Consider the following 115,343-nt stretch of genomic DNA (forward strand, 5'->3'; position numbering starts at 1 on the left):
ACCTACATCTATCCGCCCGCGCCCTCGATGCGGATCATCTCCGACATCTTCGCCTACACCTCGCAGAAGATGCCGAAATACAATTCGATCTCGATCTCCGGCTATCACATGCAGGAGGCCGGCGCGACACAGGATCTTGAGCTCGCCTACACGCTCGCCGACGGCGTCGAATATCTGCGCGCCGGTCTTGCCGCAGGCCTCGACGTCGACCGCTTCGCGCCGCGGCTGTCGTTCTTCTGGGCCATCGGCATGAACTTCTTCATGGAAGTCGCCAAGATGCGCGCCGCGCGCCTGCTCTGGGCGAAGCTGCTCAAGCCGTTCAACCCCAAGGACCCGCGTTCGCTCTCGCTGCGCACGCATTCGCAGACTTCGGGCTGGTCGCTGACGGCGCAGGACGTGTTCAACAACGTGATGCGCACGACGGTCGAGGCGATGGCGGCGACGCAAGGTCATACCCAGTCGCTGCACACCAACGCGCTCGACGAGGCGCTGGCCCTGCCGACCGACTTCTCCGCCCGCATCGCACGCAACACGCAGCTCTTCCTGCAGCAGGAGAGCGGCACCACCCGCATCATCGATCCCTGGGGCGGCTCGTATTACGTCGAGCGCCTGACGCGCGATCTCGCGGCGAAAGCATGGGGGCACATCCAGGAGGTCGAGGAACTCGGCGGCATGGCCAAGGCCATCGAGGCCGGCGTCCCGAAGCTGCGCATCGAGGAAGCCTCGGCCAAGACGCAGGCCCGCATCGATGCGGGCAAGCAGGCCGTGATCGGCGTCAACAAATACAAGCCGACCGACGAAGTCCCGATCGAAATCCTGAAGGTCGACAACACCAACGTCCGCCGGCTCCAGATCGACAAGCTGACGCGGCTGAAATCCGAACGCAACCAGAAGGACGTCGATGCGGCGCTGGCCGCGTTGACGCGCTCCGCCGGCGAAGGCAACGGCAACCTGCTGGCCCTCGCCATCGATGCCGCGCGAGCCAAGGCAACCGTGGGCGAGATTTCGGACGCGATGGAAAAGGTGTTCGGACGGCACCGCGCCGAGATCAAGTCGATCACCGGTGTCTACAAGCGGGAGGCGGCCAGCATGGGCAATCGGGTCGAGAAGGTTCAGGAACTGATCGATGCCTTCGAAGAGGCGGAAGGCCGTCGCCCCCGTATCCTGGTGGCCAAGATCGGCCAGGACGGCCACGATCGCGGCCAGAAGGTGATCGCCTCGGCCTTCGCCGACATCGGTTTCGACGTCGACATCGGACCGCTGTTCGCGACCGCCGACGAGGCGGCCCGGCAGGCGGTCGAGAACGACGTCCACATTCTCGGCGTTTCCTCGCTCGCTGCCGCCCACCTCACCGCGGTGCCCGAATTGAAGGCCGCGTTGAAGAAGCAAGGCCGCGACGACATCATGATCATCATCGGCGGCGTGGTACCACCGCAGGATTACGATGCGCTCTATGCGGCCGGTGCCGAGGCGATCTTCCCGCCGGGCACCGTCATCGCGGATGCGGCCGAGGAACTGATCCACAAGCTCAACGCGCGGCTGGGCCATAGCGAGGCGGCGGAGTAGCCCTCGCCGCTTCATGGCGCTCGGGTACCAAACCGGCAGGCATACGGCCGCGACCAATCGTCACGACCCCGCGCTCGGGGGCTGTACGTTTTGCGCCGGTTCATCTTGCAGCCATTACGCTGCCGCTATGTCCGAACGCACCGGCGGGAGCCGGAGGCGATGCAGATCCATGGATGCTGAATTGACATATCATCACGCAAAGGCGCGCGCAGGATTGCTCCCGCGCGCGATCGCGGTCCTTTCGGCCGTCGCAACGCTCGCCATCGCCTCCGCTACCTTAGCCGCCGATGCGAAGCCCGACGCCATCATCAAGAACAAGAGCATCGAGGCCCGCATATTCCTCGATGACCGGATCAAGGCCGATGCTGCATTGGCGGCCGATTGCCTCGCCGAAGGCAGAAAGTGGCTCGACAAGAACGCGACGGACGCCGCCGCCGCGCGCAAGGAGGATCCGCAATTCTTCAAGGACGGCGGCTGGGATTTCGAACGCAAATATGCGATCCGCTCGGTCGTGGCCGATCGCTATGTCAGCGTCCTGCGCAACGACTACATGGACACCCACGGCGCCCATCCCAACTCGGACGTGAACACGATCCTGTGGGACAAGGCGGAGAACAAACGCATCTCGATCCGCCCCTTCTTAACCGAGACCGCCGACAACGGGCCGACCATGAAGGCGATGGTGAAGGCGGTGATTGCCTCGCTCAAGACCGAGAAGAAGGAACGCGGCACCAGCGAAACCGCAACCAGCGAATGGTTCAAGGGTGTCGAGCCGAGCCTGCTCAAGATCGGCGCGGTAACGTTCGCGCCCTCGACCGATGCGGGCAAGAGCTCCGGTCTCACCTTCCACTATCCACCCTACGCGGTCGGTCCCTACGCCGAGGGCGAATATGTCGCCTTTGTTCCCTGGGAATCGCTGAAGCCCTACCTCAGTGCGGAGGGTGCGCGCATCTTCGGCGGCGTGCGGCCGAAGGGAGACGCGGACGAGGCGCGGTGATCTCCAGGGGGCCGTGAGGCCGCTGCCTGCGGCGCTATGGCCACTGCTTGCGACGTCAGCGCAAATCCGCCTAAGATGTTGCATTGACGAGAGCGCCGTTTTCCGAGGGCGCCGCCGGGATCATTGATGTCAGGAATTACGCGCCGCACTTTCGCGGCCTCTTCGGTAGCTGCGGCCGCTGCAACTCTGCTCACGCCTGCGCTCGCACAATCTTACCCGTCACGGCCGGTGACCTTGATCGTGCCCTGGGGCGCAGGTGGCGGAACGGACGCAACCGCGCGCATCGTTGCGGCGCTCCTGGAAAAGGAACTCGGCCAGCCCTTCAACGTGGTGAACCGCACCGGCGGGTCTGGCGTCGTCGGCCATGCCGAGATCGCAGCCGCCGCGCCGGATGGCTACACGATCGGCATGCTGACCGTGGAAATCTCGATGATGCATTGGCAGGCTTTGACTCAGCTGACGCCGCGGAACTTCACGCCGCTCGGGCTGATGAACGAAGATCCGCCAGGCATCCACGTCTCCAAATCCTCGCCGTACAAGACGGTGAAAGAGCTCGCGAGCGCCATCAAGGTGGCCCCGCCGAGCAAGTTCAAGGCCTCAGGCACCGGACAGGGCGGCATCTGGCATCTCGCGCTGGTCGGTTGGATGCAGGCGATGGGATTGCCCGCGAACCAGATCTCGTGGTCGGCATCGAACGGCGCAGCACCTGCGATGCAGGATCTCCTCGCGGGCAGCCTCGACCTGACGACCTGCTCGGTGCCGGAAGCATGGGGCATCATCGAGGCCGGCCAGGCGCGAAGCCTCGCGGTCATGGCGCCCTCACGCAATCCGATCTTCCCCGACATCCCGACGCTGAAAGAGGCGCTCGGCGTCGACTATTCGACGAGTTCATGGCGCGGGATCGGCGCGCCGAAGGGCTTGGCTCCGGCGGTTGCGGCAAGGCTGACGGCGGCCTTGAAGAAGGTCTACGATTCCACAGAATTCAAGGACTTCATGACCAAACGCGGCTACGGCATCGTGTGGCGCGATGCCGGCCAGTTCGCGAGCTTCATGGATCAGGCGGATGCTCAGATGGGTCGAGCCATGAAGGCCGCCGGTTTTGCAAGAGCCTGATTTGGCGCTTCGTCCCGGCCGCGCCGTCCGTACCAACACGACTCGAAGCGAGAGGCCCTCGCCTGCTCCGCCGCGGCGTTGTAAAGCAGGGCATGACTGAGAAGAAGGCTTCGCAGGACATCAAATCCCTCGCCCACGACGTCCGTGCGGGCAGCCGCGCGGCGCTCGCCCGCGCGATCACGCTCGTCGAGAGCCGGCGAGGCGACCACCAGGCATCGGCGCGCGAATTGGTGCAGATGCTCTTGCCCGACACAGGCAACGCGGTTCGGGTCGGCATCACCGGTTCGCCCGGCGTCGGCAAGTCCACCACCATCGATGCGATCGGCACCTATCTGATCGAACAGGGCCACAAGGTCGCGGTGCTCGCCGTCGATCCGTCTTCCGCGCGCAGCGGCGGCTCGATCCTGGGCGACAAGACGCGGATGGCGCAACTCTCCGCATCGGACCATGCCTTCATCCGCCCCTCGCCCTCTTCCGGGACGCTCGGCGGCGTCGCCGCGAAAACGCGCGAGGCGATGCTGTTGTGCGAGGCGGCCGGATTCGACGTGGTGCTGGTCGAGACCGTCGGGATCGGGCAGTCCGAGACCGCGGTCTGCGACATGACCGATTTCTTCCTGGCCTTGATGCTGCCCGGCGGTGGCGACGAACTCCAGGGCATCAAGAAGGGCCTGGTCGAACTGGCCGACATGATCGCCATCAACAAGGCCGACGGCGACAATCTGAAGCGCGCCAACATTACCGCCGCCGACTATCGCGGCGCGCTGCACATCCTGGCGGCACGCTCCGAGCACTGGCATCCGCCCGTCGTCACCTATTCGGCGCTGACCGGCACCGGCATCGCCGACCTCTGGCAAAAGATCCTCGATCACCGCAAGGCGATGAACGCATCCGGCGAGTTCGCCGCGCGGCGACGCGACCAGCAGGTGAAATGGATGTGGTCGATGCTGGAACAGCGCATGCTGGCGCGACTGCGCACCGAAGCCTCGGTGCGGGCCAAGGTGAAGAAGATCGAGGCCGATGTGGCCGACGGCCGCGTCACACCGGCGCTCGCCGCCGAACACATCATGGAGTTTCTGCAGTGAGCGGAAAGCTTCGCATTCTCCTCACGGGCTTCGGATCGTTCCCGGGCGCGCCCTACAATCCAACCCAGCCTCTTGTCGCGCGGCTGGCGCAACTGCGCCGTCCGGCATTCGACGATGTCACGATCGCAAGCCATATCTTTCCGGTCACCTACGCTGCGGTCGACCGGCAATTGCCGGAGGTCCTCGCCAAAGCAAGGCCTGATGCGCTGCTGATGTTCGGCCTCGCCGCGCGCACCCCTTACCTGCGCATCGAGACCCGCGCGCGCAACGCCGTCACCATGCTCTGGCCGGATGCCGCCAACACGCGTTCGAGCAAGCGCGGGATCGCCGCCAACGCGGATGCGATGATGTTCGGCCCTCACACTGCGCGGCTGCTGCGCGCCGCGCGCCTCACCGGGATCGATGCACGCTCCTCGCGCGATGCCGGCGCCTATCTCTGCAACTATCTGAGCTGGCGCGCGATCGAGCATGTGAGGGACGGCGGACCAGGGCTTGCCGCGTTCATCCACATTCCGCTGCTTGCCCGCAGCGGTGCCGTGCGTCGCAAGGGTGCGCCGCGCATCACGCTCGATGAGCTGGTGGATGCCGGTGAAGCTCTGCTGGTGGAGATGGTCGCGCTGGCGCGGAAGGCACGCGTTTCGCCGCCGCGAGGCTGATCCATGCGGCAGCACCTGGCCTTGCGTAAACATTTAACCCTACCGCCAACAATCCTGCCCGCTTCGGCCGCCCTGAACCATTTCTGCGCTACCTAATCCGCGCGGACCTCCCGCGTCCGCCGGAGGACGCTTCATGGACCTCAAACGCCGCCATCTCATCGGAGCTTCGGCCGCAGGCGTGGCCGGCGCGCTGGCAATGCCGGCCGACGCCGCCCGCGCAGCGCCGCCGACATCGCTGCTTGGCCGCGATGCGACCCAATACGGCGTACGGCCAGGCAGCAGCGAAGACCAGACGCGCGCGCTTCAGCGCGCGATCGACGAGGCCGCGCGGGCGCAAGCGCCGCTCGCCTTGCCGCCCGGCGTCTATCGCAGCGGCCTCCTACGGCTGCCCAATGGCGCCCAGCTCATCGGCGTCCGCGGCGCGACGAAGCTTGTCTTTTCCGGCGGAGCCTCGGCGATCCAGAGCGACGGCTCGGATTCAATCGGCCTCACCGGCATCACCTTCGACGGAGAAAACATTCCACTGCAGGCGCGACGTGGGCTCATCCACGTGCTCGGCGGCCGCGACGTCCGCATCACGGACTGCGAGGTCGCGCGTTCCGGCGGCAGCGGAATCTGGCTCGAGCAGGTGTCGGGCGACATCTCCGGCAACATCTTCACCGACATCGCGGTGACGGGAGTGGTCTCGTTCGACGCCAGAGGCCTCAGCGTCGCGCGGAACACCATCTCCGGTACCAACGACAACGGCATCGAGATCCTGCGCACGGCGATCGGCGACGACGGCACACTGGTTGCCGACAACCGCATCGAGAACATCAAGGCCGGGCCCGGCGGCTCCGGCCAGTACGGCAATGCCATCAACGCCTTCCGCGCCGGCAACGTGATCGTGCGCGGCAATCGCATCCGGAATTGCGACTACTCCGCGGTGCGCGGCAATTCGGCCTCGAACATTCACATCACCGGCAACAGCGTGAGCGATGTGCGTGAGGTCGCGCTCTACTCCGAATTCGCGTTCGAGGCTGCGGTGATCGCCAACAACACGGTCGACGGCGCGGCCGTCGGCGTCTCCGTCTGCAATTTCAACGAAGGCGGCCGCATCGCCGTGGTCCAGGGCAACATCATCCGGAACCTGATCCCGAAGCGACCGATCGGCACCGCGCCGGATGACGATGCCGGCGTCGGCATCTACATCGAGGCGGATTCGTCCGTGACCGGCAACGTGATCGAGAATGCCCCGTCCTATGGGATCGTCGCAGGCTGGGGCAAATATCTTCGCGACGTCGTCATCTCGGGCAACGTGATCCGCAGAGCGCTCGCGGGCGTCGGCGTCTCGGTCGTGCCGGGCGCAGGCACCGCGCTCGTCAACAACAACATGATCTCGGAGACCCCACGAGGTGCCGTCGTCGGGCTCGACCACGCCCGAATCGTGACCACGGATCTGGCGGCCGACGGCGCCCAGCGCTTTGCGCAGGTGGTGGTCGGCGGCAACGCAGTGCGCCGGTAGCAGCAGACGACCTGCAGGCTTCGGTCATCCCAAATGCGAGCGATCGCCGGAGCGTCCGGCGAGCGCTCGCAAAGCTAGAACGCATTCCGCAGCAGCGGGTATCTGGCCTCAAGGCCGTCGAGGTTGAAGGTGAATTCGACCATGCCCTCAGGCTCCGCGACGGTCTCGGCGGCCGGCGACGACAATTCCGCCAGCAGAGCCGCCACCGGATCAGGCTTGGCGAGCGGCGCGATCGGGATTTCAGTGACGTCGGCGAGCGCGTCGGGCACAGGGTCCAGCGTGACCGGCACGATGGTCTCAGGCTCGATATGGACGGCTTTCGGCTGCATGGTCTGGGCGAGTTCGCGCGGGGCGACGCGCGGCATTGTCGCAGGTGACCAGCCGAATGCCGATTTGACGGTGGCGGCAGCGGCGGCAACATCGCCGCCGGTTGCAAGCGCGCGCCATGTCTGAACGGCCCGCTTGGCTTCCTGGATGTTCTCGAGAAAGGCGATCTCGCTGTGATAGCGCCGCCAGCGTCCGGTCTCGAACATCTCGGAAAGATGTTCCAGCCGCTGTTCGGCCAGCGTGCACCAGCGCGCCGCAATATCGCGGCTGAAAGTTTCGCAATGGCGATGTGTCATGAACCAGCCCGTGAGGAAAAAAATACGGACGCGGGGGACGCAACGCACACGAATCAATTTGGACGCGACATGAATATTTTGTGGAAAAGTTTTGACTTGTCCAGCAGCGACACGACTTTGGTCGTGAAACACCGTAGTGGCGCGGAGATTTCAGGCCTTTAGCAGTCAAGCTCCCCACAAGCATAGCGGCCTTGCTGTGCGCCGGCCGAATCGGAATGACCGCGGCCACGAGGCAGCGCCCAACCAGAAGCTGATCCGGCGGGGGATTCAATGAAGTGGACAATGCAAAAGAAAAGACCCGTCCGGGGGGACAACCGGACGGGTCGAGCCATATGGGCGCTTGGGGTGGATGGGCGCTCGCGCCTGATATGACCTATGGGGAGGGATGACCGCTCCCACATATTTTGGTCGTGGCAGCCGTCCGAACGTTCAATGCGGCGTCCGATTTTTTGGTCCTCGTGCCGCCAGCATCCTGGCCGCAACGGCTATCGCGCTGCGGGCCTATCCACCTGAGAAACCGTAGATTTCTCGTCGGCACCCGACAGCGACGGCTGCTCGATCGCACGGATGGCGGGCTCGTCGCGACGCTCCGGCACATCTTCACGTTTTGTTGTACCGGACGCAGCGGCAACCGGCGTCGCGCTCTCTGCGGGAACAGCCATCACGGCGGCATAGGCATCGGGCTCGCCGTCGCCGTAGAGATCATCGCGCCCGGGTAAACCGAGGTCGCGCGCCGTCTTGGCCAGCGTCATGCGCAGCGCTTCCGGTTTCAGCATGTGGTCGCGCGCGAGCAGCAGCGCCGCGACGCCCGAGACATAGGCGGCAGAGAACGACGTGCCCGACGTCATCTGGTATTTGCCGTCCGGCGCCGGCAGGAAGATGTCGACGCCGGGCGCCGCGAGCGCGATGTAGTTCCCCCGGTTCGAGGCTGCGAGCAGCTTGTCCTGCTGGTCGGTCGCGCTGACGGCGATCACGTTGGGATTGGCGGCGGGATAAAGCGGCGGCGATTTCGCCCCGGCATTGCCGGCGGCTGCGATCAGCAACAGGCCACGCGCGGCGGTCGCAGCGATGGCGCGCTCGATCACCACATCCTTCGGGCCTGCAAAGCTCATATTGACGATCTGCGCGCCGTGCTCGGCGGCGTAGTTCAGCGAGCGCAGGATGATGTAGGAGTTGCTCTCCGCGCCGCTCGTGGTGCCGCCGAAGGCGCGGATCGCGATGATGCGCGCTTCCGGCGCACTCCCCATCAGCCGCGCATGCGCAACGATGACTCCCGCGATGCCGGTGCCGTGCACGTGCGGTCCCTCGGAACTGCCGAGCGCGTCAAAATTGTCGGCTATGGAGCCGGCAAGTTCGGGATGCCGAGCATCGATCCCGGAGTCGATCACCGCGATGGTGACATTGGCACCGCGCGCCAGCGTATGAGCCTGCGGGAGGCGGAGCTTCGCCAGCGCATATTGCGCGGGATCGCCCTCGTTCGGCACCGGCGGCTTCTGGTCCTGAAGCACGTAGCGGAAGTTGGGCTGGATCGAGCGCACGCTGCCGTCGGCGGCGAATTCGCGCCGCACGGTCTCGTAGGGACGGCCGTCGGTGATGCGGAACAGGCCAATCGTGGCGCCAACCAGCGGAAAACTTTCGGAAGCGATGCGCCTGAGGCCGTGGCGGCGCGCAAGCTCGTCGGCCTGGGTCGCCGACAGCGCACCGTCGATCTCGGCCACGAATTCGTTGGCGATGGTGCGCAGGTTCATGGCGGCGGGCGTGCTGTTGCCGCGCGCATTGCCGGCGCTGTTCCTGGCCGATTTGCCGGTACCGCTGCCGCCCGCATCAGGCTGCGCCAGGCATTCACCGTCCGCATCGCGATAAGGCGCGGCGCAGACGGGATAGAGGTTCGGCGAATAACGCGCATAGGGCAGCACCGGCGTCGGCGCCGTACGCGCCGAGACCCGGGGGACGGTGGGGATGGCCCGTGGCCCGCGGTCGACACTCACCGCGGTCGCGGAGACACCAGGATTGACGCGCGCGGCAATGCTCGGATTGATGGTGGGCGTGCGCGAGGGAACGTTGATGGTCGGCGTGCGCATGATGGCCTGGGCATGCGCAACCCCGGCGCCGAAACAGGTCGCGATCAGGAGCGCGGCTCCGACCGACGAAGCATAAGCCCCGGTGCTGCCCCCACTCTCGGACTTGCGCGTCATGATCTCTCGGCGCCTTACGGCGTCGCGACGGCCAGGTTGACGATCTTCTCGCGCTGCATCTTGCCAAGCAACGAGGCAAGCTCATCCTGGCTCATCGCCTTCTCGAACTGGATGCGGAACATGCCGCCCTTTGCCCCGTCGACGATCGAGGCCTGGTAGCTGTCGAGCAGCGACGTGATGTCCGCCACGCGCGCTTCGGGCGTGAAGCGGACCAGCGCACGCGACGGCGCAGCCGCCGCACTCAGTTCGCGCGTGATCGGTGCGTTGGTGGACAGCGAGGCTGTCTCGAAGGTTGCGGTCTGGGTCTTCATCAGTACCGCGCCGATGATGCCGGCCTGCAGCAGCAGCGCGACAGCGCCAAGGCTCGCCGACCAGGCCAGCGTGCGCGGCGAAAGGCCCGCGAAAAAGGTGGAGATGCGCGCCGACAACGGCAGCGGACCGGCAACCCGCGCCGGCTCGGCGTCGATCGCGGCGAACAGCTTTTGCATCGCGCGCGCCGACGGAGCGCCGAGGCTTTCGTTGAGGTGGATGGTTTCTTCGTACTCTCCGCGGATCGCGGCATATTGCCTTGCAAGCTCGGGATCACGCGCCAGCGCATCCTCGACGCGACGGGCGTCCCGCGCGTTCAGCGTCCCGGCCGCATGCCACGGCAGCAGCACCTCGATCTCACCGGGTTCTTGCCCCAGCATCTTCTTGCTCAAAGCCATCATGGCCAGCCTCGCTCAAAGCCGGCTGCTTTCAGCAACTCGGCCAGTTTCTTGCGCGCATAGAACAAGCGCGTCTTCACAGTGTTCTCCGGTATCCCGACAATTTCGGCCACCTCCTCCACGGACTTCTCGTGGTAGTAGACGAGATCGACGATTTCCCGATGTTCCGCCGAGAGGCCCGTCAGACACTCCCGCAACGCTTCACTGGTATCCTTCTTCTGCACCGCCATTTCGGGATCGTCGGACGAGTCCTCGATCGCGTTGGCGGCCTCGTCATCCAACTCGAAATCCTTTCTGCGCCGCAGCGCAGAGAGGGCCTTGAATCGGGTGATTGCCAGTAGCCAGGTGGAGACGGCGGATCGGCCCTCGAACTTGCCGGCCTGACGCCAGACGTCGAGAAACACCTCGCTGATGAGGTCTTCCGCCGCCTGCTCGTCACGCACGAGCCTGAGGCCGAACCGATACACCCTGACATGGTGCCGCCCGTACAGCACCTGCATGGCGAGCCGGTCGCCCTGGGCGATCCTGGCGATCAGGACCTCGTCCGAAGCCGCCTGGGTCACGCTCAACGGCCGTCTCGCAAAGTTGGTCGGGGCGATACGGCGGACGGTTCGACGGAAGGCGCAAGAATCTTTAATTTACCGCAGTCATACGGGGACCTCTGTGATCCAGCACACATACGGACATCTTCCTTGTCCGACCCGTGAAGACCAGCGATTTTGCTGAAATTCGGTAACATAATACTGAAAAGACTTCCCTCGGGGAGTGCCAGCACGGCACTGGAGACCGGACCAAGCCTGGGTCCGTAGCAACCTTCCAAGACGTATGTCTCACGAACACCCATTTTGGCTCGACCGCGCCGCCCGCGGTGCCTCATCCGCGGCAAATTCTCCGGTGCCCCGTCCAAACCGCGCGTCCGGATTCGGTATCAAAGGATACCAAACCTAAAGGCTTGCCACGTAGATTTTCGGACTGACATCTACCACTGGCGGGACCATGAGCACGGCCGCGACGTCCTTTCCGGAGAGGAATGCCGCAGAGGCCGCGGATCTCGTCCTCGCGTCCGAGGCGACCGAGCCCAAAGTGCTCGCGCGCCGGGCCCGGCAGCGCCGCCAGATGTATGTCGGCCAGGTCGCCAGCTACTCGCTCGGTGCCTTCGTCCTGCTGCTCTACGCCCATGACGGCGTCATCTCGACCGATATCGCCTCGCTGTTCTGGTTCGGCGGCCTCCTGATCATCGGCACGTTCGCCGTGCTTTCGGAAGCCGGCATCGGCGACAAGCGCGACGACCACTATCTCACGGTCTTCCAGATCTCCGCGCATATGGCGCTACAGTTCGCATTCCTGGTGGCGGCGCCGGCGATCGGGATCGCCTTCATCAGCGTGCTGTTCCTGATCTTCGCATTCGGTACGCTGCGGATGACCTCCGCCCAGGCGATGTTCACCTGGGTGCTCGCGGCGACCGGCCTTGCCGTCGTCTTCCTCGCTTCCGATCTGCCGATCGGCATGCCGGTCGCAACCCGGCTGCAGCGCGGCACCTCGATGCTGTGCTTCGTGCTGGTGATCGGCCAATGCGCTTTCCTCGGGCTGTTCGGCGCGACCCTGCGCAAAGCGCTCTATCGCCGCAGCATCGAGCTGAAGGCGGCCTATCGGCGTATCGAGGAACTCGCCGAGCTCGACGAACTCACCGGCTCCTACAACCGCCGCTGCATCATGCGCCTGCTCGACGCCGAGATCGCAAAGTCGCGGCCGGCGGCGACACCTTTCGCGATCGCGTTGATCGATCTCGACTGGTTCAAGCGCATCAACGACGCCCATGGCCATCCCGTTGGCGACGAGGTGCTACGCACCTTCGCCATCACCATCTTCGCCAACATCCGTCCGGACGATCGTTTCGGCCGCTACGGCGGCGAGGAATTCCTGCTGTTGCTGCCGGACACCGACGGCCGCGCAGCATCGCGTATGCTTGAGCGCTTGCGCACCATCGTCGCCGATCTCGACTGGAGCGCGTTCTCGCCGGGCATGCGCGTGACGATTTCCGCTGGCGTCGTGACGCTGCGCGACAGCGATACTGCAGACACATTTCTCGCGCGCGCCGACAGCGCGCTCTATTCAGCAAAGGCGCAAGGGCGCAACCGTATTGCAACGAATTGACCAATCCATTTTATCGCGGCGCGCAAGAACATGCCGCCGGATCGAACGCTCCAGGACAGGGCCATGATATCCAAAGCCACCAAGCCATCCGAAAATCTGCTCGATGAACTGCAGACCGCGCTCGCGCACGGCACCGTCGCGCGCCGTGTCGAGACCCTGCGCCGCGTGACCGATCTGTTCGCCAACAATGCGGTGGACTATTCCGAAGAGCACGTCGGCTTGTTCGACGACGTCTTCCAGTGCCTGATCGAGCAGATCGAGACCTCGGCCAAGGCGCTGCTCGCCGACCGGCTCGCGCCGATCGCGGCTGCACCGCCCAAAATCATCCGCACGCTCGCGCTCGACGACGTTATCGAGGTCGCCGGCCCCATCCTGTCGAAGTCGGAGCGGCTGGACGAGGCAACCCTGATCGAGATCGCACGCAGCAGGAGCCAGGCGCATCTCATGGCGATCTCGCTCCGCCGCGTGCTATCCGAGGCGCTGGCCGATGTCCTGGTGACGCGCGGCAACGACGAAGTCGTGCAATCGACCGTGAGCAATCCGGGCGCGCAGCTCTCCGAAAGCAGCCTCGCCGACCTCGTCGCGCGCGCCGAGCGCGACGACAACCTGGCCGCCTGCATCGGCTTGCGGCCCGGCCTGCCGCGCCACCATTACCTGAAGCTCGTTGCGAAGGCGTCCTTGAGCGTGCGCAGGAAGCTCGAGGCCGCCAATCCGGAACTCGCCGAGCAAGTATCGAGCGTGGTGCAGGAAGCGGCCCAGCGCGTCCGCGCGGCCGCCATGACCAGGCAGACCGAGATGGCGCGCGCGCTGGTAAGGTCGCTGCACGAGGACGGCCGCCTCAACGAAACCCAGGTCACGGCCTTCGCCGAGCAAGGCAAGTTCGACGAAACCAACGCCGGGCTCGCAGCGCTCGCGGGCGTGTCGGTCGAGGTCGCCGAGAACATGATGATCGAGAGCCGCAACGAGGGCGTGATGATCCTCGCTAAGGTTGCCGGCATGTCGTGGCCGAGCGTGCGCGCGATCATCGCTCTGCGCGAGAAACTGTCCGGCGGCTCGCAGATGGATATGCTGGCGCTGCGCGATACCTACGAGGCGCTGCGCAGTTCCACCGCACAGCAGGTGCTGCGCTTCCACCGCATGCAGCAGGGTACGCCCGCGGAGTAGTCGCGGCGAGGCGCCTAATAGCGCAGGACCTTCGATCCAACCAGCGCACCGATCGCGGTCACCACCGCGGTCGCGATCGTGTACCACGTCGCGACGAACAACGGTGAGTCGTCGGTGCAGTGCGAGGCATAGAGCGTCGCCGCCAGCCCCGCCGACAACATGCCCGCGAGTGCTCCGGCGAGCGCGGGCCGCGACGGCGCCCCGTGACGCAGCCCGAACAATGCGCCCGCGAGCAGCGGCAGCGACATCGCGGGGATCGCCATCAGGCAAGCCCTGGAATTCTTGCCCATCAGCCGCATCGTCATCGGCATTGCCGGCGCCATCATCGTTTCGCTGCCGATGGCGACCGCAAGCAGCCCCACGGGAAGCAGCAGCAGCCAGCCCCAGCCACGCATCAAAGCTTCCGGCCGCGACAGATGCAGGCTGACGATGATCGCGGGGATCGCGAGCGACAGCGTGACCGCGAACTTCATGTCGAAGAACGGATTGTGCATGGCCGTCATCACGTCGGCTCGCACGCCGAGGGTCGTCGCGAAGATCAGGATCGATAGCGGCGCGGCCACCAGGAGCGCCATGGTCAGCGTGGCGCCGACGCGCGGAGTGCGGTGAGCGTTGTCGACCGCGAGCGTGCGAATGAGTTGATCGGTATCCATGACTAGTGGTCCCGCAATCTGGCCGTGAGCGCGGCAAGTCCGCGATGAAGCGCGACCCGCACCGCACCTTCGCTCATCGAAAACTTCTTTGCCGTGTCCTTGATAGAAGCGCTGTCGACCGCGATCGACTGCAGCACGTCGCGCTGGCGCTGCGGCAGCGTGTTGAGCTGCGCGGCGACTTCTCGTGCCGAGGCCGTCTCCTGCGGTGCTTCGCCCGGCAGTGTCTCGGCGAAATCGTCGATGTCGACGAAGACGCGCCTTCCCCGGCGACGCAGGGCATCGATCAGCTTGTTGCGTGCGATCGCGAACAGCCAGGGCGCGAAGGGCGCTTCGCTATCCCAGGTGTGCCGCTTCAGATGCACCGCCAACAAGATCTCCTGCACGATATCCTCGGCCTGATCGGGAGGCTGCCCGGCCCGCGCCAGGCCCCGCCTCGCGGCTGCCCGCAGCACCGGCGTGATGGCTTTCAACAGGCGATGATACGCCGCGTCGTCGCCTGCCATGGCCGACCGCATCAGGCCGGTCCACTCGTCCTCACGTCCGCGCACGCGCGCCCCTCACCATGCAATTCGGTCGCTCTTTCAATTTGTTACGCCGAAGCCGAAAATATCACGAAGTCGTGATCGAAGGCCGACCTCGCTCACCGATGCGACCGCCGTGACGGCTCATAACACCCTTCAGCCCGGTTGGCATCTGATGGGGGTGGATGGGGGGCTCTGCCCCCTTTTCGCCCGGTGTTGCCCGAAGATTCCCATTTTCTGCCCCGCTGTGGTCACGCCGCGGCGTCTCTGTTCGCCCCGGGACGGGCGAATTGGGGAGAGCCTCAACATGATGAAAGCCAGCCAGCGCGCGGCATTGATCCTTCTTGCCGGACTTATCCTGCTGTTCGGGGGCATCGCCCAGGCGGCGGCTCCTGCCGCCAGCGGCAAGTCCGACAGCAAATCCGACGGCACGGCCAAGCAGGCCGATTCCGCCACGCCGGGCAAGCACCGGCGCCACAGCTCGCGCCACACCACCGAGAGAAGCAAGACGGCGCAGAAATCCGACGACAAGGCCGCGCCGAAGCCCGACGAGGCCAAGGCCGACAACGACGCGCCGGCCTCCGGCCAGATGCCGCCGGACGTCGCCAACGCCAATGCGCAGTTCGCCGCCGCCGACACGCCGACCGCCGCCGCGGCCTCCGCGATGACCGGCCGGGCCAACGACAACGTCCAGGCCGCGGCCGATAATACCGCCGCCCCGGCCGCCGAGAGCCAGGTCGTCGCCCCCGATCAGCTCAACGACGTCGACCGCGCCCTGCAGCAGGACAACTCCGCCGCGCAGAAGACGCCAGCCACGGCCACCGACGCGCAGCCGCGCCCGGCACCGGTGCTCGCCTCGAGCGGCCAGCAGAACTCGGCCTGGGACCAGAGCTCCCTGATCGGCAAGATCTTCATCGGTTTCGGCGCGTTCCTGACACTCGCGTCCGCCGCACGCATGTTCATGGCTTGACCGGCCCGGTCCGGGACGCGCATCGCGTCGCGTCCCGGCCCTCTTGAAGCCCACCGCGCCAGCGGGCACATTGCCCGCCCAATCAAAAGCGTGGGTGGAGCATGAGCACGTTCGAACACATCATCGTCGAAGGCAAAGGCGCGGTCGGCATCATCAAGCTGAACCGGCCGAAGATGCTCAACGCGCTCTCCTTCGGCGTCTTCCGCGAGATCGCCGCCGCCGTCGACGATCTCGAGGCGGATGACGCCATCGGCTGCATCGTCGTCACCGGAAGCGAAAAGGCGTTTGCCGCCGGCGCCGACATCAAGGAGATGCAGCCGAAGGGCTTCATCGACATGTTCTCCGAGGACTTTGCCGCGATCGGCGGCGACCGCGTGGCACGCTGCCGCAAGCCGACGATCGCCGCGGTCGCGGGCTATGCACTCGGCGGCGGCTGCGAGCTCGCCATGATGTGCGACATCATCATCGCCGCGGACACCGCCAAATTCGGCCAGCCCGAGATCACGCTCGGCACCATCCCCGGCATCGGCGGCACCCAGCGCCTCACCCGCGCGATCGGCAAGTCCAAGGCGATGGATCTCTGCCTCACCGGCCGCATGATGGACGCGGCGGAGGCGGAGCGCTCCGGCCTCGTCAGCCGCATCGTGCCGGCCGACAAGCTGATGGATGAGGTCATGGCCGCGGCCGAGAAGATCGCCTCGATGTCGCGGCCCGCGGCCGCGATGGCCAAGGAAGCGGTGAACCGCGCCTTCGAGACCACGCTCGCCGAGGGCATGAGTGTCGAGCGCAACCTGTTCCATTCGACCTTCGCGCTCGAAGATCGTTCCGAAGGCATGGCCGCGTTCATCGAGAAGCGGAAGCCGGTGAACAAGAATCGGTAACGCTGTCGCATAAACGTCAAACGTCCACATCGGGACGACAGCAGAGTCGGATGGCCGGCATGCGATGCCGGCGGTCCCGCGGACTCCTGTGATGAAGCTGCAACAAGCACGGATTTCATGGGGGTTTTCCCCGCGGCAGTTTGCCTGCGGGACCGGCGCTGGTTAAACAGGTTAAGAGCGCCTCCGTCGGCGGGGGCGGACAGCCGGGGTTTTTGCGGGATTATATGAACGGGCGCACCGCCAGCACTGGCCGCGAGTTGATGCGGCGCCGATCGGGCGTGGGCCATGTTGCCGCATGGGCTGCGCTGATGTTGGCCTGCACCGCGCCTGTTCCTGCTTGGGCGGAAGCCCTCCCGGCGGCCCTGGCCAAGGCCTACCAGACCAATCCACAGCTCAACGCCGAGCGCGCGCGGCAGCGTGCGACCGACGAGAACGTGCCGCAGGCGCTCGCCGGCTACCGGCCGCAGATCGTGGCGAGCCTCAGCGCAGGCCTGCAGACAGTGCGCAACCTGCTGCCGGACAACACCGTCCAGACCGCGAACCTGAAGCCGTGGGTCATCGGCGTCACCGTGACGCAGACCTTGTTCAACGGTTTCCGCACAGCCAACAGCGTGCGGGTCGCGGAACTCCAGGTGCAGTCGGGCCGCGAGGCGCTGCGCAATGTCGGCCAGGGCGTGCTGCTGGATGCAGTCACGGCTTACACGAACGTGCTGGCCAACCAGTCGCTGGTCGATGCCCAACGCTCCAACGTCGCCTTCCTGCGCGAGACGCTGTCCGTCACCCAGCGCCGTCTCAACGCGGGCGACGTCACGCCCACCGACACCGCCCAGGCCGAGGCGCGCCTCAGCCGCGGCCTTGCCGATCTGAACGCCGCAGAAGTCGCACTCGCGGTCAGTCAGGCGACCTACGCCCAGGTGATCGGCAATCCGCCGTCGCAGCTTCGGCCTGCCGACGTCGTCGATCGCTACCTGCCCAAGAGCCGCGAAGACGCCATGACGATGGCGATCCGGGAACATCCGGCGGTGATGGCCGCCGGCTTCGACGTCGACGTTGCCTCCACCAACATCCGCGTCGCCGAAGGCGCGCTGCTGCCGAGCGCCACCCTGCAGGGCAGCGCCAGCCGCAGCCGCCAGGACGACCCCACGCTCGGGACCTTTGCCACCGACCAGGCCTCGATCGTCGCCAACGTCACCGCACCGATCTATGACGGCGGCCAGGCTGCATCGCAGACGCGGCAGGCCAAGGAGGTCACGGCGCAGAGCCGGCTCGTGCTCGATCAGGTGCGTAATCAGGCACGCACGGCTGCGGTCAGCGCCTGGGTCGCCAACGAAGGCGCCAAGATCGCGGTCTCGGCCTCGGAATCGGAAGTGAAGGCCGCCACGGTCGCCCTGCAGGGCGTGCAGCGCGAGGCATCCGGCGGACAGCGCACGACGGTGGACGTGCTGAACTCGCAAGCCGACCTGATCCAGGCCAAGGCGCGCCTGATCGGCGCGCTGCGCGACCGCGTCATCGCTTCCTATACGCTGCTGAGCGCCACCGGCCATCTCGACGTCAAGACGCTGAACCTCAACACGCCGGACTATCTGCCCGAGGTGCACTACCAGCAGGTCCGCGACGCCTGGCACGGACTGCGTACGCCGTCGGGTCAGTAGTTTCGCACATCTCGGGCGGGCGGTTCCGATGAAGAGCAGCCGCATTCATCTGATGGGAGCCTCAGGCGCAGGCGTGACGACGCTCGGTCGCGCGCTGGCCGGCCGGCTGGCACTGCCGCATCACGACAGCGACGATTATTTCTGGCTGCCGACTGTGCCACCCTACCTGACCACGCGCCCCGTCGCCGATCGGCTGCATCTCATGCGCGAGATGTTCCTGCCCCGCCATGACTGGATCCTGAGCGGATCCGTGTCCGGCTGGGGTGACGAACTCGTTCCGTACTTCGATCTCGTCGTCTTCGTGACCACGCCGCGCGAGTTGCGGTTGCAGCGCCTGCGGGCCCGCGAGGCCGCGCATTTCGGCGCTGACGCCGTCGCGCCCGGTGGCTGGCATCATGAGGAGACCGAAGCATTCATCGCATGGGCCGCCCGTTACGAAGCCGGCGACCAGGACGGCCGCAGCCTGGCGAAACATCAGGCCTGGCTCGCCCGCCTGCCCTGCCCGGTCGTACGCGTGGACGGCGCACGCCCCCTTGCGGACCTCGTCGAGCAGCTATGCGCCGAGATGCAGCGGCTGCCCGGGTGACGTGATATCGTCGCATCGCGCATCGGACCGCGACGCACGGCGAGAGCCGCGCTGAGCCAATGCAGCATCCCGCACGTCACCCCTGCGGAGTCACCATGACCGGCACGACACTCCACCCGCGCGCCTCGCAACCGGCAACGCCCGTCGATTTCGACGTCCCGCCGCATGCCTGCGATTGCCACACCCACATCCATGGCGATGTCGACAAGTTTCCGTTCTTCCCGGGGCGCGTCTACACGCCGGGCCCGGCATCGCCGGAAGAGATGGCGGAACTGCACAAGGCGCTGCATGTCGAGCGCGTGGTGATCGTCACGCCGAGCGTCTACGGCACCGACAATGCCTCGACGCTGTTCGGCATGAAGGCGCGCGGGCCGACCGCACGCGGGGTGGCCGTGATCGACGACAACACGACGGAAGCCGAACTCGATGCGATGCACGCGCAGGGCTTTCGCGGCATCCGCATCAATCTCGCCACCGGCGGCATCAACGATCCCGCCGTCGGCCGCGCGCGCTTCACCGCTGCCGTCGAGCGCATGAAGACGCGCGGCTGGCACGTGCAGCTCTATACGACGCTGCCGATGATCTCGGCGATCAGGGATCTCGTGCTGGCTTCGCCGGTGCCGGCCGTGTTCGACCATTTCGGCGGCGTCGAGGCCTCGCGCGGACTGCAGCAGCCGGGATTCGACGACCTGATCGCGCTTGTCAGATCCGGCAAGGCCTATGTGAAGATCTCGGGCGCATATCGATCGTCAGCGCGAGCGCCCGACTATCAGGATGTCGCGCCCTACGCCCGCGCGCTGATCGCGGCGAATGCGGATCGCGTCGTCTGGGGCACCGACTGGCCGCATCCGGACTCGAATCATGTCGAAGGACGCGGGCCGACCGACATCGCGCCGTTCTATCCGATCGACGACGGCCGCCTGCTCAACCAGCTCACGGCGTGGGCGCCTGAGTCCGATGTGCGCAGAAAAATCCTCGCCGACAATCCGGCGCGGCTCTACGAATTCTGAGTCGCGCCAAATCGAATTAAGTTCAAACGAAATGAAACTCGAGTCCGCTTCGCGCGACGGAACAGTTGCCGATTGCGCACAGTGGCATGGACTCACATGAACGTGTTCGTGTTCCCGAGCGCTTTTCACCCGTTCGGTTGAGGCGGCGATTCACGTTCGCCGATACGCACGCACAGATTTCATTTGTTCGTGCGGTCGCATGTCATTGTCACATTATCTTGCCGCGCTTGCTTCCGGCATTGGAATTGGTTTCACCGTCGCAGCTCCGATCGGCCCCATGGGAATGCTGTGCATTCAGCGCACCCTGGCATCTGGCATGGCCACGGGTCTGGCAACAGGCTTTGGCGCCGCGACCGTGCATCTCGCCTACAGCGCATTTGCGGTGCTCGGCCTCGGCTCGCTGGCGCAGCCATGGGTCGAGGCGAACGCCGTGGGCTTCGGTATCGTCTCCGCCCTCACATTGCTGTGGTTCGCGCTCCGGACACACCGGTGCTCCGTCGTGCTTCAGGACAACAACGAGATCGACAACGTCCGCCTGGCGCGCGCCTATCTCAGCGCCATCGCGCTCGGCCTGACCAATCCGCTCACGGTCATCCTGTTCCTGGCCGCGCTGCATGCGTTCTCGACGCAATCCGCGACGGCGCCGCTGGTCGTGGGCGTATTCGTCGGCTCGGCGGTGTGGTGGACCGTGCTCAGCACGATGGTCGCGACCGCCCGGTCAAGACTGACCCCGCGCATGCTCTCGGCCAGCAGCCGCCTCGCCAGCCTGATGCTGCTCGGACTGGGCACCACGATGCTGGTGCGGATTGTACAGCGCGTGCTGTGAACGGACGGCCGTCAGCGTGCGCGGCGGGAGAAGAAGGAAATCAGGACCGGCAGCGTCACCAGGATGACGATCGGCGCCAGCATCATGCCGGTGACGACGACCACCGCGAGCGGCTTCTGCACCTGTGAGCCGATGCCCTCCGACAGCGCGGCCGGCAGCAAGCCGATGCCGGCGACCACGCACGTCATCAGCACCGGCCGCAACTGCAATTCGCCGGTACGGATCACCGCGTTCACGCGGTCCGTGCCTTCCTCGATCAGCTGGTTGAACTGCGACAGGATGATGATGCCGTCCATCACGGCGATGCCGAACAGCGCGATGAAGCCGATCGCCGCAGAGACGCTGAAAGGCGTGCCGGTGATCAGCAGCCCGAGCACGCCGCCGAAGATCGCCATCGGAATCACGCTCATGGCGAGCAGGGTGTCGGTCATCGAGCCGAAATTGAACCAGAGCAGGATGCCGATCAGCGCCAGCGAGATCGGCACCACGATCGACAGCCGCCGGATCGCATCCTGCAGATTGCCGAACTCGCCGACCCACTCCATGTGCGAGCCGGGCGGCAACTGCACCTGCTCGGAAATCTTCTGCTGCGCCTCGCGGATGGCGCTGCCGAGGTCGCGCTCGCGCACCGAGAACTTGATCGGCAGATAGCGCTCCTGCTGCTCGCGATAGATGTAGGCGGCGCCGGAGACCAGGCTGATGGTCGCGACCTCGCTAAGGGGAATCTGCGTGATGTTGCCGTTCGGCCCGGGCGCGCCGATCCGCAAGTTCTGGATCGCTTCGGCACTCTTGCGATATTCGGGCGCGAGGCGGACAATGATCGGGAAGTGGCGATCCGAGCCGGGCTCGTAGAGATCGCCGGCGGTATCGCCGCCGATCGCGACCTTGATGGTGGCGTTGATGTCGCCCGGCGCGAGCCCGTAGCGCGCGGCCTTGGCGCGGTTGATGTCGATCTGGATCGTCGGCTGCCCCAGCGAGGTGAACACCGCGAGATCGGTGACGCCCTGCACCGTCGCCAGCACCGACTTGATCTTGTTGGCGGTGTCGGTGAGCGCCTGGAGATCGCTGCCGAACAGCTTGATCGAATTCTCGCCCTTCACGCCGGAGACGGCTTCGGAGACGTTGTCCTGGAGGTATTGCGAGAAGTTGAACTCGACGCCCGGGAAGCGGTCGTCGAGCTGCTTGAGCAGTTGCGCGGTCAGCTCTTCCTTGTCGTGCGTCCCTGGCCACTGGCTCGCGGGCTTCAGCGGCGCGAAGAACTCGGCGTTGAAGAAGCCGGCCGCATCGGTGCCGTCATCGGGACGGCCGTGCTGAGACACCACCGATTCCACCTCGGGCCGGCTGCGGATCAGCTTGCGCATCTCGTTGACGTAGGTGTTGCCTTCCTGAAGCGAGATGGTCGGCGGCAGCGTGGCGCGGATCCAGAGATTGCCCTCTTCCAGCTTCGGAAGGAATTCGAGACCGAGCATCCGGCTCAGCGCGACCGTCATCAGCACGAGGCCGACCGCGGCGCCGAGCACGAGGCTGCGGTTGGCGACCGCCCAGCGCAGCACCGGCGAGTAGATGCGGTGCAGGATCCGCATGATCCTGGTCTCGGTCTCCTCGACATGCGCGGGCAGGATGATCGCGGACAATGCCGGGGTCACCGTGAAGGTCGCCAGCAGGCCGCCGGCGAGCGCATAGGCATAGGTGCGCGCCATCGGCCCGAAGATGTTGCCCTCGACGCCGGAGAGCGTGAACAGCGGCAGGAACGCCGCGATGATGATCGCGGCGGCAAAGAAGATCGAGCGCGACACGTCCGCGGCGGCGCTGAGGATGGCATGGCTCTTCATGCCGAACAGCGTCTCCGGCGACATCTCCTCGGATTCGCCCGGTGGCGTGGTCTGCGTCAGGCGGCGGAAGATGGCCTCCACCATGATCACGGTGGCGTCCACGATCAGGCCGAAATCGATCGCGCCGACCGAGAGCAGGTTCGCGGATTCCCCGCGCAGCACCAGGATGATCACCGCGAAGAACAGCGCAAACGGAATCGTGGCGCCGACGATCAGCGCGCTGCGCAAATCGCCGAGGAATATCCATTGCAGCAGCACGATCAGGAGAATGCCGACCACCATGTTGTGCAGCACGGTGTGGGTGGTGAGGTCGATCAGATCCTTGCGGTCGTAGATGCGCTCGATGCGTACCCCGGGCGGCAGGATGGTGGAATTGTTGATTTCGTTGACGAGCTGTTCGACCCGCTTGATGGTCGGCGTGCTCTGCTCGCCGCGGCGCATCAGCACGATGCCCTGCACGATGTCGTCGCTGTCGTCGAGGCCGGCGATGCCGAGCCGCGGCTTCTCGCCGACGGTGACGGTGGCGACGTCCTTGACCAGCACCGGATTGCCACCCGTCTGCGCGATCATGGTGCTGGAGAGGTCGTCGATGGAGCGGATCAGGCCGACGCCGCGGACCACGGCCGATTGCGAGCCGATATTGACCGTGTTGCCGCCGACATTGACGTTGGAATTGCTGACGGCCTGAAGCACCTGCGGCAGCGTCAGGCCATTGGCCATCAGCTTGTTGAAGTCGACCTGCATCTCGTAGGTCTTTGTCTTGCCGCCCCAGCCCGTCACGTCGATCACGCCGGGCACGGCGCGGAAGCGGCGCTGCAGGATCCAGTCCTGGATGGTCTTGAGATCGAGCACGCTGTAGTTCGGCGGGCCGACCAGACGGTAGCGGAAGATCTCGCCGATCGGGCTGAGCGGCGAGATCTGCGGCTGCACGTTGCCCGGCAGGGGCGAGAGCTGCGCCAGCCGGTTCAGCACCTGCTGCAGCGCCTCGTCATAGGTGTAGGCGAAGGAGAACTGGAGTTTGACGTCTGACAGGCCGTAGAGCGAGATGGTGCGGATGGTCGTGAGGTTCTTGAGCCCGGCGACCTGGGTCTCGATCGGGATCGTGATGTAACGCTCGATCTCCTCAGCCGACAAGCCGGGGCTCTGCGTCACGATGTCGACCATCGGCGGCGTCGGATCCGGGTAGGCTTCGATGTTGAGCTGGTTGAACGCAAGCAGGCCGCCGATCATCACGACGACGAACATGCCAACCATCAGGAAGCGCCGGTTGACGGCAAAGGCGACGAGACGATCCATTCAGGTCTTCGCAGTTTTCTGGGTCGTCGATCAGCTACCGGACGCAGCGCGGTCGATGAACAGGCTGCCTCTGGTCACGATCTGCTCGCCGGGCTTCAGGTTGCTGGTGACCTCGACGAGGTTGCCATTGATGAGGCCGATCTTGATCTGGCGCAGCTCGACCGACTTGTCCTCGCGCGCGACCCAGATGCGGACCTGGTCGCCTTCGTAGATCAGCGCCTGCTTGGGCACTGCGGGCGCCGCACGATCGCCCGCCGAATAGATCGTGACGTTGGCGAACATCTCGGGCTTGAGCAGGCCGTCCTTGTTGTCGATGGTGGCGCGGACGAGAAGGCGGCGCGTGTTGGGGTCGATCGCGGCGGCGACGTAGTTGATCTTGGCGGTCAGCGGACGATCGGGCAGCGCCATCACGTTGACCGCGATGTCCTGTCCGACGTTCACGGAAGCCGCGTCGCTTTCGCGCACGAAGGCCGTGAGCCAGACCGTGGAGAGATCGCCGATCACGAAAACCGGATCGCTCGCGCCGGAATTGACGTACTGGCCGGGGCCGATCTTGCGCTGCACGACCGTGCCGGAGATCGGCGCGTAGATCGTGATCTCCGGATTGATGCTGCCCTTGTCCTGGAAGGTGTTGATGGCTTCGTCGGTGAAGCCGAGGATGCGCAGCTTGTTGCGCGCCGCCTCCAATGCCGTCACCGAGGATCGCATGTCGTTCTGGGCCTGGACGTCGGTCGCTTCGGCCTGCTGAAAATCCTTCAGCGGAACGGCGCGGCCCTCGTACAGATCCTTGGCCCGCTTGTACTGGATGTCGGCGAGCTCGAGCGCCGACTTCGCCTTGTTCTGCGAGGTCATCGCCGAGATGAAATCGTTCTGGGCCTGCACGGTATCGGCGGCCTCGATCGTGAACAGCGGCTGGCCCTGCGTCAGGCTCTCGCCCGGCTTGGCGAGCAGCTTGGTCACCCGGCCCGCATAGGGCGAGAACACCGGCGTCGAGCGATCCTCGTCGACCGCGACCTTGCCTTCGGTGACATATTCGGCCCGGAAGGTCTTGCTCTTGACCGGCTCGATCGTCAGCGTCGCCCATTCGGAGGGTGTCGGCGTGAAGTTCTGGGCATTCCTGCGCGACTGGCTGGAGATCTCCGAGTGGCTCTTTTCCTTGGCCCCGGTGTGGAGAAAGGCGTAGGCGCCCGCACCGGCAAGCACCAGCAAGACCACGGATGTGATCACCCGCTTCCTTGTAAGAGCCTGAAATAGCTTGGTATTTTCAGTTCCCATGGGGCCCGGTCATGTCGGCGGTGATGTCGGCAAATGACTGCCTCATCGGTCGCGCTAATAGTGCTGAATTGAGATTTCAAACAACCTAAAAAACGCTGCCGGCCTTGCTGTTTGCGTTAAAATTTTGCGACATCAGCCGCGAGTCGGCCACTGCGGCAAATGGCTCCCGAGCGGCATGGCCGGACGGCTCCATCGGGCCGGTGTTTTCGACAGCTCCGCCGAATGTCGCACCGCCTTCAGCATACCGAAGCCAGATGACACGGTTTCGATGAATGCAGGATGTACCGCATCCCCCGTAATATCCGGGGTGTCCAGGCCGCGATCGAGCCGGCCGAGATTCCACAGCCAGCGCCCGGTCTGCGCCAGGGACACGCGCACGTGCCAGCTCCCGCCTTCGCTCGCCTGGCGGGCCTTGGCGATCATCGCACCGAACGCCATGAGATAGCCGGTGGCGTGGTCGAGCATCTGCGCCGGCAATTCCTTCGGCCCGTCGATGCCGGCCGCCCGTCCCTCGGCATGGTTGAAGCCGGTCGTGGTCTGCACCAGCGAATCGAAGCCGCGCCGCTCGGCCCACGGGCCGGAATGGCCGTAGGCGGAGAGCGTGACATAGACGATGCCGGGATTGATCCGGGCGGCGTCCTGCGGCGAGAAGCCCAGCGCCGCAAGCGCGCGCGGGCGATAGCCTTGCGAGAAGATGTCGGCATCCTTCAACAGCTCGCGCAATTGCAACCGCCCCGCCTCGCTCTTCAGCTCGATGAACGTGGTGAGCTTGCCGCGGCCGGTGTCGATGGTGAGCCAGGGTATCGCCGGGAGCTCGGGTCCGGAGACCAGAAGCACATCCGCACCATAGGCGGCGAGCGTGCGGCCTGCCACCGGCCCGGCGATGACGCGGGAGAGATCGAGCACGCGAAGGCCGGAAAGCGGCCGATCATCGCGCGACGATCCCTTCGACGGAATTGCGGGCCAGGGCTTCGGCGGCGCATCGCCGATCTTCTCGATCGAGATCAACGGCAATTCGGCGAGCGCGCGGGCCTGCGGAAGCGCGGACCATTCGTCGTGGGAGCGCATCAACGCCACGACGCCGCCGGCGGCATAGGCCGCGGTCTCGAAATCCTCGCCCTTCCATTGCATCAGCGCGGCCTGCACCTTCTCGCGCTCCGGCTCGCAGCCGAGCACCTTGCAGACGGCGTCGCGATGATGCGGGAAATTGGTGTGGCAGCGGATGAAACGGTTGTCGCCAGTCCTGTAGACGCCGGCGATGGCGTCCCAGGCGGGCGGCGGCGGCTTGTCGTCGAGGCGCAGATAGCGCTCGGAGCGGCATTCGACAGCGGCATGGCGCATGTCGACATGGACCTCCTGCGCCTCCGCGGTGCGCAGCTTCCAGATCTCGGCCGCGGCAAGACCGGCGGCGGCGATCGCGACCTGCCCGGCGACGGCGACGCGGAACGAGGACGGCAGTTGCGGTTCCTCGCCGCTCAGCCGGACGCGATCGAGCGCGGCCAGGTCGCCGCCGACGGAGGTCCAGATATCGCTGAGAATGCCGGCGGAGCTTTGCATGACCGCTGTTCTCCCATTAGCTTTCGCGACCATGTCATGATCGCCGAAAGGAATGCAATGGCTGCCATCGATCCCCTCACCGCCGGCGCCGTGTTCATCGCAACTGCGGCAACGGATGCGGTCTACGTGATGTTCACCTCCGCCGTGGTCGCGCGCAAACGCGTGCCGGCCGCGAGCTGGAGCGCGATCTGGTATCTGCTCTCGTCCTATGCCGTGATCAGCTACACCGAAAACGCGTTCTACGTCGCATTCGCGGCGATCGGCTCCTGGGTCGGCGCCTTCGCGTCGCTGACCTTCCTGCACCGCCCGCCCGGCGGGCCGCCGGTCGGCGCGGCGCCGGAGTGAGAGACGACGCGCCTCTTTCGAGGCCGTCATCGCGAGGCGCTGTCGCGGCGAAGCAATCCGGACCGGTTGCGCGGATGCATATCCGGATTGCTTCGCTCGCAATGGCGATGAGGCGGCGCTTTACGCCACGGCCTCAATGAAAATCGCGCGACGGCGGCAGGATGCGGACGTTGCGGGGGTGACGGATTTTTTGCGCGGGCGCGTCGGGGTGGGCCCGGCGATCGTCGTTGAGCGGCTCGATCACCGTGGCACCCGCCGGCACCGGATGCTTGCGGATCAGGGCATCGTTGGCGAGACCGACCAGATCGTGCGAGCGGTCGATCATGCGCTGCGCGATGAGATGGGTCACCTTCTCGGGGCTGCTCTGGATGTAGCCCTCGACCAGGATGAGGCGCGCGCCCATCACCTCCTTGCGATACTGCTCCATGATCTTGGGCCATACCACGACATTGGCGATGCCGGTTTCGTCCTCCAGCGTCATGAAGACGACGCCGCTGGCGCTGCCCGGCCGCTGCCGCACCAGCACCACGCCGGCGCAGCGGACGCGGCGCCGGTCGTTCTCATGGCTGATCTCCCTGCAGGCGACGATCCGCTCGCGCGAGAACATCTCGCGCAAAAATTCCATCGGATGTCCCTTCAGCGACAGCCGGATGGTCTGGTAGTCCGCGACCACCTGTTCCGCGCGCGGCATCACGGGCAGCGGCTCGGCATGCTCGTCCGGCTGCTCACGCGCGGTGGCCGCCTCGAACAGCGGCAGCGCCACGTCGTCGGGCAACCGCCGCACCTGCCACAGCGCCTCGCGGCGGTCGAGCCCGATCGAGCGGAACGCATCGGCGTCCGCGAGCAGGATCAGCGCGCGCTTGGGCAGGCCGGTGTCGCGGGCGAAGTCTTCCAGCGAGGTGAAAGGACTGCGGCTGCGCGCCTTGACGATGCGGTCCGCCCAATCCTCCGGGCTGACATAGGTCTTGCCCTGCCGCTCCGCCTGCTGCCTTCGCAGCTCCTCCTCATCCGGATCGAGCCAGTGAAAGCCGTCGATCTGCCGGAAGCCGAGGCGCACGGCGCAATATTTTCGGTCAGTGTTCTCCAGCGTGTTCTGCGCGAAGCTATGGGACACATCGATGTCACGCACCTCGACGCCGTTCTTTCGCGCATCGCCGACGATCTGGGCCGGCGCGTAAAAGCCCATCGGCTGCGAGTTCAGCAGCCCGCAGCAGAAGGCGTCGGGATGATGGTATTTCAGCCATGAGGAGATGTAAACGAGCTGGGCAAAGCTCGCGGCATGGCTCTCCGGGAACCCGTAAGAGCCGAAGCCCTTGATCTGCTCGAAGCAATTCCTGGCAAAGGTCGGATCGTAACCGCGCCTGATCATGTTGCCGATCATCTTGTCTTCGAAATTGCCGATGGTCCCCACGTTGCGGAACGTCGCCATGGCTCGCCGCAATCCGTTGGCCTCTTCCGAGGAAAACCCCGCTGCGACGATCGCGATGCGCATGGCCTGCTCCTGAAACAGGGGCACGCCGAGCGTCTTGTGGAGGACCTCGCGAAGCTCGTTCCTGTTGCCCCCTTCCGGATAGGGGTATTCGATGTCCGCCGGATTCATTTTCCGCCGCCGCAGATACGGATGCACCATGTCGCCCTGGATCGGCCCGGGCCGCACGATCGCGACCTCGATGACGAGATCGTAGAAGGTCCGCGGCTTCAGGCGCGGCAGCATGTTCATCTGCGCGCGGCTCTCGACCTGGAACACGCCGAGGGATTCGCCACGCTGCAGCATCTGATAGACTTCGTCGTCATCTTTCGACTTGATGTCCGCCAGCTCGTAGCGCCTGCCCTTGTGATCCGCGATCAGATCAAAGCACTTCCTGATGCAGGTCAGCATGCCCAGCGCGAGCACGTCGACCTTCATCATGTTGAGCGCGTCGACGTCGTCCTTGTCCCATTCGATGAAGGTGCGGTCGTCCATGGCCGCGTTGCCGATCGGCACATAGGTGTCGAGCCGGTCCTGGGTCAGCACATAGCCGCCGACATGCTGGGAGAGATGGCGCGGGAATTCGATCAGCTCGGTCGCGAGCTCGACCGCGAGATTGATCATGGGATTCTGCGGATCGAGCCCGGCCTGCCTGACCTGCATGTCGTTGAGGCCCCTGCCCCAGCTGCCCCAGACGGTGTCGGCGAGCGCGGCGGTGACGTCCTCGGTCAAGCCCAGCGCCTTGCCGACGTCGCGGATGGCGCTACGCGGGCGATAATGGATGACGGTGGCGATGATCGCGGCGCGGTGGCGGCCGTAGCGGCGATAGACATATTGCATCACCTCCTCGCGCCGCGAATGCTCGAAATCGACGTCGATATCGGGCGGCTCCAGCCGCTCCTTGGAGATGAACCGCTCGAACAGCAGATCGACCTGGGTCGGGTCGACCGAGGTGATGCCGAGCACGTAGCACACGGCCGAATTCGCCGCCGACCCTCGCCCCTGGCACAGGATGTTTTCGCTGCGCGCATAATGGACGATGTCGTGCACGGTGAGGAAGTAGTGCGCGTATTTCAGCTCGGCGATCAGCGCGAGCTCCTTGCGCAAGGTCGTACGAAGCTTGTCGTCGATCCTGGAGACACCGCCGAAATATTTATCGACGCCTGCCCAAGTCAGATCCTCCAGATGTCCTTGCGCCGTCTTCCCCGGCGGCACCGGCTCGTCCGGATATTGATATCTGAGCTGGTCGAGCGAGAAGTCGATGCGACCCGCAAAGCGCATGGTCTCCGCGATCGCCTCGGGAAAATCACGGAACAGCCGCGACATTTCCCGGGGCGTCTTCAGGAATCGCTCGGCATTGGCTTCAAGCTTCCTGCCGGCTGCTTCGATCGTGGTCTTTTCACGGATGCAGGTCAGCACGTCCTGCAAGGGACGGCGGCCCGGATCGTGATAGAGCACCTCGTTGGTCGCGAGCAGCGGCACGCCCGCCGCGGCGGCGAGGTCGTCCAGTTGCGCGAGGCGGCGGCGGTCGTCGCCGCGATAGAGCAGGCTGGCCGCCAGCCACACGCCCGCGGCGCGGCTTGCCTTGAGCTTTGCGAGAACCTCCAGCGCCTGCGCCGGCTCGAAGCGATGCGGCAGCGTCAGGATCAGGAGCTGGCCTTCGGCATAATCGAGAAGATCGGAGCAGGTGAGATGGCACTCACCCTTCTCGATCCGCCTGACGTCGTCGCCGCGCTTGCCTTTGGTGAGAAGCTGGCACAGCCGGCCATAGGCGGCACGATCGCGCGGATAGACGAAAATGTCGGGAATGCCGTCGAAGAAGACGATGCGCGCACCGATCAGGAGTTTCGGCTTGTGCAACACCTCGTCATTGCCGAGCTCCTTATAGGCCCGCACCACGCCGGCCAGCGTGTTGTGATCGGAAATGCCGATCACGGGAATGCCGAGTTTGCTGGCCTGGTGCACATAGGCGCGCGGATCCGAGCCGCCACGCAGGAAGGAGAAATTCGTGGTGATGCCGATCTCGGCATAAGCCGGCGTGGTCATGCGAAGAGACCATGCACATACCAGCGGGGCGCAACGGGCTTGCCGTCGTCGTCGAAGCACTCGCCTTCGTAGAGGCCGTCGCGAAAGATCCAGAAGCGCAGGCCTTCGGCATCCTCGATGCGGAAATAATCCCGCGTCAGCTGCTTGCCGTCCTGCCGCCACCATTCCATGGCGATCCGCTCGGGTCCCTCCACCCGCACCACCGCATGTTTCGCGCGCCGCCAGGTGAATTGATGCGGCGGCCCGTCGGGCACTGTCGCGAACGGCACGGCAACCAGCTCCGGCTTGTCGAACAGCCGCAGGGGGCGCAGCGGCGGCTCGCTCTCGACGCGCGCCGGCCATTCGGCCTGCATGGCGGCGGCGAGGTGATGCTGCGCGGGGGCGGCCAGCACCGCGTGCTCGGGAATATGCGTGTCCTGCGGCAGGTTCACGACGACGCGTTTGCCGCCGATGCGCGCGGCGATGCGGTCGATCAGCGCGGCCAGCTCGTCATTGTCGTGGACATGGGCGTCGAGATCGCGCTGCTCCTGCACCACGATCTCGGTGCGGCTCGCCGACAGCCGCACCATGTCGAAACCGAAGCCGGGATCGAGGGGATCGACAAGCGCGTCGAGGCGCTCGCGAAACAGGCGGTCGATCACCGCGCTCCGCGTCACCGGCCGTCCGGTCTCGACCATGATCGCGCGCACCACACCATCGGTGCGGAAGAACGCAGCCTCCAGGCGCCGCGCCCCCTTGCCTTGCTTCTCCATTGACGCGATCAGCGTGTCCGCCAGCCGCGACAGCGTCATCGCGATCATCGTGTCGGTCGCGATCGGCTCGGCGAAACGCTTCTCGACGATGTAATCGGGCAGCGGCTTGCGCGGATTGATCGGCGCATCGCCCCGCCCCAGCGCATGTGCCAGCAGCGTGGAAAACCGCGCGCCGAACCGCGCCGTGATTTCGCCCGGCGCGCGCGAGGCGACATCGCCGATGGTCTTCAGGCCGGCACGGCGCAGGCCGGTGGTGATGGACTCGTCCGCGCCGAGCGCGGACACCGGAAACCGGCCGATCGCCGCCGCCTCCCCGCCATCGGCGACGATGGTCCCCGTGGCCTGACGTGTCAGCGTGCGCGCGCAGACCGAAGTGCCGGCAATCGCCGCACTGACGGAAAAATCCTGGCGCGCGAGCGCGCGGGCCAGCGTCTGCAACAGCGCGGCTTCGCCGCCGAACAGATGCGCGCAGCCGGTGATGTCCAGGAACAATCCGTGCGGCGGGTCGAGCGCCACGAGCGGCGTGAAGCGGTCGCACCAGTCGGCGATGTCGCTGAGCGTCTTCGCATCCGCCGCGACATCGGCGTCGAACACTTTCAAATCCGGGCACATCGCCCGGGCATTCGCGAGCGGCTGACCAATATGCAAGCCAAGGCGTTCGGCGGCCTCGTCCAGCGCATAAATCACCAGCGCATTGTTGTCCTTGATGACGACGATGCTTGGTTCATCGACCTTACCCAGCGTGCCGAAGAACCGCTGGATCCGGTCGATGGGCAGGCGCGGCAGCCACAGGCTGAGGATACGCCGACGGTTCGCTGAACTGGCACTCATCACATTTCCATTCCATGATCCACCGGCCGCACGGCCCGTGACGATTGCGCAACAGCTCGACATCGAAACGCGGCGCGCCCCAGGCACTCCATGCCGGCCCCGGCGGCGAATGCGCCGCGCGCAGCATCCATCGCGTCTCCGCGGTCGACGGCAACGGTTGCGCGGCCATGCGCAACAAAAGGCCGGTGACGCCGGAGCCTTGCGCTGCCAGCGTCAGCTTGCGGCTCGCCACGAGATCGAATTGCCTGACCTCGCCCCAGAGCTCGAGCACGACGGCACCGAGCGCATCGCAGGCGAGCGCATCGGCCGAGGTGCGCAGCGCGCTCTCCACGTCGGCGGCGCGCACAATCACCACGCGGCGCGGGTCCAGACCAATCTCGGCGAGCCCGCTCATCGACAGTGCGCCGGTTTCAAGCTCCGAGAAATCCTGTCGCACCCACAACAGCGGCCGGCGCGCCGTCACGCGGCCCGCAAGCCCGGTGACAAAGCCCGTCGCGACCGCGCCCTGACGGCCCTCGCAAAACACCTCGTGGATGGCCGCACGCGCGAGCCCGCCCTTCAGCGCGCGGTCAACCTCGCCGTGGCCGAGCGCGACGCGATCGCGATGATGCACGACGTCCGCCGTCTCGATGCGCTCGATCTGGCCGCGCAAAGTCGCAAGCGCGCTCATGCGTGCGCTCATGCTCGCCGCTCCTTTGGGAATGAATGCCGTGGCCCTCAAAAAGAAGAACCAACGGCTGGCTCATTTGTTCATGGTATGTTCTAATATAAAGCTAATGGGATGCCTTGAGTCAATCGAATTGGCGCATCCCCTGATTCATGAACGGAATCAAAGGGATTCAAATATGGACGTGCAACGCAAGCTGGAGATCCTGGCGGACGCCGCCAAGTACGACGCGTCCTGTGCCTCCAGCGGGACCGAGAAGCGGGATTCCAGCGACGGCAAGGGCATGGGCTCGACCGCGCCCGGAATGGGCATCTGCCATTCCTACGCGCCGGACGGCCGCTGCATCTCGCTGCTCAAGGTTCTTCTCACGAACGCCTGCAATTACGATTGCCTCTACTGCGTCAACCGCGCCTCCAGCAACGTGCCGCGCGCCCGTTTCACCGTCGACGAGGTGGTCAAGCTGACGCTCGACTTCTACCGGCGCAACTACATCGAAGGCCTGTTTCTCTCCTCCGGCATCATCCGCAGCCCCGACTACACCATGGAGCAGGTGGTCAGCGTCGCGCGCAAGCTGCGCGAGGAGCATCATTTCCGCGGCTACATTCATCTCAAGACCATTCCCGAGGCCGACGACGCGCTGATCGCGGAAGCCGGCAAATATGCCGATCGTCTTTCCATCAACATCGAGATGCCGCAGGAGACCAGCCTGCAGCAATTCGCGCCGGAGAAGGACGTGCGTGCGATCCGACGCACCATGGGCCGGCTGCGGTTGAAGCTGGACGAAGCCGAGGAAGGCCGCAGCACGAAGACGAAGGCGAAGCCGCAGCGCTTCGCGCCGGCCGGGCAAAGCACGCAGATGATCGTCGGCGCCGATGCGGCCTCCGACCACACCATCCTCCACACCAGCGCCAATCTCTACGGCTCATACAGGCTGAGGCGCGTCTATTATTCCGCCTTCAGCCCGATCCCCGACGCCAGCCGGGCGCTGCCTCTGCGCGCGCCGCCGCTGCTGCGCGAGCACCGGCTCTATCAGGCCGACTGGCTGATGCGGTTCTACGGCTTCGACGTCGGCGAGATCGTCGACGACAGCGCGATGCTGCCGCTCGACATCGATCCCAAGCTCGCCTGGGCGCTGCGCCACCGCGACCGCTTCCCGCTCGACGTCAATCGCGCCAGCCGCGAGGAGCTGTTGCGCGTACCCGGCTTCGGCACCAGGGCGGTCGAACGCATCATCGCGACGCGGCGCACGACGACGATCCGCACCGCCGATCTCGCACGGCTGCGTGTGCCCCGGCACAAGGCGCTGCCGTTCATCGTCCTCAGCGATCATCGCCCCGCCCCGCATCGTCTCGACGAGGCGCGGCTGATCGAACGGTTCAAGCCGAAGGCAACGCAATTGGGATTTGGCTTCTGATGCAGTTCATCACCCTCGACGACCAAACCGATTTCGACGGCTGGCGCAAAGCCGCGCGGGCGCTCGTGCTTCATGGTGCGAAGCCCGCCGACGTCACCTGGGCCGTGCAGGGCGGCGAGGCGGAGTTGTTCGCGCCGCCCTCGCCGTCTGCGCTGCCGCAAAGCAGCGACGGCACCTTCAACGTTCCGGCAAAATTCGTCGACCTCGCCCAGGCGGCGATCCTGCACCGCGACCCCGAGCGTTTTGCCATTCTCTATCGCCTGCTCTGGCGATTGAGGGACAATCACGATCTCATCGACGTCGCGATCGACCCCGACGTCGCGCAAGTCACGGCCATGGCGAAAGCGATCTATCGCGACGAGCACAAGATGCATGCCTTCGTCCGCTTCCGCGAGGTCGGCCGCGAACGCGAGGCGCATTATGTCGCCTGGTTCGAGCCGGAGCATCACATCGTCGAACTGGCCGCGCCGTTCTTCGCCCGGCGCTTTGCCGACATGCCCTGGTCGATCCTGACGCCGGATTTATGTGCGCATTGGGATGGCCACGCGCTCTCGTTCACGCCGGGCGTCAGCAAGAACGAGGCGCCCGGCGAGGATCGGCTCGAGGAAACCTGGCGGCGTTACTACGCCAGCATCTTCAATCCGGCGCGGCTCAAGGTGAAGGCGATGCAGACCGAGATGCCGAAGAAATACTGGAGGAACCTGCCCGAGGCCTCGATCATTAAGCCCTTGATCGAGGACGCCGAGCGCATGACGGGCGCCATGATCGCCAAGGCCGCGACCGATCCGCACAAATCCCAGAAGCGGCCGGAGGCTCCGATGAAACGCAAGACCCCCGGCGACGATCTCGAAACGCTTCGCGAGGAGGCCGCGCATTGCCGCGCCTGTCCGCTCTACAAGGACGCGACGCAGACCGTGTTCGGCGAGGGCCCGAAAGACGCCAACATCATGCTGGTCGGCGAACAGCCCGGCGACAAGGAAGACCTCGCCGGCCATCCCTTCGTCGGGCCGGCCGGCCAGATGCTCGACCGCGCGCTGGAGGAAGCTGGCGTCGACCGTAAGAAGGTTTACGTCACCAACGCGGTCAAGCATTTCAAATTCGTCCCGCGCGGCAAGATCCGTCTCCACCAGAAGCCGGCGACGCCCGAGATCCGGGCATGCCGGCAATGGTACGAGCGGGAAGTTTCGGCAATCCAGCCCGATCTCATCGTGGCGCTGGGTGCCACCGCCGCCCAGAGCGTTCTCGGCAAGGCCACTCCGATCGGGAAGACCCGCGGCCGCCTCATGGACCTTCCCGACGGACGGCAGGCGCTGGTCACGGTGCACCCGTCCTACCTGCTCCGCCTCCCCGATCCCGAAGCCAAAGTTCTGGAATATCAGCGCTTTGTCGAGGATCTGAAGATCGCCGCCGGCTTGCAGAAGAGGGCCGCACGCGCTGCCTGACATGCATCTCTATGCACGTCACCATGCAGTGGAGAAGTCCCTTCATTTCAATTGTTCGTCAACCATTTCAACTGGCTGTCACATGCCGCGCGCAAAATCAGGGCCTTGGGACAGGAGAATTTCCAATGAGTGACGTTGCTTTGCCCGGCTCCATCGAGCCAGCCTTGCGTAGCGGGCCAGACCTCGACCGCGGTTTCCATCCGCTGACCGGCGTGATCTATATGGGCGTCATCGGCGCCGCACTACTTTTTGTCGCCTACAGCATCTGGGTCGACGTCGACGCGACCGGCACGCAGGTCAAGACCTTCGCTCCTTTCCTCCTGCTCTTCGTCGCGCTGCTGATCGCGCTCGGCTTCGAGTTCGTGAACGGCTTCCACGATACCGCCAACGCGGTCGCGACCGTCATCTACACCCGCTCGCTGCCCGCCCACGTCGCCGTGGTGTGGTCCGGCATGTTCAACCTGTTCGGCGTGCTGCTCTCCTCGGGCGCGGTCGCCTTCGGCATCGTGTCGCTGCTGCCGGTCGAGCTGATCCTTCAGGTCGGCTCCAGCGCCGGCTTCGCCATGGTGTTCGCGCTGTTGATCGCCGCCATCATCTGGAACGTCGGCACCTGGTATTTCGGCCTGCCGGCCTCGAGCTCGCACACCCTGATCGGCTCGATCATGGGCGTCGGCATCATGAACGCCGTCCTGCACGGCCGCAGCGGCACCTCGGGCGTCGACTGGTCGCAAGCCACCAACATCGGTAAGGCGCTCCTGCTGTCGCCGCTGTTCGGCTTCGCGCTCGCCGCCGGCCTGCTGCTGATCCTGCGCACCGTGCTGTTGCGCGCGACGCCCGCCCTGTTCGGCGAGCCGAAGGGCGACCAGCCGCCGCCGTGGTGGATCCGCGGCATCCTGATCCTCACCTGCACCCTGGTGAGCTTCTTCCACGGTTCCAACGACGGCCAGAAGGGCATGGGTCTGATCATGCTGATCCTGATCGGCACCGTTCCGACCGCCTATGCGCTCAACCGCGCGCTGCCGGAAGCCCAGATCGAGGCGTTCACCAGGAACTCGGAAGCCGCGAGCAAGATCATCGAAGGCAAGGCCGCCGGCTACAACGTGATCGGAAACCCGCGCCCGGCCGTCACCAACTATGTCGCGCAGCACGAAGTCAACGGCGGTACGTTCCCGTCGCTCGCCATCCTCGTGCGCGACATCTCCAAGCAGGTCACCACCTACGGTTCGCTCGCCAAGGTGCCCGCCGACGTCGTCGGCAACACCCGCAACGACATGTACCTCGTCTCGGAAGCCCTCCGCTTCCTGATGAAGGACAAGGAAGCCGAACTCAGCGCCGACGACGTCAACGTCCTCAACGCCTACAAGGGCTCGCTCGACAGCGCCACGAAGTTCATCCCGGGTTGGGTGAAGATCGCGGTCGCCATCGCGCTCGGCCTCGGCACCATGGTCGGCTGGAAGCGCATCGTCGTCACCGTCGGCGAGAAGATCGGCAAGACGCACCTCACCTACGCGCAAGGTGCCTGCGCGGAGATCACCGCCGCCGCCACCATTGCCGCAGCCGACGTCTACGGCCTGCCGGTGTCGACCACGCATGTGCTGTCATCCGGTATCGCCGGCACCATGGCCGCCAACGGTTCGGGCCCGCAATGGGCCACGATCCGCAACATCGCGATGGCCTGGGTGCTGACGCTGCCGGCCGCCATGATCATCTCCGGCACGCTGTACTACGTGTTCTCGCACGTGTTCTGAGAGATCGCCGCTCACTGACGACAAAGGGCCCGTGCAACGCACGGGCCCTTTTCATGTCCGGGCCCGTCTGGGCGCCGGCCTTACGACGCCGCGAGCGACTGCTCCACCAGCTTGACCCAGTAGGACGTGCCGTAGACGATCGCCTCGTCGTTGAAATTGTAGGCGGGGTGGTGCAGCCCCGCGCTGTCGCCATTGCCGCAGAAGATGAAGGCACCGGGCCGCGCTTCCAGCATGTAGGCGAAATCCTCGCCCCCCATCAGCGGCGCCATCTCGTGAACGTTGGCATCGCCCGCGACCTGCGCGGCGATGCCACGCGCGACCTCGGTCTCGGCGAAATGGTTGTTCACGACGGGATAGTTGCGCTGATAGCGCAGATCGATCTTGGCGCCGGTGATCTGCGCCACGCCGGCGACCACCTCGTGCACGCGCTTTTCGACCAGCTTGCGCACATCGGGCGACAGCGTGCGGATGGTGCCCCTGAGCGTCGCGGTCTGCGGAATGACGTTGCGGGCGTTGCCGGCGTGAAATTCGCAGATCGAGATCACGGCGGATTCCAGCGGATCGACGCTTCGCGCGACGATCGACTGCAATGCGGTGATCACCTGTGCACCGACCAGCACGGAATCGACGCATTTGTGCGGACGCGCGGCGTGGCCGCCGAGCCCTTCGATCAGGATGTCGACCTCGTCGGTCGCCGCCATGATCGGGCCCGGCCGGATCGCGAACGAGCCGATCGGGATGCCCGGGCCGTTGTGCATGCCGTAGACCTGCTCGATGCCGAAGCGCTCCATCAGGCCGTCCTTGACCATGGCCGCACCGCCGGCGCCGCCCTCTTCGGCGGGCTGAAAGATCACGACGGCATTGCCGGCGAAATTGCGGGTTTCGGCGAGATAGCGCGCCGCGCCGAGCAGCATGGCGGTGTGCCCGTCATGGCCGCAGGCGTGCATCTTGCCGGGGACCTTCGAGGCGTAGGGCAGATTGGTCTGCTCGTCGACCGGCAGCGCATCCATGTCGGCGCGCATGCCGATCACCTTGAGCCCTTCGCCCGCCGGCTTGCTGCCCTTGATCACACCGACCACGCCGGTCCGGCCGAGGCCGGTCACGACTTCGTCGCAGCCGAACTCACGCAGGCGATCGGCAACGAATGCTGCGGTGCGGTGGACGTCGTACAGCAGTTCGGGATGCTGGTGGATGTCCCGGCGCCAGGCCTGAATATCGGGCCGAAGGTCGGCGACGCGGTTCACGATGGGCATGGAGGGTCTCAAGCTTCATTGAAAATACAGGACTGTCTACCATGCACGCGCCGGGCCACCTAACTCCTTCAAACCAAGGGGAGCTCTGCCCTGGCGTCATGGCCGGCGCTGCCGCCAGCTTGTGTTGGCCGTGCACGTCCGACTATTAGGAGACGCAGGTCGATGCCCGGACAAGCTCGGGCATGCCGATCATCCGGGTGGAGCAGCATGCCAAGACGACTCGAGGGTGAATTCGACTATATCGTCGTCGGCGCCGGCACTGCCGGCTGCATCCTGGCGAACCGGCTGTCAGCCGATCCGTCCCGGCGCGTGCTCATCCTCGAAGCCGGGGGCGACGACAACTGGATCTGGTTCCACATTCCGGTCGGCTATCTCTTCGCGATCGGCAATCCGCGCTCCGACTGGATGTTCAAGACCGAAGCCGAGCCGGGCCTGAACGGCCGCTCGCTGGCCTATCCCCGCGGCAAGGTGATCGGTGGCTGCTCGGCGATCAACGCCATGATCTCGATGCGCGGACAGGCCGCCGATTACGACCATTGGCGCCAGCTCGGCATGACCGGATGGGGCTATGACGATGTGCTGCCGGTGTTCAAGCGGCTGGAGGATCACTTTCTCGGCGCGAGCGAGCATCACGGCGCCGGCGGCGGCTGGCGCATCGAGGCACCGCGGCTGTCCTGGGACGTTCTCGATGCCGTCGGCGATGCCGCCGAGGAAATGGGAATCAGGCGCATCCCGGATTTCAACACCGGCGACAACGAAGGCACGAGCTATTTCCACGTCAACCAGAAGCGTGGCCGGCGCTGGTCGTCGGCACGCGGCTTCCTCAAGCCGGCGCTGAACCGTCCCAATCTGCGGCTTGAGAAGCACGTGCTGGTCGATCGTCTCATCATCGAGCAGGGCCGCGCCGTCGGCGTGCGCTTCATCCAGAACGGCGAGATCATCGAGGCGCGCGCCAGGCGCGACGTGGTGCTCTCGGCCGGCGCGATCGGCTCGGTACAGGTGCTGCATCGCTCCGGCATCGGGCCCGCGGACTGGCTCTCGCCGCTCGGCATCGACATCGTGATGGACAAGCCCGGCGTCGGCCGCAACCTGCAGGACCATCTCCAGCAGCGCGCGATCTACAAGGTCGACGGCGTGCGGACGCTCAACGAGACCTATTACAACCTGTTCCGCCGCGGCCTGATGGGCCTCGACTACGCCTTCCGCCGCCGCGGGCCGCTGACCATGGCGCCGTCGCAGCTCGGCATCTTCACCCGCTCCGACGCGACGCGGGCCCGCGCCAACATCCAGTTCCACGTGCAGCCGCTGTCGCTCGACAAGTTCGGCGATCCGCTGCACCGCTTCCCCGCGATCACGGTCAGCGCCTGCAATCTCCAGCCGACCTCGCGCGGCACCGTGCGGTTGCGCGCGTCAACGCCCGACGAGAAGCCGATCATCGCGCCGAATTATCTGTCGACCGATGACGACCGCCAGGTCGCCGCCGACGCGATCCGGACCACGCGCCGCCTGATGCAGCAGAAGGCGCTCGCGAAATATCGCCCGAGCGAATATCTGCCCGGCCCCTCCGTCGGCGATGACGACGCCTCGCTCGCGAAAGCGGCCGGCGACATCGGCACCACCATCTTCCATCCCGTCGGCACCGCGAAGATGGGCGCGGCGAACGACCCGATGGCGGTCGTCGACGAACGGCTGCGCTTCTACGGCCTCACCGGTCTTCGCATCGTCGATGCCTCGATCATGCCCACCATCACCTCGGGCAACACCAACACCCCGACCGCGATGATCGCCGAGAAGGGCGCGGCGATGATCCTGGAGGATGCGAAGTAGGCGCCCGTAGCCCGGATGGAGCGAAGCGCAGTCCGGGAAGCTGCCATGCCAAGGCTCCCGTATCTCGCTTCGCTCCATCCGGGCTATGATGCATCACAGCCTGATTTCATGATGAGTCCGCACCGCTTTTCCATCGGCCAAACAGACGCAGAGATCGCCATGCTGCAATGGGGCGCGCGCGGGAAACCGCCCGCCCTGCTCCTGCACGGCACCGGATTCGTCGCCGACGTCTGGGACGAGGTCGCGCGCGAACTCGCGGCGACCTACACCGTCTATGCGCTCGATCGACGTGGCCACGGCGCCAGCCACAAGCCCGGCGCGTATCACTTCGTGGATTACGCCGACGACATCTGCCGGGTGATCGACGCGCTCGATCTGCGCGATGTCTACGGCATCGGCCACAGCGCCGGCGCGACCGATCTCCTGCTCGCGACGAAACTCCGGCCGGACCGATTCACGCGCCTGTTCGTGATGGAGCCGACGGTGATGAACCCGCGCGCGGCGCGCGCCGGGGGATTGAGTGATGAATCGGTATCGCGCGTGCAGGGCACGCTGCGCCGGCGGGCCGAGTTCGAGAGCGCGGAGGCCGCCTTCGCGCGCTACCGCGCCGCGCCCGCGTTTGCGGATTGGACCGAAGCATCGCTGCGCGCCTACATCCGCCACGGCTTTGCGCATCTCGACGACGGCCGGGTCCGCCTCCTCTGCACGCCCGAGATCGAATCGGAGATTTTGCGCCCGATCTACGAGGCCATGGATCAGGTCTACATCGGCGATGCGCGCGGCAATCCCTTCGGCTGGCTGACCGAGATTGATTGCCCCGTGCGCGTCACGACCGCCGCGAAATCCGGCGCGATCTACCAGGAGATGGCCGCGCGGGCGGTGTCGTTGATCCCGGGCGCGAGCACGCTGGTGTTCGCGGACGCCGGACATTGCGTGGCGCAGGAAGTGCCGCAAGACGTGGTGGACGCCGTCCGGGAATTCGCAAGCTAGGCGTCTCGCCCGGGCGTTGTATCGCGCCGGGGACACACGACCACGCTCACGAAATCGTCATCGCGTCCGGCGAATAAACCCGCCCCTCCCCCAATCATCTCCCCCGACGCCCAATTCCGGGCCAGCGGAGATGCACGATGAGCGGACACGATCACGGCGAAGACGGCGTCAGCCGCCGCAAGGTACTGGAGTGCATGACCTGGGCCGGCACCGGGGTGCTCTGGACCATCACGGGCGGCGTGCCGCGCTCGCTCGGCATCATCGATTCCGCGCAGGCCGCCACCGCGCCGGGCATGACCTTCATGCAGATCAGCGACAGCCATGTCGGCTTCGACAAGCCGGCCAACCCCAACGCGCTCGGCACGCTGGAGGAAGCCGTCAACAAGATCAACGCCATGCCGGCGAAGCCGTCGTTCATGATCCACACCGGCGACATCACGCATCTGTCGAAGGCCGCCGAATTCGACAATGCCGAGCGCATCATCTCGCAGACCAAGCTCGACGTGCACTACGTTCCCGGCGAGCACGACTTCCTCGACGAGGAGGTGAAATTCTATCACGACCGTTACGGCCGCGGCACCAAGGGACAAGGCTGGTACTCCTTCGATGCCGGCGGCGTGCATTTCATCGGCCTCGTCAACGTCGTCGACCTCAAGGCCGGCGGGCTCGGCAATCTCGGCGCCGAACAGCTCGCCTGGCTCGAGGACGATCTGCGCGGCAAGTCGAAGTCGACGCCGATCGTGATGTTCGCGCACATCCCCCTCTGGACGGTCTATCCGGAATGGGGCTGGGGCACCGAGGACAGCGGCCGCGCGCTCGAATACGTCAAGGGCTTCGGCTCCGTCACCGTGCTGAACGGGCACATCCACCAGGTGATGCAGAAAGTCGAGGGCAACGTCACCTTCCACACGGCGCGCTCGACCGCCTTCCCGCAGCCGGCCCCGGGCGCCGCCTCCTCGCCCGGTCCGATGAAGGTCGAGGACGCGAAGCTGCGCTCGATGCTCGGCGTCGCCAGCATCAACTTCAAGCAGAACGAGGAGCGGCTGGCGATCATCGACACGCCGCTCCAGGGTTGATCCAGGATTGAATGGAAGCTGACAATGAGAACGCTCAATCGCCGCGACTTCGGTGTCGCCGTGGCCGCGGCCATCCTGCTGCCCGTCACGACCGCCCGCGCCGACGACATCGAGGTGCATATCGACAACTTCGTGTTCCAGCCGGCCGAGCTCAAGATCAAGGTCGGCACGACCGTGACCTGGACCAACCGGGACGACATCCCCCACACCGTCGTTTCGGCCGGCAAGTTCAGGTCCAAGACCCTGGACACCGACGACAAGTTCACGTTCACCTTCACCAATGCGGGCGACTACAAGTATTTTTGTTCGCTGCACCCGCACATGACGGGGATGATCAAGGTTGAGTAACATCTCGAACCAAGGCATCTCTGTCCTGCCCGGCCGGTGGTCCCACGCCGGCCGGGCACGTGCGCCTTCGATCGCGCCCGGGGAAGAAACGAAGCACGACACGACGCAACAACAAGCAGAACAACAGGCAAAGCGAGGAGCGATGCCCGTCACCGAGGATCTGCAGAAGGCGCAGCGCTTCCGCGAGGCCGCGCTGCCCTATCTCGACGACGTCTACACGCTCGCGCGCTATCTCCTGCGCGATGCGTCCGACGCCGAGGATGCGGTGCAGGAGTGCTACCTGCGCGCGTTGAAGCACTTCGACAGCTATCGCGGGCCGGCGATGAAGCCGTGGCTGTTCGCGATCCTGCGCAACGTCTGCAACGCGGAATACGCAAGGCGCGCGCATTCCCACGCGGCGATCGACGACACACCCGGCGCCGACGAACAGACGCCGATGTGGCAGGAGACCGAGACGAGCCCGGAAGCCAAGGTGCTGCGCAACCGCGATGCCGGCGCGATCCGCAGGCTGATCGACGCGCTCGCCGAACCGTTCAGGGAGACATTCGTGCTGCGGGAGATCAACAACCTGTCCTATCGTGAGATCGCAGAGACCGTCGGCGCGCCCGTCGGCACCGTGATGTCCCGCCTCGCGCGCGCACGCGCCATGCTGCGCGCGGCCTGGATGGCGGAAGAGGAGCAAGCGAGATGAATTGCGACGAAGCAACGACCCTGCTTCACGCGCTGCTCGACAACGAGCTCGACGCCGGTCACGCCCGCGAGGTCGAGGCGCATATCGCGGGCTGCCCGGCCTGCACGGCGGAGTTCGCGGCACAGCGCGACATGAAGCGCGTGCTCGCCGACACCAATCTGCGCTACGCCGCACCGGCGAGCCTGCGCGCTCGGATCGAGGCGTCGCTGCCGCAACCGCAGCGTCAGCCGAGCCGCCGCTCGGTCCTGCGCAGCTTCGCGATGGGCTCGGCGGTCTCCGCGCTCGCGGCCTCAGGCGTCGTCGCGGTGGTGCTGCGCCAGGACGACCAGCAGCGCATCTTGTCGGAGGTCGTCTCCGCCCACCTGCGCTCGCTGCAGGCCGGCCACCTCACCGACGTGATCTCGACCGACCAGCACACGGTCAAGCCGTGGTTCAACGGCAAGCTCGACGTCGCCCCGCCCGTGATCGACCTGACCGCACAGGGTTTCACCCTCGTCGGCGGACGGCTCGACTACATCGACGCGCGCGCCATCGGCGCAGTCGTCTACCGGCGCCGCCAGCACGTGATCAACCTGTTCGTCTCGCAGACGTCGAGCACCGAACATCGCGCACCGCAGACCGAGACCATGCAGGGCTTCAACTGCCGCCGCTGGGGCAATCGCGGTCTGAATTTCTGGGCCGTCAGCGATCTCGGAGCGGACGAACTCGCCGAGTTCGTCGACAAATTCGAGACGGCGATGAAGGCGAACGTGGAAGGATAGCTTCCGGATATGTATCACTTATTGATACAAATCCATTCGAGATGTATCAGACAATGATACAGTGCTTGCGTGATCAGGACCTTTCGGAACAGGACGACTGAGGCGGTCTTCGACGGCGAAAGCCCCAAGGGCTTTCCAGCCGACCTGATCACGGTCGCGCGACGCAAATTGCGATATCTGCACGCCGCAGCCGAACTTGGCGACCTCAGAGCACCGCCTGGAAAGCGTCTCGAGGCGCTGGCGGGGGATCGCAAGGGACAGCACTCGATCAGGATCAACGATCAATTCCGAGTACGCTTCATCTGGACTGCGCAAGGGCCCACTGAAGTCGAGATCGTGGACTATCACTAAGAGAGCGCAACAATGGCCAAGAAACTCAAACCCATGCATCCTGGCGAAGTTCTGCGCGAGGAATTTCTGATCCCGCTGGATTTGTCCGCTGGAGCGCTCGCCAAAACATGCGGCCTACCCCGCACGCGTATTGAGCGTATTGCGAGCGAGCAGACGGGCATCACCGCCGACACGGCACTTCGGCTTGCCAAGGCGCTCGGCACCACTGCCGAGCTCTGGCTCAATCTTCAGAATGACTACGATATCCAGATCGCCAAGCGCGAGCTCGGTAAAGCGCTTGATCGCATCGAGACCGTAAACAAGCCCAAGGCGGCCTGAGCTGGCTGCCTAGGCCGACCGCCTCACGGCGTTGTCCACCAGCGTCTTGCCGAGCGACCAGATCGCGCCGGGGACCTTGTGGCTGCCGGCGATGACGTCGTCGAAGGCACGCTCGATCCAGCCGCAGTCTTCCTCGGTGATGGTGAGCGGCGGCAGCAGCTTGATGGTGTGGCTGCCGTGGCCGGCAACCTGGGTCAGGATCTTGTGATCCTTGAACAGCGGCACGGTGATGAGCTGGCAGAACAGGCCCTTGTTCGCGGTCTCCAGCACGTTCCAGGAGGCACGCAGGCGCAGCGACTTCGGCGGGCCGAACTCGACGCCGATCATCAGGCCCTTGCCGCGCACTTCCTTCATCAGCTCGTAGCCGGGCACCATGCGCGTCAGCGCCAGGCGCAGCTCGGCGCCGCGCTTGGCGGCGGACTCGATCAGCTTCTCGGACTCCATCACGTCGAGCGTGGCGATGCCCGCGGCCATCGCGAGGTCGTTCTTGGAGAAGGTGGAGCCGTGCACCACCGCGCGGTCCATCTGATTGAAGATCTTGTCGAAGATGCTCTTGCGCGTCAGCACCGCGCCGACCGGCACGTGGCCGCCGGACAGCGACTTCGACAGCAGCACCATGTCCGGCTCGACGTTCCAGTGCTCGACCGCGAGGAAGCGGCCGGTGCGGCCCATGCCGGTCTGGATCTCGTCGGCGACGAACAGCGTGCCGTATTTCTTGCACAGCGCGGCCGCGCCCGGCAGGAACTCGTCGGTGGGCATGTTGACGCCCTTGCCCTGGATCGGTTCGACGATGAAGGCCGCGACTTCGCGGGACGCCAGCGCCTTTTCGAGCGCGGCGAGATCGTTGAACGGGATCGAGGTGCAACCCGGCAGCAGCGGCTCGAAGCCGGTGCGGAAATTCGAATCTCCCGTGAGCGAGAGCGCGCCGTAGGTCAGGCCGTGATAGCCATGGGCGCAATAGACGATCCCCGGGCGGCCGGTCGCGCCACGCGCGAACTTGATGGCGGCCTCGACGCATTCGGCGCCGGAATTGGCGAAGAACGCCTTGTCGAGATAGGGAACATATTTCAGCAGCCGCTCGGCGAGCACACCGGCGAGCGTCGAGACGTCGAACTGGACGAGGTTGGGCAGGTCGGCATCGAGCACGCTCTTCAGCGCCTCGCGCATCACCGGATGGTTGCGGCCGATCGCGAACACGCCAAAGCCGGACAACAGGTCGAGATAGCGCACGCCGTCCCGATCGTAGAGATACTGTCCCTGCCCCTTCTGGAAGCCGACATCGTAACCGATGGTCTTGAGAACCCGAACGAACTGTTCGTTCAGATGCCGGTTATGCAAGGCACTACGCTGGGCCTGACGGTCCGCGAAGAGCTGAGACATGTCTGGATTTGGACTGTGCATCCGCTACATACTTCGGTTGAGGGCCGTCTCGTCAACTGAAAACGGACCGTTACTGAAAACGGTCTGTGCGGCCTTTTGCCCTTTTTCGGACCATCTTCGCAAGCACAGCTTTAAACCATGTTGCACTGCCAAGGAACACTCATGCGTTTGGCCCTTTACACCGGAATACTACTGGCTGGCGGTTTCACCTGCCTGACCCCGGCGCTCGCCGCCGACCCGACCGGCGACTGGCGGGTTGCCGACGGCGTCGCCAACATTCGTGTCGCCCAATGCAATGGCAGCATGTGGGGCGCGGTTTCCTGGGAAAAACAGCCCGGCGGCCGCGACGAGAACAATCCCGATGTCTCAAAAAAGAACAGGCCGACGCTGGGCATCCTGACCCTGATCGACATGAAGAAGAAGTCCGGCGTCGATCAGTGGGAAGGACAGGTCTACAACGCGAAGGACGGCCAGCTCTACAGCGCGACCATCACTCCGGCCGGCACCGACCAGCTCGAGATCAAGGGCTGCGTGATGGGCTTCCTCTGCGGCGGCGAAACCTGGACCCGGGTTGGCCCGCCGATTCCGGCAAGCCCCGCGAACACCGCGGCCAAGGGCGCGCCGAAGACGACAGGTGCGGCGCCCAAAGCCGCGGGAACGGCGGGTGCCGCAGCACCTGCGCCGACGGCGCCGCCGAAGAACGCCGCCGCCGCGGCCAAGCCCGGTCAGAAGGGCCCGGCCGATCCCGTTGGCGATATCTGCCTACTCCCTGAGATTGCGGGGTTTGCCCATTAGGGCGGGCTGGAACAGCAGCACGGCGGCGAGCGTCGTCAGCAGCGAGAGCGCCAGCAGCTTGCCCATGCTGGACGTGCCCGGATGGCTCGAGAGCCACAGGCTGCCGAACGCCGTCGCCGTCGTCAGCGCGCTGAAAAAGATCGCGCGCGTCAGGCTGGTCTGAAGCAGGTTTGTTCTGCCCGAGCGCCAGGCCACGACATAATAGATCTTGAACGCGACGCCGACGCCGAGCAGCAGCGGGAAGGCGACGATGTTGGCGAAGTTGAGCGGCAGGCCGATCAGCACGCAGATCTCGAGCGTCACCGCGCCCGCAACCAGAAGCGGCACCAGCGTCATCAACACGTCGACGAAGCGACGCAGCGTGACCCACAGCAAAGGGCCGATCACCAGCAGCGCATAGATGCCGGCGTGGATGAACGCGTTCACGACCGTATCGCCCGACTTCAGGATCGAGACCGGGCCGCCGATCGCGGTCGGCTCCGCCACGAGCACCGCCGCCGCGAATTTGCGCAGCGTGTCGTTGTCGTTGGGATCACCCTTCGGGAGCGCCTCGACGCGGATGATGCCGTCCTTGCTCTTCCAGGCATTCACGAGGTCGGGAGGCAACGACTTCAGGGTCACGGGCTCCGCCTGTATCGCGCTCCGGAGCTGGCTGAACACGATCTTCATCGGCGTGACGAACACGTCCTGCGCCTTGTTGCGCATGGCCTCGTCGGCGTTCGCGAGCTTCTCCAGCGCATCGGCGAGCCGGCGCGAGGCGACGGCGCCCGGCCCCTTCTCGTCCCCCGCCGTCCGGCGCAGATTGTCGACCGAGGATTTCAGCGACTCGACGTTCTCCTGGTCCGACGGCGCCGCATCGATCTGATCCGGATTGAGCGCCGGCTTCAGCACCTTGGCGCCCTGCGCGATCAGCTTCAGCTTCGGCTGCTGGTCCTCGGGAACGAAACTGTCGAGCGACATCACCCGCAGCACTTCCGGAACCTTCTCCAGCTTGGCCTCGACCTGCCTCGCCTGCTCCTCGGAGGTGGTCATCACGTTGATGGCGTTGGCGCCGGTGTTCGGATCCTTGCGCAAGTCGAGGAAGGTCGCGATCGATTCGGCCTTCGGATTGCGCAGGTTCATCGGGTTGAAGTCGAACTTCATGAAGTACAGCAGCGGCAGGCCGCCGAGCGCCAGAAGCATGGTGCCGCCGACGATGAGCACGCGATGCGTTTCCAGGAAATGGTCGAGCGGCGCGAGGAACGCGTAGCCGACCGGCTCCTTCTCGCCGGGCGGGTTCAGAAGCTTGAGCATCGCCGGCAGCACGGTGATCGAGGAGAGGAAGGCCACCAGCATGCCGACGCCGGCGATCTGGCCGAGCTCGGAGATGCCCTTGTAGTCGGTCGGCATGAAGCACAGGAAACCGGCAGCAGTCGCCATCGCCGCGAGCGACAGCGGCACCGCCGATCGCTTCGCCGCCAGCACCAGCGCGCCCGAGAGGTCGTTGTGCTTGTAGCGCTCGGAGCGGTAGCGGACGCTGTACTGAATGCCGAAATCGACGCCCAGGCCGACGAACAGCACGGCAAACGCGATCGACAACAAATTGAGCGAGCCGACCATCATCAAGCCGGCGGCCGTGGTCACCGCAAGGCCGATGAAGAGATTGACGAACACGGCGAAGATGATCTTCGCGGAGTGCAGCGCGAGCCACAGGATCACGAGAACGACGAGCACGGTGCCGACGCCGTTGACGAGCGCGCCCTCCTGCACGGTGGCGTATTCCTCGTTGGCGATCGGGACCGGTCCGGTCAGCCGCACCCGCGCCTGGAACTTGGTCGGGAAATCGAGATCGGCCGCAGCCTTGCGGATCGCGTCGGTCGCTCCCTTGCCCGGCTCCAGCGCATTGTAGTCGAGCACCGGCTTGAACTCGATGAAGGCGCGCTTGTCCGAATCCGACAGCGGCTCGTCGCTGACGAGTTCGCGCCAGGAGAAGCTGGCATTGCCCTTGTTGAGGACCGTCTCGACCGTCTGCGCGATCTGATTGAAAGGCCGCTCGGTGCTGTCGAGCTTGACCTGGCCACGCTTGACGCCGGCAAGGCCCGTCTCCAGCGCGCCGGTCAGGCCGCGGATGGAGGGATCGCCCGCCATGATCTCGATCAGGGGGGCGGCGGATTCGAACTGGCCGGTGATCTTGCCGACCTCCGCGGTCGGCAGGAACAGCAAGCCGTTCTTCTCGAAGAACTCACCGGTGCCGAGCTGCTGCATCGACTGGAAGTTGGTCTTGTCGCTCTTCAGCTTCGCGTAGAGCGCGTCCGCCGCCGCGGTCGCCATTTCCGGCGTCTTGGCCTCGACGACGGCCAGGATGGTGGCATCGCGGTCGAATGCGCGGTCGAACTGCTGATCACGTTGCCGCCAGTCGAGATTCTGGGCAATCAGCGAATTGATGTCGGTGTTGATGGCGAAGTGGCGCGACGCGTAATAGCCCGCCCCGACGGCCAGCAGGACCCCGAGGACGACCACCAGAGAGGCAAATCGGGTACAGGCCCTGACAATGGCAACGACTACGCTCTGCAGCACATCTTTTCTTTCTAGTGTTAACAGCTTGCCGAAAACGCCCGCTGTTTATCGGAGTTCCCGGGCGAAACCTATTGCTGTTTTGGATGGTTCTCTCCGCAAGGTGGTTCGAAGCAAACGACGGGAGAGCATGGCAAAATCTTGCGGGGCGGTCGGTATAGCCGGGCAGTTGAGGCGTTAAAGTGGCGAAAGCGTGAGCACAAATGTCGCCCCGTTGCGCACCAGTGATAGCGTATTATATTACCGCAAAGCGAATCCATCCCGGAACCGGCGGTACATTCCACCTTTCCTTATTGCCGATTTTTTGACACAAAGTACTGCGCCTCCATGCGTCGGAGCCCTACAGGGGTGGGCAGCTACCGCGTGCTGGAAGCCAATGGTGCGGTTATTGCAACCCGTTGGCCAGTACCGGGGTGTTGCCAGGGACTACTGAGCGGATTGGTGCAACTTGCGTGATGGGCATCCAATGGAAGTTTATCTGGCGCAGCCGCGCGGTTTTTGCGCGGGCGTAGTGCGTGCGATCGAGATCGTGGAACGGGCCCTGGAGAAATTCGGCCCGCCCGTCTACGTGCGCCATGAGATCGTGCACAACAAGTACGTCGTGGAGAGCCTGAAGAACAAGGGCGCGATCTTCGTCGAGGAACTCTCCGAGGTTCCACCGAAGGCGGTGACCGTGTTCAGCGCCCATGGCGTGGCCCGGAGCGTCGAGGAGGAAGCCGCCGCACGCGACCTGCCCGTGCTCAACGCGACCTGCCCCCTGGTCACGAAAGTTCACAATCAGGGGAAGCGTTACATCACCAAGGGCCGCACCTTGATCCTGATCGGCCATGCCGGCCACCCCGAGGTCGAGGGCACGATGGGCCAGGTTCCCGGCCCCGTTCTGCTTGTCCAGAGCGTTCAGGAGGTTAAATCCCTGGAGCTGCCGGCGGATACGCCCGTGGCCTACATCACCCAGACGACCCTGTCGGTCGACGACACCAAGGACATCATCGCCGCCCTGCAGGCACGCTTTACAGATATTCAAGGTCCGGATATCCGGGATATCTGCTATGCGACACAGAACCGCCAATCTGCGGTAAGGGACTTGAGCAAGCTGGTCGACGTGATCTTGGTGGTGGGCGCTGCCAACAGCTCGAACTCGAACCGGCTCCGCGAAATCGGCACTGAGGCCGGTGTCGCGAGTTATCTGATTGCCGATGGCAGCGAGCTCAATCCGGAGTGGTTGAAAGATGCCAGGACCGTCGGCGTCACGGCCGGCGCTTCGGCGCCCGAGGTACTCGTGGATGACGTGATCGAAACGATGCGGCGGATCGGACCTGTGAAGGTCTCTGTGCTGCCGGGCCGCGAGGAAAACATCGAATTCCGGCTTCCAGCCCAACTGGCTGCGAGCTGACCCACCCGAATTTCAAGCCCAGAAAGAAACTTGTAATGGCTATACCCTTCTTCAAGGAAATGCGTATCGGCGGCTATTTGCTCAAGCAGAAAATGCTTGGCCGCAAGCGCTATCCGCTCGTGTTGATGCTGGAGCCGCTGTTTCGCTGCAACCTCGCCTGCGTGGGCTGCGGCAAGATCGACTATCCCGACGCGATCCTGAACCGCCGCATGACGGCGCAGGAGTGCTGGGACGCCGCCGACGAATGCGGCGCGCCGATGGTCGCCATTCCCGGCGGCGAGCCGCTGATCCACAAGGAGATCGGCGAGATCGTGCGCGGCCTCGTCGAGCGCAAGAAGTTCGTCTCGCTCTGCACCAACGCACTGCTGCTCGAGAAGAAGCTCGATCTGTTCAAGCCCTCCCCGTATCTGTTCTTCTCCGTGCATCTCGACGGCCTGAAGGACCATCACGACAAGGCCGTGTCTCAGAAGGGCGTGTTCGACCGCGCCGTCTCCGCGATCAAGGCTGCCAAGGCGCGCGGCTTCACCGTCAACGTCAACGCCACCATCTTCGACGGCCACCCGGCCGAGGAGATCGCGAAGTTCCTCGACCTCACCGTCGAGCTCGGTGTCGGCGTCTCGATGTCGCCGGGTTACGCGTATGAGCGCGCGCCGGACCAGGAGCACTTCCTGAACCGCACCAAGACCAAGAAGCTGTTCCGCGACGTCTTCGCGATGGGCAAGGGCAAGAAGTGGAACTTCATGCATTCCGGCCTGTTCCTGGACTTCCTCGCCGGCAACCAGGAATACGAGTGCACGCCCTGGGGCATGCCTGCCCGCAACATCTTCGGCTGGCAGAAGCCCTGCTATCTGCTCGGTGAAGGCTACGCGAAGACCTTCAAGGAGCTGATGGACACCACCGACTGGGAGACCTACGGCACCGGCAAATACGAGAAGTGCGCCGACTGTATGGCCCATTGCGGCTACGAGCCGACGGCCGCGACCGCCGCCCTCAACAACCCGCTGAAGGCGATGTGGGTATCGCTGCGCGGCATCAAGACCTCCGGCCCGATGGCGCCGGAGATCGACATGTCCAAGCAGCGCCCGGCGCAGTACATCTTCTCGGAGCAGGTCCAGAAGAAGCTCTCGGAGATCCGCAAGGACGAGGCGCTCGCCGCACAGCAGAAGGCCGCTCAGAAGGCCTCGACCGCGGCCTGATCAGGACGGCGACCTGTCCCGGATGGCGCGAAGCTAAATCCGGGAACAGGGCGCGGCGCCCCGATCAAAAGAAATCAAAAGCAAAAGGCCCGGGCGCCAATGGCGACCGGGCCTTTTTCTTGTCTGATCGAGGTCTTGTCGGATCGAGGAGACCGCTCAGATCGTCTCGGAGACGAGCGCCTCGCTGTCGGCAAGCTCGGTGCCGATCAGGAAGTCGCGGCAGCCGCGCAGGGAGCGCAGCGCGCGGTTGAAGTCGATGCCGGTCGAGACCAGGGCATGCAGGGTAGCCGGATTGCGCACGATGCCACGCAGCACCGCTCCAAGGTCGATCTGCCCGTTCGGCTTGATCGCGGCACGGGCGAGCGCCGGCAGCGCACGATGGGCGGGATCGCTGATCACGCGGACCGCGGCGAAGGGAAGCCCGGCCTCGGCGGCATAGGCAGCCGCGATGTGGCTTTCCATGTCGACGGCGGCGGCTCCGGTCTCCGAATGCAGTGCGGCCTTGCAGGAGCTGCCCGTCACCACCTCCTCGGCGCCGGCGAGGCTGCCGCGCACGACCCGGCGGCGGCCGGAAGTGAGCTTGTCGATGAGATCACCGCTGAGCGACAGACCGGCGCCCCAGCGGGCATCGCCCGACAGCACCTCGGTCGCCACGACGACGTCGCCCGAGCGCAGCGTGGGGTCCAGCCCGCCGGCCACGCCGAAGGAAATGACGCCGCGAATCGTCTCGGGATCCACCACCGTCAGGAGCGCCCGCAACTGGGTCGGGCTGCTGGATGAGCAGATGACGGCCATGCCCGGGCCGGCCGCGATACGGGCCTCCTGGACCAGTCCGGTCACGATCAGTATCGGCCGCGAATCTATGGCATTGCCCGCGGTAATATAATCCCCCGTCCCCAACGTCACATTCCGACCCCTACCACCCTGCTGTTGGTGTTCCGCAAGTTCCGATACCGGGCCAACGCCCACAGCGGAAAGAACTTCGGGTAACCATGATACCGTAGATAGAAGACGCGGGGGAAGCCTGTCGCCGTGTAGCGCTGCTCGTCCCACAGTCCTTTTTCGTTCTGTGTTGCAATCAGGTACTCCACCCCGCGGGCGACGGCCGGGTGATCGACCTCACCCGCCGCCATCAAGGCAAGCAAGGCCCATGCCGTTTGCGAGGCGGTCGAGGGGGCGGCCTCCCATCCCTTGTAGTCCAGACGGTAGCTGACGGCGTCCTCGCCCCAGCCGCCATCCTCGTTCTGGATCGAGGCCAGCCAGTCGGCGGCCTTCCGGATCATCGGGTCCTTGTGGTCGACGCCGGCCATGTTCAGGGCGCAGAGCACCGACCAGGTTCCATAGATGAAGTTCATGCCCCAGCGGCCGTACCAGGACCCCTCCGGGTGCTGGGTCTTCCTGAGATAGGCGATCCCGTCGGCGAGGTGCTTGCTGCTCTTCTCGGTCTCGCCGAGCTGGGCCAGCATGGAAATGCAGCGGGCCGTGACGTCCTCGGTCGGCGGATCGAGCAGCGCGCCATGGTCCGAGAACGGGATGTTGTTCAGGTAATATTCGAGGTTGTTCACGTCGAAGGCGGCCCAGCCGCCGTCGTCGCTCTGCATGCCCTCGATCCATTCCCGGCCGCGCGCGATCGCGTCGTCATAGCCGACCGCGCCGTGCTCTCGGCGCATCCGGTCCATCGACATCACCACGACCGCGGTGTCGTCGAGGTCGGGATAATGGGCATTGTTGTACTGGAACGCCCAGCCGCCCGGGCGCACGTCCGGCCGCTTCACGGCCCAGTCGCCCTTCACGCTGAGCTCCTGCTTCGGGATCAGCCAGTCGAGACCCTGCTTGGCCGCAGGCACCGCCTTGTCGCCACCGGCCTCGAGCAGCGCGTGCGCCGTCAGCGTGGTGTCCCACACCGGCGAGACGCAAGGCTGGCAATAAGCCTCGTCCTCGCCGATCACGAGCAGCTTGTCGATGCCCCGGCGCGTGGTCGCGCGCGGCGGATAGCTCTCGTCCTTGCCGAGCGCGTCGTACATCATGACGATGTTGGCCATGGGCGGATAGATCGCGCCCATGCCGTCCTCGCCGTTGAGACGTTCCTCGGTGAAGGCCAGCGCAGCATCGATCGCGCGCTTGCGCAGGCTCTTCGGAAACATCGGCTCGACGACGCGCAGCACCGCATCGAGCGAACGGAACAGCAGAAACCAGGCCATGCTCTGGTGCGGCGCCTTGGCGCTCATGCCGATCGAGCGCGGATCCTGGAGAAACAGCTCGTCGATGCCGACGCCCTTCGGATTCCGCGCGCGCGGCTTCAGCGCCGCGATCACCATCAGGGGCACCATCGTGGTGCGCGCCCAGTACGAGATCTTGTTGAGGTGGAACGGCGACCAGAACGGCAGCAGCACGATCTCGATCGGCAGCACCGGCACCGCGCGCCAGGTCGTCACGCCGAACATCGCCAGCAGGAAGCGCGTGAAGACGTTGCTGTTGATGGCGCCGCCGCGGGCATGGATCGCCTCGCGTGCGCGCACCATGTGCGGCGCGTCGACGGAATCGCCGATCATCTTCAGCGCGAAGTAGCCCTTCACGCTGGCGCTCATGTCGAACTCGCCGTCATGCACCAGCGGCCAGCCGCCATGGGCACCCTGGATGCGGCGCAGATAATTGCCGATCTTGGCCTCGATCACGGCGTCCACGGGCTCGGCGAGATAGTGGCGCAGCAGGACGTACTCGGCCGGAATCGTGCAATCGGCCTCGAGTTCGAAGACCCAATGGCCATCGGATTGCTGGAAGCCGAGGACGCCTTGCGTGGCGGACGCAATGCTCGATTCCAGGACTTCGCGGCTGGTCGCGTTCACGGAATCCATCTCGCTCGATTGCTCCGATAGTTGATTGAATTTGATCCGGGACGATGCCCGTCAGGGCCGCTTCGCGGCCAGAACCAGATCGGCAGCGCGGTCACCCGACCGGACCGATCCCTCGATGGTTGCAGGCAATCCCGTAGCAGTCCAATCGCCGGCAAGGAACAGGTTTTTCAGCGCGGTGACCGGCCCCGGACGCAGGGCATTCTGGACGGGCGTGGCCGCAAAAGTGGCCCGGCGCTCACGCACGATCTGCCAGGGGGGCAGTTCGCCCGAGACGCCGCCCGCCTTGCAGACGTCGTTCCAGATCGCCTGCGCGAGTTCCTCGCGCGGCATGTCGACCAGACGGTCGCTGTTGCTGATGGTCACCGAGAGCCGGTTCGGGAACGCGAACAGCCATTCCACGATACCGCCGATCACACCCAGGATCGGCGCCGAACCCGGCGGCGGCTCGAAACGGAAATGCGCATTCACGATGGCGCGGAATTCGGTCGGCGTCTTCAGTCCGGGTACGAGGCTGGCGGCGGCACGCGGCGGAACGGCCATCACGACGACGTCGCCCTCCCCGATCGCGATCACATCCTCGCCGCCGAAATTCAGCGCGCCGACCTTGCCGTCCGCGGTCGCGAACGAACGCAGCTCATGGCCAAGCTGAACGGAATGGCCGCGCTCCTGCAGGAATTTCACCGCGGGCTCGATCAGCACCGCGCTGAGGCCGTCACGTGCGATCAACGGCCGGCAGGCCTGCCCGCCGGCGAGCAGAGTCTCCCGCACGATCGCGCCGGCAAGCCCGGCCGAGCCCTCGGGCGGATCGACGTTGAGCGCCGCGAGCAGTAACGGCTGCACCAGGCGCTGGTAGAGCGTGCCCTCGCAGGGAATGGACTTGCCGACCAGCGTGTCCTCGGAAGCCCAAATCAGCGGCGCCAGCTTCAGGTAGTCGGTGAGGCCGGTGTCGGGAACGCGCCGGCTCTCGTCAAGCACCCAGGTCGGCAGCCGGCCGTCGCCGAGATCGATCTGCCAGCGCTGCCCGGTCGCGAGATCGACGAACGGAAACTGCGCGCTCTCCGGTCCGACCAGACCGGCCTCGGTGCCGATCGACCGTGCATAGGCCCGCGCATGGCTGTTGCCCGACAGCAGCAGATGGTTGCCGTTGTCGATGGTGAGGTTGGTGGCGCCGTCGAAATAGGAACGGCAGCGGCCGCCGGCCTGGTGCGTCGCCTCGTGCACGCTGACCTTGAAGCCGGCATTGGCGAGCCGAACGGCGGCGGAGAGGCCGGAAATTCCGGCACCGATGATGTGAGCTGTCTTTTGCATCAGATGAAAGCGTAACGGAGCAGGATGGCGATGCGTGTGACCTTCGACACGCGCACCGGCTCACGCGGCGCGTTGAAACCGCGCGCGATCAGAAGATCCAGAATGGCATGATAGTATTTCGACATCATCCGCGGCGCGCGCACCGCACGGCGCCTGTTGCGGTTCATGATCTCGTCCGACTTCTCGAAATGCACCTTGGCGCGCTGTGCCAGCGGCAGGCAGACCTTGGGCAATGCGCGCTCGGTCGCGACGCGGTTCGGATCGTCCGACGTGATGCCGGCGTGCAGAAGCGCCTCGCGCGGCAGGTAGAGCCGGCCGAGCGTCGCGTCCTCGTCGATGTCGCGCAGGATGTTGGTGAGCTGGAGCGCGCGGCCGAGATGGTGGGCGAGCAGGATGCCGTCCTCCTCCGGAAGGCCGAACACCCGCACCGACAACCGCCCGACGGCGCTCGCGACACGGTCGCAATACAGGTCGAGCGTCGCCATGTCGGGCGCGCGGATGTCCTGCGGCACGTCCATCTCCATGCCGTCGACGATGGCCAGGAAATCCTCGCGCTTCAGCCCGAACGTCTTCACCGAGGCGACGTAGTCTTTCAACCGCTGCGGCGGGCGCCCCTGATAGAGCGCCTCGACATCGTCGCGCCATTGCTGGAGCGCGGCGAGCCGCTCGTCGCGCGGGCCGTCGGAATCGGCGATGTCGTCGACCTGACGGCAGAAGCTGTAGATCTGGAACATCGCTTCGCGCTGGTCGCGCGGCAGGATGCGCATCGCGGCGTAGAACGAGCTGCCGGATGCGGTCGAGCCATAATCGGCGCCGGGCGAGGTCGCCTCAAGCGTCATGCGCAGTCCCCGGTTTGGAGATGGCCTTGCGTCCGATCGCGCGTCGGCCGATTTCACCGGCGATGCCGGCAAGGCTGAAGATGAGGAGTTCGAACTTGTTGAGATGCACGCGCTCGCGCAGGGGATCGCGCACCTTGAGCAGGCGTACGATGCGGTCGGCGTAGGCCTGGATCACCGCGACGTCGATGCCGAGGCGGACATCCCTCACCTCCGCGCTGAGCGACTTGCTCTCCTCGAGAAGCGCCTGGTTGCGCACGGCGAGCGCCTGCAGGCAGGCCAGCATTGCCGGCGGCGACTGCGAGAGACCGAGCTGCTCGACCGTCGCGCCGCTCGCAGTCAGCGCATCGCGCGGCAGATAGACGCGATTGAGCTCGCGAAAATCCTTGCCGCAGTCCTGGAGGTGGTTGTTGATCTGGAGGCCCGCGCAGAGCGCGTCCGACGCGGCCCATGTCGAGGTGCTCTCGCCGTGGACGTCGAGCATGAAGCGGCCGACCGGCATCGCCGAATAGCGGCAATAGTGGATGACCTCGTCCCAGTTCTCGTAGCGCAGCTTCGTCACGTCCATGCGGAAGGCGACGAGCACGTCGAGTGCGTGGCGCGGCGTCATGCCGCGTTCGGCGAGCGCGCGCCGCAAGGTGACGGCTTCGGCCTGGGTATCGCCCTTGCCGAGCAGTTCCGCCTCGAGCAGGTCGAGATAGGCAAGCTTCTGATCCGCCGGCAAGCTGGCGTGATCGGCAATGTCGTCGGCGGTGCGGACGAAATTGTAATAAGCCAGGATCAGCGCGCGATGACGCGGATGAATGATCCAGGACGCGACGGGAAAATTCTCGTCGCGGTCACCTTTGCCGGATCGCAATTCGCTCGCAGAGGTCATCGAGGGCTGGCTGACAATCGTTTGAACAGGAGGACCGTTTTCGCCCGCATGGGCTCGCGCCGGCAGTGCCGCCGCGGCCCCCATATAGGAGAATACGGCCGCAAAACCAATCCTGTCTCTCGATGGCTGCCCTGCGGACCGGGCCCGAAAAGGCGGCCCCGGATCCGCCTTTGTGGGCCAGCGGACGAGCTTACTGGTTGTGGTTCTTCAGGACCTGGTCGCAGGCCTGCGAGATCTTGGCCCGATTCTCCTTCAGGCAGGCCAGGATCGTGAAATCGCCCTGATCGATGACCGGACGGCAGAACTTCTGCACGTCGCGCGTGCAGGCCTTCTGCTCGGCGTCCGTGCCACGCCCTTGCTGGGCGAACGCCGCGGTCGAGAGGGATGCCGACAGCAGGGTGAGAGCGACGAGAAGCTTACGCATTGTATTCCTTCATTCTGACGGCAGAATCGCACCGATCCCGGACAGCACAGGGCGGACGGCGGGAACGGTTTGTTCTGATGGCAAGTTGCCACGGCAAGCGCGGCATCGGAGTAGGCACAAGCGCTGGTAAATGCGGCCAAATTGGTGCCACGCCTACCAAATCGAGCCTTCCGGCCACCTTCATTCGCAGATGTAAGGGTTTGATACTACGTCATAATTTGAGCACGACGCGTTTTGCCCGGTACCTGTTGCAGAGCTGCATCTGTCCGGCGCGTTTTTCCGGCCGGAAACACGTGGAAACACGAGGAATCGGGAACCGGACGACCGCGAAAACAGTTCACGGTCCCGTCATTGCGGCCATGCGGGCTTTGAACCTGACACTGGCTCGCAGCACTAAACCTTCGATGCGGCGGACGTCCTTTCTTCGGAGGACGCCATTCCAAAACGGGATACTTATGATGAGATTCTTTGGGCGATCTGGACAAGCGATCAAGGCGGCCGGCATCGGCGCAGCGCTGCTCTTCTCAGTCTCGGCAAGCCACGCTCAGTCGTCCGGACCGTTCGCCGGCTTCGACGGCGCCTGGACCGGCAGCGGCACTGTGTCGCTGTCCGACGGCTCGACCGAGCGCATTCGCTGCAGGGCCGACTACAAGGTCGCCGGCAGCGGCCTCAACCTCAAGCAGAGCCTGCACTGCGCCAGCGACAGCTACAAATTCGACCTCACCAGCGACGTGACGAGCCAGGGCGACCGCATCTCCGGCAATTGGAGCGAATCCAGCCGCAACATCTTCGGCAATCTCCAGGGCACCGCCGGCGGCGGCCAGATCGACGTGTTCGTCGAGGCCAACGGATTTGCCGCCAATCTGTCGCTGCGCACCAACGGCACCAAGCAGACCGTGCAGATCAGTTCGAAGGGCGAGATCCGCGGCGTCAGCATCACCATGACGAAGACCTGACGCGTTTCCGATCGAAAACAAAAGGCCCCCGGCTCTCGCGTGCCGGGGGCCTTTTTGCTGAGCAACGCTGGCAGACCGCGGCGAAACGCGAGGCGACCTCGTGCCCCGCTCAGATCGCGGGCTTGTCCGGCCCTTGCAGCCTGGCGTGCAGATTGATCAGCCACATCGCCGTCGGCCGCAGGATGAAGAGGTCCGCGACGAGGGCCATGACCATCGAGAAGGCGCTGAGCCAGCCGAACAGGCGCAACGACGGCAGGTCCGAGAAGACGGTGACGACGAGGCCGCAGGCCAGCACTACCGTGGTCAGGATCAGCGCCGGTCCGACCAGCACGGTCGCCCGCTCCACCGCGAGCGCCGAACCGACACCCGGCTTGCTCTCCAGCCGCAGCCGGTTGAGGAAGTGGATGGTGGCGCTGAGCCCCAGGCCGAACGAGACGGTGAGCGCCACCACGCTGGCGAATTGCAGCCCCTCACCCATCGCCCACAGCACGGTTCCGGACATCACCACCGGGAAGATGCCCGGCAGGATGCAGGCGAGCATCACCACCCAGGAACGGAACGCCAGGCCGATGAAAAGCGCGACCAGCGCGAATTCGATGGTGAGGCCGTGGTTCAGCTTCTCGATCATGCTGGCCGAGTTGCGCGCGGCAATCGCGGCGAGGCCCGTCACCGCGATCTCGTAGCCGGGATGCTTCTTGCGGATGCCGTCGAGCTCGGAATCGAGCTTGTCGACGATCGGCAGGAGCTGGCTGGAATCCTTGTCCGGCACGCGTCCCGCGACCACCACGGCGTCCTGCTCGGCGTCGATGAACCGCCGCACCAGATGCTCGGGAATGACGTTCACATATTCCTGGAGCGTCGCGACGTCGGCGCTGCCGGCCTTTTCGGCGAGCCAGCGGCGCAGGGTTTCGAGCGACCAGACGTTGCCGACACCGGCGGCCTTCTCGACGGTCGCATGCACATCCGCGATGGTCTGGAGGGTCTCCGGCGAATAGAGCGTTTCACCCTTGGGGAACTGGATCAGCACGTTGACCGGATTGGCGCCGGTGAGCTTGGCATCGAGCCGATCGCTGGCGGCAACGGCCTGGCGCTTGTCCGGCACCTGGTCGGCGAGCCGGTAGCGCGGCTCCAGATTGGCGTAGATCACTCCGAGGCCGCCGACGAACAGCACCGCGATCAGGCTGAACAGCCCGGGACGGCCGACCATGCGCACAGCGATCCAGTAGCAGAAATTGCGCAGCGCCTGCACGCCGGCATCCGCACTCTGGAACTTGACCGCGAACACCTTCTCGTTGCGCACCAGCAGCACGCCGAACACCGGCACCAGCGACAGCACCGCGACCAGCGCGATGATGGTGGCGGCGAGACCCGCCTCGCCGAACTTGCGGATCAGGTCGGAGTCGGAGAACTGCAGCGCGATGAAGGAAATGCCCGCGGTGCCGTGCGTCAGCACGCAGGCCGGTCCCACCACCAGCACCGCGTTCTTGAACGCGGTGAACTTGTCCTGACCCGCGATCAGCCGGTCACGCGCGGCGAAGGTGAGCTGCATCGAGTCCGAGAAGCTGATCACCATGATGAGCGGCGTCATCACGTTCAGGAACATGTTGAGATTGAAGTTCGCCCAGCCGAGCGCGCCGAGCGCCAGCAGGATGGCGATCATCGGCGGGAATGCCGCCGCCACCATGAAGGATATCTTCCGGAAGAAGACGATGGCGATGACGCAGCCGGCGAGAATGCCGAGGATGTTGTAGGTGAGCCCGTCGCGCTCGACCGCGTTGCGGATCTCGAGCTGCATCACCGGCACGCCTGAAAGCTGCACATTGAGCCCGGTCTCGCCGAGGTCTTCCTTCATCAGGGCGCGGATATCGCCGACGGTCTTGGTCAGCTTGCTGGAGGCGACCACCTCCGGATCGAGCGAGAGCACGATCAGCGCCAGCGTGCCGTCCTCCGACAACAGCTTGCCGCGGATGATCTCGTTGTTTTTGACGGTCTCGATGAATTTGTCGTAGGCCTCGCCCTCCGGCAGCTCGGCCGGGAACAGCGCCGCCGGCAGCTTGCCCGGCGCCGGCGCTTGGCGCGCGGAGAACAGCGAAACGAGCCCGCGCGTGCCTTCGACCAGTTGCAGGTCGGTGACGAAGTCGCGCAACTTCTCGAGGTTGTTCCGCGCCAGGAGGTTCTTGCCCTCGACCACGACGAGGACATCGAACTCCTCGGCCGGGAACTTCTTCGTCACCTCTTCGTACTGGCGGAATTCGCGGGTATCGGAGCGGAAGAGCTGCGACAGCGAATCGTCGATCTTGATCCGATGGATGCCGAACACGGCGCCGACGATCAGCACGAGCAGGACGATGCAGGACACGATCGGGGCGCGGACGGCGATCAGCCCGAGACGCTCCAAACCGAAGGCGATCGAGGACGACGGTCCCTGCTCGACCTTGTCGACATGAACCTCACTCTCGCTGTGCTTTTCGAGCATGCCTTGTCCAGTTCCTAAATCGGCTCGGTTGGTGAGCTTGTTGCGCTCCGCGAACGGCTTGAAAACGCCATGCCAGTGGGAGGCTTGCCCTTTGAAAATGCGCGGAAAATCGCCGCGAGGGGTTTAGCAGGTCATTGGCCCGACTCGCAAGCAGGCGAAGTATGGCCGAATCGATCAAGATGCGGCGATTTTTCCGGCAGGCCGGTCATCCGGGCAGAGCCGTGCCGATTCGACGCGGAGCCCGGCCGCCGGTCCGGCCCCAAGGTTCGCGTGGACGCCGACACTGCCGGACGCCGAGAGGCCGCCGATCAACATCAGGAACATGCGCGCGCCTGAGGCGACAACGATATGGCCGGTCGCGACGGGCTCTCACCTGCCCGGCGCAGCGGCAGCAGGCCTTTGGTCCGTTTCGCAGAATGCGAGGGCCATCGGCCCGATCGCTCATTCGGCGGGAACGGACGCCTCGCGCAGGCGGATCGAATAGTTCGACGCGTTCTGCTGCCCGCTCGATGCGGCCTGCGCGAAGGTGATCAGGTGATGAGCGATCATGGTACAGCCGATCAGGCCTTCGAGGTCGCCGCGGCGGATGCGCCCGAGCGCGAATTTCCAGAACACGCGCCTGTAGCTTCCGAGCACGCCCACCTTCCAGAATATGTTCTTCAGCATGACGAGGCCGCGCCTGATGTTGGACCAGGTCTTCATCTCGTCCGGCACGGGCATCTTGAGGCGGTTGGGATAGGTGTGATCGCACTGGTACTGGAAGCGCGCGAACACCTTCTCGGGCTCGTAGGCGACTCCCATGCAATGCTTCCAGGACGACACCACGTCGTCGTAGGGCAGCAGGAAGTTGACGTTGGAATCCCGCCCGTCGTCCTCGATCAACCGGCCCTCGCGCTCGAGACGGTCCCATAGCGGCGTCTTCGGCAGCGCCTGGAGCAGATTGATGGTCAGAAGCGGGATCTGCGATTCCTCGACGAAGGAGAGCAGCGCTTCGGACGTGTTCGGCTTGTCGGTGTCGAGGCCCATGATGATGCCGGACACGACCTCCATGCCGTAGGAATTGATGGTCTGCACGCCCTCGAGGATCGGGACCATCATGTTCTGGTCCTTGTGCATCGCCTTCAGCGCGTCGGGATCAGGCGTCTCGATGCCGCAGAACACCGTGATGAAATAGGCTTCCCGCATCTTCTCCAGGATCTCGGGACGCTTGGCGATGTTCAGCGTCGCCTCGCAGGCGAGACGCACGACGTAGCCCGTCCGCTTCTGCCATTCGATCAAATGCGGCAGCAAATCCATCGCCGCCTTGCGGTTGCCGATGAAATTGTCGTCGACGAAATAGACGGTGTCGGTCATGCCGCATTCGCGCAACCGGTCGAGCTCGGCGATGATCTGCTCCGGCGACTTGATCCGGGGATTGCGGCCGTAGAGACCGGGGATGTCGCAGAATTCGCACTGGTAGGGACAGCCGCTGGAATACTGGATGCTGCCGAGGAAGTATTTCTTCACGTCTGCGAGCTCATAGGCGGGGATCGGAAACTCCGTCATCGCCACGCGATCTTTGGTCTTGAGCACGACCTGCTGCTCGGGGCGCGTGACGTCGTGCGACAGGAGCTCGATCAGCTCGTTGGTGGCATCGCCGAGTTCGCCGACATGGAGATAGTCGAACGACGGATAATAGTCCGGGCACGCGCTGACGGAGGGACCGCCGAGCGCGACCGGCAGGTCAAATTCATGTGCGCGTCGGCAGATATCGTTCATCTGCTGGCGCTGGATGTGCATCCCGCTGACGAAGACCGCTTCGGCCCATTCGAACTCGTCGCGCGTCGCCCGCCTGAGGTTTTCGTCGATGAAGCGAACCTCCCAGTCCTCGGGCAGATAGGCTGCGATGAGGAGCAGCCCCTGGGGCGGCATGAAGGCGCTCACCCCGTCGGTGAGCGGGTAGGAATACTCGAAAGTGCCGAACGACGACGTGTACCGCGGAAACACCATGAGAATCCGCCGGACCGATCCGTTGCTTGCAGCTCGCATCAAGCTCCCCCAACCACTGTGAGTATGGTGCGGAAATAGCCAGCCAGACACATAGCGTAATGCTGCCGCCGGAATTTCTCAATATTGTGGCATCACGACAATGCCGGGGGGCCGCAATGGTTTCCTTGGGGGATCCGCGACAGTTCGGCCCTCGCGGACCTCAGACGGCCAGTCCGATCATGGACTCCGTCGCGCCGCGCAGGCCAGAGAGTCGCAGCGGGCAGATCGCATCGTGAAACGATCTCGCTGGCACGTCCTGCATGCCGACCGCTCCTCGCCCCACAGCCAAGCGCCTGACAAAACAGCACTTATCGTACCGATACGCCGGGATAGCACGACCGCGGCACACCCGTCCTCTCCATGCAAATTCTTGCGGCAGCGACCGGCTCCGGCAAAATCGCGAGAACAACCCCATGCACAGTAGGACGGCCGCTGGGGCACGGTGCCGGCGGCATGGCCGGGATGTTTGACACGTCGGGCAAAACACCCGCATTGTTGCATCATCGGGGAGACGCGCGGCCGGCGGCCTGTCATCGGCAGCGCATGCCGGGCGCGACGCGGTTGTCGTTACGGAATGGCGCGATCGACGAAGACGCGAACGCGACCGATATCCTCGACCTCGCGATAGCGGCTCAGCTCCGTCTGGAGTTCGGGATCCGAATTGGCCCAGGCCAGCCAGTCGAACGGGAACGAACTCAGCAGATAGGTATCGACGAGAATGACGTCTGGATGACCGCTGCGTACGTCCGCCAGCAAATGCCGCCGTTCGAAATCGACGATGCCGACCAGTTTTGTCCGCTCGCCATCCGTGAGCTGCTCGCTGCTCTGACGCAGGATCGCGCCGGCCGCGAGGAGCTGCGCCGCACAGGAGCTTCCGACCCAGGTCCCACCGATTTGACGGACGAGCGGATGCCCGAGGCCGACGTGATCGGTGATCGTGAGCAGCCGCGGGTGCTTCACGAGCGCCTGGACGCGCTCCCGCAGCGGCGGAAACCCCGGCGCCGGTGACGACAGATAGAGACCGACGAGCACGATGGTCGCCAGGCCGCCGAGCACGACGGGCGGCCGCAAGGCCTTCGCGCGAGCCTGCAGCAACGGCGCTGCAACGGCGAACATGCACAGCGCGAAAGCCATGTAGGGCCAGCTCTTGCCCTGAAGGATGAAACTCGCGGCTCCCCCGATCGCCGCGGCCAGCCACGGTGTGGCGTCGCTCTCCATCTTGAAGTTCTCGGGAGCCAGGAGACGCAGGAAGACCAACGAAGCGCCGAGCGCGACGATCGGAACGGGAAGCAGTCGGACGAACTCCTGCCTGATCGGCAGATAGGCCTCGGCGACCATCGGGGCGTAGATGGTCAGATAGGTGGGAAACACCGCAACGACGAGCGCCCCATAGCCGACGACGACGGCGGCCGCCGTCCATGCTTCAGGGGTGAACAAGGGCTTCAGGGAACGTTGCCGGACGACACCGGCGATGATCGGAAGGCCTGTCACCAGAGCAAAGAAGGGCTTGATGCTCATCGCGAGCCCCGCACCGATACCAGCGAGAACCGCGATCCGCCCGGGATCGAGGACGCGCCAACGGAGCGCCGTGACGGCGACGAAAGGCGTCAGCGCGACGACGGCGATGTGCTCACGCTGCCCGAACACCGCACCGGGAAGAATGGCGAACAGGACCGCGAGCGACCACACCGCGATCGTTCGTTCGCGGGCGTCCACCCCTGCCGCGGCGGCGGCGCGATCGATCAGGACGAGCGCACCGCCGATCTCGATCACCAAGAGGATGATCACGATGAATTCCGGCGCGATCCCCGTTGCGCGCGCGAGCATCGTGGCCGGCATGTACATGTAGACCGACAATGGCGGGTTCAGCTCGAAGAGGTCGATTCCGAGCTTGCGGCCATCGAGGATCTTTTCGCCGGACGTCAGCAGGCAGGCCAGATCCGCGTTGAGGACGAGAGGGATTTGAACGAGCGCGGCCGCCAGGAGGATCGCAGCGACCACGATCCAACGCTGCTGCGTGCTGAAGTTCCTTCCCGGCATGCCCACGGCGTGACCTTCTTTCGGACCGGCCCGTGGAATTTCGTCCAAGCGGACATCCACGTTCAATCTCCCTCCGTCTTAGGGCAGACGCCCTAAAAGAGGGTAACGGCCGAGGGTCGGAAGGCCATATCGCCCCTCTTCACTCCTTCTTCGTCCGGTAATCCCCGAACGTCGTGTCGCGCTGGTCGAGCAAGGCTTTCACGCTGCCGCCGTCGCGGCGGAAACTTCCCATATAGGCCTTGCTCGCCTCGGTCGTGAACGCCAGGGCCTGGATCTCGGTGCCGGCGCGGATGGCGGCGCGGGCGCCCATGATCTCCATGGCGCGGTGGACGCTGCGCTTGTTGAGCTGCTGCAACTCGACCGGCACCTTGGCGGCGCGCTCGGCGAAGTCCAGCGTCTTCTCGTCCAGTTCGGCAAGCGGGAAGGATCGCGTCGCGAAGCCCGATTCCGCGGCTTCGCGGCCGGACATCGCATCGCCCGTCAGCATCAATTCCATGGCGCGGCGCATGCCGACCAGCCAGGGATGATATTGCATGTCGGGCGGGCTCATCAGACGCACCGGCGGATAACCGATCTGCGCGTCGTCGGCGACGTAGACGACGTCGCAGGCGGTCGCAAGCTCGGTGCCCCCGGCAAGGCAATAGCCGTGCACCTGCGCGATGACGGGCTTGGCGAGATCCCAGATCCCGAACCAGCCTTCGACCACGTGGCGCGACCATTGGCCCGGTCCCGTCGCCGAATGATAGGGCTGGTCGACGCGGTTGTCCGCGGAGAGATCGTAGCCGGCCGAAAAGCACGAGCCTGCGCCGTGCAGGATCGAAATCGAGACATCGCCATCGCGATCGGCCTGCTCGAGCACCTCGAAGATCTCGCTGCGCAGGCGGTTGTTCAACGCGTTGCGTTTCTCCGGACGGTTCAACGTGATGCGCCGGACACGCGGACGCGGGTCGTCGACGATGATGTGCTGGTAGCTCATGAAGTCCTCCCGATCTCGAGGCATTTTTGCCCTTGCCTTGGTCATGCCCGAGATCGGGAAGGATGTCATCGGCCGCCGACGCAGACCACCCCGCCGGCATCCGCGAGCCCGCCCACTCGGCGCCGGCCCACATGTCCATCGCCGCGGGCCGTGCTAGCTTGTGCGGATTGCGGACTCACCGCACCGCTCGCAGGCGGATGATCGTTGATGGAAGCGCTGCTTGATGACCAGAAACAATCGCGTGCTGTTTCTCTGTACCGGCAACTACTATCGAAGCCGCTATGCCGAGGAGGTCTTCAACCACCGCGCTAGGCGCGAAGGACTGGGCTGGTCCTCGTTCTCACGGGCCGTCGCCGACGCGCTCTCGCCTGAAAACGTCGGGCCGATCTCGCCCCATGCGCTGGAGTCCCTGCAGGCGAAAGGCATCGATGCGGCGGGCTCCGCCCGGCTTCCCCTGCTCTGCACACTCGCCGACTTCGCGGACGCGGAACGCGTCGTCGCACTGAAGGACGCCGAGCATCGCCCGATGATCGAGCGCCGCTTTCCCAGCGCGGCCGATCGCATCACCTATTGGGACGTCGACGATATCGAATTCCTCGCCCCCGAAATGGCGCTGGGCAAAATCGACGAAATGGTCGGACGGCTGATCCGGAGCCTTCAGGCCGGAGCGCGATAACCGCCATCGATGTCGCGCCCCGCGCAACAGATGGGCGGACGCTCGATTCAGCGAAAGCGGGACATGGATCCGGGGCGGTGCATCAACTGTCCCGGATTGGTTCGCAACATGCGATACGGGTCAACGCTGCAATTGTTCCAGCCGGCCGCAAACCCGCAAAGTCTTGGTTAACCCCGCGTCATCGCGGCCATTAGCGTTCGGGATGAGTCAGCACGCGTGCTGATGCACGGCTACACCGCATCTTCAACGGCTCCGATCCGAAATCAGGCAAAACCAGATCTCGGGGACCGTCATGTTTCGCACACCCTTCGTCCATCGGACCGGACGCCATCTCGGCTCCTTCGCGTCAGCAGATCAGGGCAATATCGCAGTCATCTTCGCGATCTCCCTGATCCCGATTCTCGCCTTCGTCGGCGCAGCCATCGATTACACGCGTGCAGTTCGCGCGCGAACCGCGATGCAGGCGGCACTCGATTCGACGGCGCTGATGCTGTCGAAGGATTTGAGCTCCAACCAGATCGCGGTGTCGGACATCCCGACCAAGGCGCCGTTGTACTTCAACGGACTCTACAACGCAGCCGGGGTCGAGGCGCAAGGTGTCACCGTGACGCCGACCTACACGGCGGCGAGCGGCTCCACGGCCGCGACCATCGTCGTCGGCGGCTCCGGATACGTCATGTCGGACTTCATGCAGATTGCCGGCTTCCCCCAGCTCGGCTTCAGCGCCAGTTCGACGACGACCTGGGGCAACGTCAAGATGCGCGTCGCGCTGGCGCTGGACAACACCGGATCGATGGCCGCCGACAACAAGATTACGGCGCTGAAAAACGCCGTGGCCGGGAGCGGCGGGTTGATCGATCAACTCAGCGCCCTCGCCAAGAACAACGGCGACGTCTACATTTCGCTGATCCCGTTCGCGAAGGTCGTCAACGTCAACGCCTCCAACTACAACCAGAGCTGGATCGACTGGACCGACTGGCTCAATCCGCCGACGACGCAGCCGAACAATGGCAGCACGCAGGCCTCGCTGCCGATGAACTGGCACGCGGTGGGACCGGGCGCCAAATGTCCGTTCGCAAACACCAGCGACGGCTTCACCTGCACCACCACGCCAACCAGCACGACGACCACGTCGACCGTGCCGTCGATCGGCACCTATTCCGGCTATATCTGCCCGAGCGTCGATTACTATTCGCACTCGGTCTACAATGGCTGCTGGGTCAGCACGTCCGCCGGCACCGGCGTGTTCTGCTCCGGCTCAAACTCCTGCAGCTGTCCGACCAGCGGCCTGCTCGGCCTTCCGGTGCTGGGGTGCAGCTGCACCGGCAGTGGCAGCGGCAAGTCGTGCACCGGCCTTCTCTACACGCACAACTGGACGCAGCCCGGTCCGAATGACCTCTCCGACAATTCCGGCCAGCCCCGCGTCAGCGCCCCCGTCGGCTTCACCAACAACAAATGGACGGCCACCAACACGACCCCGACGGTGGCGAACGACTGGCGACAGGCATCGACCAATCCGATCACGACCTGGACCGGCTGCGTCACGGACCGCACGCAGCCGAACGATGCGACCGGCGTGCTGCCGACGACGTCGGACGTCACGACGCTGTTGCCGGCCAACGAATATTACGAGAACAGCACCGCCTATTGCAGCAGCAGCGTGTCGAACCAGCTCCAGCCGCTGGTATCGCTGAGCTACAGCTGGAGCACGCTCAAATCGGCCGTGAACGCGATGCAGCCGACCGGCGGCACCGACCAGGCGATCGGCCTGGCGATGGCGTGGCAGTCGCTGCTGGTCGGCGGCCCCTTCAACACGCCATCGGAGGACGCCAGCACGACCTATAACCGCGTCATCATCCTGCTGTCCGACGGCTTGAACACCGAAGACCGCTGGCCTGATTACGGCAACGGCAGCACCCAGGCCTCCGGCAATCCGATCGACGCACGGCAGGCGGCGCTGTGCACCAACATCAAAAACGCCACCAACGCGCAGGGCCAGCCGATGTACACGATCTACACGATCCAGGTGAACACGAGCTCGCCCGCCGATCCGACCTCCACGGTCTTGCAGAACTGCGCCAGCAGTCCCGACAAGTTCTTCATGCTGACGAGCTCGACGCAGATCGTGACGACCTTCAACACGATCGGCACTGCGCTGAGCAAGCTGAGGATCGCGCGCTGAGCAGGGCTGCGCGCGGTGGCCGGCAGCGATCGCCGTCCTACCCCGCCGTGACCCCGCCGCGCCTGATCAACTCCTTGCCGACAGCGGCGAGGTGCACCTGGTCCGGGCCGTCGCCAATGCGGATGAAGCGGGCATAAACATAGGCGCGGGCGAGAAACGTATCCTGCGAGACGCCCGCGGCACCGTGGATCTGGATCGCGCGATCGATGACGCGGGCGGCCATGCTGGGCACCACGATCTTGGCCGCCGCGATCAGGTCGCGCGCGGCCTTGTTGCCGTCGCGGTCCATCTTGTCGGCGGCCTGCAGCGTCAGCAAGCGCGCCTGCGCGATCTCGCAGAACGAGTGCGCGATGTCCTCGCGCACCGAGCCCTGCTCGGCCAGCGGCTTTCCGAAGGCGACACGGGAGACCGAGCGCTGGCACATCAGTTCCAGCGCGCGCTGGGCGCAGCCGATCAGCCGCATGCAATGGTGGATGCGTCCGGGCCCGAGCCGGCCCTGCGCGATCTCGAAACCGCGGCCTTCGCCCAGCAGGATGTTTTCGGCCGGCACCCGGACATTCTCGTAGAGGATCTCGGGATGACCGACCGGCGCATCGTCATAGCCGTAGGTGAGCATGTCGCGGACGATGCGCACGCCGGGTGTGTTTTTGGGGACGAGGATCATGGATTGCTGGCGATGGCGGTCGGGATGATCGGGCGCGGTCTTGCCCATCACGATCAGGATCTCGCAATCCTCGTTCATCGCCCCCGAGGTAAACCATTTGCGACCGTTGACGACGTAGTCGTTGCCGTCACGCCTGATCTCGCACTGGATGTTGGTGGCGTCGCTGGAGGCGACCTGCGGCTCCGTCATCGAGAAGCCGGAGCGGATGCGTCCCTCGAGCAGCGGCTTCAGCCAGCGCTCCTGCTGCGCCGGCGTGCCGTAATTCGCCAGCACCTCCATGTTGCCGACGTCGGGCGCGGAGCAGTTGAAGACCTCGGGGGCCCAGAGGATGCGGCCCATGATCTCCTTCACCGGGGCATATTCGAGGTTGGTGAGGCCCGGGCCGTGCTCGCCGGAGAGAAACAGGTTCCAGAGCCCCTGCTCGCGCGCCAGCCGCTTCAGGTCCTGCAGCACCTGAGGAGTCCTGTAACGCGCGGCTTCCGGCTTCACCTGCTCGTAATAGAACTCCTCGGCCGGTTCGACATGGGTCCGCATGAACTGCCGGACGCGATCCTGCAGCTCCTGCGAACGGGCGGAGTGTTGAAAGTCCATGATGGTCTCCTGCTCGCCAGGGGTGATCGCACTTGTCTTTCCGCGGCAAGTGGAGCGCGCGCCTCACCTCTCGAGACGACCGCTGTGCGGTCTCCTCAGGGTGAGGCTCAGCGGCATTCGCGCGTTGATCGGGCCGCCGCGCACTCCGACTTCATCCTGAGGCCCCCCGAAGGCGGCCGTCTCGAAGAATGCGACGTCAGACCGCCTCCTCATCGCGATGGCCGCAGCTCACGTGCCGCGCAGGAGCTCGCTTGCCACGATCCAGTCGTTGCCGTCGAACTGGAGCATGTAGCCGTCCTTGATCGGTCGGAAATCCTGCGGCGTGGTGTTGAGCGTGATGCCGGGCAGGAGCAGCGAGAGCGGCACGTTCTTCAGGTTCGCTGCCTGCGCCATGATGTTCTCGCGCGTCAGATTGTCCTTGCACTGCCCCAGCAGGGCGACCAGCGCCTCGGCGACGGTGTAGCCGTAAAGGCCGGCGGTGTTGTTGACGTCGGCGCTCGGCAGACGCTTCTTCATGAACTCGATATAGGCGACCATCCCCGGATCGTCCTTCGGCTCGGCTACGAACGGCTTGAGCGAGCCGAGCGAGAGCACGCCCTTGGCCGCATCGAGGCCCGCCGGCGCCATCACCGTCGCCTTGTTGGCGCAGCCGGACGCCAGGAATCGCGTCGGCTGCCAGCCGACCTCATGCGCCTTGCGGATCGCCTGCGCGCAGGCGCGCGGCGTCACCGAATAGATCATGAAGACATCGGCCTTGGTGCTGGCGAGCGTCAGCACCTGGGAATCGACGGTGGGGTCGGCGACCTCGAAGCTCGACGCCATCGCGATCGCCTTGTCGGCATCGGCGCCGAGCGCCTCCTTGACGCCGCGCAGATATTCCTTGCCGGCATCGTCGTTCTGATAGAGCACCGCGAACCGCGCATTGGGATTCTTGGCGCGGGCATAGGCGACGTCGATGGCGGCCTCGCTGGTGTAGTTCGGCGCCCAGGGCAGCGCGATCGACCACGGCATGTTGACGGGATCGTTCCACTTCGACGCGGAGCTGATCAGAAATATCTGCGGGACTTTGTTGCTGTTGAGGTATTTCGCGATCGCCGAGCTCGGCGCGGTGCCCATGGTCGCGAAGATGAAGGCGACGCCGTCGCCCTCGACCAGCCGCCGCGCGGCCTCCATCGTCTTCGGCGGCGAGAACGCGTCATCCAGCGACAACAGGTTGAGCTTGCGGCCGTTGACGCCGCCCTTCTCGTTGACCTCGTCGAAATAGGCCGAGATGACCTTGCCGGAGATGCCGAGCGGCGAAGCAGGACCGCTGTACGGCATCGTGTTGCCGATCTTGATCTCGGTGTCGCTGACACCGGGACCGTAGGCCTTTTGCGCGGAGACGGGCGTGGACAGGCAGGCGGCAGCCAGCGCTGCAGCGAGGGCCAAAGCGGCTTTCATGGTTTCTCCCCGGTGATCATCGCCCGCGCGACACATCAAGGCGAACGCGTGACGTGCTGCTTCTTGTCAGCGCGTCAGATCATGCGGAGTTCCGCGAGAGGGTCTTGCGTCGAGTTGCTGGTCTACTCGACGCTGCGCCTCGAACCTGCGTAAGAGCGCCGCAGCAGCGCGAACAGGCTGCCACCCGTCGCCGCGCCGACCAGATAGACCACGAGCGTCTGCAGCGCGAGCGGCAGGCTGAGATTCATCCTGAAGAACGAGATCGTGACGGTCTCGAAATTCTGCGCGGCGAAGACCAGCGTCGCCGCGGCGAAGATCACGATGACGGCGAGATGAAACCAGCGCATGCCGATGCCCCCCCTGACAGCAAGCGGCCTAATGGCGCTGGCGCAGGCTGAAGCCGAGGCTGATCCAGCCCGCCCCTGCCATGATGAGGTCGATCCCGAGGAACAGGCCGAGGATGTAGACGCTGTTGACCGGCCAGCGCGCCACGATGAGCAATCCGAGCAGCAGCGTGATGGCACCCGACAACGCCACCCACACCCACGGACTTTCGCGCTTCATGCTGAAGGCGAGAAAAAGCCGGACCACGCCCGAGGCGATCAGCGATGCGCCTAGGAAGAGCGTCAGCAGCACGGCCGCGAACAACGGGTTCTCGAAGGTGAGGAAGCCGGCGATGACGTAGAGCACGCCGAGCAGAGCCCAGATCAGGAATTTACCCCAGCTCTTCATCTGGAATGCGCCGATGACTTCGGCGATGCCGGCAACGATCATCATCGCGCCGACCACGATCACGCTCGCCACCGTCGCCATGACGACGCTGCCGAGCGCGACGAAGCCCGCGATGAGATAGACGACGCCGAGGGCGACGACCCATCCCCATTTGGCATGCAGCGCGGCGATGCCGGAGCCCAGGCTTGAACTGTGAGACGTATCCGAAGCGCTTGTCATGACGGCCACTCCTGCATGCGAAGTCCGGGAACGCACGCCAGAATAGCATGATCCGAACCGGGACAACAGCCAGCAGAGCAGCCTTGGCCGCCACCAACATTGACGCAAATCAAGATCAAATGTTGCGCCGCGGGCGCGCGGCCCGTCCCTCCCGCGTCCGGCTACGAAAGTCCGCGAGCGGCCGGGACGGTCAAGAGCCGCCGGCCGCCTTGTGGACGTCAAGCACCGCCTGCGCCCATTCGGCCGGCCGCTCCTGCGGAAGGTTGTGGCCGGCGCCGGCAAAGACGCGCCGCTCGAACGGCCCCTCGAACTTGCGCACATGATGGGCGGTGCCGGGATTGACGCCGTCGCGATCACCGTCGATCGCGATCGTCGCGACGCGGATCGCCGGCTGCGCCGCGAGCTTGGCCTCGATCCCGGCATAGGCGGGATCGCCCTCGACCAGCGCATAGCGATGGCGATAGGAGTGAATCACGACATCGACGAAGTCGGGATTGTCGAACGAGGCCGCGCTCGCCTCGAAGGTCGCATCGTCGAACGTCCAGGCCGGCGACCACATCGACCAGAGCTGGCGGGCAAAGCCGCGCCTGTTGCGCTCCAGCGCGCGGCGGCCGCGCTCGTTGTGAAAGAGATACTGATACCAGAGCGCCGCCTCCTCGGGCGGCGACGCCGGCTCCATCGCGCGGGCGATGTTCTGGATGTTGTAGGAGTTGCCGGACACCAGCCCCACCACGCGATCCGGATGGAGCGCCGAGACCACGCAGGCCGCGCGCCCGCCCCAGTCATAGCCGCCGACGATCGCGCGCCTGATGCCGAGCGCGTCCATGAAGGCCAGGAGGTCGGCGCCCAGCGCCGCCTGCTCGCCCGAGCGCAGCGTCGCGGATGAACGAAAGCGCGTCGGCCCATAGCCGCGCAGCCATGGCACCAGCACCCGCGCACCCGATCCCGCGAGGATCGGCGCCGCCTCGGCATAGGCCTTCACGTCGTAGGGAAAGCCATGGCCCATGATGCAGGGCCAGCCGTCGGGCGCGCCATAGTCGAGATAGGCGATGTCGAGAACGTCCGTGCTGACTGTTTTTTGCTGCATGGCTTGCTCACGGTTTCGTGCAACGCCGACATCCGCGATCGCCGTCGGGGGAGCGGAGCGGCGGGCTGAGTTGCCTGTGCGGACCGGCGGCTATTTCTGCGGTCCGGACAGCGAGATGTCGCGCTCGGCGCGGAAGACGTTGCTGTAGAGATTGGCGATCCATTGCCGGCCGATCTCGGTCTTGTTGAGATAACCGATCTCGGTCTGGATGTGCGGTGCGACGCTGTTCCAGTAGAATTGTGGATAGCGGTTCACAATGTCGGCCGGCGAGTCATAGCCGAGCTGCCGGTTCATCCCGACTTCCTCGAATTCGTAATAGAGCGCGTTGGCCTTGCGCAGATAGTTGGGATCGCCGAGTTGGCCGATGAAGTCGGCCGCGCGCAGGATCGAGGCCTCGTCGTCGTAATCCTGGCCTTCGCGGGCGGGAAACCGCGTGCCCTCGATGGCGCGGGAAATGCGATCGGGGTCGAGGCCCGGAATATGGCTGAGGCGCCGCGTGACATACAGCTTCGAACGGTCGACGTGATGCATCATCAGGCTCGCATCCGATGCGCCGCGCGGCAGCGAAACCTTGGCGCCCGCCGCGTCGATCACGAAACCGTCGATGTCATCCTCTTCGAACAGCCCGCGCACATAGCCGATATCGTGGGCCAGGCAGGCGATCAGCACGTGGACGTAGTCCTCGGCCGACAGATGGGTATGCAGATAGCGGCCGCTGAGGATGGAATGGCCAGCCAGCGTCACCAGCATCGTATGCTCGATGTTGTGGTAGAGCGCATCGCTGTTGCCGATGCATTCCATCGCCGTGCGGGCCGCGCTTTCGACAATTCGCGCGGAAGTCTCGTCGAAGCGGCGGCGCATGAACGCGCCCAGTAGTTTCTCCAGGGATTCGGCCGCCAGTTTCGGTAACGTCATCATGGATGCAGCCCCGTTGTCGGTCGTGTCCCAGGCCAACTCCGACGTCTCGATCACGTCCTCGACGCAAGGCCAGCATAGCCCATCTTTAGGCAACTGAACAAACCCTCGAACGAAAATACGAAAATATGTTCTGCTCCCGCTGCGCAACATCACGGTTGCGGTCACAGTTCGATACACCCTGGGCGGGGGACCGTGCCCGATGGGCCAAAGGCCGATCCCGCCGTTCATTTACGGGACAAGACGTTCCGCCGGGCCCTGACACGGCTGCGGCCTTTTGCGGGCACCTGCACCGGCTTGCGGATACCGCCGTCAACTCCCCCGCGCGACATGCGCGAGCATGGCGTCGAAAGCCGTCTTGATCCGGCGGATATAGGGATCCTTGTAGGGAAACTCCGGGTTCTGATCATGCACCAGCATGGATGCATTGACCTCGAACACGACGATGCGGCCGTCCCGGTCGAGCCCGCAATCGATGCCGAAATAGTCGAGGCCGATGCGATTGCGGATCGTTCGCAATGCCTCGAACTGAGCCGCGCCGAAAACCTCGCCGGGGTCGCGCAGGAAGCGTTCCTCTTCCTGCTGCATCCAGGCGTGACGTCCCATCTCCGTGCTGTCGCGATGCAGCTTCCAATCGTCTCCGATCGCCAGATGATAGGGAAGGATCTCCTCGCCGACAAACAGGAACCTGTACTTTCGGAAGAAGCCGTCGACCGAGCGGTAGTCGAGATACTCGATCACGTAGCGGCCATGCTCGGCATGTTCGGCGAGGAACGCCGTGAGCGCCTTGTCGTCGTCAAGCTTCTCGAAGACGTCGCCGCCATGCGTGCCGGCCTGCCGCGCCAGCACCGGATAGGCGAGATCCGCACTTGCGGGCAGCGCCTGTCCTGCGGCGATGCGGATCGTGCGCGGCACGCGGCAACCGTCGATGCCCGCGAGCACCGCGGCCGTGGCATCGCGCGTCGTTCGCATGACCTTCACGGGATCGTTGACGACGGGCTTGCCGAGCGCCTCCGCAAGGGCGACGGCGAGCGGAAGGACCTCCGCGCCCTGATCGGCATCCGACAGCAGGTTGACGACGATGTCGGCCCCGCGCGCCAGCGCCCCGGCATCGGGCCGGCTCGCGGGCAGCAGCGACAGGATGTTGGTCTCGTACGCGCAGTCCTTGAACAGGAACTCGACCGGCGTGTTGCCGACGAACGGCGCGAACAGCGCCAGCACCCGGAACGCCGGCGGCGATGTGATCGCGGGCCGGCAGAGGATCGGATGGGCCAGCGCGGCGCGGGCATAGGCCGCTTGCGCCGCATCCGTCTCGCCGCGTGCCTGCCGGATCGCGCCGACCCAGTAGAAGTTCTCGGCCTGATCGGGCGCGAGCGCGATCGCACGCTCGAAATGCGCGATGGCCTCGTCCGCCTCGCCGAGTTCGAACGCGACCTTGCCGAGCTGGCCGGTGAGCCCGGCATCGCCCGGCGTCTCCTCCAGCAATTCGAGCAGCAATGTCCTTGCGATCGCGAATTGCCTGGTTGCGATCAAGGCCTGCACCAGGTTCGTCCGCGACGGCCGATGACCCGGATTGCGCCGGAGCGCCTCGAGATAGAGCGCGATCGCCTCCTGCGCCATGCCGCCGCGCTGATGGACGATGCCGAGATTGCACCAGCAGGCAACCAGATGCGGTGCCAGGCGCAGCGCGGCCTTGTAGTTCTCCGCCGCGGAGGCGAGATCATCACAAAGCATGAACGCGTTCGCGAGGCCGGCGTGAAGATTGGCAACGCGGTCGACGGAGGCGCCGATCGACGCGGCCAGCGCAAGCCCGTCCTGAAACGTCGTGATCGCCTGCCGGAACGCGCCTCGCGCATAGTGCTCGCGGCCTTCGCGCAACAGGTCGGATACGCCCGGCGCGCCGATGGCAGGCGCGGCGAGAGCCGTCGATGATGAGATCATGCATTCTCCGGAAACGTCGCCGTGAAGGTGACGCCGTGCAGGTTGATGGCCGGCGCGATGCCGTAGTGATTGCCGCCGAAAGCCCGCATGCGGCGCCACAACTCGTCCCGGGATATGTCCAGGGGAATGGCGCAGGCGTCACGGTAGCTGCGGCGGGTGTTGGTGCGCCCGCACCACGGCATCGAACGACGCGGCGCCAGCATCGGCTCCGTCGCCAATTCCTCCGCCCACACCTCGAACAACTGCAGCAGGTGCAGATAGGTCAGTTCGCCGAGCCCCAGCAGCGTGCAGGCCTGCGGAACCGGAAACGACGCGACGTCGAGGATCGTGCCGGAATCGACGCGCTCCGCCATGGCGTGGAAGGTCACGCCGAACGCTTCCGCGCGATCGTAGAGTGCGAAATGGGCGGGCGCCCAGCCCGGATAGTTCGGCGGTCCCGGATGGAAATTGTAGGCGCCGTAGCCAAGGCTCGCGAGCAGGTCGGCCGGGACGATGGCGCTGGAGGCGAACGCGACCAGCCGGGCGTTGCGCAGCGAGTTCGTCTCGATGGCGCGCAGTTCGTCGATGCCGGAGGCGGGACGGATGACGAGATCGCGGCGATGGCCGAGCAGCATGCGCGCCAGCGCCACCTGTTCGGCGGCTTCGGTCAGCAGGACAAGGCTGTCGAACATGGCTGCGGCTTTTGCGACGATGAAAGTGAGCCAAAATGTCGCGGGGCGTCGTTAACAGCGCATTAATGAACGGCCGTTCGCCGTATTCCGGAAATGTCGGGAAACAAATCTCTCGCGCCCGGACTCATTCGTTCACAAAGCGCGACGGCGAGGCCGCGGTCATTCCACCAGCAGCACGTCCACCGCGACACCGAGCTTCTGCTTCGGCGAGCCGACGATGATGCCGTCGACCGGCGACACGTCGGAGAAATCGCGGCCGACCGCGAGCACGATGTGGTCGTTGGCAACCAGCACATCGTTGGTCGGATCGAAATCGACCCAGCCCAATTCCGCCCCGCACCAGAGCGAGACCCAGGCATGCGTGGCGTCGGCGCCCTGCAGACGCGGTTGGCCGGGCGGCGGAATGGTGCGCAGATATCCGCTGACATAGGCCGCGGGCAAACCGAGCCCGCGCAGGCCCGCGATCATCACGTGAGCGAAGTCCTGGCACACGCCGTGGCGCTTGTCGAAGACCTCGTCGAGCGGCGTCGAGATCACCGTCGCCTTCGGGTCGTAGCGGAATTCGGTGCGGATGCGGTGCATCAGGTCGACCGCGCCGGCGAGGATGCCCGCGCCGGGCGCAAAACTCATCGCCGCATAGGTACTCACCGGGCGGAGCACCGGCACCAGCGGGCTCGCGAAGACATAGCCGACCGGCGAGGACGGCCCGAGGCTGGTCGCTTCGAACGCGATGTCGCGGATGCCCTCCCATGGCGGGCTGACGGCATCGCGCGCGGGCGGCCGGCGCGCAACCGAGACGCGCGACCGGGAGTCAATCCGCAGGGTGCGATGCGCGGCCTCGATGACGACGCTCTCGGTCAGCGTGCCGAAGAAATCGCGCCGGACGTTGCGCTCGGCCGGGCGCGGGCGGATCTCGACGCCGTGCGAGATCAGCTCCTGGCCGCCACCGCTCTTCGGCTCCAGCCGCAGCGTGCAGCGGGCGAAGCTGACCGGGCTTTCGTATTCGTAGGTGGTGACGTGGCGGATGTCGTAGATCACGCCAGCCCCGTCAACTTTTCCGGCCGGCTAGCATTGGGGCCATGCGGGAAATAATGCAGCCCGATCGCCTCGGCGAGGCTGAGCAGGTCCTGCTCCAGCGCGAACAACGTCTTGACCTCGAGCTTCTCGGCCTCGGCCGTGGCGAGCATCGCCTGCACCGCCACCGCGAGCCGCTGCGGTCGCTCGATCAGGCCGTGCTCCTTCAGGCTCGGCAGCGCGGCGATGTGCTCGTTCAGGGCCGTCACCTGGAACGCCACCGAACGCGGATTGTAATTGTCGAGCACCGCGAGGTCGCGCACCGGCGCCAGGATCGGCGCGAGCAGGTAGCGCGAGCGATAGGTGATCTGGCAATCCACCAGCGTCAGCAGGATGTCGAGTTCCTCGTCGGAGGCCTCGTCATAGGCGAACTGGCGCGCGAAGCGCGTGGTGTTGATGGCCCGCTCGGCGCGGCGTCCGATATCGAGGAAGCGCCAGCCGGCGGCGCGGTTCATGTTCTCCTGCGCAAGGCCCGCGAAGCTCGCGAGCTCCTGCAAGGTCAGCTCGGCGGCGCTGATGACGCTGTCGTCGTCCTCGACCTCGTAGGCCAGCCGCTCGGCCATCTCGGTGATGACCTGCCAGGCATCGGGCGAGAGCCGCTCGCGCAGGGAGCTCGCGGTGCGCTGTGCGGCACGCACCAGCGACAGCGCCGAGCCGAAACGCTCGGCGCTCTGCAGCGCTTCGGCCGCGATGCGTCCGGGCGCGGCACGCGAGGTCTGCGAGATCGCGCCCCAGGCCACCAGCAGACGCTGGATGCGTTCGATCGACTGCACCGTCGCCGAGGTGCCCTTGTTGGGCCCGCTCGGCGAACTCAACGCGCGCACCAGCCGCAGCGTCGCTTCGGCACGTTCGAGATAGCGGCCGAGCCAGAACAGATTGTCGGCCGCGCGGCTCGGCAACACGCCCGCGATGCGTCGGATCCGGACCTTGTCGGTCGCAGGCAGCAGCGATGCGGTCGAGACCTGCTTCTCCGAGACGATCCAGACGTCGGCGGCGCGGGCACCGTCGCCCATCGACACCGCGCGCGCATCTGCCTGCTCGGCGATCCTGCAGAAGCCGCCGGGCATGATGACCCAGCCGTCGGGCGTCGCCGCCGCGAACACGCGCAGCACGAAGGGACGCGGCGTGAGTTGCCCCTGCTCCCACACCGGCATGGTCGAGAGCCGCACCACCTCCTGGCCGACATAGTCCATGCCGCGGGCGTTGATGGCGTCGATCAGCCGCTGCCGCCCGCCGGCATCGAGCTCGCTCGCGAGCATCGGACCATGGCTGTCGAAGCCGGGAACGCCGCGCCGATAGGCGCCTTCGATCGCGACCTCGTCGAGCCGCGACAACACCTCGTCGCGCGCCGAGCGCTGACCGCACCACCAGGTCGCGATGTGCGGCATCTTCAGCTCTTCGCCGAGCAGGCGGCGGCTCAGCGCCGGGAGGAAGCCGAGCAGCGCGCGCGCCTCCAGCACGCCGGAGCCCGGCATGTTGGCGACGACGACGCCGTCCTTGCGCAGGACGTCGATCAGGCCGGGCACCCCGAGCCGGGACGACGCGTCGAGCTCGAGCGGATCGAGCGAATTGGAATCGACGCGGCGGAGCAGCACGTCGAGCCGCTTCAGGCCCGCGACCGTGCGGATGTGGACGCGGTTGTCGCTGACGGCGAGATCGTCGCCCTCGACCAGCAGGAAGCCGAGATAGCGCGCGAGCGTCGCATGCTCGAAATAGGTCTCGCTGAAAGTGCCGGGCGTGAGCACGCCGATCCGCGGCTCGTCGCGGTCGGCGCGCGCGCGGAGGCTGTCGCGGAACGCCTCGAAGAACGGCGCGACGCGCGGCACGTTCATCGACTTGTAGAGATCGGAGAACGCGCGAGAGAGCACCAGGCGGTTCTCCAGCGCATAGCCCGCGCCCGAGGGCGCCTGCGTACGGTCGCCGAGCACCCACCAGCGGCCGTCGGGACCGCGGCCGACGTCGGCGGCGTAGATCGAGAGATAGCGGCCGCCGGGCGGCGGCACCCCGCACACGGGGCGCAGATATTCGGCGCTGCCGGCGATCGCCGCGGCCGGCAGCGCGCCTTCGGCGACGAGGCGGCCCTCGCCGTAGATGTCGCGCAGCACGAGCTCGAGCAGTTCGGCGCGCTGCGTGATGCCGGCGCTGAGTTGCTGCCAGTCGGCCTCGTCGATCAGGAGCGGCAGATGGCTGAGCGGCCAGATCCGGTCGGCGCTCTCGCCGGGAGCACGATAGGTGACGCCGGCCTCGCGCAAATGACGGTCGGCCATCGCAAAGCGCCGCTCGATCTCGTCGGGCGCGAGCGCGCCGAAGGCGTCGAAGAAGCGGCTCCAGACCGCACGGGGCTTGCCGTCAGGCGCGAGGAACTCGTCCGGGATTCCGGGCAGGCGGCTATAGTCGCGGATCCACTGCGCGACACGGCGTTGGCCGGATGCCCTGCCCGCCTGGTCGTTGTCTTCGGCCGCGCCCTCGCCCATGCGCCTCTCCTTGCCCCGCAATCATACTCATTGCAGGAGCGGCGTGCGCAAGTCGAGTGTCAGCGGAAACTCATTTGTGCGTTCCTCGGGCGGCGGCTGGACCGGCCCCGGGGTGTGGCCGTGGTCCTGGAAGCGCGCCAGCCGACGCGCCTCGGCCTCATAGGTGTTGACGGGCTTGGTGTCATAGTTGCGCCCGCCGGGATGGGCCACATGGTACACGCAGCCGCCGAGCGAGCGGCCGTTCCAGGTGTCGATCAGGTCGAAGGTCAGCGGCGCGTGCACCGGGATGGTCGGGTGCAGGCCGGACGCCGGCTGCCAGGCCTTGAAGCGGACACCCGCCACGGCCTCGGCCGATTGGCCGGTCGAGGTCATCGGCAGGCGGCGGCCGTTGCAGGTCACGACATGGCGTCCCTCGACGAAGCCTTCGACCTTCACCTGAAGCCGTTCGATCGAGGAATCGACGTAGCGCACGGTGCCCCCGGCGGAGCCTTCCTCGCCGAGCACATGCCAGGGCTCCAGAGCCTGCCGCAACTCCAGCATCACGCCGCCATGATGGACGCGGCCGAAGGCCGGAAAACGGAATTCGAGCTGGGCGAGATACCATTCCGGCTCGAACGGATAGCCGGACTGCTTCAGCTCGGAGAGCACGTCCAGGAAGTCGGACCAGATGAAGTGCGGCAGCATGAAGCGGTCGTGCAGCGCTGTGCCCCAGCGCACGAACTTGCCGGACTGCGGTTCGCGCCAGAGCTTTGCGATCAGTGCGCGGATCAGGAGTTGCTGCGCCAGCGACATGCGTGGATCGGGAGGCATTTCGAGCGCGCGGAATTCGACGAGGCCGAGCCGGCCCGTGGGACCGTCGGGTGAATAGAGCTTGTCGATGCAGATCTCTGCACGATGGGTGTTGCCGGTGATGTCGACGAGCAGATGCCGGAACAGCCGGTCGACCAGCCACAGCGGCGTCTGGTAGCCGGGCGGCGGCACGTGCGAAAGCGCGATCTCGAGCTCGTAGATGCTGTCGTGCCGAGCCTCGTCGATGCGGGGCGCCTGGCTGGTGGGTCCGATGAAGAGGCCGGAGAAGAAATAGGACAGCGACGGATGCCGCTGCCAGTACAGCACGAGGCTCTTCAACAGGTCGGGACGGCGCAGGAACGGAGAATCCTGCGGGCTCAAGCCGCCGACCACGACATGGTTGCCGCCGCCGGTCCCGGTGTGACGGCCGTCGACCAGGAAGCGATTGGCGCCGAGGCGCACCTTGGCTGCGTCCTCGTACAGGCCGGACGTGATGTCGACGGCATCGCGCCAGCTCTTCGCCGGCTGAATGTTGATCTCGATCACGCCGGGATCCGGCGTGACCTTTATGACCTCGATGCGCGGGTCGAACGGCGGCGGATAGCCCTCGACATGGACCTGAAGCTGCATCTCCTCGGCGGTGGATTCGAGCGCCGCGATCAGTTCGAGATAGTCCTCGATGCGCTCGACCGGCGGCATGAAGGCACAGATCACGCCGTCGCGGATCTCCACCGCCATCGCAGTGCGCACGGGAATCGCCGTGTTGAGATATTCGGGAGCGGTCCGAGGCGGCGACGGCGGACGCGCGAGCCGCGTGAACACCGGCAGCTTGCCGCGCGGCTCCATCGGATCCTGCTCGACGATGTAGGGATATTGGTTCGGCGGCACATGGCCCAGCGACCCCATCGGCAAGCGCAGGCCGAGAGGTGAATCGCCCGGCGACAGGAACAGGCGATTGCGCCTGAGCGGCCAGCGCTCGCTGCGCCAGCGCGGCGGCGCATTCCAGCGCTGGATCGGCAGCACGAAACCGCGCGGCGTGCCGACGCCCTGATCGAACACCCGCGCCATCCTTGCCCGCGCTTCCGGATCGGACAGTTTGGAATCGGAGGGATCGACATTGACGGGAAGCTCGGCTTCCTTCTGCAGCCAATAGGCCGGATCCTCGTAGGCCGGCATGATGTAGCCGAGGTCGATCCCGAGCCGCGCGGCCGTGCCTTCGATGAAGGCCTCGGCATCCCTGACTTCGGGCCTCCGCGGATTTTCGATCTTGGCGATGAGGTCGGCATTCTTCCAGATCGGCACGCCGTCCTTGCGCCAGTAGAGACCGAACGCCCAGCGCGGCAGGCTCTCGCCCGGATACCATTTGCCCTGCCCGTAATGCAGCAAGCCGCCCGGAGCGAAGCGCGTGCGCAGCCGCCGGATCAAATCGTCGGCGAGCATGCGCTTGGTCGGACCGACCGCTTCGGTATTCCATTCGGCCGCTTCGAGATCATCGACCGAAACGAAGGTGGGCTCGCCCCCCATGGTGAGACGGACATCCTGCGCGGCGAGATCGCGGTCGACCTGCGCGCCGAGATCGTCGAGCCGCGTCCAGGACTCGTCGGAAAACGGCTTGGTGATCCGCGGCGCCTCGCGGATGCGCCGCACGCTCATGTCGAAGGCGAACTCGACTTCCGCAAAGCCCGCGCTCCCGGAGATCGGCGCCGCCGAGCGGTAGTGCGGCGTCGCCGCAACGGGAATGTGTCCCTCGCCCGCGAGCATGCCGGACGTCGCGTCGAAACCGATCCAGCCTGCGCCGGGCAGATAGACTTCGGCCCAGGCATGCAGATCGGTGAAGTCGTTCTCGACCTCCGGCGGTCCCTCGATCGGATCGATGTCGGGACGGATCTGGATCAGATAACCGGAGACGAAGCGGGCCGCGAGGCCGAGATGGCGCATCGTCTGGATCAGGAGCCAGGCGGAGTCGCGGCACGAGCCGGCGCCGGACGCCAGCGTTTCCTCCGGCGTCTGCACGCCCGGCTCCATGCGGATGATGTAGCGGACACGCTTCTGGAGCTCGCGATTGAGATCGACGAGAAAGTTGACGGTGTTCGGAGCCTCGCGCGGAATCGTGGCGAGGTATTTCGCGAATTCGGGACCGGGCTCCAGGGTCTCCAGATACGATGCCAGCTCCGTCTTCAGGTCCTTCGGATAGGCGAACGGAAAGCTGTCGGCATAGGGCTCGATGAAGAAATCGAACGGATTGATCACGGTCATCTGCGCCGTGAAATCGACCTCGATCTTCAGCTCCGTCGTCTTCTCGGGAAAGACATAGCGGGCCAGCCAGTTGCCTTGCGGGTCCTGCTGCCAGTTCACGAAATGATTTGAGGGCGAGACCTTGAGCGAATAGCTCAGGATCGGCGTGCGCGTGTGCGGTGCCGGCCGCAGGCGAATGGTCTGCGGACCGAGATCGATCGGGCGGTCGTATTTATAGTGCGTAACGTGGTGCAATGCGACGTAGATCGACACGGGGTGCGGTGCTCCAGCAGCTTTTTTGAGCAGAACACCTGATGTGAGTGCGATCAAGCACTAACAACGGGCAGCACGTGCCTAGGAAGTATCCCCGCGCTCCGGCGGATCGCACAAGGGTTTTGCGCTTCCAGACCTCCGCGGCGTCATGGCCGGGCTTGGTCCGGCCGTCCGCGACCAGTGCTTCCGGAATCGGAGAACACGGATGCCCGGGACAAGCCCGGGCATGACGGCCTCTGAGGAATCGACGAACGATGACTTTCGCGGCGCCGGCTCACGCGGCCGATGTCAGCCGTTGCAGGAATTGAGTAACTTCACGCCGCAACGTCTCGACTTCGCCGTGGACGCGCTCCGAGGCGCTGTTGACGCGCGTCGCCGCGCGGCCGGTATCGGCAGCGGCCTCGCTGATGCCGGTGACGTTGGACGACACCTGCGAGGTGCCGGCCGAGGCTTCCTGGACGTTGCGGGCGATCTCGCGGGTCGCGGCACCCTGCTGCTCGATGGAAGCCGCGATCGATGCGGTGATGCCGTTGATCTCGGCGATGGTCTGCGCGATCGCCTGGACGGCGGCGACCGAATTGGTCGTCGATTGCTGCATCTCGCCGACCTTGGCGCTGATCTCCTCGGTCGCCTTCGCGGTCTGGTTGGCGAGGCTCTTCACCTCGGACGCCACCACCGCAAAGCCACGGCCGGCCTCCCCGGCGCGGGCCGCCTCGATCGTCGCGTTGAGCGCCAGCAAATTGGTCTGCGACGCGATCTCGCTGATCAGCTTGACGACGTCGCCGATCCGCAGGGCCGCATCGGCGAGCGTGCGGATCTCGCTGTCGGCGCGATTGGCCTCGTTCACGGCGCGCCCCGTGCTCTCGGTCGAGCCCGTCACCTGACGGCCGATTTCCGCGATCGAGGATGCGAGCTGTTCGGCGGCGCTGGCGACGGTGGACACGTTGCGCGAAGCCTGGTCGGAGGCATTGAGCACGCCGGATGTCTGCCGGCTGGTCTTTTCGGCCGCCGCCGCCATCTGACCCGCGTCGGATTCGAGATCGGACGCCGCGCCCATGAGGGTGCCCGCGACCTGGTCGAGATGCGTGCCGAACTGCTTGGCGAGATCGCCGATCTCGACCACGCGACGGCCGAGGCTGTCGGTGCCGGAATTGATGACGGTCGCCGAGCGGCGGAACGAGCCGGGCAGCCCGCGCGCGAGGATCTTGCGGAAATGCTTGCCCCGGCTCGCATAGTCCATCGACGCCGACGCCTCGCGGAGGAAGGCATCGGTGATATCGAGCATGTCGTTGACCGACTTCTGGATCGACCCGATCCGGCCGGCCTGCCGATCGCTCAGGATGCGCACTTCGAGATCGCCGCGAGCCGCATGGCGGCACACCTCGGCCACCTCTTCGACAGCAACCGCCGTGCGCCGCTGGCACCAGACGGCGTAGCCGAGCAGCGCGACCGTCAGACCGGACAGCACCGCGCCGGACATTCCGGCCGCCCCCGTCAGCGAGAGAACGAATGCAGCGGTGGCGAGAAGGCCTGCGAGCGCGGTCGCTCCCTGCGCCTTAGAGAGTGAGCACAAATTCATCGTAACCGACACCCTGTTGCTTGAGCAGTCCGACCATCGCCTCGAAGCTCGCGTGCATGCCGTCCCTGGCATTGGCGTGACGCGATTCTTCCGCGCACAGCGTCCTGTAGATCGGCTTGATGCGCTCGACCTGCGCCGGATCGGGCTTGCGGCGGTTGGAGTGATAACCGACGATATTGCCCTGGGTGTCGAAGGTCGGCGTCACGTGGGCCAGCACCCAGTAATGGCTGCCGTCCTTCGCCAGGTTCACGACATAGGCGAAGATCTCCTGCCTGGACTGAAGCGTGTCCCACAGCAGCTTGAAGACACAGCGCGGCATGTCCGGATGGCGGATCAGGCTGTGCGGCGCGCCCATCAACTCCGCGTAGGAATATTTCGCCAGGCGAATGAAGACGTCGTTGGCGTAGGTGATGCGGCCCTTCAGATCGGTCTTCGACACGATCAACTCCTCTTCGTCGAGGAGGTTTTCCACGCCGGTCGGCCGTATCGCACGCGTCATCTGTCGTCCATTCCCAGAGAGCAAACGCCCCGAAGGAGTGGAGCCCGCATCACCTCCCTGCGTACGGCACGGGGGTTAACTGTATGTGAGTACGGGAACCGCGTGCGATCAATTGCCGCCTCCGTAGGATTACTGAGGCACGCAACGATGATGTCCGGCTTGCTGCTTCAGCGCGCCGGTCGCAAATCACATCGTCGCACCCAGCACCCAGGGCGCGAACTCGGCGCCGCCGAAATCGAAGCTTTCGCTCTTGGTCGGCTGGCCCGAGGCGGTTTTCAGGATCAGGTCGAAGATGCGCTGGCCGCACTGCTGCACCGTCTCCTCGCCTTCGAGGATGGTGCCGCAATTGACGTCCATGTCGTCTTCCATGCGCTTGTACATGGGCGAGTTGGTCGCGAGCTTGATCGACGGCGCCGGCTTGCAGCCGAACACGCTGCCGCGGCCCGTGGTGAAGCAGACGAGATTGGCGCCGCCGGCCACCTGCCCGGTCGCGGCGACGGGATCGTAACCGGGCGTGTCCATGAACACGAACCCCTTCTTCGTCACCGGCTCGGCGTAGCGCAGCACGTCGACGAGATTGGTGGTGCCGGCCTTCGCCATCGCACCGAGAGATTTCTCCAGGATGGTGGTGAGGCCGCCGGCCTTGTTGCCGGGGCTCGGATTGGCGTTCATCTCCGCGCCCTCACGCTCGGTGTATTCGTCCCACCAGCGCATGAGATCGACCAGCTTCTCGCCGACCTCGCGGCTGACCGCGCGGCGCGTCAGCAGATGCTCGGCACCGTAGGTCTCCGGCGTCTCCGACAGGATCACGGTGCCGCCGTGGCGCACGATGAGATCGCTGGCCGCACCGAGCGCCGGATTGGCGGACACGCCGGAATAGCCGTCCGAGCCACCGCATTGCAGTGCCACGGTCAATTCGCTCACCGGCACGGACTCGCGCTTCACCTTGTCGGCGTCCGCCAGCGCCTCACGTACGAAAGCGACGCCCGCCTCGACCGTCTTGCGGGTGCCGCCGACCTCCTGGATGTCCATCGCGCGCAGGCGGCCGGCGAGCTTCTGCTCCTCCATCAGCCCGCCGATCTGGTTCACCTCGCAGCCGAGGCCGAGCACGATGACGTGGGAGAAATTGACGTGGCGCGCATAGCCGCCGAGCGTGCGGCGGAGCAGCGCGAGCGGCTCGTTCTGCGTCATGCCGCAGCCGGTCTTGTGGGTCAGCGCCACCACGCCGTCGACATTGGGGAAATCGGCCAGCGGATTGTCGCCGGTGAAGGGATTCTTCTTGAAGACGTCGGCGACGAGACCCGCGACATGCGCGCTGCAATTCACCGAGGTGAGGATGCCGATATAGTTGCGCGTGGCGACGCGTCCGTCCGGACGGCGGATGCCTTCGAAGCTCGCCGGCAGGTCGAAATTCGGCGTCGGCTTGACGTCGGCGCAGTAGGCATAGTCCTTGGAGAAATCGCCCATGCCGCAGTTCTGCGTGTGGACGTGCTGCCCCGGCGCGATCGGCACCGTCGCAAAGCCGATGATCTGGCCGTAGCGGATGACCGGCTCGCCCACCGCGATCGGCTTGATCGCGACCTTGTGGCCGGAGGGGATGCGATCGACCGTCGTGACGCCCTCGGCCACCTCCGTTCCGGGCGGCAGGCTCGCGCGCGCGATCAGCACGCCATCATCTGGATGCAGGCGGATGACGGAGCTGATGGTCATGGGACGTCTCCTCGGGTCTTCAAACTATCATGCCCCGGAGGCAGCGCAGCGTGACACGATGCGCTGCCGCGCCGGGGCCATATGTGACTTCATCTGTTGCGCGACCGATCAAGTCCCGGCCCTGCGGTGCATTGCCACGCACTGCACCGCATCCGGGACACGACGATCAGGCCTTGCCGCCCGAATCCTTGCGGGTCGCGTTCACCTGCATCTTGGCGTAGGTCGTCATCAGGCCGACCTCGTTGGAGAGCGTGACCAGCTTGAAGCCGAGGTTGATCGCGCGCGCCGCGCCTTCGGCGCCGCTGCAATGGATGCCCGCGTTGAGGCCGCGCTTGCCGCACTCCTTGATGATCTTGTCGTAGATCGCGAGGATCTCGGGCTCGGTGCGATCGAGCTTCGGCTCGAGGCCGTAGGAGAAGCCGAGATCGGACGGACCGACATAGACGCCGTCGATACCCTCGACGTCGAGGATCGCCTCCATGTTCTCGACGGCGGTCCTGGTCTCCATCATCGGCAGCAGCACGATCTCGTCGTTCGCCGTCTTCTGGTAGGAGCCGGCGGTGCCGTACATGCCGGCGCGGATCGGTCCGTTCGAGCGCACGCCCTTCGGCGGATATTTGGAGTAGGAAACGAGATCCTTGGCTTCCTTCGGCGTGTTGACCATCGGGCAGATCACACCATAGGCGCCGCCGTCGAGCACCTTGCCGATGATGCCGGGCTCGTTCCAGGGAACGCGCACCATCGGCGTGACCGGATGCTTGTCCATCGCTTGGAAGCACTGCACCATCGACAAATAGTCCTGCACGCCGTGCTGCATGTCGACGGTGACGCTGTCGAAGCCGCATTGCGCGACCATCTCGGCCGAGAAGCCCGAGGGAATCGCGAGCCACGCATTGACCACGGCCTTGCCCGACTTCCAGATTTCTTTGACTTTGTTTGCCACTTTGTCTTCCTTCTTCGTTGTTCTTGCCCGTCGTCATTGCGAGCCACCGGGTCCGCGCGACGCACACCCCGATGACAGGCTCCTCGACGCAATCCGGAATCTCTCCGCGCTGACGCTCTGGATTGCTTCGTCGCTGCGCATCTCGCAACGAGAAAATTCGCCTACGCCGTCGCCCTCTGGATGCTGACCTCGCTGACGCCGACCTCGCGGGCGGTGTTCACTATCGCCGCCCAGGTGTCATCCGGCAAGGGGATGCCGTTCCTGCTGCGTTCGGCCCGGGTTTTCCGCTCCGGATCGCCCGGAATCAGCACCTGATCGACCCCGGCCATCGGTTTGGTGTCGCGGATGAAGTCGACATAGCGGGACACCTCGGCGTCGAAGACATGGGAGGTGTCGACGACCTTCGGATCGACATAGAAGGCCAGCATGCCGTTGGCGAAACGCCGGCTGCTCGACGTCGCCCCTGTTCCGGTGAGCGCGCCGCCGAGCAGCTCGCACATGAACGCAAGGCCCGATCCCTTGTGGTCGCCAAAGGCGCGGATCGCCCCGGTCCCCCTCGTATGATCGCGCGGGCCGTCCGGCGTGTACGGCCCGTAGAGCACGGCCGGGTCCTCGCTCAAGGTACCGTCGGAATCAACCAGCGCGCCCTTGGGCAGCTTCTTGCCACCACGGCTTGCAACCAGCACCTTGCCCTCGGCAACGATCGAGGTCGCGAAATCCAGCACGATTGGATCCTGGCCCTCGCGGGGAATTCCGACGCAATACGGCGCCGTCGACAGCCGCTTCTCGACGCCGCCGAACGGGGCCACCAGCAGCGAACCCGCGGCATTGACGAAATGCACCGACACCAGACCCTCGGCGGCCGCCATCTCCGCCCAATCGCCGACCCGGCCGATATGCCCGGCATTGCGCAGCGCAACAGCGGCCAGCCCCGCCTTCCTGCACTTCTCGATCCCGATCCTGACCGCCTGCGGCGTCACGGTCTGGCCGTAGCCGAACCTGCCGTCGACCACCGCAAGCGACGGCGTGTCGACGACGATTTCGCAGGTCTGGTTCGGAACCACCGAGCCCATCTTCTGCCAGCGAATATAGACGGGGACGCGGATCACGCCGTGGCTGTCATGGCCGGTCAGGTTCGCTGTCGTGAGATAGGTCGCGATCCGCTTCGCCTCCTCCGGAGACGACTGCGCATGGCTGAACACCTCGGCGACGAAATCGATGAGGTTCTGGACCTGGATCGTGACCATGACGGAACTCTCCGGCTATTGTTCGAGCATGATGTTCCCGGAAAACCGCAACACGCTTTTCCGGATCATGCTCTACGCACTCGCCTTGGCATGGCCCCCGAGATAGGCGGCGCGGATGGCCTCGTTGCCCCAGAGCTCGTCGGGCTTGCCACCGAGCACGATGCGGCCGGTTTCGAGGACATAGCCGTAATCGGCGACCGACAGGCCCATGCGCGCATTCTGCTCGACAAGCAAGACCGTCGTGTTGCGACGGATCTCGGAAATGATCTTGAACACGGCCTGCACGATCACGGGCGCGAGGCCGAGCGACGGCTCGTCCAGCAGCAGGAGACGCGGCTTGGCCATCAGGCCGCGGGCGACCGCCACCATCTGCAACTGGCCGCCGGACAGGGTCCAGCCGAGCGCATTGGTGAACTTGCGGATGTCCGGGAACAGGTCGAACATCGCGTCCGCCTCGCGGGAGATCTCCGCGCTCGATGCCCGGCGATTGGACGCGCCGAGCATGATGTTCTCCTTCACGGTCAGCCCGGGAAACACCCGGCGGCCTTCCGGCACGTGCGAGATGCCCATGCGGACGATGGCCTCCGGGCCGAGCCCCGCGATCGACTTGCCGTCGAACAGGATGTCGCCAGAGGCGGGCTTGGCGAGGCCCGAGATCGCGCGCAACGTCGTCGACTTGCCGGCGCCGTTGGCGCCGAGGAGCGTTACAACCTGTCCCTGCTCCACGGCGCAGGTGACGCCGCGCAGCGCTTCGATCTCGCCGTAACGCACCACCAGATCGCGAATTTCGAGCAACGGCATCATTCGCTCCCGAGATAGGCGGAGACGACGTCGGGATGACGCAGCACGGCCATGGATTCGCCGTCCGCGATGCGGCGTCCGAAGTTGAGCACGGTGATGTGCTGGGCCGCTTCCGAGACCAGCGTCATGTCGTGATCGATGATCAGGATCGTCAGCCCCTGCGCGGCGATGCGCTTGAGCAATTCGTGCAGTTCGAGCTTCTCGGTCGAGTTCAGGCCGGCCGCAGGCTCGTCGAGCAGCAGCAGCGTGGGGTTCGCGGCGAGCGCACGCGCGATCTCGATCAGCCGCTGATGGCCGTAGGAGAAGCTCGAGATCAACTCGTTGGCGCGGTTGCCGAGGCCGACGAAGGTCAGGGCCTCCATCGCACGCTCGGTCAGGGCATCGTCGCCTTTCCCGACCATGGTGTTGCCGGGCCGCTCGGCGCCGATCTCGACGTTCTCCAGCGCCGTCATCGAACGGAACAGGCGAATGTTCTGGAAGGTGCGCCCGAGACCCGCGGCGGTGCGCTGATGCGGCGGCATGCGGGTGATGTCGGTGCCGTCGAGCACGATCTTGCCGGCCGTAGCCTCGTACAGTCCCGAGAGCACGTTAAGCGTCGTCGTCTTGCCGGAGCCGTTCGGTCCGATCAGCGCATGCACGCTGCCGCGCTTCACCGCGATGTCGACGCCGTCGACGGCCTTCAGGCCGCCGAAGTGTTTCGACAGGCCGGTGACCTCGAGCACCGTGTCGCCGCTGACGCTGGCCGGCTTCAACTGCAGGGCTGCGGCCGCCGGCGTGGCCTTGGTTTTGGCGCGCCACCGCGTGAACGCGTCGGCGACGAAGCCCCAGATGCCGTCGGGCATGAATCGGATGATCAGGATCACGAACAGGCCGTAGATGGCGAGGTAAAGCCCCGGCACGCTCTTGAGGAAGCGCAGCCATTCCGGGATCAGGATCAGCAGGCCCGTGCCGATCACCGAGCCGATCGGCGAGGCGACGCCGCCGAGCAGCGACATGGTCAGGAAGACGATCGACTCCGCGAAGGAGAATTGATCGGGGCTGACATAGGCGAAGCCGCCGGCGAACAGGCCGCCGGCGAGCCCGCCGAGCAGCGCGCAGAGCGCGAAGGCGTAGATCTTGGTGCGGAAGACGTCGATGCCGTTGACGCCGGCTGCCAGCTCGTTGTCGCGCACCGCGCGCATGGCGCGGCCGAGCTTGGTGTCGGCGAGATGCCAGACCAGGTAGCCGACGATCGCCAGCATCGCGACGCAGAACGCGAGATAGCTCTGCGACGACTGGAACAGCTCCGGCCGCTTGATGTTGGAGACGCCGTCGGGGCCGTGGGTCAGCCAGATCGCGTTGATCATCACGAGCGTGACGATCTGCTGGAACGAGATCGTCACCATCGCGAGGTAATGGCCGCCGAGCCGCAGGGTCGACATGCCGAGGAACGCACCGGCGAGCAGCGAGATCACGCAACCGCCGACGAGGCACAGCCAGAAGCTGACATGCAGGTCCGTCGTGCCGATGCCGACCGCGTAGGCACCGAGGCCGAAGAACGCGGCCTGCGCCAGATTGATCTGGCCGCACAGGCCGAGCACGACCGACAGCCCGAATACCGCGATCGAGAACGTCGTGGCCTGGAGCAGGATGTTGTGGACGTAGCCGTCGAAACGCATGGTCGCGGCAAGCGCGACCAGGATCGCCGCGCCGATGAAATACGGCAGGTGCCGGACCAGCAGCGGCTTGGAGTGAACGGCGGGAGCCGGGATCGACATGTTGTCGCTGGGTGCGCTCATGCCTTCTCCGCCACGCGTTCGCCGAAGATGCCTTGCGGCCGGAAGATCAGGAAGGCGACCAGCACCAGGAATGCGAAGCCGTCCTTGTAGGGCACCGAGATGTAGGCCGCGCCGAAGGTCTCGATCACGCCGAGCGCGAGACCGCCGATGATGGCGCCGGCGACGTCGCCGAAGCCGCCGATGATGGTCGCCGCGAAGGCCTTCAGCGCGATCGTCGAGCCCATCTGGATCGAGACGAACAGCACGGGCGCAACCAGGATGCCGGCGAGACCGCCGAGCACGGCCGAGTAGATGAACGTGATCATGATCATCGTCGACACGGAGATGCCGAGCAGCGAGGCCATCTCCTTGTCCTGCGAGGTCGCCTGCAGCTTCTTGCCGAGCAGCGTCTTCTCGAAGAACCAGAAATTGAAGATCACGAGGCAGATGGTGACGGCGATGATCAGGAGATACTGGCTGTCGAGATAGACCGGGCCGAGCTGGATGCCGGGCGTGTCGAACCAGCCCTGCAGCACCTGGGGCTGCGGGCCGTAGATGGCGAGCACGGAATTGGCGAGGAGGATCGAGGCGCCGATGGTGGCGATGATCACTGGAAGGTAGGTGCGGTGGCGCAGCGGGTAATAGACGCCGAGATTGAAGATGACGCCGAGCAGCGCCATGCCGGCCAGCGCGGCCAGGAACGCGGCCCAATAGGGCAGACCGAACTCGATCGCGACCACCATCAGGTAGGCCGCGACCATGGAGAACTCGCCCTGGGCGAAATTCACCACGTTGGTGGCACGGAAGATCAGCACGAAGCCGAGCGCGACGAGCGCGTAGACGGCGCCGATGCCGATGCCGGTAAACAGGAGCTGTAGGGCGAGATCCATGACAAGCGTTCCGTTGGAGAGCGGATGCGTTCACCGAGCGGCGTCGCGGCCTCCCCGATTCTCGCCGAGGAGGCCGAACGTACGTCAGTCGTTGAACTCGATGTGCTTGTCGAAGACGATGTTGCCCTTGTCGTTCTTGACGATGTTGTAGCCGTGCAGACCGTCGCCGTTCTGGTCGAAATTGTATTCGCCCTCGGCGCCCGGGAACTTCTTGATCGCGAGGATGGCTTCGCGGATCTTGCCGGGGTCGGTGGAGCCGGCCTTGTTGATGCCCTGGGCCAGCACGTTGATGGCGTCGTAGGTCCAGGAGCTCTGGTTGTCGGGCGCGACCTTGACCGCGTCGCGATAGAGCTTGCCGAATGCCTTCGAGGCATCGCTGGACTCTTCGGCATAGTCGGCGACGCCGTACGTGTTGTACAGCGCGGGACCTGCGAGCTTCAGCGCGGTGATGTTGACGATCGACGGCGATCCCACCCAGGGGATGTTGACGCCGAGCTGGCGCAGCTGACGCGCAAAGATGCCGAGATCGTTCTCGAAGGTGAAATAGGATCCCAGGACGTCGGCGCCCGACTGCTTGATCGCGAGCACGACCGGCGTGAAATCCTGGCTCTGATTGGCATAGCCCTGGTCGAGCACCGGCGGCGCCCCGAGCTTGTTCAGCGCTTCGGTCAGCGCCTTGCCGCCCGCGGTGCCGAACGCGTCGGTCGAGTGCAGCACGGCCCACTTCTTCTTGCCGAGCGTGCTGACGCCGTATTCGGCGATCACGCGGCCGGAATAGCTGTCATTCGGACGGCAGCGGAACAACCAGGGGTTGCCCATGTGGGTGAGATTCGGATCGGTGCCGCCGATCATCACGGGCTTGCCGAGCTTGATCACGTCGGGCGCCATGGCATGCACCTGGGTGGAACGGATCGAGCCGAGGAAACCGACGATGTCGGACTGTGCGGCGAGCTTGGAAAAGGCCAGAACGATGCCGGGATTGGTGGTCTGGTCGTCCTCGACGATCAATTCGCCCTGTTTTCCCAGGATACCGCCGGCCTTGTTGACGGCCTCCAGCGCCAGTTTCGCGCCCTTGATGGCATAACCGCCGGACTCGGCGGCGGGGCCGGTGACGGGCGCGCACATGCCGATCTTGATCGTGGCGCCTTGTGCATTCGCACTCTTGATGAGGTAGGGCGCGGCAAAACCGGCGGCAATTCCGGCAGCGAAATCGCGTCTCGTCAGTCTCATTCATTCCTCCCTGGGACCGGGCATCCTTGTCGGCCCTTCTTGGTCTTGGCTCTATCGTTGAATACAGAGCCGGATGCTACTTACGGATTCTCCCGGCACGAGTAAATTGATATTGCGTGATCATCGACTAAGTGCGCAGAGCGAGCGCCTGCCGATGATTAACACCCGCGGCGCCCGACTATTCACGGCGATCGGGACCCGGCTTGCCGCTCCCTCGACACCGCCTGGACTGCCCAGGCCATGGGCAGCGGCGACAGGCATGCGTGTCGGTCAAGTCATCATGCAAATTTGCCGTCACGCATCGTCCGAGATCTCCTCGCCCACGTCGACGGAGGCCAGACAAAGCTCCAATTGCCCCAGCATGTCCTGCAATTCGGCGAGCTTGCGGGCGCCGAAGCGCCGCGTGATCTCGGCATAGATCGCCTCCGAGAACGGTGCCACGGAGGCCATCAGCTTCACGCCCTTCTCCGAGATCGAAACCACGCTGCGGCGCAAATCTTCCTTCGCCGTCTTGCGCTCAATCAAATGCCGCGCCTCGAGATCGCGTAGGATGCGCGACAGGCTCGGTCCAAGCAGAAACGCCGTACGTGCGAGTTCCGTGACCTCGACGGCCTCGATGGCCGCGAGCGCGCGCATGATGCGCCATTGCTGCTCGGTCAAACCGTGCTCGCGCAAGGCGGGACGAAACTGCCGCATCACCGCTTCGCGCGCCCTCAAAAGCGACATCGGCAGCGAGCGCGAGAAGTCGCGCATCGGCACCTGCCTCACGGCAGGGGCGCTCCCATTCGCAGGATTAGCCGATCGCTTCGCCATGACTCTCCGCCCTCAAGCCCGAAGATGTTTGCACTGCAGCACGCCAGAATTGGGTTTGACGAATTCACTTAACATGTTAAATATCTCCCGGCAGCACAATTTCGCAGAGATCCGGCATGGCACTCTCCCACCACGATATCCTGAGCTGTGCGACCCGTCTGCATCAGGCGGAGAAGACACGGACGCAGATCCGGCAGCTCTCGCAGGACTTCCCCGACATCACCATCGCCGATGCTTACGCGATTCAGAAGGCATGGGTCGACGTCAAGATCGCCGAAGGACGCCTCGTCAAGGGCCACAAGATCGGCCTGACCTCGAAGGCGATGCAGAGCGCGCTCAACATCGACGAGCCGGATTCCGGCGTGCTGCTCGACGACATGTTCTTCGCCGACGGCGGGCTGGTGCCGACCGACCGCTTCATCGCGACGCGCGTCGAGGCCGAGCTCGCCTTCGTCATGAGCAAGCGCCTGTCGGGGCCCGATTGCACGATGTTCGACGTGCTCAACGCCACGGACTTCGTGGTGCCGGCGCTTGAGATCCTCGACACGCGAGTCGAGCGCGTCGATCCCAAGACCAAGGCGACGCGGAAGATCTACGACACCATCGCCGACAACGCGGCCAATGCCGGCATCGTTCTCGGCGGGCGGCCGATCCGTCCGCTCGAGGCCGACCTGCGCTGGATCGGCGCGCTGTGCTTCAAGAACGGCCAGCTCGAGGAAACCGGTCTTGCCGCCGGCGTGCTCAATCATCCCGCCACCGCCGTTGCCTGGCTCGCCAACAAGATCGCGCCGCTCGGCCTTGCGCTCGAGCCCGGGCAGGTCGTGCTCGCCGGCTCGTTCATCCGCCCGATCGAAACCCGCAAGGGCGACACAATTCAGGCCGATTATGGCGCCTACGGCTCGGTGAGCTGCTACTTCGCCTGACGAATAAAAATACACGGGGAGTGAAACCGCCATGCCGCATTTCACGATCGAATATTCAGCCAATCTCGACGGCCGCCTCGACATGACCCTGGTGTGCGAGGTGGTCCGCAAGGCGGCGGTGGAGACCGGCATCTTCCCGCTCGGCGGCATCCGCGTTCGCGCATTCAAATGCGAGCATTACGCGATCGCCGACGCCCGGCAGGATTACGGTTTCCTCGACATGGTCCTGCGCATCGGCGAGGGCCGCGATCTACCCACGCGCCAGAAGGCCGGAGAACACGTCTTCCAGGCCCTCTCCAAGCATCTCGATCCCGTCTTCGCCACCAGCAAGTTCGCCCTGTCGTTCGACATGCAGATCAACGACAAGGACACGAGCTGGAAGCGCAACAACATCCACGAGGCCCTGAAGGCGGAGGCCGCCCATGGATAAGCCGGCGCCGAAAGCCGACGTTTTCGAGGCCAACCGGAACCGCGCTGCGCCGCTGCTGAAGAAACTCCGCGCCGACGGCATCGGCCACATGATCGACGGCAAGATCGTACCGTCGATTTCCGGCGAGACTTTCGAGACGACATCGCCGGTCGACGGCGCCGTGCTTGCCAGCGTCGCCCGCGGCAATGCCGAGGACATCGATCGCGCCGCGACGGCGGCCGCCCTCGCCTTCAAGTCCTGGCGCGACATGGGACCTGCGATGCGGCGCAAGCTGTTGCACCGCGTCGCCGACGCGATCGAGGACAATGCCGACGACATCGCGGTGCTCGAATGCATCGACAGCGGCCAGGCCTACCGCTTCATGGCCAAGGCCGCGATCCGCGCCGCGGAGAACTTCCGCTTCTTCGCCGACAAATGTGCCGAGGCGCGCGACGGCCTCAACACGCCGAGCGACGAGCACTGGAACATCTCGACGCGCGTGCCGATCGGCCCCGTCGGCGTGATCACGCCGTGGAACACGCCGTTCATGCTCTCGACCTGGAAGATCGCCCCCGCCCTGGCCGCGGGCTGCACGGTCGTGCACAAGCCGGCCGAATGGTCGCCGGTCACGGCCGACATCCTGACCAGGCTCGTGAAGGAGGCCGGCGTTCCCGACGGCGTGCTCAACACGGTTCACGGCTTCGGCGAGGAAGCCGGCAAGGCGCTGACCGAGCATCCCGCGATCAAGGCGATCGGTTTCGTCGGCGAGAGCGCGACGGGCTCGGCGATCATGGCTCAGGGCGCGCCGACCTTGAAGCGCGTGCATTTCGAACTCGGCGGCAAGAACCCCGTGATCGTGTTCGACGACGCCGATCTCGACCGCGCCCTCGATGCGGTCGTCTTCATGATCTACTCGCTCAACGGCGAGCGCTGTACGTCCTCCAGCCGCCTGCTGGTGCAGGCGAGCATCGCGGAGGCGTTCGTCGAGAAGCTGACCGCGCGCGTCAAGGCGCTGAGGGTCGGTCATCCCCTCGATCCCGCCACCGAGATCGGCCCGCTGATCCACGAGCGGCACTTCGCCAAGGTGTGCTCCTATTTCGACATCGCCCGCCAGGACGGCGCGGTGATCGCGGCGGGCGGCAAGCCCCATGACGGTCCGGGCGGCGGCCACTATGTCGAGCCGACGCTGGTGACCGGCGCGAGCGCCAAGATGCGGGTGGCCCAGGAAGAGGTGTTCGGCCCCTTCCTCACCGTGCTGCCCTTCCGCGACGAGAAGGACGCGGTCGAGATCGCCAACGACATCCGCTATGGCCTGACCGGCTATGTCTGGACCAACGACATGGGTCGCGCGTTGCGCGTCGCCGATGCGCTGGAGGCCGGCATGATCTGGCTGAACTCGGAAAACGTCCGTCACCTTCCGACGCCGTTCGGCGGCATGAAGACATCGGGCATCGGCCGCGACGGCGGCGATTACTCGTTCGACTTCTACATGGAAACCAAGCACGTCTCGCTGGCGCGGGGCACGCACAAGATTCAGAAACTGGGAATTTAATCGTCAAATCCGGGAGCGTGCGAAGCACGCACCCGGCATCCGTTCATCCACCACTCCGCCGCACGTCGGCTTTCGGGATCGGCCATTCGAGCCGCCCCGGAACGTCACGTCCAAGGGAAAGCGACATGCCCGCACCGCAACACGTCTTCGAACCGCCTTTCAACATCATCCGCTCCAGCCATGCCGTGCTCGACGTCACCGATCTGAAGCTCAGCCGCGAGTTCTACGAGACCACCGTCGGCCTGCATGTCGAGGATGCCGACGACAACGTCGTGTACCTGCGCGCCGCCGAGGAGCATCAGCACCACTCGCTGGTGCTGCGCAAGGCGGCGGTGCCAGCCTGCAACCGGCTCGGCTTCAAGGTCGGCAACGAGAAGGATCTCGACAAGGCCGCCGCGTTCCTGTCCGAGAACGGTCTTGCCTATGCCTTCGTCGACCAGCCGTTCCAGGGCCGCACCCTGCAATTCACCGATCCGTTCGGCTTCCAGATCGAGCTCTACGCGTCGATGGACCGCCGGCCGCATCTGCTGCGTCGCTACGACCTCTACAGGGGCTGCCATCCGCAGCGGCTCGACCATTTCAACGTCTTCGCCGCCGAGGTGCAGGACACGGTCGACTTCTACGCCCGGCTCGGTTTCCGTCTCAGCGAGTATGCCGAGGAGGATGGACAGAACGGCCGCATCGCCGCCGCCTGGATGCACCGCAAGGGCAACGTCCACGACTTCGCCATCACGAACGGCAAGGGTCCCCGCCTGCACCATTTCGCGTACTGGACGCCGACGGCGATGAACATCATTCATCTCTGCGACGTCATGGCCTCGCAGGGCTTCGTCAAGAACATCGAGCGCGGTCCCGGACGCCACGGCATCTCGAACGCGTTCTTCCTCTATGTCCGCGATCCCGACGGCCATCGGCTGGAGCTCTATACCAGCGACTATTTCACCGGCGACCACGATCACGAGCCGTTGCGCTGGTCGCTGCGCGATCCGCGCCGCCAGACGCTGTGGGGCGCGCCGGCTCCGCGCTCCTGGTTCGAGCAGGGCTCGCCCTTCACGGGCCAGACCGTGCGCGAGCCGAAGTTCGTGGCCGACGTGCTGGTCGCGGACTAAGCGACGATCGTCGACGATTTTCAGCGCGTCATCCCGGCAAGGACCGGGCTGACGACGGGGTGTCCAACCCGGCTGTCCGCATGCGGCAGCCGGGATATCGGTCCCGGCTTTCGCCGGGGCGACAACAACAGATCATGAGCTGCCAATGAAACTCCCTCGCCTCGCCACCTATTCCGTCAAGGGTGAAACCCGCTACGGCGCCGTCGTGGACGGCGGCGTCGTCGATCTGTCGGCGCGCCACGCCAAGGACTATCCGACGCTGCGCGAGGTCATCGCCGCCGGCAAGCTCGCCAGCCTCGCCGAAGAGGCCGCCGGTCGCAGCGCCGACCATGCAGCCGCCGACGTGACCTGGCTGCCGCCGGTGCCCGCGCCGGAAAAGATCATCTGCATCGGCGTCAACTATCCCGACCGCAACGCCGAGTACAAGGACGGCCAGGACGCGCCGAAATATCCGAGCATGTTCATGCGCTCGCCCCGTTCCTTCGTCGGCCACGACACGCCGCTGGTGCGTCCGAAGGCGTCCGCGCAGCTCGACTATGAAGGCGAGATCGTGCTCGTGATCGGCAAGCTCGGCCGGCACATCGCGGAGAGCGCCGCGCTCGACCACGTCGCGGCCCTCACGCTCTGCAACGAAGGCTCGGTGCGCGACTGGCTGCGTCACGCCAAGTTCAACGTCACGCAAGGCAAGAATTTCGATTCCAGCGGCAGCCTCGGACCGTGGCTCGTGCCCTACACGCAGGAATCGCAGGTCGCGGACATCCGCCTGACCACGCGTGTCAACGGCGAACTGCGGCAGGACGACCGCACCACCCGGTTGATCTTTCCGTTCCGTTACCTCATCAGCTATATCTCGACGTTCGCGACGCTCGTCCCCGGCGACATCATCGTCACGGGCACGCCGACCGGTGCCGGCGCCCGCTTCGATCCGCCGCGCTACCTGAAGCCGGGTGACGTCGTCGAGGTCGAAGCCGACGGTATCGGCACGCTGCGCAACGGCATCGTGGACGAGACCTGATCAACAGATGGACGGAACAGCCCTATGACCACCCTTACCGGCGGCGAAGCGATCGTAAGCGGCCTTGTGGCCCATGGCGTCGACACCGTTTTCGGTCTGCCCGGCGCGCAGGTCTACGGGCTGTTCGATGCCTTCCACCAGGCCCAGCTCAAGGTGATCGGCGCGCGGCACGAGCAGGCCTGCGGCTACATGGCGTTCGGCTATGCGCGCGCGAGCGGTCGCCCCGGTGTGTTCAGCGTGGTGCCCGGCCCCGGCGTGCTCAATGCCAGCGCGGCATTGTTGACCGCCTTCGGTTGCAACGAGCCTGTGCTCTGCGTCACCGGCCAGGTGCCGACGCAGTTCCTGGGCAAGGGCCGCGGCCATCTGCACGAGATGCCGGACCAGCTCGCGACCCTGCGCACCTATGTGAAATGGGCCGACCGGATCGAATATCCCGGCAATGCGCCGACGGTCGTCGCGCGCGCGTTCCAGGAGATGACGTCGGGACGGCGCGGCCCGGCCTCGGTCGAGATGCCCTGGGACATCTTCACCCAGCGCGCCGACACCGCCGCCGCGCAGGTGCTTGGGCCGCTGCCCGCGCCGCAGCCCGATCCGGATCTCATCAGGCAGGCTGCCGCGGCCATCAAGGCCAGCAAGGCGCCGATGATCTTCGTCGGAAGCGGCGCGATCGACGCACGCGAGGAGATCCTCGAACTCGCCGAGATGATCGACGCACCCGTCGTCGCCTTCCGCAGCGGCCGCGGCATCGTCTCCAACGCGCACGAGCTCGGCCTCACCATGGCCGCGGCCTACAAGCTCTGGCCGACCACCGATCTCATGATCGGCATCGGCTCGCGGCTGGAGCTGCCGACGATGTCGCGCTGGCCGTATCGTCCCGACGGCTTGAAGAGCATCCGCATCGACATCGATCCCGTCGAGATGCGGCGCTTCTCGTCCGATACGGCGATCATCGCCGATGCCAAGGCCGCCGCGGCTGATCTCGCCGCGGCCGTGCGCAAGGTCGGCTACAGCAAGACCTCAGGCCGCCGCGCCGCGATCCGCGAGGCAACCGCCTCGGCGCAAGTCGACATCCAGCGCGTCCAACCGCAGATGGCCTATCTCAACATCCTGCGCGAGGTGCTGCCGGCGAACGCGATCGTCACCGACGAGCTGTCGCAGGTCGGTTTCGCCTCGTGGTACGGCTTCCCGATCTACGAGCCGCGTACGTTCATCACCTCCGGCTATCAGGGCACGCTCGGCTCGGGCTTTCCGACCGCGCTCGGCGCCAAGGTCGCCAACCCCGACAAGCCCGTGGTGGCGATCACCGGCGACGGCGGTTTCATGTTCGGCGTGCAGGAGCTTGCCACGGCCGTGCAGTTCAACATCGGCGTGGTCACGCTGGTGTTCAACAACAACGCCTACGGCAATGTGCGCCGCGACCAGCGCGAACGCTTCGACGGCCGCGTGGTGGCGTCCGATCTCGTCAATCCGGATTTCGTCAAGCTCGCGGAGTCCTTCGGCGTTGCCGCGGCACGCGTCACCGCGCCCGATCAGTTCAAGGCCGCGATGGAGAAGGCGCTGAGCCACGGCGGGCCGTACCTGATCTCGGTCGAGGTGACGCGGGACTCCGAAGTCAGCCCCTGGGCCTTCATCCACCCGCCGAAGCCGTGATCCTCACGGTGTGGAGGCGCGCCAGCGCAGCCTCCGGACGATGCCATGCATCGCCGGGAAAACCATGAAGGCCCCGCTGCTGCAGCGCGGGCCTCCTTCCTTCGAGACGCTTGCTTCGCAAGCTCCTCAGGATGAGGGGATAGGCTAGCGCGTCTGACGAAACGTCAAATTGACGCGCTTGCGGCCGAGCAGCGGATGCTCGCCGTCGGCCAGCGGCGCGACGCCGTGATAGGCGAGCCGGCTCGGGCCGCCCCACACCACGACGTCGCCATGGACCAGACGGAAGCGGCGCGGCTTGTCGCTGCGTGCCAAGCCGCCGAACAGGAAGGTCGCAGGCAGGCCGAGCGAGACCGAGACGATCGGCGCCGAAAAATCCAGCTCGTCCTTGTCCTGATGCAGCGATAGCCGCGTGCCGGGCTCGTAGCGGTTGACGAGGCAGGCGTCGGGCGCGAAGCCGATGAAGCCGCCCTGCTCCGCCGCACGGCGGGCCAGATCGCGGAATACCGGCGGCATCGCCGGCCATGGCGCGGCGGTTCGCGGGTCGATCGGATCATAGCGATAGCCGGTGTGGTCGGTGATCCAGCCGCGCTCGCCGCAATTGGTCATCGCCACCGACATCTGATAGCCGCCGGGCGTCGTCATGCGGCGGAACGGCGACTGCGCCACGATCGCGCGCACGGCGGCGATCAGTTCCTGCTCGATCGGCCGGACAAAACCGCGCAGCAGTGCGGCGCCATCGGCGATCTCCTCGCGCGACGGCTGCGCCTCGGCGGCAGTGTCGAACAGATCACCGGTCAATCGCAGGACTCATCTGGCGCGCTTGCTCACTTGGCATCGTGGAAGATCACACCCAGCGTGTGGCGCTGGCCGGATCTGAGACGGCTCACGCCGTGGCGCAGATTAACGCGGTAAGTGCCGCGTGTCCCCTGCACCGGGCGGTGATGCACCGCAAAGGCGACGGCATCGCCCTGCGCCAGCGGAACCACTTCGGCGCGCGACTGCATGCGCGGGCGCTGCTCGGTCAGCACGAACTCGCCACCGGCGAAATCGCGTCCCGGCTCGGACAGGAGGATGGCGACCTGGAGCGGGAAGACATGCTCTCCGTAGAGGTCCTGATGCAGGCAATTGTAGTCGCCGGCCTCGTATTGCAACAGCAGCGGCGTCGGCCGCGCCTGCCCTGCCTCGTGACAGCGCTCCAGGAACGCCGCGTGCGCGAGGGGGTAGCGGATGTCGATCCCCATCGACTCGTTCCAGCGATTGGCGATGCCCTGCAGGTGCGCGTACAGCGCCGGCCGCAACTGAGAAATCAGATCGGGAAGCGGATAGGAGAAATATTTGTACTCGCCGCGGCCGAAGCCGTGGCGGCCCATGACGATGCGGCTGCGGAAGTTCGCGTCGTCCGGATAGAGCGCGGCGACGGCACGGCATTGATCCGGCCTGAGCAGCCCCTTGAGAACGGCGCAACCCTGGCTGTCGAGCTCGGCGGTGATCGCGGGCCAGTCCAGGGCGTCGACATGGGCGGCGAGGCCATCGGGTCGCTTATCGGCTGTTTTGCGTGCTGTTGCTGTCATGGCCGAGACTTTCGCAAGACCGCCCGCCTTTTGCCACCCGATTTCCGACTCCCGCCGCATTGCGAGCGCAGCGAAGCAGTCCGAATTCGCCTCGGAACGATCCGGGATTGCTTCGCTGCGCTCGCAATGACGCGGAAAGAGCCGCGCTCGCGACGACGATGGAGACCTGTCAGCCCATCACCGGCAGCGTCACGACGTCGTAGCCGTGCCGGATCGTTCGCTTCAGCACGGGGTCCTCCAGCTCGAACTCGAAGCGATCGGCCGGACGGATGCCGCCCTTGGCGGCGAAGGTACCGCCGAACATGGCGCAACCGTCGGGCAGCTTGCCGCCCGCGAAGCCACGCGCGATGAGATCGGCGACCGGCAGCATCGCGTCCAGCGTGCCCTCCTGGTAGAGCACGCGCTCGCCCTTGATCCAGGCGTAGGAGCGCAGGATCATCTTGTCCCAATGGCCGATCACGTCCTCGATCTCCCACAGGGTCGAGGCGATCGGCTTGTCGCACATCTGCTTGGAGACGGTGACGTTGTAGGCCTCGACTTTACGGTCGGTGTGGTCGGAGCCGCAGCCGACGAAGATGCGGCCCTGCCAGCCGATCAGCACGAACTCGACCTCACCGGAGGAATCGCCACCGCTGCACTCGATGCTGTCTTCCTGGGTCAGCCGACGCGCCGAGGCGCGGTAATAGATCGGTGTCGAGGCCGGCGGAGCGATGCCCATTTCCTGCAGTTCGGCGATGTGCTTGTCGCGGGCGACGGGATCGCGGCCGGTCCAGCCGGCGATCACGGCCTGGTCGATCGCGAGCGTCAGCGGTGTCGTCGTGCCCTTGGCATCAATGGTGAAGGTCAGGTCAAACACGGATCACGGCCTCCATGCCGGCGGCAAGCTCGAAAATGCGGCGGTCCGATCCGCCCGCGCCCGCCAGCATCAGGCCGACCGGGATATCGCCCTCGCGATGCGCGGGCAGCGAAATGGCGCAGCCGTCGATCATGTTGATCAGGGTGCAATTGCGCAGCGCGCGCAGGTTGGCCGTCGTGAACGCCTTGTCGTCGGCGAGATCGGCGATCTTCGGCGGCGTGTTGGCGGTGGTCGGCAGGACCAGCGCATCATAGGGTGCGATGCGCGCATTGACCCGCGCGATCAGCGAACGGCGCTCGTTGAGGAGATCGATGTAATCGGCCGCGCTCTGCGCCTCGCCGCGCATGATGCGGACGGACACCCGGGGGTCGTAGACGTCGCCCTTGGCGGTGATGAGATAGCGATGCCAGGCAAAGCTCTCGGCGGCGGCGAAGCCGCCCTTCGCATTCATGGGGCCGATGTCGTGGAATTCCGCCATCTCGATGCGTTCGATGATGGCGCCGTGATCAGCGAGCGTCTTGAGCGCGCGCTCGAACGTTGCAGATACCTCCGCGTCGAGGTCGTCGAGCGCGATCGTGGTCGGCACCGCCAGCCGCATGCCCTTCACGGGGCGCGGCCGCAGCGGAACGACCGGCTCGTTCGCCAGCACCGCGTCGAGTATGGCACAGCAGCTGACCGATCGCGCCAGAGGCCCGATGCTGTCGAGCGAGAACGACAGCGGCACGGCGCCGTCGAGCGGCACGCGCCGCTGCGTCGGCTTGTAGCCGACGATGCCGTTGAACGCCGCCGGGATACGGCACGAGCCGCCGGTGTCGGTGCCGAGCGCACCATGCGCCATGCCGTCGAACACGGAGACCGCCGCACCCGAGGACGAGCCGCCGGGCACGTGACCCGCGGCACGGTTCCACGCCCCCTTGGGCGTGCCGTAATGCGGATTGATGCCGATGCCGGAATAGGCGAACTCGGTCATGTTGGTCCGCCCGATCACGACGAAGCCGGCCTTGCGCAGCCGCGCCACCGTCGCCGCATCCTGCTCGGCCGGCGGGGAATCGTCCAGCGCGCGGGAGCCGGCGCGCGTCACCTCGCCCTTGATGTCGAAGAGATCCTTGATCGAGATCGGGATACCGGCATAGCGCGACGGCGCGGCCTTGGCCTTGCGCAGGGCGTCCATCGCGTCTGCGGCCACGAGCGCGGCGTCCCTGTCGACGTGAATGAAGACGCGCTGCCCCTCGCCCGCCGGATCGGCGATCTTGGCGATGCAGTCTTCGACGAGCTTGCGGGAGGTGGTGCGGCCGCTCTCGAGGTCTTCGGCCAGCTTCGCCAGTGTCGGAAAATTGGGCATGTCTGTCTCGCGGAATATTGTCGCGCGCAATCTACAGCGCTGCCTCAGTTCGACACAAGCATTGTGCGCATGATGGCATGCATGCTCGTTGCTGGACCGTTGACGGGTGATGGTCAATTGTCGCATCAAGATCGAAACAGGCGGGCGCGAAGCCTGTCCTTGGCAAACAAGTCCGGGAGGACCCGCCAACATGGCCGAACCGCAGCGCGCCCGACCGAAACCGACACCGGAAACCCAGCATTTCTGGGACGGCACCAGGGCGGGAGAGTTGCGCCTTCAACGCTGCGACGCCTGCGCCCATGTCTACTTCCCGCCGCGCCCGTTCTGCCCGTCCTGCGCCTCGCGCAAGGTCTCCGTCTTCAAGGCGAGCGGCAAGGGCTTTCTCTACAGCTACGTGATCAACCATCGCCCGGCCGCGCCCGGCTTCACACCGCCCTACGCGATCGCGGTGGTCGAGCTCGACGAGGGACCGCGGATGATGAGCAACATCATCGATTGCCCGCAGACTCCCGAAGCGCTCGAACTCGACATGAAGCTCGAGGTCGCCTTCCAGGAGCTCGACGACAAGATCTCCCTCCCCGTGTTCCGTCCGGCGAAGGGGTAAGCCATGCGCAGAAACCAGGTTGCGGTCGTCGGCGCGGCCGAGACCACCGAGCTCGGTGTCGTCCCCAACATGTCGCAGCTGCAGCTCCACGCGGATGCGGCGCTCAACGCCATCGCCGACGCCGGGCTGAAACTGTCCGACATCGACGGCTTCGCCACCGCGGTCGAAACGCCGCAGCAGGTCTGTCACTATCTCGGCATCAAGCCGACCTGGGTCGACGGCACCTCGGTCGGCGGCTGCTCCTTCATGCTGCACGTCCGCCATGCCGCGGCCGCGATCGAGGCCGGCCTGTGCAAGACCGTGCTGATTACCCACGCCGAGAGCGGCAAGTCGATGATCGGCAAGCTGCCGCGCTCGACGCCGGCGGACAGCCTCAACGGCCAGTTCGAGGCGCCATACGGTGTCTACGGGCCGCCCAGCATGTTCCCGATCCCCGTGCTGCGCTTCATGAAGACCTACGGCATCACGCACGAGCAGCTCGCATCGGTCGCCGTGGTGCAGCGGGAATGGGCCGCGAAGAATCCGCGCGCGATGATGAAGGATCCGATCACGGTCGCCGACGTGCTGAATTCGCGCATGATCGCCTATCCGTTCAGGCTCCTGCAATGCTGCCTCGTCACCGACGGCGGCGGCGCGCTGATCCTGACCTCGGCCGACCGCGCCAAGGATTTTCCGCGCAAGCCCGTCTACATCATGGGCACGGGCGAGAGCGTGGAGACGCCGATGGTCAGCCAGATGGAGACGTTCAACTCCTCGCGCGCGTTCAAGACCGCGGGGCCGCTGGCGTTCAAGGAAGCGGGCATCGCGCACAAGGACGTCGACCATCTCATGATCTACGATGCCTTCGCGCATCTGCCGCTGTTCGGCCTCGGCGATCTCGGCTTCATGCCGCATGAGGAGACCGGCAAGTTCATCGCGGACGGCAACACCCGCCCGGGCGGCAAGCTGCCGCTCAACACCAACGGCGGCGGCCTGTCCTACATGCACTCGGGCATGTACGGCATGTACGCGCTCCAGGAGAGCGTGCGCCAGATGCGCGGCATCGCACCGGCCCAGGTCGCAGGCGCGAAGATTTCGGTGTGCCACGGCGTCGGCGGCATGTTCGCGGCATCGGGCACGATCGTGTTTACGAACGAGAGGTAGTGCGCCGTCGCTCCGGGACGCCCGAAGGGCGAACCCGAGATCTCGAGAGCCCGGGATCTGGTGCTGCGCACCATCCCGGAATGACGGTGGAACTGGAATAGATAGCGGAGGACCCACATGACGAAATCACTGCAGGACAAGGTCATCATCGTCACCGGCGCGGGCCGCGGCATCGGCCGCGAGATCGCGCTGCTGTGCGCGGCGGAAGGCGCCAAGGTCGTCGTCAACGATCCCGGCGGCGCTGCCGACGGCGCCGGTTCGAGCGCCACGCCCGCCGAGGAGGTCGTCGACGAGATCAAGAAACGCGGCGGCACCGCGGTCGCCAATTTCGAGTCGGTGGCCGAAGCGATCCCAGCGAGCAAGATCGTGAAGAGCGCGACCGATCATTTCGGCCGGCTCGACGGTGTCGTCAACAATGCCGGCATCCTGCGCGACATGATCTTCCACAAGATGAGCGTGGAGGCCTTCGAGGCCGTCATCAAGGTTCACCTGATGGGCTCGTTCTACGTCTCGCACGCCGCGGCGCGCATCTTCCGCGAGCAGGAGAGCGGCTCCTTCGTACACTTCACCTCGACCTCCGGCCTGATCGGCAACTTCGGACAGGCCAACTACGCCGCGGCCAAGCTCGGCATCGTCGGACTGTCGAAGTCGATCGCACTCGACATGGGCCGCTTCAACGTCCGTTCAAACTGCGTCTCGCCGTTCGCCTGGACCCGCATGATCGGCACCATTCCGACCGAGACCGAAGCCGAGAAAGCCCGTGTCGAGAAGATCAAGCAGATGGGGCCGGAGAAGATCGCGCCGGTCTGCGCCTATCTGCTCTCGGATGCCGCCAAGGACGTCAGCGGGCAGATCTTCGGCGCGCGCATGAACGAGCTCTTCCTGTTCAGCCAGAACCGTCCGCTGCGCTCAGTGCATCGGAGCGAAGGCTGGACGCCGCAATCGATCGCCGAACACGGCATGCCGGCGCTCAAGGGCTCGTTCTACAAGCTCGACCGCTCCGCCGACATCTTCCCCTGGGATCCCGTCTAGCCACATTTTCGGCATCCCGGCGCTGCGATCTCTGGTTGTTTTGTCCAGAGATCGCCCCGCTTTACGCATGATTGCGAGCGGATAGTGACCTCCCAACACAACCTTGGGAGGAAACCATGACAAGAATACTGACCAACTCCAACGACACGAACGCAAGCGAGCCTGGCGGCCTCGGCCGCCGGGCTCTGCTCAAGGGCACCGCGACCGTGGCCGCCTCGGCCCTGCTCGCCTCGAAGGCCGACGCCCGCGACTTCGGCGCCAGCGCCGAGCCGCAACGCTATCCCGACCCCGATATCGTCGTCATCGACCCCAAGCGCTTCAAGGCGAAGGTCGGCAACACCGCGATCAAGCGGCTCTATACCGGCTGCCTGTGGGCGGAGGGACCGGCGTGGAATGCGCAGGGGCAATATCTCGTCTGGAGCGACATTCCCGCCAACCGGCAGCTGCGCTATCTCGACGACGACGGCCATATCTCGGAGCAGTTCCACAAGCCGTCCAACGAGGCCAACGGCAATTCGTTCGACACCGAGGGACGGCAGATCACGGCCGAGCGCACGCGTCTGGTCCGCTACGAGCACGACGGTTCGGTGACGACCCTGGCCGAGCAGGCCAACGGCAAGCAGCTCAACGGCCCGAACGACATGGTCGTGCATCCCAACGACAAGGCGATCTGGTTCACCGATCCCGGCTACGGCGCGATCAGCATCTACGAGGGCCAGTTGGCCAAGACCGGCTCGCTGCAGCCCTACCAGAAGGAAGCCGTCTATCGCCTGGACACGCAGACGGGACAACTGGCGAAGGTCGCGGACGAGCCGTTCAAGCCGAACGGCGTCGCCTTCAGCCACGACTACAAGAAGCTTTATGTCTGCGACACCGGCATCACGCATTACCCGCAGGCCGAGAACGTGATCTGGTCATACGACATCGACGGCACCAAGCTGTCGAACCCGAAGAAGCTGATCGACATGAAGCTCGAGGGCAAATCCGGCTTCCCCGACGGCATGCGCGTCGACACCGATGGCAATATCTGGGTCGGCGCCGGATGGGTCGGACCGGGCTATGACGGTGTGCAGGTATTCGCATCGACCGACGGCGCGCGCATCGGCCAGATCATGCTGCCGGAGACCTGCGCCAACCTCTGCTTCGGCGGCCGGAAGCGCAACCGTCTGTTCATGACCGCGAGCCAATCGCTCTATGCGGTCTATGTGGAGGCGCAGGGCGCTCACTTCTGCTGAGCGTTCCTCACTCTTCCCGCATCATGGCCGGGCTCGTCCCGGCCATTGGCGCGCTGCCGCGTGTGAGAAAGAAGTGGAAGCCTGGGCATGACGGGCGGGCCTGCCGCGCCGTCGCGCGCTCAACCCGTATTCCGCAGCCCCGCCGAGATGCCGTTGATGGTGAGCTGAATTCCGCGCAGCACCTGTTCGTCCGGATTCTGAGCGCGATGCTCCTTGAGCAGCTCGACCTGCACGTGGTTGAGCGGGTCGAGATAGGGGAAGCGGTGACGCACGGAGCGCTCCAGCAGCGGATTGCCCTGCAGCAGCCGGTCCTGCCCCATGATGTCGAGCAACGTCTCGATGCAGGAATGCCATTCGCGGCGGATGCGGCCGAAGATCTTCTCGCGCAGGGCTTCGTCCGGCACGAGCTCGGCGTAGCGCGAGGCGATCGCGATCGAGCTTTTCGCGAGCACCATGTCCATATTCGACAGCAGCATGCGGAAGAACGGCCATTCCTTGTAGAGCTCCTTCAGGAACGGCATGCCCTTGTCGGGATGCGCTGAAATCCATTGCTCGACCGCGCTGCCGAAGCCGTACCAGCCCGGCAGCATCAGGCGGCATTGCGCCCAGGAGAACACCCAGGGAATCGCGCGCAGATCCTCGATCGCGCGGGTCTTCTTGCGCGAGGCCGGGCGGCTGCCGATGTTCAGCGTCGCGATCTCGTTGATGACGGTCGAGGCCCAGAAATAATCGACGAAGCCGTCGGTCTCGTAGACGAGGCCGCGATAGGCCTTGAAGGCGAGGTTGGACAGTTCATCCATCGCGGTCAGGTATTCGCCGCGCGGCGCGCTCTGGCGCGGATGCAGGAGACTCGCCTCCAGCGTCGCCGCGGCGAGAATCTCCAGATTGTTGCGGCCGACCTCCGCGTTGGAATATTTCGACGAGATGATCTCGCCCTGCTCCGTGATGCGGATCTGGCCGTTCACCGCGCCGCCGGGCTGCGCCACGATGGCGTCGTAGCTCGGACCGCCGCCGCGGCCGACCGAGCCGCCACGGCCATGGAACAGGCGCAGGCGCACGCCATGGCGCTCGAACACCTCGACCAGGCCGATCTCGGCCTTGTACAGCTCCCAGCCCGAGGTGACGAAGCCGCCATCCTTGTTGCTGTCGGAATAGCCGAGCATGACTTCCTGCACGCTGCCGCGGCTGTCGACGAGGCGACGATAGTCGTGCAGCGCCAGCATGCGGTCCATGATGCCGCCGGAGGCCTGCAGGTCCTCGATGGTCTCGAACAGCGGCACGATGTTGATGGCGCTGCGGCCGGACGGATTGACGAGACCGACCTCCTTCAGCAGCACCGCCACCTCGAGCATGTCGGACATGCCCTTGCACATCGAGATGATGCATTGGGGGATCGCATCCGGGCCGAACTTGGCATGGGCCTCCGCGGCCGCATGGAACACGTTGAGCTCGCCCATCGTCTCGTCGCTGTATTTGACGAACTGCGAGACCAGCGAACGCGTGCTGCGCAATTCGTTGGTGAGCAGCGATATGCGCGCCTCCTCGCCGAGCGCGAGATAGGACATGCCCGGGTTGGCCGCGTCCATCAGCTCGGCGACGGTCCGCTCGTGCACCGCCGAGTTCTGGCGGATGTCGAGGCGCGCCAGATGGAAGCCGAAGCAATCGACGGCTCGGCGCAGCAGCCGCAGCCGGCCGCGGGCGATCACGCGCGCATTGTTGGAGATCAGCGAGCGATGCAGCACGTCGAGATCGGCCTGCAGTTCCTTGACGCTCTCGTAAGGCGCTCCCTTGCCGACCGGCTTGCGGATGATCTCGACCTGGAGCTTCTCGGCGGTCGCAGCGAGCCGGGCATAGATGCCGGAGACCGCGAGACGGTAAGGCTCGCCGCTCCGGTGCGCCGACGTATCAGGCGAGCGTTCCGCGAGCGCACGCAGCTCCTCGGACACATCGGCGAGGTGCGCCGCGATCGACAGTTCCGAGCCGAGCACGTGAAGCTCTTCCAGATAGAACTGCATCACCCGACTCGACTGCAGCCGCAACGTGCCGCGCATCACGTCGGCGGTGACGAAGGGATTGCCGTCGCGGTCGCCGCCGATCCAGCTTCCCATGCGCAGGAACGAGGCGACCTCGCCTCCCGCCTGCTCCCCGCCCTCTTCCAGCCGGTCCTCCAGCGCGTTGACCAGCCGCGGCACTTCGTGGAGGAAGGTGTAGTCGTAGAACGACAGGCCGTTGGCGACCTCGTCGAGCACGGTGAGCTTGGTCCGGCGGAGCAGATTGGTCTGCCAGAGCGTCAGCACCTCGCGGCGGAGTTGCTCGTCGCTGGCCTCCGCCTCCTCCGCGGTCAGCGCGACCCGCTCGCGGCGGTCGAGCAACGCGGCGACCTCCATCTCGCGATCCATGGTGCTCTTGCGGCGAACCTCGGTCGGGTGCGCGGTCAGCACCGGGCTGACGAGCGCGTCCTTGAAGAAGCCGCGCAGCTGCGCGTCGCCGATGCCGGCGTCTCTGGCATGGGCGAGTGTCTCCGCCAGCACGCCGGTGCCGGCGCGCGACCCGGCTTCCCTGGCGGCCTCCTTGGCCGCGCTGCGGGCGCGCATCTGGCGGATGTTGTTCTGGTCCTCGGCGATGTTGGCGAGGTGCGAGAAATAGCTGAAGGCGCGGACGATCCGCACCGTCTCCGACGTCGACATGCTGTCGAGGATCTGCTCGAGTTCGCGTCGGGCAACCCGGTCTTCGTCGCGATGGAACCGGATCGAGGTCTGGCGGATGCGCTCGACCAGGTCGAACACGTCGGCGCCCTCCTGATCCCGCACCGTGTCGCCCAGGATACGGCCGAGCAGCCGGATATCGTCGCGCAGCCGCGCATCCGCTTCCAGCGCCTGAGCATCCTCAGGGCGGTTGGCGCGCTGGTCAGTGGCGTCGGATGATACGGTCTTGAGGGACATGGTTCGCTCCCCTTCTATGCCCCTTGGGTGCCCGGAACAGTCGAGTGTGCAAGTTTTTTGCCGCAGCGCAAGATGAAGTTGGGGGCGGCGCACACAAACGGGCGGGACGAGCGAAATCTCCCGCTGTCAGACGATGAACGAGCCGGACCGGTCTCTGCTTCTGAGGCTAGGCCGGGACGATCACCTTGCCGATCGGCCAGAGCGCGATGCCCGCCAACTTGAGATGGGCCCAGGCGAAGGGAATGCCGATGATGGTGATCGCGAAGATCAAGGCCGTCAGGACATGGCCGAGCGCCAGCCACCAGCCGGCCAGCACGAACCAGATGATGTTTCCGATCAGCCCGAGCGGACCGGTGCCGATATCGGACGCGCCTGTGACCGCGTCGCGGTTGACGGCCCTGGAGCCGAACGGCAGCAGGGCATAGACGCCGATATTGAACGCTGCCCGCGCCCAGGGCAGGCCGATGATGGTGATGGCCATGATGACGGAGGCCACCATCCAGCCCAATGCCATCCAGGCACCGCCGATGAGAATCCAGATCACGTTGAGCAAGAGAGAGACCGGCGCCATGGGATCATCCGCTGACAATGATGGCTGCCGTATAGCACGACATTCGCGGTCGTCGACCAAGACTCGCCGCAAACGGCGAAGTGATCGCCGCCAAACCGAGCCAACGGCTTACGCTTCATCCAATTGACGCACGCGACGACCAGAATGCTCCGGCCGTTTGAAACATTTGGAGCGCGGTGGCGTTGCTGAGGCGGCCGTTGGGGCCTGGGGATTCAAATGTCCGAATTTGTGATCGAGGAAGGCCTGCCGTATCCGCTGGGTGCCCATTGGAGCGGCAACGGGACGAACTTTGCGGTCTTTTCAGCCAATGCCACCAAGGTGGAGGTCTGCCTGTTTGACGGCGACCGCGAAACCCATCGCTTTGAGCTGCCGGAATATACCGATCAGGTCTTCCACGGCTACATCGCGGGTGTCGGTCCGGGCACCTTCTACGGCTACCGCGTCTACGGCCCCTATCAGCCCGACGCCGGCCATCGCTTCAATCCGAACAAGCTCCTGCTCGATCCCTATGCACGCGCCCACGCAGGCTCCCTGAAATGGGACCCAGCGGTGTTCGGCTACAAGATGGAAACGGGCGACGACCTCACCTTCGACGATCGCGACAGCGCGCCCTTCATGCCGAAATGCGTGGTGGTGGACCCCGATTTCGACTGGCAGGCCGAGGCCGCGCGGCAGAACGTCCATTGGGACGAGACCATCGTCTACGAAACCCACGT

At 65.5% G+C, this 115,343-nt stretch carries 95 protein-coding genes (1 of these 95 running past the window's edge); 43 read left to right on the forward strand and 52 right to left on the reverse strand.

The genetic code is table 11. The features are described 5' to 3' along the window. From scpA to QM712_RS05565, 6 genes are all read left to right on the forward strand, one after another. Window positions 1-1,566: methylmalonyl-CoA mutase (gene scpA, locus QM712_RS05540; protein WP_415022057.1), on the forward strand; the 1,566-nt coding region annotated here is incomplete at its 5' end. A 229-nt stretch (window positions 1,567-1,795) separates the two neighbouring features. Continuing rightward, window positions 1,796-2,563, forward strand: coding sequence for an RsiV family protein (locus tag QM712_RS05545; protein ID WP_415022313.1), 768 nt, complete (start codon window positions 1,796-1,798; stop codon window positions 2,561-2,563). A 126-nt stretch (window positions 2,564-2,689) separates the two neighbouring features. Next, window positions 2,690-3,676, forward strand: coding sequence for a tripartite tricarboxylate transporter substrate binding protein (locus QM712_RS05550; RefSeq protein WP_415022058.1), 987 nt, complete (start codon window positions 2,690-2,692; stop codon window positions 3,674-3,676). 92 nt (window positions 3,677-3,768) lie between these two features. Then, window positions 3,769-4,758: a methylmalonyl Co-A mutase-associated GTPase MeaB gene (meaB, locus tag QM712_RS05555; RefSeq protein ID WP_415022059.1), complete on the forward strand. Its 990-nt coding sequence runs from the start codon at window positions 3,769-3,771 to the stop codon at window positions 4,756-4,758. Next, a complete protein-coding gene (locus QM712_RS05560) occupies window positions 4,755-5,414 on the forward strand; it encodes a pyroglutamyl-peptidase I (RefSeq protein WP_415022060.1) in 660 nt (219 codons plus the stop codon). The genes meaB and QM712_RS05560 overlap by 4 nt, the downstream gene beginning before the upstream one ends. A gap of 133 nt (window positions 5,415-5,547) precedes the next feature. Beyond that, entirely contained in the window at window positions 5,548-6,918 is a 1,371-nt protein-coding gene (locus QM712_RS05565; protein ID WP_415022061.1) for a TIGR03808 family TAT-translocated repetitive protein, read from the forward strand. A gap of 74 nt (window positions 6,919-6,992) precedes the next feature. On the opposite strand, the gene QM712_RS05570 is transcribed toward QM712_RS05565, so the two are convergent. The 4 genes from QM712_RS05570 to QM712_RS05585 all read right to left on the reverse strand — a co-directional run bounded on the left by QM712_RS05570 (window position 6,993) and on the right by QM712_RS05585 (window position 11,012). Continuing rightward, entirely contained in the window at window positions 6,993-7,541 is a 549-nt protein-coding gene (locus QM712_RS05570; protein ID WP_415022314.1) for a TIGR03809 family protein, read from the reverse strand. Between the two features lie 485 nt (window positions 7,542-8,026). Beyond that, window positions 8,027-9,736, reverse strand: a complete 1,710-nt coding sequence (locus QM712_RS05575) for a S8 family serine peptidase (protein WP_415022062.1) — start codon at window positions 9,734-9,736, stop codon at window positions 8,027-8,029. 14 nt (window positions 9,737-9,750) lie between these two features. Further along, a complete protein-coding gene (locus QM712_RS05580; protein WP_415022063.1) occupies window positions 9,751-10,446 on the reverse strand; it encodes a hypothetical protein in 696 nt (231 codons plus the stop codon). Beyond that, entirely contained in the window at window positions 10,443-11,012 is a 570-nt protein-coding gene (locus QM712_RS05585) for a sigma-70 family RNA polymerase sigma factor (RefSeq protein ID WP_415022064.1), read from the reverse strand. The genes QM712_RS05580 and QM712_RS05585 overlap by 4 nt, the downstream gene beginning before the upstream one ends. Before the next feature lie 427 nt (window positions 11,013-11,439). On the opposite strand from QM712_RS05585, the gene QM712_RS05590 reads away from it, so the two are divergent. Together QM712_RS05590 and QM712_RS05595 are read left to right on the forward strand one after the other, a co-directional pair. Continuing rightward, a complete protein-coding gene (locus QM712_RS05590) occupies window positions 11,440-12,597 on the forward strand; it encodes a GGDEF domain-containing protein (protein ID WP_415022065.1) in 1,158 nt (385 codons plus the stop codon). Window positions 12,598-12,660: 63 nt separating this feature from the next. Beyond that, window positions 12,661-13,761, forward strand: coding sequence for a DUF2336 domain-containing protein (locus QM712_RS05595; protein WP_415022066.1), 1,101 nt, complete (start codon window positions 12,661-12,663; stop codon window positions 13,759-13,761). A 14-nt stretch (window positions 13,762-13,775) separates the two neighbouring features. On the opposite strand, the gene QM712_RS05600 is transcribed toward QM712_RS05595, so the two are convergent. Further along, the gene (locus tag QM712_RS05600) at window positions 13,776-14,414 is read right to left on the reverse strand and encodes an NrsF family protein (protein WP_415022067.1); all 639 of its coding nucleotides are present in this window, start codon (window positions 14,412-14,414) and stop codon (window positions 13,776-13,778) included. 2 nt (window positions 14,415-14,416) lie between these two features. After that, a complete protein-coding gene (locus QM712_RS05605; protein ID WP_415022068.1) occupies window positions 14,417-14,962 on the reverse strand; it encodes a sigma-70 family RNA polymerase sigma factor in 546 nt (181 codons plus the stop codon). A gap of 280 nt (window positions 14,963-15,242) precedes the next feature. On the opposite strand from QM712_RS05605, the gene QM712_RS05610 reads away from it, so the two are divergent. The 6 genes from QM712_RS05610 to QM712_RS05635 all read left to right on the forward strand — a co-directional run bounded on the left by QM712_RS05610 (window position 15,243) and on the right by QM712_RS05635 (window position 20,860). After that, the gene (locus QM712_RS05610) at window positions 15,243-15,905 is read left to right on the forward strand and encodes a hypothetical protein (RefSeq protein ID WP_415022069.1); all 663 of its coding nucleotides are present in this window, start codon (window positions 15,243-15,245) and stop codon (window positions 15,903-15,905) included. A gap of 101 nt (window positions 15,906-16,006) precedes the next feature. Next, on the forward strand, window positions 16,007-16,786 hold the full coding sequence (locus QM712_RS05615; protein ID WP_415022070.1) for an enoyl-CoA hydratase: 780 nt from the start codon (window positions 16,007-16,009) through the stop codon (window positions 16,784-16,786). A 224-nt stretch (window positions 16,787-17,010) separates the two neighbouring features. Next, window positions 17,011-18,438 carry a TolC family outer membrane protein gene (locus QM712_RS05620; RefSeq protein WP_415022071.1) on the forward strand — a complete coding sequence of 476 codons (1,428 nt, stop codon included), beginning with the start codon at window positions 17,011-17,013 and terminating at the stop codon, window positions 18,436-18,438. Window positions 18,439-18,466: 28 nt separating this feature from the next. Further along, on the forward strand, window positions 18,467-19,024 hold the full coding sequence (locus tag QM712_RS05625) for a hypothetical protein (protein WP_415022072.1): 558 nt from the start codon (window positions 18,467-18,469) through the stop codon (window positions 19,022-19,024). A 95-nt stretch (window positions 19,025-19,119) separates the two neighbouring features. After that, complete coding sequence (locus tag QM712_RS05630; protein WP_415022073.1) at window positions 19,120-20,034, forward strand: amidohydrolase family protein; 915 nt, start codon at window positions 19,120-19,122, stop codon at window positions 20,032-20,034. Window positions 20,035-20,233: 199 nt separating this feature from the next. Then, complete coding sequence (locus QM712_RS05635) at window positions 20,234-20,860, forward strand: LysE family translocator (RefSeq protein WP_415022074.1); 627 nt, start codon at window positions 20,234-20,236, stop codon at window positions 20,858-20,860. Between the two features lie 11 nt (window positions 20,861-20,871). Here the strand turns inward: QM712_RS05635 and QM712_RS05640 are convergent, their stop codons facing one another. From QM712_RS05640 to QM712_RS05650, 3 genes are all read right to left on the reverse strand, one after another. Further along, window positions 20,872-23,988, reverse strand: a complete 3,117-nt coding sequence (locus tag QM712_RS05640; protein WP_415022075.1) for an efflux RND transporter permease subunit — start codon at window positions 23,986-23,988, stop codon at window positions 20,872-20,874. A gap of 30 nt (window positions 23,989-24,018) precedes the next feature. Beyond that, window positions 24,019-25,263, reverse strand: a complete 1,245-nt coding sequence (locus QM712_RS05645; RefSeq protein ID WP_415022076.1) for an efflux RND transporter periplasmic adaptor subunit — start codon at window positions 25,261-25,263, stop codon at window positions 24,019-24,021. A 132-nt stretch (window positions 25,264-25,395) separates the two neighbouring features. Further along, on the reverse strand, window positions 25,396-26,820 hold the full coding sequence (locus QM712_RS05650; protein WP_415022077.1) for a CoA transferase: 1,425 nt from the start codon (window positions 26,818-26,820) through the stop codon (window positions 25,396-25,398). Window positions 26,821-26,877: 57 nt separating this feature from the next. Between QM712_RS05650 and QM712_RS05655 the strand changes: the two genes are divergently transcribed. Further along, complete coding sequence (locus QM712_RS05655) at window positions 26,878-27,165, forward strand: hypothetical protein (RefSeq protein ID WP_415022078.1); 288 nt, start codon at window positions 26,878-26,880, stop codon at window positions 27,163-27,165. A 133-nt stretch (window positions 27,166-27,298) separates the two neighbouring features. Here QM712_RS05655 and QM712_RS05660 read toward each other — a convergent pair whose 3' ends face one another. From QM712_RS05660 to QM712_RS05670, 3 genes are read right to left on the reverse strand one after another with little or no spacing between them, the layout of a single operon-like run. Continuing rightward, window positions 27,299-30,679, reverse strand: coding sequence for an error-prone DNA polymerase (locus QM712_RS05660; RefSeq protein WP_415022079.1), 3,381 nt, complete (start codon window positions 30,677-30,679; stop codon window positions 27,299-27,301). Beyond that, window positions 30,676-32,262 carry a Y-family DNA polymerase gene (locus QM712_RS05665; RefSeq protein ID WP_415022080.1) on the reverse strand — a complete coding sequence of 529 codons (1,587 nt, stop codon included), beginning with the start codon at window positions 32,260-32,262 and terminating at the stop codon, window positions 30,676-30,678. Before QM712_RS05665 ends, QM712_RS05660 begins: the two co-directional genes overlap by 4 nt. After that, on the reverse strand, window positions 32,165-32,944 hold the full coding sequence (locus QM712_RS05670) for an ImuA family protein (RefSeq protein WP_415022081.1): 780 nt from the start codon (window positions 32,942-32,944) through the stop codon (window positions 32,165-32,167). Before QM712_RS05670 ends, QM712_RS05665 begins: the two co-directional genes overlap by 98 nt. Before the next feature lie 163 nt (window positions 32,945-33,107). Between QM712_RS05670 and QM712_RS05675 the strand changes: the two genes are divergently transcribed. The 3 genes from QM712_RS05675 to QM712_RS05685 all read left to right on the forward strand — a co-directional run bounded on the left by QM712_RS05675 (window position 33,108) and on the right by QM712_RS05685 (window position 37,533). Further along, window positions 33,108-34,343, forward strand: coding sequence for a putative DNA modification/repair radical SAM protein (locus QM712_RS05675; RefSeq protein ID WP_415022082.1), 1,236 nt, complete (start codon window positions 33,108-33,110; stop codon window positions 34,341-34,343). Continuing rightward, complete coding sequence (locus QM712_RS05680) at window positions 34,343-35,785, forward strand: UdgX family uracil-DNA binding protein (RefSeq protein ID WP_415022083.1); 1,443 nt, start codon at window positions 34,343-34,345, stop codon at window positions 35,783-35,785. The genes QM712_RS05675 and QM712_RS05680 overlap by 1 nt, the downstream gene beginning before the upstream one ends. Window positions 35,786-35,910: 125 nt before the next feature. Continuing rightward, window positions 35,911-37,533, forward strand: coding sequence for an inorganic phosphate transporter (locus QM712_RS05685; RefSeq protein ID WP_415022084.1), 1,623 nt, complete (start codon window positions 35,911-35,913; stop codon window positions 37,531-37,533). A gap of 80 nt (window positions 37,534-37,613) precedes the next feature. On the opposite strand, the gene QM712_RS05690 is transcribed toward QM712_RS05685, so the two are convergent. Next, on the reverse strand, window positions 37,614-38,786 hold the full coding sequence (locus tag QM712_RS05690) for a M20 aminoacylase family protein (RefSeq protein WP_415022085.1): 1,173 nt from the start codon (window positions 38,784-38,786) through the stop codon (window positions 37,614-37,616). A 207-nt stretch (window positions 38,787-38,993) separates the two neighbouring features. Between QM712_RS05690 and QM712_RS05695 the strand changes: the two genes are divergently transcribed. The 8 genes from QM712_RS05695 (at window position 38,994) to QM712_RS05730 (ending at window position 45,148) form a co-directional block, all read left to right on the forward strand. Beyond that, window positions 38,994-40,613 (forward strand): GMC family oxidoreductase, encoded by a 1,620-nt coding sequence (locus QM712_RS05695; protein WP_415022086.1) that lies wholly within the window; start codon window positions 38,994-38,996, stop codon window positions 40,611-40,613. A 108-nt stretch (window positions 40,614-40,721) separates the two neighbouring features. Further along, entirely contained in the window at window positions 40,722-41,603 is an 882-nt protein-coding gene (locus tag QM712_RS05700; RefSeq protein WP_415022315.1) for an alpha/beta fold hydrolase, read from the forward strand. A 137-nt stretch (window positions 41,604-41,740) separates the two neighbouring features. Then, window positions 41,741-42,679, forward strand: coding sequence for a metallophosphoesterase family protein (locus QM712_RS05705; RefSeq protein WP_415022087.1), 939 nt, complete (start codon window positions 41,741-41,743; stop codon window positions 42,677-42,679). A gap of 24 nt (window positions 42,680-42,703) precedes the next feature. Further along, complete coding sequence (locus QM712_RS05710) at window positions 42,704-43,027, forward strand: cupredoxin family copper-binding protein (protein WP_415022088.1); 324 nt, start codon at window positions 42,704-42,706, stop codon at window positions 43,025-43,027. A 142-nt stretch (window positions 43,028-43,169) separates the two neighbouring features. Next, window positions 43,170-43,718, forward strand: a complete 549-nt coding sequence (locus QM712_RS05715) for a sigma-70 family RNA polymerase sigma factor (protein WP_415022089.1) — start codon at window positions 43,170-43,172, stop codon at window positions 43,716-43,718. Next, complete coding sequence (locus QM712_RS05720) at window positions 43,715-44,479, forward strand: anti-sigma factor family protein (protein WP_415022090.1); 765 nt, start codon at window positions 43,715-43,717, stop codon at window positions 44,477-44,479. Before QM712_RS05715 ends, QM712_RS05720 begins: the two co-directional genes overlap by 4 nt. A gap of 69 nt (window positions 44,480-44,548) precedes the next feature. Then, a complete protein-coding gene (locus QM712_RS05725; protein WP_415022091.1) occupies window positions 44,549-44,830 on the forward strand; it encodes a type II toxin-antitoxin system RelE/ParE family toxin in 282 nt (93 codons plus the stop codon). 12 nt (window positions 44,831-44,842) lie between these two features. Further along, the gene (locus QM712_RS05730; protein WP_415022092.1) at window positions 44,843-45,148 is read left to right on the forward strand and encodes a HigA family addiction module antitoxin; all 306 of its coding nucleotides are present in this window, start codon (window positions 44,843-44,845) and stop codon (window positions 45,146-45,148) included. Window positions 45,149-45,157: 9 nt separating this feature from the next. Here the strand turns inward: QM712_RS05730 and hpnO are convergent, their stop codons facing one another. Further along, window positions 45,158-46,549: an aminobacteriohopanetriol synthase HpnO gene (gene hpnO / locus QM712_RS05735; protein WP_415022093.1), complete on the reverse strand. Its 1,392-nt coding sequence runs from the start codon at window positions 46,547-46,549 to the stop codon at window positions 45,158-45,160. Between the two features lie 141 nt (window positions 46,550-46,690). Here hpnO and QM712_RS05740 point away from each other — a divergent pair, with 141 nt between their 5' ends. Then, window positions 46,691-47,323 carry a DUF2147 domain-containing protein gene (locus QM712_RS05740; protein ID WP_415022094.1) on the forward strand — a complete coding sequence of 211 codons (633 nt, stop codon included), beginning with the start codon at window positions 46,691-46,693 and terminating at the stop codon, window positions 47,321-47,323. Here the strand turns inward: QM712_RS05740 and QM712_RS05745 are convergent. Further along, window positions 47,291-49,879 carry an MMPL family transporter gene (locus QM712_RS05745; RefSeq protein ID WP_415022095.1) on the reverse strand — a complete coding sequence of 863 codons (2,589 nt, stop codon included), beginning with the start codon at window positions 49,877-49,879 and terminating at the stop codon, window positions 47,291-47,293. The genes QM712_RS05740 and QM712_RS05745 overlap by 33 nt on opposite strands. A gap of 463 nt (window positions 49,880-50,342) precedes the next feature. Here QM712_RS05745 and ispH point away from each other — a divergent pair, with 463 nt between their 5' ends. Next, window positions 50,343-51,269, forward strand: a complete 927-nt coding sequence (gene ispH, locus QM712_RS05750; protein WP_415022096.1) for a 4-hydroxy-3-methylbut-2-enyl diphosphate reductase — start codon at window positions 50,343-50,345, stop codon at window positions 51,267-51,269. A 35-nt stretch (window positions 51,270-51,304) separates the two neighbouring features. Then, on the forward strand, window positions 51,305-52,465 hold the full coding sequence (hpnH, locus tag QM712_RS05755; RefSeq protein ID WP_415022097.1) for an adenosyl-hopene transferase HpnH: 1,161 nt from the start codon (window positions 51,305-51,307) through the stop codon (window positions 52,463-52,465). 156 nt (window positions 52,466-52,621) lie between these two features. Here the strand turns inward: hpnH and QM712_RS05760 are convergent, their stop codons facing one another. From QM712_RS05760 to QM712_RS05785, 6 genes are all read right to left on the reverse strand, one after another. Continuing rightward, window positions 52,622-53,371, reverse strand: coding sequence for a phosphorylase (locus QM712_RS05760; protein ID WP_415022098.1), 750 nt, complete (start codon window positions 53,369-53,371; stop codon window positions 52,622-52,624). Then, window positions 53,368-55,320 (reverse strand): squalene--hopene cyclase, encoded by a 1,953-nt coding sequence (gene shc / locus QM712_RS05765; RefSeq protein ID WP_415022099.1) that lies wholly within the window; start codon window positions 55,318-55,320, stop codon window positions 53,368-53,370. Before shc ends, QM712_RS05760 begins: the two co-directional genes overlap by 4 nt. A 51-nt stretch (window positions 55,321-55,371) precedes the next feature. Further along, window positions 55,372-56,628, reverse strand: a complete 1,257-nt coding sequence (gene hpnE, locus QM712_RS05770; RefSeq protein ID WP_415022100.1) for a hydroxysqualene dehydroxylase HpnE — start codon at window positions 56,626-56,628, stop codon at window positions 55,372-55,374. After that, window positions 56,628-57,467, reverse strand: coding sequence for a presqualene diphosphate synthase HpnD (gene hpnD, locus QM712_RS05775; protein ID WP_415022101.1), 840 nt, complete (start codon window positions 57,465-57,467; stop codon window positions 56,628-56,630). Before hpnD ends, hpnE begins: the two co-directional genes overlap by 1 nt. After that, the gene (hpnC, locus tag QM712_RS05780; RefSeq protein WP_415022102.1) at window positions 57,457-58,341 is read right to left on the reverse strand and encodes a squalene synthase HpnC; all 885 of its coding nucleotides are present in this window, start codon (window positions 58,339-58,341) and stop codon (window positions 57,457-57,459) included. Before hpnC ends, hpnD begins: the two co-directional genes overlap by 11 nt. Window positions 58,342-58,531: 190 nt before the next feature. After that, a complete protein-coding gene (locus QM712_RS05785) occupies window positions 58,532-58,765 on the reverse strand; it encodes a hypothetical protein (RefSeq protein WP_008553259.1) in 234 nt (77 codons plus the stop codon). A gap of 458 nt (window positions 58,766-59,223) precedes the next feature. On the opposite strand from QM712_RS05785, the gene QM712_RS05790 reads away from it, so the two are divergent. Beyond that, window positions 59,224-59,721, forward strand: coding sequence for a hypothetical protein (locus tag QM712_RS05790; protein WP_415022103.1), 498 nt, complete (start codon window positions 59,224-59,226; stop codon window positions 59,719-59,721). Between the two features lie 109 nt (window positions 59,722-59,830). On the opposite strand, the gene QM712_RS05795 is transcribed toward QM712_RS05790, so the two are convergent. The 4 genes from QM712_RS05795 to QM712_RS05810 form a co-directional block, all read right to left on the reverse strand. Then, a complete protein-coding gene (locus tag QM712_RS05795) occupies window positions 59,831-62,197 on the reverse strand; it encodes an efflux RND transporter permease subunit (protein WP_415022104.1) in 2,367 nt (788 codons plus the stop codon). Window positions 62,198-62,638: 441 nt separating this feature from the next. Beyond that, on the reverse strand, window positions 62,639-64,225 hold the full coding sequence (locus tag QM712_RS05800; RefSeq protein WP_415022105.1) for a B12-binding domain-containing radical SAM protein: 1,587 nt from the start codon (window positions 64,223-64,225) through the stop codon (window positions 62,639-62,641). Window positions 64,226-64,792: 567 nt separating this feature from the next. Further along, window positions 64,793-66,325, reverse strand: a complete 1,533-nt coding sequence (locus tag QM712_RS05805) for a hypothetical protein (protein ID WP_415022106.1) — start codon at window positions 66,323-66,325, stop codon at window positions 64,793-64,795. Window positions 66,326-66,404: 79 nt separating this feature from the next. Then, a complete protein-coding gene (locus tag QM712_RS05810) occupies window positions 66,405-67,241 on the reverse strand; it encodes an enoyl-CoA hydratase-related protein (protein ID WP_415022107.1) in 837 nt (278 codons plus the stop codon). A 223-nt stretch (window positions 67,242-67,464) separates the two neighbouring features. On the opposite strand from QM712_RS05810, the gene QM712_RS05815 reads away from it, so the two are divergent. Further along, window positions 67,465-67,917, forward strand: a complete 453-nt coding sequence (locus QM712_RS05815) for a low molecular weight phosphatase family protein (protein ID WP_415022108.1) — start codon at window positions 67,465-67,467, stop codon at window positions 67,915-67,917. Window positions 67,918-68,209: 292 nt separating this feature from the next. Then, window positions 68,210-70,099 carry a pilus assembly protein TadG-related protein gene (locus QM712_RS05820; protein ID WP_415022109.1) on the forward strand — a complete coding sequence of 630 codons (1,890 nt, stop codon included), beginning with the start codon at window positions 68,210-68,212 and terminating at the stop codon, window positions 70,097-70,099. A 37-nt stretch (window positions 70,100-70,136) separates the two neighbouring features. On the opposite strand, the gene QM712_RS05825 is transcribed toward QM712_RS05820, so the two are convergent. The 21 genes from QM712_RS05825 to hpaR form a co-directional block, all read right to left on the reverse strand. Next, window positions 70,137-71,354 (reverse strand): acyl-CoA dehydrogenase family protein, encoded by a 1,218-nt coding sequence (locus QM712_RS05825; protein WP_415022110.1) that lies wholly within the window; start codon window positions 71,352-71,354, stop codon window positions 70,137-70,139. Between the two features lie 228 nt (window positions 71,355-71,582). Next, window positions 71,583-72,794 (reverse strand): ABC transporter substrate-binding protein, encoded by a 1,212-nt coding sequence (locus tag QM712_RS05830; RefSeq protein WP_415022111.1) that lies wholly within the window; start codon window positions 72,792-72,794, stop codon window positions 71,583-71,585. A 122-nt stretch (window positions 72,795-72,916) separates the two neighbouring features. Continuing rightward, window positions 72,917-73,141 carry a hypothetical protein gene (locus QM712_RS05835; protein ID WP_415022112.1) on the reverse strand — a complete coding sequence of 75 codons (225 nt, stop codon included), beginning with the start codon at window positions 73,139-73,141 and terminating at the stop codon, window positions 72,917-72,919. 28 nt (window positions 73,142-73,169) lie between these two features. Next, window positions 73,170-73,745 (reverse strand): HdeD family acid-resistance protein, encoded by a 576-nt coding sequence (locus QM712_RS05840; RefSeq protein WP_415022113.1) that lies wholly within the window; start codon window positions 73,743-73,745, stop codon window positions 73,170-73,172. 190 nt (window positions 73,746-73,935) lie between these two features. After that, window positions 73,936-74,832, reverse strand: a complete 897-nt coding sequence (locus tag QM712_RS05845; protein ID WP_415022114.1) for an alpha/beta fold hydrolase — start codon at window positions 74,830-74,832, stop codon at window positions 73,936-73,938. A 90-nt stretch (window positions 74,833-74,922) separates the two neighbouring features. Further along, the gene (locus tag QM712_RS05850; RefSeq protein ID WP_415022115.1) at window positions 74,923-75,750 is read right to left on the reverse strand and encodes a metal-dependent phosphohydrolase; all 828 of its coding nucleotides are present in this window, start codon (window positions 75,748-75,750) and stop codon (window positions 74,923-74,925) included. A gap of 309 nt (window positions 75,751-76,059) precedes the next feature. Continuing rightward, the gene (locus QM712_RS05855; RefSeq protein WP_415022116.1) at window positions 76,060-77,688 is read right to left on the reverse strand and encodes a tetratricopeptide repeat protein; all 1,629 of its coding nucleotides are present in this window, start codon (window positions 77,686-77,688) and stop codon (window positions 76,060-76,062) included. Next, on the reverse strand, window positions 77,685-78,359 hold the full coding sequence (locus tag QM712_RS05860) for a formyltransferase family protein (RefSeq protein ID WP_415022117.1): 675 nt from the start codon (window positions 78,357-78,359) through the stop codon (window positions 77,685-77,687). The genes QM712_RS05855 and QM712_RS05860 overlap by 4 nt, the downstream gene beginning before the upstream one ends. 159 nt (window positions 78,360-78,518) lie before the next feature. Next, window positions 78,519-79,397, reverse strand: coding sequence for a transglutaminase family protein (locus QM712_RS05865; protein WP_415022118.1), 879 nt, complete (start codon window positions 79,395-79,397; stop codon window positions 78,519-78,521). Next, window positions 79,394-81,907 carry a circularly permuted type 2 ATP-grasp protein gene (locus tag QM712_RS05870; protein ID WP_415022119.1) on the reverse strand — a complete coding sequence of 838 codons (2,514 nt, stop codon included), beginning with the start codon at window positions 81,905-81,907 and terminating at the stop codon, window positions 79,394-79,396. Before QM712_RS05870 ends, QM712_RS05865 begins: the two co-directional genes overlap by 4 nt. Window positions 81,908-81,934: 27 nt before the next feature. Then, the gene (locus tag QM712_RS05875) at window positions 81,935-85,204 is read right to left on the reverse strand and encodes a DUF2126 domain-containing protein (RefSeq protein ID WP_415022120.1); all 3,270 of its coding nucleotides are present in this window, start codon (window positions 85,202-85,204) and stop codon (window positions 81,935-81,937) included. 274 nt (window positions 85,205-85,478) lie between these two features. Then, a complete protein-coding gene (locus QM712_RS05880) occupies window positions 85,479-86,783 on the reverse strand; it encodes a methyl-accepting chemotaxis protein (RefSeq protein ID WP_415022121.1) in 1,305 nt (434 codons plus the stop codon). Further along, complete coding sequence (locus QM712_RS05885; protein ID WP_415022122.1) at window positions 86,761-87,282, reverse strand: PAS domain-containing protein; 522 nt, start codon at window positions 87,280-87,282, stop codon at window positions 86,761-86,763. The genes QM712_RS05880 and QM712_RS05885 overlap by 23 nt, the downstream gene beginning before the upstream one ends. Before the next feature lie 186 nt (window positions 87,283-87,468). Beyond that, window positions 87,469-88,992 carry a UxaA family hydrolase gene (locus QM712_RS05890; RefSeq protein ID WP_415022123.1) on the reverse strand — a complete coding sequence of 508 codons (1,524 nt, stop codon included), beginning with the start codon at window positions 88,990-88,992 and terminating at the stop codon, window positions 87,469-87,471. Between the two features lie 166 nt (window positions 88,993-89,158). Further along, the gene (locus tag QM712_RS05895; RefSeq protein WP_415022124.1) at window positions 89,159-89,935 is read right to left on the reverse strand and encodes an HpcH/HpaI aldolase family protein; all 777 of its coding nucleotides are present in this window, start codon (window positions 89,933-89,935) and stop codon (window positions 89,159-89,161) included. A 161-nt stretch (window positions 89,936-90,096) separates the two neighbouring features. Next, window positions 90,097-91,182, reverse strand: a complete 1,086-nt coding sequence (locus QM712_RS05900; protein WP_415022125.1) for a malate/lactate/ureidoglycolate dehydrogenase — start codon at window positions 91,180-91,182, stop codon at window positions 90,097-90,099. A gap of 72 nt (window positions 91,183-91,254) precedes the next feature. Next, complete coding sequence (locus tag QM712_RS05905) at window positions 91,255-91,983, reverse strand: ABC transporter ATP-binding protein (RefSeq protein ID WP_415022126.1); 729 nt, start codon at window positions 91,981-91,983, stop codon at window positions 91,255-91,257. Further along, window positions 91,983-93,761, reverse strand: a complete 1,779-nt coding sequence (locus QM712_RS05910; RefSeq protein ID WP_415022127.1) for an ABC transporter permease subunit — start codon at window positions 93,759-93,761, stop codon at window positions 91,983-91,985. Before QM712_RS05910 ends, QM712_RS05905 begins: the two co-directional genes overlap by 1 nt. After that, window positions 93,758-94,630: a branched-chain amino acid ABC transporter permease gene (locus QM712_RS05915; protein ID WP_415022128.1), complete on the reverse strand. Its 873-nt coding sequence runs from the start codon at window positions 94,628-94,630 to the stop codon at window positions 93,758-93,760. Before QM712_RS05915 ends, QM712_RS05910 begins: the two co-directional genes overlap by 4 nt. A gap of 84 nt (window positions 94,631-94,714) precedes the next feature. Beyond that, a complete protein-coding gene (locus QM712_RS05920; protein WP_415022129.1) occupies window positions 94,715-95,860 on the reverse strand; it encodes an ABC transporter substrate-binding protein in 1,146 nt (381 codons plus the stop codon). Window positions 95,861-96,154: 294 nt separating this feature from the next. Next, window positions 96,155-96,673 carry a homoprotocatechuate degradation operon regulator HpaR gene (hpaR, locus tag QM712_RS05925; RefSeq protein WP_415022130.1) on the reverse strand — a complete coding sequence of 173 codons (519 nt, stop codon included), beginning with the start codon at window positions 96,671-96,673 and terminating at the stop codon, window positions 96,155-96,157. A gap of 116 nt (window positions 96,674-96,789) precedes the next feature. On the opposite strand from hpaR, the gene hpaH reads away from it, so the two are divergent. The 6 genes from hpaH (at window position 96,790) to QM712_RS05955 (ending at window position 103,331) form a co-directional block, all read left to right on the forward strand. After that, entirely contained in the window at window positions 96,790-97,596 is an 807-nt protein-coding gene (gene hpaH / locus QM712_RS05930) for a 2-oxo-hept-4-ene-1,7-dioate hydratase (RefSeq protein WP_415022131.1), read from the forward strand. Window positions 97,597-97,627: 31 nt separating this feature from the next. Next, window positions 97,628-98,026 carry a 5-carboxymethyl-2-hydroxymuconate Delta-isomerase gene (locus tag QM712_RS05935; protein WP_415022132.1) on the forward strand — a complete coding sequence of 133 codons (399 nt, stop codon included), beginning with the start codon at window positions 97,628-97,630 and terminating at the stop codon, window positions 98,024-98,026. Beyond that, complete coding sequence (hpaE, locus tag QM712_RS05940) at window positions 98,019-99,557, forward strand: 5-carboxymethyl-2-hydroxymuconate semialdehyde dehydrogenase (protein WP_415022133.1); 1,539 nt, start codon at window positions 98,019-98,021, stop codon at window positions 99,555-99,557. Before QM712_RS05935 ends, hpaE begins: the two co-directional genes overlap by 8 nt. A 125-nt stretch (window positions 99,558-99,682) precedes the next feature. Then, the gene (hpaD, locus tag QM712_RS05945; protein WP_415022134.1) at window positions 99,683-100,666 is read left to right on the forward strand and encodes a 3,4-dihydroxyphenylacetate 2,3-dioxygenase; all 984 of its coding nucleotides are present in this window, start codon (window positions 99,683-99,685) and stop codon (window positions 100,664-100,666) included. A 145-nt stretch (window positions 100,667-100,811) separates the two neighbouring features. After that, window positions 100,812-101,681 carry a fumarylacetoacetate hydrolase family protein gene (locus QM712_RS05950; protein ID WP_415022135.1) on the forward strand — a complete coding sequence of 290 codons (870 nt, stop codon included), beginning with the start codon at window positions 100,812-100,814 and terminating at the stop codon, window positions 101,679-101,681. A 24-nt stretch (window positions 101,682-101,705) separates the two neighbouring features. Continuing rightward, window positions 101,706-103,331, forward strand: coding sequence for a thiamine pyrophosphate-dependent enzyme (locus tag QM712_RS05955; RefSeq protein ID WP_415022136.1), 1,626 nt, complete (start codon window positions 101,706-101,708; stop codon window positions 103,329-103,331). Between the two features lie 144 nt (window positions 103,332-103,475). Here the strand turns inward: QM712_RS05955 and alkB are convergent, their stop codons facing one another. The 4 genes from alkB to QM712_RS05975 form a co-directional block, all read right to left on the reverse strand. Beyond that, the gene (gene alkB / locus QM712_RS05960) at window positions 103,476-104,129 is read right to left on the reverse strand and encodes a DNA oxidative demethylase AlkB (RefSeq protein ID WP_415022137.1); all 654 of its coding nucleotides are present in this window, start codon (window positions 104,127-104,129) and stop codon (window positions 103,476-103,478) included. Between the two features lie 26 nt (window positions 104,130-104,155). After that, complete coding sequence (locus QM712_RS05965) at window positions 104,156-104,902, reverse strand: 2OG-Fe(II) oxygenase (RefSeq protein ID WP_415022138.1); 747 nt, start codon at window positions 104,900-104,902, stop codon at window positions 104,156-104,158. A 169-nt stretch (window positions 104,903-105,071) separates the two neighbouring features. After that, window positions 105,072-105,758 (reverse strand): DUF2848 domain-containing protein, encoded by a 687-nt coding sequence (locus QM712_RS05970; protein ID WP_415022139.1) that lies wholly within the window; start codon window positions 105,756-105,758, stop codon window positions 105,072-105,074. Continuing rightward, window positions 105,751-107,100 carry an amidase gene (locus tag QM712_RS05975; RefSeq protein WP_415022316.1) on the reverse strand — a complete coding sequence of 450 codons (1,350 nt, stop codon included), beginning with the start codon at window positions 107,098-107,100 and terminating at the stop codon, window positions 105,751-105,753. The genes QM712_RS05970 and QM712_RS05975 overlap by 8 nt, the downstream gene beginning before the upstream one ends. Before the next feature lie 190 nt (window positions 107,101-107,290). On the opposite strand from QM712_RS05975, the gene QM712_RS05980 reads away from it, so the two are divergent. From QM712_RS05980 to QM712_RS05995, 4 genes are all read left to right on the forward strand, one after another. Further along, window positions 107,291-107,704 carry a Zn-ribbon domain-containing OB-fold protein gene (locus tag QM712_RS05980; RefSeq protein ID WP_415022140.1) on the forward strand — a complete coding sequence of 138 codons (414 nt, stop codon included), beginning with the start codon at window positions 107,291-107,293 and terminating at the stop codon, window positions 107,702-107,704. Window positions 107,705-107,707: 3 nt separating this feature from the next. Next, entirely contained in the window at window positions 107,708-108,847 is a 1,140-nt protein-coding gene (locus tag QM712_RS05985) for a thiolase C-terminal domain-containing protein (RefSeq protein ID WP_415022141.1), read from the forward strand. A 117-nt stretch (window positions 108,848-108,964) separates the two neighbouring features. After that, window positions 108,965-109,879, forward strand: a complete 915-nt coding sequence (locus tag QM712_RS05990; RefSeq protein ID WP_415022142.1) for an SDR family oxidoreductase — start codon at window positions 108,965-108,967, stop codon at window positions 109,877-109,879. A 116-nt stretch (window positions 109,880-109,995) separates the two neighbouring features. After that, window positions 109,996-111,114 carry an SMP-30/gluconolactonase/LRE family protein gene (locus tag QM712_RS05995; protein ID WP_415022143.1) on the forward strand — a complete coding sequence of 373 codons (1,119 nt, stop codon included), beginning with the start codon at window positions 109,996-109,998 and terminating at the stop codon, window positions 111,112-111,114. Window positions 111,115-111,233: 119 nt separating this feature from the next. Here the strand turns inward: QM712_RS05995 and ppc are convergent, their stop codons facing one another. Continuing rightward, window positions 111,234-114,056, reverse strand: coding sequence for a phosphoenolpyruvate carboxylase (gene ppc, locus QM712_RS06000; RefSeq protein ID WP_415022144.1), 2,823 nt, complete (start codon window positions 114,054-114,056; stop codon window positions 111,234-111,236). 166 nt (window positions 114,057-114,222) lie between these two features. After that, complete coding sequence (locus QM712_RS06005; RefSeq protein ID WP_415022145.1) at window positions 114,223-114,627, reverse strand: YccF domain-containing protein; 405 nt, start codon at window positions 114,625-114,627, stop codon at window positions 114,223-114,225. Window positions 114,628-114,843: 216 nt separating this feature from the next. Here QM712_RS06005 and glgX point away from each other — a divergent pair, with 216 nt between their 5' ends. Further along, window positions 114,844-115,343 carry the beginning of a glycogen debranching protein GlgX gene (glgX, locus tag QM712_RS06010; RefSeq protein ID WP_415022146.1) on the forward strand. It continues 1,618 nt past the right edge of the window, so only the first 500 of its 2,118 coding nucleotides appear in the window; its start codon is at window positions 114,844-114,846; its stop codon lies beyond the right edge, outside the window.

The organism is Bradyrhizobium sp. (assembly GCF_047605465.1).
Taxonomy (GTDB): domain Bacteria; phylum Pseudomonadota; class Alphaproteobacteria; order Rhizobiales; family Xanthobacteraceae; genus Bradyrhizobium.

Coding starts and splice junctions, on each gene's coding strand:
- QM712_RS05550 (WP_415022058.1), top strand. CDS start 2,690: ATGTCAGGAATTACGCGCCGCACTTTCGCGGCCTCTTCGGTAGCTGCG.
- meaB (WP_415022059.1), top strand. CDS start 3,769: ATGACTGAGAAGAAGGCTTCGCAGGACATCAAATCCCTCGCCCACGAC.
- QM712_RS05565 (WP_415022061.1), top strand. CDS start 5,548: ATGGACCTCAAACGCCGCCATCTCATCGGAGCTTCGGCCGCAGGCGTG.
- QM712_RS05570 (WP_415022314.1), bottom strand. CDS start 7,541: ATGACACATCGCCATTGCGAAACTTTCAGCCGCGATATTGCGGCGCGC.
- QM712_RS05575 (WP_415022062.1), bottom strand. CDS start 9,736: ATGACGCGCAAGTCCGAGAGTGGGGGCAGCACCGGGGCTTATGCTTCG.
- QM712_RS05580 (WP_415022063.1), bottom strand. CDS start 10,446: ATGATGGCTTTGAGCAAGAAGATGCTGGGGCAAGAACCCGGTGAGATC.
- QM712_RS05590 (WP_415022065.1), top strand. CDS start 11,440: ATGAGCACGGCCGCGACGTCCTTTCCGGAGAGGAATGCCGCAGAGGCC.
- QM712_RS05595 (WP_415022066.1), top strand. CDS start 12,661: ATGATATCCAAAGCCACCAAGCCATCCGAAAATCTGCTCGATGAACTG.
- QM712_RS05600 (WP_415022067.1), bottom strand. CDS start 14,414: ATGGATACCGATCAACTCATTCGCACGCTCGCGGTCGACAACGCTCAC.
- QM712_RS05610 (WP_415022069.1), top strand. CDS start 15,243: ATGATGAAAGCCAGCCAGCGCGCGGCATTGATCCTTCTTGCCGGACTT.
- QM712_RS05615 (WP_415022070.1), top strand. CDS start 16,007: ATGAGCACGTTCGAACACATCATCGTCGAAGGCAAAGGCGCGGTCGGC.
- QM712_RS05620 (WP_415022071.1), top strand. CDS start 17,011: ATGAACGGGCGCACCGCCAGCACTGGCCGCGAGTTGATGCGGCGCCGA.
- QM712_RS05625 (WP_415022072.1), top strand. CDS start 18,467: ATGAAGAGCAGCCGCATTCATCTGATGGGAGCCTCAGGCGCAGGCGTG.
- QM712_RS05630 (WP_415022073.1), top strand. CDS start 19,120: ATGACCGGCACGACACTCCACCCGCGCGCCTCGCAACCGGCAACGCCC.
- QM712_RS05635 (WP_415022074.1), top strand. CDS start 20,234: ATGTCATTGTCACATTATCTTGCCGCGCTTGCTTCCGGCATTGGAATT.
- QM712_RS05640 (WP_415022075.1), bottom strand. CDS start 23,988: ATGGATCGTCTCGTCGCCTTTGCCGTCAACCGGCGCTTCCTGATGGTT.
- QM712_RS05645 (WP_415022076.1), bottom strand. CDS start 25,263: ATGGGAACTGAAAATACCAAGCTATTTCAGGCTCTTACAAGGAAGCGG.
- QM712_RS05650 (WP_415022077.1), bottom strand. CDS start 26,820: ATGCAAAGCTCCGCCGGCATTCTCAGCGATATCTGGACCTCCGTCGGC.
- QM712_RS05655 (WP_415022078.1), top strand. CDS start 26,878: ATGGCTGCCATCGATCCCCTCACCGCCGGCGCCGTGTTCATCGCAACT.
- QM712_RS05660 (WP_415022079.1), bottom strand. CDS start 30,679: ATGACCACGCCGGCTTATGCCGAGATCGGCATCACCACGAATTTCTCC.
- QM712_RS05665 (WP_415022080.1), bottom strand. CDS start 32,262: ATGAGTGCCAGTTCAGCGAACCGTCGGCGTATCCTCAGCCTGTGGCTG.
- QM712_RS05670 (WP_415022081.1), bottom strand. CDS start 32,944: ATGAGCGCACGCATGAGCGCGCTTGCGACTTTGCGCGGCCAGATCGAG.
- QM712_RS05675 (WP_415022082.1), top strand. CDS start 33,108: ATGGACGTGCAACGCAAGCTGGAGATCCTGGCGGACGCCGCCAAGTAC.
- QM712_RS05680 (WP_415022083.1), top strand. CDS start 34,343: ATGCAGTTCATCACCCTCGACGACCAAACCGATTTCGACGGCTGGCGC.
- QM712_RS05685 (WP_415022084.1), top strand. CDS start 35,911: ATGAGTGACGTTGCTTTGCCCGGCTCCATCGAGCCAGCCTTGCGTAGC.
- QM712_RS05690 (WP_415022085.1), bottom strand. CDS start 38,786: ATGCCCATCGTGAACCGCGTCGCCGACCTTCGGCCCGATATTCAGGCC.
- QM712_RS05695 (WP_415022086.1), top strand. CDS start 38,994: ATGCCAAGACGACTCGAGGGTGAATTCGACTATATCGTCGTCGGCGCC.
- QM712_RS05700 (WP_415022315.1), top strand. CDS start 40,722: ATGATGAGTCCGCACCGCTTTTCCATCGGCCAAACAGACGCAGAGATC.
- QM712_RS05705 (WP_415022087.1), top strand. CDS start 41,741: ATGAGCGGACACGATCACGGCGAAGACGGCGTCAGCCGCCGCAAGGTA.
- QM712_RS05710 (WP_415022088.1), top strand. CDS start 42,704: ATGAGAACGCTCAATCGCCGCGACTTCGGTGTCGCCGTGGCCGCGGCC.
- QM712_RS05715 (WP_415022089.1), top strand. CDS start 43,170: ATGCCCGTCACCGAGGATCTGCAGAAGGCGCAGCGCTTCCGCGAGGCC.
- QM712_RS05720 (WP_415022090.1), top strand. CDS start 43,715: ATGAATTGCGACGAAGCAACGACCCTGCTTCACGCGCTGCTCGACAAC.
- QM712_RS05730 (WP_415022092.1), top strand. CDS start 44,843: ATGGCCAAGAAACTCAAACCCATGCATCCTGGCGAAGTTCTGCGCGAG.
- hpnO (WP_415022093.1), bottom strand. CDS start 46,549: ATGCACAGTCCAAATCCAGACATGTCTCAGCTCTTCGCGGACCGTCAG.
- QM712_RS05740 (WP_415022094.1), top strand. CDS start 46,691: ATGCGTTTGGCCCTTTACACCGGAATACTACTGGCTGGCGGTTTCACC.
- ispH (WP_415022096.1), top strand. CDS start 50,343: ATGGAAGTTTATCTGGCGCAGCCGCGCGGTTTTTGCGCGGGCGTAGTG.
- hpnH (WP_415022097.1), top strand. CDS start 51,305: ATGGCTATACCCTTCTTCAAGGAAATGCGTATCGGCGGCTATTTGCTC.
- shc (WP_415022099.1), bottom strand. CDS start 55,320: ATGGATTCCGTGAACGCGACCAGCCGCGAAGTCCTGGAATCGAGCATT.
- hpnE (WP_415022100.1), bottom strand. CDS start 56,628: ATGCAAAAGACAGCTCACATCATCGGTGCCGGAATTTCCGGCCTCTCC.
- hpnD (WP_415022101.1), bottom strand. CDS start 57,467: ATGACGCTTGAGGCGACCTCGCCCGGCGCCGATTATGGCTCGACCGCA.
- hpnC (WP_415022102.1), bottom strand. CDS start 58,341: ATGACCTCTGCGAGCGAATTGCGATCCGGCAAAGGTGACCGCGACGAG.
- QM712_RS05785 (WP_008553259.1), bottom strand. CDS start 58,765: ATGCGTAAGCTTCTCGTCGCTCTCACCCTGCTGTCGGCATCCCTCTCG.
- QM712_RS05790 (WP_415022103.1), top strand. CDS start 59,224: ATGAGATTCTTTGGGCGATCTGGACAAGCGATCAAGGCGGCCGGCATC.
- QM712_RS05795 (WP_415022104.1), bottom strand. CDS start 62,197: ATGCTCGAAAAGCACAGCGAGAGTGAGGTTCATGTCGACAAGGTCGAG.
- QM712_RS05800 (WP_415022105.1), bottom strand. CDS start 64,225: ATGCGAGCTGCAAGCAACGGATCGGTCCGGCGGATTCTCATGGTGTTT.
- QM712_RS05810 (WP_415022107.1), bottom strand. CDS start 67,241: ATGAGCTACCAGCACATCATCGTCGACGACCCGCGTCCGCGTGTCCGG.
- QM712_RS05815 (WP_415022108.1), top strand. CDS start 67,465: ATGACCAGAAACAATCGCGTGCTGTTTCTCTGTACCGGCAACTACTAT.
- QM712_RS05820 (WP_415022109.1), top strand. CDS start 68,210: ATGTTTCGCACACCCTTCGTCCATCGGACCGGACGCCATCTCGGCTCC.
- QM712_RS05825 (WP_415022110.1), bottom strand. CDS start 71,354: ATGGACTTTCAACACTCCGCCCGTTCGCAGGAGCTGCAGGATCGCGTC.
- QM712_RS05830 (WP_415022111.1), bottom strand. CDS start 72,794: ATGAAAGCCGCTTTGGCCCTCGCTGCAGCGCTGGCTGCCGCCTGCCTG.
- QM712_RS05835 (WP_415022112.1), bottom strand. CDS start 73,141: ATGCGCTGGTTTCATCTCGCCGTCATCGTGATCTTCGCCGCGGCGACG.
- QM712_RS05840 (WP_415022113.1), bottom strand. CDS start 73,745: ATGACAAGCGCTTCGGATACGTCTCACAGTTCAAGCCTGGGCTCCGGC.
- QM712_RS05845 (WP_415022114.1), bottom strand. CDS start 74,832: ATGCAGCAAAAAACAGTCAGCACGGACGTTCTCGACATCGCCTATCTC.
- QM712_RS05850 (WP_415022115.1), bottom strand. CDS start 75,750: ATGATGACGTTACCGAAACTGGCGGCCGAATCCCTGGAGAAACTACTG.
- QM712_RS05855 (WP_415022116.1), bottom strand. CDS start 77,688: ATGATCTCATCATCGACGGCTCTCGCCGCGCCTGCCATCGGCGCGCCG.
- QM712_RS05860 (WP_415022117.1), bottom strand. CDS start 78,359: ATGTTCGACAGCCTTGTCCTGCTGACCGAAGCCGCCGAACAGGTGGCG.
- QM712_RS05870 (WP_415022119.1), bottom strand. CDS start 81,907: ATGGGCGAGGGCGCGGCCGAAGACAACGACCAGGCGGGCAGGGCATCC.
- QM712_RS05880 (WP_415022121.1), bottom strand. CDS start 86,783: ATGAATTTGTGCTCACTCTCTAAGGCGCAGGGAGCGACCGCGCTCGCA.
- QM712_RS05885 (WP_415022122.1), bottom strand. CDS start 87,282: ATGACGCGTGCGATACGGCCGACCGGCGTGGAAAACCTCCTCGACGAA.
- QM712_RS05890 (WP_415022123.1), bottom strand. CDS start 88,992: ATGACCATCAGCTCCGTCATCCGCCTGCATCCAGATGATGGCGTGCTG.
- QM712_RS05900 (WP_415022125.1), bottom strand. CDS start 91,182: ATGGTCACGATCCAGGTCCAGAACCTCATCGATTTCGTCGCCGAGGTG.
- QM712_RS05905 (WP_415022126.1), bottom strand. CDS start 91,983: ATGCCGTTGCTCGAAATTCGCGATCTGGTGGTGCGTTACGGCGAGATC.
- QM712_RS05910 (WP_415022127.1), bottom strand. CDS start 93,761: ATGAGCGCACCCAGCGACAACATGTCGATCCCGGCTCCCGCCGTTCAC.
- QM712_RS05915 (WP_415022128.1), bottom strand. CDS start 94,630: ATGGATCTCGCCCTACAGCTCCTGTTTACCGGCATCGGCATCGGCGCC.
- QM712_RS05920 (WP_415022129.1), bottom strand. CDS start 95,860: ATGAGACTGACGAGACGCGATTTCGCTGCCGGAATTGCCGCCGGTTTT.
- hpaR (WP_415022130.1), bottom strand. CDS start 96,673: ATGGCGAAGCGATCGGCTAATCCTGCGAATGGGAGCGCCCCTGCCGTG.
- hpaH (WP_415022131.1), top strand. CDS start 96,790: ATGGCACTCTCCCACCACGATATCCTGAGCTGTGCGACCCGTCTGCAT.
- QM712_RS05935 (WP_415022132.1), top strand. CDS start 97,628: ATGCCGCATTTCACGATCGAATATTCAGCCAATCTCGACGGCCGCCTC.
- hpaE (WP_415022133.1), top strand. CDS start 98,019: ATGGATAAGCCGGCGCCGAAAGCCGACGTTTTCGAGGCCAACCGGAAC.
- hpaD (WP_415022134.1), top strand. CDS start 99,683: ATGCCCGCACCGCAACACGTCTTCGAACCGCCTTTCAACATCATCCGC.
- QM712_RS05950 (WP_415022135.1), top strand. CDS start 100,812: ATGAAACTCCCTCGCCTCGCCACCTATTCCGTCAAGGGTGAAACCCGC.
- QM712_RS05955 (WP_415022136.1), top strand. CDS start 101,706: ATGACCACCCTTACCGGCGGCGAAGCGATCGTAAGCGGCCTTGTGGCC.
- QM712_RS05965 (WP_415022138.1), bottom strand. CDS start 104,902: ATGACAGCAACAGCACGCAAAACAGCCGATAAGCGACCCGATGGCCTC.
- QM712_RS05975 (WP_415022316.1), bottom strand. CDS start 107,100: ATGCCCAATTTTCCGACACTGGCGAAGCTGGCCGAAGACCTCGAGAGC.
- QM712_RS05980 (WP_415022140.1), top strand. CDS start 107,291: ATGGCCGAACCGCAGCGCGCCCGACCGAAACCGACACCGGAAACCCAG.
- QM712_RS05985 (WP_415022141.1), top strand. CDS start 107,708: ATGCGCAGAAACCAGGTTGCGGTCGTCGGCGCGGCCGAGACCACCGAG.
- QM712_RS05990 (WP_415022142.1), top strand. CDS start 108,965: ATGACGAAATCACTGCAGGACAAGGTCATCATCGTCACCGGCGCGGGC.
- QM712_RS05995 (WP_415022143.1), top strand. CDS start 109,996: ATGACAAGAATACTGACCAACTCCAACGACACGAACGCAAGCGAGCCT.
- ppc (WP_415022144.1), bottom strand. CDS start 114,056: ATGTCCCTCAAGACCGTATCATCCGACGCCACTGACCAGCGCGCCAAC.
- QM712_RS06005 (WP_415022145.1), bottom strand. CDS start 114,627: ATGGCGCCGGTCTCTCTCTTGCTCAACGTGATCTGGATTCTCATCGGC.